Consider the following 115343-nt stretch of genomic DNA (forward strand, 5'->3'; position numbering starts at 1 on the left):
CCGAAGTTTGACCAGGAGCGGTACTTGCTCCACTAGCGCCTTGAATGGTCTTTAAATGATCTCCAATTGATTGTGCCGAAGCCCCAATTGCCTTTAGTTGATCGGCATTAAATGAACCACTGTTAGCCCCACTCTGAAGTTGGGTTAAACCAGCATTAGCCTGTTGCATCTTGCTGTTCAAAGTCCCCAGCTGATCGTTTAAGTAGAGTTGGTTAATTGGTTCGCCACTTGGCTGGGTGACCGAAGCAACCGTCTTAATTTCCTTATTTTTCTCCAATTGACGAGTAATCCGATCAATTTCCATCATTGACTTCTCGTTATTGACCTTGTGTTTGGATTGAATATAAATCGTTGACGGTTCAGCAGTCCCCTTTGAGAAATGCTTGGATACCGTATTTAATCCTTGTTTTGAAGGCAATGAATTACTTAATTCAACCGAATTATCGTAGTTCAAGCTGCTCTTTCCCGCAAAGAAAATCAACGGCAAAGTCAAAACTAGAACTAAGGCAATCGCCATCACCGGATGTGCAATTGAATGACTGGACAAGAAGTACCAGATTCGACTACCCCGTTTCTTTGGTGACAGATTCTTAGCTGGCCAGTACATGGTCTTACCAAGGAGCGCCATAAAGAACGGATTTAATGAGAGAAGTACCAGTAATAGTACCACCACTCCGATGGCAACTGCCACTCCAGATTGGTAAATTGAGAACTTGGCTAGTCCAAGGGCAAAGAAACCGATTAGGACAGAACCACCACTGTAGAGAATGGTCTTACCGGCTCGTCTTCTGGCATCGACCGTCGCCTCAACTTTGTCCATTCCTTGTCCCAGATTATCCTTAAACCGGTCGTACAGCAGGATATTGTAGTCAGTCCCGATTCCAAACAGCACTACCACCATGAAGACCTGGGTAAAGTTTGAGAGTGGAAAGCCCATATACTTCGCCAAATTCATGACGACACTCAAAGAGACAATGAAAGAAACTCCCACGGTCAAAAGTGAAATCAACGGAACGATTGGAGATTTAAAGACAATGATCAACACAATCAAAATGAAGACTGCCGCAATGATTTCGGTTTGCTTGATTCCATCAATCATTGACTGCCGCATGTCGTCATCTAAGACATCAGATCCCGTCACGTACGACTTCAAGTTCGCCGTTTTCGCACCCTTTTTGAGTTTGTTGTTCATCGTTTCAACCGAGTCCTTTTTAGAAACATTCAGTTGAACTAATTCGGTCGTACCGTCCTTTGAAATCAGTTGTTTCTTGGCGGCGGCATTCTCGTTTGCTGAGGTAACACCCTTAATTCCATAGTAATCGGCATCATTTTTTAGCTTCGAAACGGTTCGATCGATGTTAGCCTGTTTACTAGCATTAATGCGTTTATTGCCGTTGTTATATACCAGTACAACTTGTCTGGTATCGCTAATGTGATGGCCCCAATGCTTTTGAATATTTTCAGCAACCTGACTCTGCATGTTAGCTGGAATCTTAGTTTGTCCATGTTGTGCAGTTACCTGTGAAATGCTAGGCAAAAAGAAAATGGCAGCTAAAACAGCAAGAACCCAAAATATCGCAAAAAATATGTATTTTTTGACGAACCTGTTCATCAAACTCCTCCTCAATGCTTAATATTTTACTTAAAACATTAATTCATTCATAACGCTTCCAATTATACAAAATTGATCACAAACAAGCAATCCGCCAAAAGCAGTTCAATCAAAAAAGCACCAACCAATTAGTCAGTGCTGAAGTGATGCTTTTCTGGGTCTGATTGCCAAGATAAAAACGGTACTCAAGACCAAAATGCCACCAATGATTTCATAGATATTGAAACTGGTATGTAAGAAAGCCACGGTTCCAATCGTTGCCGACAAAGGTTCAAACGTATCTAGTAGTCCAGCAGTCGTAGCGGACACGTACCTTAAACTCGATGTGAAGCATAGAAATGACAACATTGTGCCAAAAAGCACAATGAAGGCCACTCCCAAAATGCCACCAAGAGAAAGCTTGGGAACATCCACCCAAAAGGGATGAACGCAGGTGAAGATCACTCCACCAACGATCATTGCCCATCCAATGATGACAAACGTGCTGAACTTTTCCTGGAGTTTGACCGGCAGCATGGTCTGAAGCGCGCCAGCAAAAGCCAGGCAAAGGCCAAGCGTAAACGCTTTAGGACTCATTGCGAGGTGGGTCAAATCTCCCTTTGTTACCAGTAACCACGTTCCAAGTAGGGCTACCACTACGGCAACCCCCTGCTGAATCGTTGGCGCTTTTTTGTACACAATCACCGTCAAAATCATAATGATGACCGTTCCAAGGCTCTGCATGATAGTTGAAGTTGCCGCATTACTGGCTCTCGTTGTCAGTAAGTATAGGTACTGAACGGCCGATAAACCAAAAATCGCATAACAGAGCAGGATGACCCAGCTATATCCGGTGTGCCAAATCTTTAAAATCCTATTTCTTTGAACAAACTTTGTAAATAAAAGAATTAAGATGCCGGCAACCGACATCTTAACTCCCATTAACCATTCCGTTGAAAAATTCTTATCTTGAAACAAGAACTGCGAAACAGGTCCTTGAATTCCCCACATGATGGCTCCAGCAATTGCTAGGATGACACCAATGTAAGTTTTACTTTTCTTCAATATTTGTGCCCCATTTGCTTATCTTCGTAACCATTTGGATGCTTAGTCTTCCAGGTCCAAGCGGTTTTAATGATTTCTTCAACGTTATCAAACTGTGGTTTCCAACCAAGAACTTCTCTCGCCTTGTCAGAGTTAGCAATCAAGGTATCAGGATCGCCACCACGTCTTGCGTCAATTTCAACCGTAATCTTCTTACCAGTAACCTTTCGAGCGGCATCAACGATCTGTTTATTGGAAAAACCAGTTGATGAGCCAAGGTTAAAGATGTTACTTGGATTACCCTTTTCCAAATACTTCATGGCTAAAATATGAGCGTCCGCTAAATCAAGGACGTGCACGTAATCACGAACGTTGGTCCCGTCTGGCGTGTCATAGTCATCCCCAAAAATCTTCATGGTATCCTGCTGACCTGCAGCCACCTTTAAGACGATGGGAATTAAATGGGTTTCTGGATGATGATCCTCCCCAATGGAACCGTCTTCCTTTGCACCAGCGGCGTTGAAGTATCTAAGAGCAACAAACTTAATGCCGTAAGATTCATCAACCCACTTCATAATGTGCTCCATGATTAACTTGCTTTCACCATAAGGGTTGATGGGGTCTTTTCGATCCTTTTCATAGATTGGAATTCGCTCTGGATTACCATAGGTAGCAGCGGTGGAAGAAAAGACCAAGTACTTAATTCCGGCTTTCTTCATTGACTCCAACAGCTTAATCATCCCAATCACGTTGTTATCAAAATACTTCAAAGGATCCTTCATTGATTCGGGAACCAGTGAGAAAGCATCCATGTGGATTACAGCATCGATATTTTCCTTAGCGAAAACGTCATCCAAAAAGTCAGAATCACGAGTATCCCCCTCATAAAACTTTGCTTTAGGATTAACGGCCTTGCGGTGTCCCGTTGACAAATTATCAACCACTACAACATCGTAACCTTTATTAATTAATTGATCGACCATGTGTGAGCCAATGTATCCAGCTCCTCCAGCAACTAATACAGCCATCTTAATTACCTCCTATTTATCTAATAAATCATCATATTGAGTATTTTTTTCGAAAAATTTAACGGCAAAGGAACAAACTGGTTTGATTAAATCATGGTTTTCTTTGGCGTAATCAATCATTACCATAATTAACTTTCCAGCTAAACCCTGGCCACGATAACTGGGGTTCACAAATGTTTCGTTAATGGAGACTATTCCATTATCTTCAGTAAAAGTAACTTCAGCAATTAAATCACCATGGACATCGTTAGCATAGAAACGGCCTGGTTCATAATCAAATTTCATTTGTCTCACCACCTTAGCGTAAGTATATCACAGTCTTGACATCAATATAAAGGCGCTTACATTGACGGAGTGTCGGACTTTAATTATAATCCATATTAGAAGTTACAATTCAAACTATTCGACGTGGAAAAATTATTTCCAGGAGGAAAATTATGAGTGCAACAGATACTAAACAGGAATATGATAACTGGGTTTCTCAAGAAGATATGCCGGCAGAATTAAAAATCGATTTGGCCAAAATGAGAAACGATTCGGAACAAATTGAAGACGCTTTTGGGTCATCACTTTCATTTGGAACGGCCGGAATGCGTGGAACGCTCGGTGCTGGAACGAACCGGATGAACGTTTATACCGTTAGACAGGCCACTGAGGGTCTCGCCCAACTGATGGACACCCTTGATCCTGAGGTAAAAAAGCGTGGGGTTGTTATTAGTTTTGATCCCCGATACAACTCGCAACTCTTTGCTCACGAAGCGGCTCGGGTACTTGGTGCTCATGGCATCAAGACGTTTGTTTTTGATGACATTCGCCCAACTCCAGAACTTTCGTTTGCTGTGCGTCACTTACACACTTACGCCGGAATCATGATTACCGCTAGTCACAATCCAAAACAATACAATGGTTACAAAATTTACGGTGAAGATGGTGGCCAAATGCCACCCAAAGAATCCGATCTAATAACTACTTACATCCGCAAGGTCAACGACCTCTTCAAAATTCCAGTTTCAGAGGAAAAGGACCTTAGAAAGGATGGGCTCATGAGTATCGTTGGTGAAAACGTCGACGTTCCTTATCTAGAAGCCGTTCAAACGGTCAACGTGAACCATGACCTGATTAATAAGGTAGGAAAAGACCTGAAGTTTGTCTACACCCCCCTTCATGGAACTGGTAAAATTGTTGCTAGACGGGCACTCTCAGACGCTGGGTTCAAGAACTATGACGCGGTTGTTGAACAAACCATCGCCGACCCTGAATTTCCTACTACACCATTTCCTAATCCAGAATTCCCGCAAACCTTCGATCTTGCCATCAAATTGGGTAAAAAAGAAGATGCGGACGTTCTGATTGCGACCGACCCTGACGCTGACCGTTTGGGAGCCGCCGTTAGACAACCCGACGGTGAGTACAAACTCATGACTGGAAACCAAATTGCCAGTGTTCTTTTAAATTATATTCTTCAAGCCAAAAAAGACGCTGGTACCCTTCCAAAGGATGGAGTAGTGGTCAAATCAATCGTTTCAACTGAACTCGCCACCGATATTGCCAAGAATTACGGGATTGAGATGAAGAACGTCCTAACCGGGTTCAAGTTTATTGCGGAACAAATCAAAAACTTTGAACAAAATCACGATCATACCTTCCTCTTTGGATTTGAAGAAAGCTACGGTTATCTTATCAAACCGTTTGTAAGAGATAAGGACGCCATTCAGTCGACCCTACTGCTTGCTGAAGTTGCTGCTTACTACCGGGAAAAGGGGATGACCCTGTACGACGGTCTTCAGGATATCTACAAGAAGTACGGTTACTTTAGAGAAAAGACCATCTCCAAAGAATTCGATGGTCTAGAGGGTAAATCCAAGATGGCCGCAATCATGAAAGACTTTAGAGACCATCCCATGACAACATTCAATGGCGCCAAGGTGATTAAGCTTGAAGACTTCCAGACTTCCACCACGACGATGGCTGATGGTTCAACCCAAAAGATTGAGTTACCACAATCGAACGTTTTAAAGTATTGGCTTGATGATGGGACTTGGCTTGCAATTCGTCCTTCTGGAACTGAACCCAAGATCAAGTTTTACATCGGTGTTAAAGCTGATACAGCAAAGGCAGCTGATCAAAAACTCGAGAGCTACACTCAAGCCGTTGACGATGAACTATTAAATAAATAATTTTAAGCAAACAAAAACTGGACTCGTTTGAGTCCAGTTTTTTGATACTTTCATTTAGTTACTGGTTCATCAGCATTAACAAGTGCGACCGTGTACACTTTTTCAACTTTAAATTCCTTAATGGCCTTCTCACTACGCCAGAACATCTGGATCGCAGCATGACCAGTTGTTCCCTGACGCATATCACGCCGCATTCCCGTAACATAATCAGAAACATACGTAATCATCTTAATCAACTGCGCAATTAAGGAGGCCAACTTTGATTTTTTGGGTGCGTCCATTCTCTTTAACAATTTAATCGAATAAGCGCATTTTTCAAGCAAGTTATCGTCATTGACTAGGTCACCAATCGCAAACGCAAATGAATTCTCAACGGTGTAACCATCACCACGATAATGAACTAACCCGGAGTTATCTTTAAAACTATTAACAACCGTTTCAAGGTATTTTCCTTCGTTATCAATGAATTGAACGTTATCGGCCAGTTTCGAATCCGAAAGGCTCGGGGTCTCCTTATCCGTCAAATTACTAAACCAACTTTTTAAGCTCAAATTGCCAACCCCTTTCTGATGTTTGGTTTGTGAATTATTACTTTCATTATATCATTAGCTGTAAGCGCTTACCAATAGTAACTTTCTCTCGGTAAAATCATTGGTTTGTTAATTCCTGCTTACATAACCAATTAACAATGATGTATCATTATTATCATAATGATAAATTAAGGAGTGAATCACATGAAAATTGGAGTATTAGGCGCCGGCCATATGGGCAGCGCCATCATTAAAGGACTTGTCAACAAATATAACGCGAGTGACATTTTAGTAAAGGGACATCACGTAACCAACGAGCTCAAAAACTTCTCAAAAGACCTTGGCTTCACAATTGTCACCGATGATTTTCCAAGTGACTTAAACGTCCTATTTGTAACAACTCCCGCACCAATCACAGTGGCAGTGCTGAAGAACACCAAATTGCCAGACCAAACTGTGATCGTTTCAGCGGCCCAGGGGGTTAGTGAACAAGCCATTAATGACGTGCACCAAAACAACTCAGTGGTTTGTATCGTACCTAACATCCCGGTTGCCGTGAACGCCGGTTGCATCGCCGTTGGTAAATCTAAGAATGCTAATGAAGCAGACGTTAAGTCGGCTTTAGATGTTGTCACTAACCTAGGAACGCTCATTAAGACCAGTAACCAAAACCTTGGCATCGTGGGAACGGTTGCTGGATGTGGCCCAGCTTTTGTCGACGTCTTCATGGACGCCTTAGCTGACGCCGCCGTTCAAAATGGCCTTGACCGTGAGACCGCCTTTAAGGTCGCTGCAAGTATGGTTCAAGGCAGTGGCAAATTAGCACTCGATACTGGCATTTCACCGGCAACTTTGAAAGACCAAGTTACCTCACCTGGTGGTTCTACCATTCGTGGGGTGGTTGCTTTAGACGCCACCGGCTTTAGAAATGCCGTCAACAAGGCGGTTAACGACGCCAACAAATAAAATACGGTAATAGAGGAAATTATTTGGATTCAAAAGTAAGCTTAAAAACCAAAATCGCGATCCTTGCCACCGCGTTACTATCATTTTGTGGAATTCTATTAGAAACTTCAATGAACGTTACGTTTCCAGAACTCTCACAAATTTTTCACATTTCGTTAAACTTAGTTCAGTGGATTTCAACTGGATACCTACTAGTCGTTACCATTACCATGGCAACGACGGCATACCTTTTAAAGAAATTCCCACTAAAAAACATTTTCGTCTTTGCGGTCACCGCGTTTATCCTTGGTGATATTTTGTGTGCGGTCGCACCCAACTTCTGGCTCCTATTAGTCGGACGACTAATTCAAGCAGCTGCCACCGGAATCTCACTTCCGATGATGTATCAAATCATTTTTGCTGAAGTACCCCGACCAAAAATCGGCTTTTATACTGGAATTGCTTCAATGGTTATCTCACTAGCTCCCGCACTGGGACCAACTTACGGGGGAACGCTATCATCACTACTTTCATGGCGTTACATCTTCATCGTGGCTTTCCCAATCGTCCTAATTACCCTGTTTATCGGACTTAAGAGCATTGATCTTAAAGCACCGGGAATCTCCAAACGATTTGATTTCGTTAGCTTTGCCCTCTTGATCGTGACCCTATTTTCATTTGTTTGGGGTGCTAACCAGTTTGGCGTCAAGGGTGCAACGTTTATGAGTGGCCTCATTCCCATCGTCATTGGATTAATCACCCTGGTCTTATTTATCTACCTCAATGGTCATGGTGATTCACAGCTAATGTCGCTTCACCCACTCAAGATCCCCACGGTTTCACTGAACGCCGTGAACTACTTCTTGTTGATGTTCATTAATATTGGGGCGTCATTCGTAATTCCAATTTACGCTGAAACGGTTCTTCATACCAGTGCCATGGTTGCCGGACTGATCCTGCTTCCAGGTTCAATCATTGGTGGACTCATTTCGCCATTTGCGGGAGGCGCTTATGACCGGTTCGGAGCCTTTAAACCAATCATGATTGGGATGGTTCTGCTGTCAATCGCCACGTTCTTGTTTAGTTCCATGACCGCGGCCTTCACGGTGGTCGTGTTGACGCTGTTATTCGCACTTTTACGAATTGGATTTAACTGCGCGTTCTCCTGTACCATTACCAACGCTCAAGAAACCGCTCCACAATCTGATTCAGCCGACGTGAACTCGTTATTCAACATGCTCCAACAATACGCTGGTTCAATCGGTACCAGTGTCCTGGCAACGATTTACGCCTTTAACCAGAACCAGGCTCACAGTGCTGCCCAATACGTCTCAAAGACGGTCATGGGTGGTCACATGGACTTCTTACTCCTGTTCGTACTGGCCGTTTTCGGCTTAATCCTTGCACTAGTTAACTGGACCATTCAAAGAAATCACCTCGCCAAAAATGCATAACAATCAAGCAATTAAGAAACTTGCTCCCAACCTTCACCATTTAACTACGGAACAGGAACAATTAATTCATCAAATTGAACAATTTATTAAGCAAAGAATCGATCAAAAACAACCGTCCATTTTCACGATCTTTGGAGATGCTGGAACGGGTAAAAGTGTCATTTTAAGTCAACTCTTTTTCAACATTCAACAAGCCGCAAAGAAAAAAGGCAAGCTTCATGACACTAAGAACTACTTCTTAGTTAACCATCCAGAAATTTTGAAGGTTTACAAACAAATTGCTGGATCCGAGGATAACGTTTTAAAAAAGAACTTTATGCGTCCCACCTCATTTATTAACCAAATGCACAAGCGAAACGAACGTGCTGACGTGGTGATTGTTGATGAGGCCCATCTTCTACTGTCTTCACCGGACCACTACAATAATTTCTATCAGGAGAACCAGTTAGAGGAAATCATTAAGTCAAGCAAGGTCATCATCGCCGTTTTTGATATGAATCAGGTACTACGGACCAAGTGTTACTGGGACAAACAACGTTTAAACAAACTACTTGAGCCCTACTATCACGAAAGCTATCAACTGACCCATCAGTTTCGCATGACCGCTAAACCAGACCTTGTTCATTGGATCAATGAATTTACGGCGGGCAAGTTGTTGCCAATCCCCAAGGACGCCGATACTGGTTACGACTTTCAAATCTTTGATGACGCTGAAAAAATGCGTCAAGCGATTGTGAAGAAAAACGATGAGGTGGGCTTATCCCGAATTGTTTCGACCACCGGCTATCCATCAACTTTAGATGGCGGAAAACATTACATCAAAGAACTTGGTGGTTTCAAAATGCCGTGGGATCAGTACAATTACACCAGTACTCCGTGGGCGGAAATTCCTCAAACCATCAATGAAGTTGGCTCCATTTACACCTGTCAGGGATTTGATTTGAACTACGTTGGCATTATTTTAGGTCCGCCAATCTATCTTGACCCTAAAGATCACCGCGTAAAGGTTGACTTAAAAAAGCAAACCGATGTTGAAAGCAAAAAACACCGAAAAGACATCACAGATCCGAAAAAATTTGCACAAATAAGGCGGCAAATCATCCTGAACTCCGTGAACGTGTTGATGAAGCGCGGTGTCTTTGGGACTTTCATCTTTGCTCACGACCCGAAACTTAGAGAAGCATTGATGAAATCATTTCAAAAGATCAACCACTAAGTAAGTTCCATTTTAAAGATAATTAAGCCAAAAGGCCCCATAATGTTCGTATTTTGGGACCTTTTTGGTTGTCCTGATAAAAAAATTTACTTTTGTGTAACAAAATGTGCCATCAGTGCTAGTAATTTCCTTTCAATGCGTATAATCTAGTCATAACCCCAAAATACATTTCTTGGAGCTTATGATAAGGAGGACAATTTAATGGGATCAATCATTCAATTCAAAGACGTAGAAAAGTACTACGGCAAATTTCACGCGTTAACCAACATTAACCTTGATATTCACGAAGGTGAAAACGTTGTGTTAATCGGACCATCTGGATCGGGTAAATCAACTTTACTTAGAACCATTAATGGACTAGAGACCATTCAACAGGGACAACTCATTGTTGACGGCAAAGATCTGTCAAGCAACAAAACCAACCTTAATAAACTTAGAACTGACGTTGGGATGGTCTTTCAACATTTCAACCTTTACAACAACAAAACCATCACCGAAAACATCACGTTGGCTCCACGAATCGTCTTAAAACGTCCTCAAGCTGAAAACGAAAAGGTAGCAAAAAAACTACTTGAACGAGTTAACCTACCGGAACAAGGAGCCAAATACCCAGCTCAATTATCTGGTGGTCAACAACAACGAATTGCCATTGCGCGTTCATTAGCAATGAATCCTAAGGTGTTGCTGTTTGACGAACCAACCTCTGCCCTTGATCCCGAGATGGTCGGAAGTGTGTTAGACATCATGCAAGACATTGCTAACACATCTGACATGACGACCCTCGTTGTTACTCATGAAATGGGCTTTGCCAGATCCGTTGCTGATCGCGTTATTTTCATGGCTGACGGGAAAATCTTGGAAAATTCTAAAACCGATGAATTTTTCGATCACCCTAAGACCGAACGAGCTCGCAAATTCCTATCACAAGTTGAACATAAATAAAAAGTGAGGTAGATTCCATGAGTAAATTTAAGTTAAAACGAGTGGGTTTGATTGCCTCCGTCATCCTAATTGTCATAATCATTGGCGGCATCTTTACTGGTCTTGATGCTAAGAAACACCAATCGGTCGCAACCAATGACTACGCCAGGATCAAGGACAGCCATGTCATGCACTGGGGAGTTAAAGGTGATACCAGACTATTTGGCTTAATCAGTCCCAAGACCGGTCAAAGTGAAGGATTTGATGTCGACATGGCACGCGCCGTCACCGCCCAAATGGCCAAGGACGCCGGAACGAAAATCAAGCCCGAATTCACTTCGGTCACCACTAACTCTAAAATCCAATTACTAAAAAACAATCAGGTTGAAGCAGTAGCCGCAACGATGACCATCACACCCGAGAGAGCCAAAGTGATTGACTTTACCAAACCGTATTTTCCAGCTGGCCAATCAATTCTGGTTAAAAAAGATTCCCCAATTAAGGACATTTCTCAGTTAAACAATCCTAAATACACCGTGATCACGACGATCGGAACCACTGCGATTCAAACCATGAAACAGTTTGCTCCAAAGGCAAAGGTCATCTCGATGCCAGATAACTCCCAGGCCTTAAGTGCTCTTGAATCTGGTCAGGGAGTGGCCGTGACTACCGATAACGCCATTCTATATGGTCTAGCTGATCAAAATCGTTCCACCAAGGTTGTTGGAAAACCATTCACTAATCAACCCTACGGACTAGCAATGAACAAGCACCAACCTGAACTGAAGGCCGCCATGGATAAAGCTTTAGAACAAGTCATTTCCGACGGAACTTACAACAAGTTGATTAAGAAATGGTTCTCAAACGTGCCTGGATTAGATTGGAGGAGTCTTGAAAAATGATAAATATCTTTCTTGAAAATTGGAAAACTCTTCTAGACGGCTTCTGGATTACCATCCTATCCTCAATCATTGGATTAGTTGGATCACTAGTCCTGGGGACCATCTTTGCCCTTCTAGAAATGGCTCCAAATAAATTACTTAAATTCATCGGAAGTGCGTTTGTCGAATTCTTTAGAAACATCCCACTTCTGGTCATCACCTTATTCTTCTACGTGGTGGTCGCCGCTGATTTTCACATTTCTGGATTTTGGTCTGGGACCATTGGATTAATCCTCTATACGTCTGCGTTTATCGCTGAGTGTATTAGAGGTGGCGTTGATTCAGTTGATCCGGGCCAGATGGAAGGTGCCAGAGCGAACGGATTAACGTACACTCAGGCCATGATTCAAGTGGTCTTACCCCAAGGATTCAAGCTAGCCATTCCATCGCTTGGAAACCAGTTCATTAACTTGGTTAAAAACTCATCAATTCTGTCATTTGTGGCCGGATTCGATTTAATGTACCAGGCCAACGTTATCTCTGGTGAAAATCTTGACCCATTTAACACCTACATCATCGTTGGAATTTTGTACCTCATCATCACCGTCTCCGTTTCCAAATGCATGAGCGTGATTGAGCGCAAAGTGAACGGAGGTGTCACACAATGAGTGGAGCATTTAGTTTAATTAACATGCACTATTTACTGGGTGGTCTAGTGGTTACCATTCTGGTATCAGTGATTTCAATTATTATTAGTTTTATCCTAGGAACTCTGATCGGAATTATCCTATTTGAAAAAGTTCCCTACTTTACCAAAACGGTTCGTTTCATTTCCAACACCATCAGGAATCTTCCCTTACTGCTTCTTATCTTCTTCACCTTCTTCGCTTTACCAAAGTTAGGGGTCGAGTTGAATTCCTTTGCGGCCACGGTCGTTGCCATGTCGGTCTTTGAAGCCAGTATGGTTGGCGAGATTATCCGTGGTGGCTTACTCTCAGTTGGAGTTGACCAAGCTGAAGGTGCCCTTTCTACCGGAATGAATAAGGCCCAAACGTTATGGCACATCCTGTTGCCACAGGCCCTAAAGAAGTCCATTCCACCACTGATTTCCCAATTCATTTCACTAGTTAAGGATACTTCGTTAGCAACCGCCATTGTCCTTCCAGAACTAACCTTTAGGTCTCAGGTCATCTACGGTCAGAACCCTAATTACATGATCCCGATGTTTGTCACGATTGCCATTATGTACTTCATTATTAACTACGGACTCTCCTTACTTGCAAAATGGTTCGACAAAAGAATGGTCTAGCATGCACAAATTGCTTCCCTTTCCCTTGATTTTGAGCTATGTTGGATGAGGGCATATGGGAGGTTAATGCATGTTGACAAACAAAATTAAAATCACAGCAACAATGACGAGTAAGAATCAAATTACGATTCCAAAAACCGTCCGTGACATTCTCAATCTTAAGCAAAACGACCAACTGGAATTTACAATTCAAAAAGATGGTTCGGTAACAATGGCACCTAAAGAATCCTTTGAAGGGTTTTGGAAAATCGTTGAAGATCAGGAAAAGAAATACGGTAACGTTAGCAGTTCGGAACAAGATTGGGGCCCTGATCAGGGGTCGGAGGTTATCGATTAATGAATTATAAACAAGGTGAGATTTACTTCGTTAATCTTGAACCGGCACTTGGCACCGAAACCAAGAAAAAACGTCCGTGTCTGGTGGTTAGTAACAATCACTATAATCATCTAATGAACACGGTGATTGTAATTCCAATCAGTTCTTCCGCTAAGTATCTGGAAGAAAAGAAGTACGTGAAATCACCACTATACTTTCAGGTTAATAACAAAAACGTTCACGGGACTGCCATGCTTCAGCACGTCCGAACCGTGGACATGGAAGTTCGAAGTGAAACCAAGTTGGTCGCGAAGTTAGACGATCGGGACATGCGGAAAATTACTAATAACATTAAACAGTTCTTTTAAAAGGTACGAAAAAGAGGTCACACGAAGGTGTGACCTCTTTTTTATATGGATCCCTTTCTGGTCAATTGACTAGAAAAGAAGACACCGAGCTTAATTGCATGATAACGACTCCACAAAAGTCACATACAATTGGATAACTCTAATGCAACTTCATTTTTATTATAGCAATCAATTCGTCAATTTAGAATAAACCATGTTTTTTATTTATTCTAGATGATATAAAAAGCAGCAGACAATTTTGTCTACTGCTTTCTTGTATTAATAAGTCATATGCAGATGGCATAGGTTGCAAAAATAAATATGTGGCTCAATTTTATTTTCGAATAGACAATTGGTACAACAACATTTAACTCCCATCATCTAATGAAATGATTGTTTCTCATGAATTTAATCGATAATCTTAATTAAAGACATTTAAGTAATTAATTAAGGAGAGCAACAATCATGAAAACCAAAGAACTTGTTTATGACGCACTATTTGCCGCAATCGTCGTTGTGTTAGGCCTCTTTCCACCGCTGACACTGCCGTTTATCCCAGTTCCAATTACGCTACAAAGTATGGGCATCATGCTTCAGGGAAGTTTTCTAGGTAAGAAAAACGGCTTTCTAAGTGCCCTACTGGTAGTTATCCTGGTCTTAATTGGACTGCCAGTCCTTTCAGGTGGACGTGGCGGCTTAGGGATTTTAGCGGGTCCGACCGGTGGTTACTTCATCATTTGGCCCATTGCCGCCTTTCTTATTGGCTTCCTAGTTGAAAAATTGTGGAAGAAGATTAATTTCTGGAAGTACTTCATCGCTAATGTCATCGGTGGTATGATTCTGATTGATGTTTTTGGGGCCCTGTACCTTTCAATGATTGCCCACATGTCAGTAACGGCCTCACTAGTTTCAAACTTAGCCTTCATCCCTGGTGATATCATCAAAGCCGTGATCGTTAGTTTAATCTGTGCTTCCACCAAGAAAATTAGTCTGGTGTCACAACTCAAACATGAATAATTTTATCTTTGGCACATACGCAAACAATCATTCCTTCATGCAACAATTAGATCCGCGAACCAAGCTCATTTTCATTACGCTCATCACGATCACTTTCATGTGGTCAACCACGACCATTCAAATTGGAACTGGTGCTTTAGGACTAATTGGACTGTATCACCTGGCACACATCAAAGTAAGCATGGCACTTAGTTCCATCAAGCCCATTTTGTTCATTTTAGTGTTTATTTTAATTTATCATGGAATTTTTCCAACCAATCACGACTTGGATATTAATCAGATTAACGTTGGTGGTTGGCTTTATGGAAGCCAAATTTGCGTTAAAATCATTCTCCTACTTCTACTGGCCGCCCTTTTATCGTTTACGACCAGTCCATCCGATTTATCGCAGGCAATCTCACGACTACTGAGACCATTAACTTATCTGCATCTACCTGTATCTGAGTTTTCGTTAATGATTACTCTCACTCTGCAGTTTATTCCCATCATTTTAGGTGAACTAAACGACCTGAAAGTTGCCCAAACCAGCCGTGGGGTTGACTTTACTTCATCAAAATTGACCAAGAAAATCAAACTCCACGTTCAACTCATTATTCCACTGTTGTACGCGGTCACAAACCACGCTAATAAGCTAGCCAATACTTTAGATGCCCGTGGCTACGTCCCTAACTCCCAAACGACTAGGTATCACGAAACCAAGTTTGGTATCCAAGACATCATCTTTGGCGGCGGGGTCATCATCTACTTAGCTTTAACTCTTACTTTAAGGTCATTTTAAAACTATCTTGAATCATCTTTTGGACCTGTTTTGAATCAACTTCACCAATCACAACCGTAATCCAGTGCTCCTTGTTCATGTGATAAGCCGGTAGATAGCCCTTAGACTGCTTTAAAATTCCGGCAACATCTGGATCCACTTTCACGTCTAAGACATCGATCTCATCGGTTCCATTTAAGCCTAATTTGTTTTCAGGCACGTTCATGACCAGGCCAAACCACTTCTGGTCATCTTTGTGACGAAATGCCAAGTACTTTGGATATTCTTTAAAGGGCCGGTCTGGTTCCACGTCAAACTGCTTTTTAATGTATTTAACGACATCATCACGATTATTCATTTTAATTCCCTAATCCATTCTTGACCTGATATTCATGACTAAATTCAGAAACAGCTTTCATAGCGTTCACCACATCTATCGGAGTTACCGATACTGGTAAATTAGCCATGGTATCATTTGGATCACATGCTTGAGTGGCTGCCTTCATTAACTCTTCATCACTAGCTTTCCCTAACTTCAGATCCGCTAACGTCGTTGGTAAGCCAAACTCAAGATCAAATTTCAAATACTTCTCAAATTGACGGTGATCAGAACCAGTCAGAACCAACTCACATAGGGTTCCAAAGGCGACCTTCTGTCCGTGAGATAACTGGTCAATCTCACCACTTAAAGCCGTAAAGCCATTATAAATGGCGTGAGCAGCTGCTAATCCACCACTTTCAAAACCAATTCCACTAAGAAGCGTGTTGGCTTCAGCGACTTTATCAAGTTCGGAAGTAGCCGATCCAACCACGTTTGAAGCCACTGCTAAACTGCCATATTTAAACAACGTTTGTTCACACATTTGTCCAATCGCTTCGCCAGCAAGGGTGGATTTTCCACCTAGCATGTTCGTCCCGTTCGACTTGCGGGTATCTGTCGCCTCAATGTTAGTCGCCATGGCATCAGCCATTCCTGAAATCAGAAACTTGACTGGCGCCTGACTAATCACCTTGGTATCAAGAATCACCATGTCGGGATTCTTCTTATAAAAACGATAGTGGTCAAATTGACCACTGTCAGTGTAAATTACCGATAACCGTGAACATGGCGCATCCGTCGAGGCAATCGTTGGGGCAATCACTACGGTTGTGTTCAAGTTGTCAGCAATCGCTTTGGCACTATCGGACACCTTGCCACCGCCCAGACCAATGACAATGTCATCATCGTTATTTTGCCCAATCTTAGTGACCCGATCAATCTCACTTTCAGATGATTCCCCGGCAAAATCAACGACGGTTACTTCAAAGTCATGTTGTTTCAAGTAATCAGCAAAGTCATTTCCAACCATTCTTAGTGCCGTCCCACTTGATAGAAGTAGCACCTTTTTCCCAAACTTACCAATTCGGTCCGCACTGTTCATTAATACATCTGAACCTTGGACATAATTACTAGGACTTGCATATAATTCAACCATTTTTTACTCCTCCTTTAAACTGTCATAATTATATTATTCACAAATTAAGAAGTAAACCATTTGAAAAAGGCATAAGAAAAAGCCGAGACGCTTGTCCCGACTTTTTAGACTTGTTCATCTAAACTATTAAAATACTCAACCTTGATATCTTTATCAGTAATAATAAGCTTAGTGATACTACCGTTCTTAGCTGGTTCACCAATATCAAGCGCTGGATTATACCGATCAACAATGGAGCGAATGGTCATCCCATGAGAAACGATCAGGATCTTGTCACCATCCTTGGTGTTTTTTCGGATTCGATCAATTCCACGGTCAACTCGCTTCCAAAAAGTCTTGTTGTCCTCCGCATTATTGTACAAATCGGCTCTGGCAATCAAATCACGAGCCTTTTCAAGACCAAAGTTTTTGAGAACCCCGGCTTCAGAAGTCGTCTTGACCTGTTCACCAACAAATTGCCACATCTGCTCCAAGTTTTCACCCTCAAAGTAGCCGTGGAACTGTTCCCGTAATTCGGGGAACTGATAACTAATGATGTTGATGTTATTGTTGTTGGCTTGCAAAATATGGTGGGCGGTTTGAATGGCTCGACCAGAATCACTACTAAAGGCCGCATCAAAATTGATGTCTTTCAATCGTTCACCAGCGTTATCGGCGTCCTCAAGTCCCTTTTTGGTCAAAGGTGAATCAATCCAACCTTGTACCTTGTTATAAAGATTCATATAAGTTTGTCCGTGTCGTACTAAGTATGCAGTTACTTTCATAATTTATTACCTCACTCGTTTCCTTAACTCTAACCCAATTATAACAAAAAACATTCCCAAAGTATTTTTGGGAATGCTAATTTCTATTTATTTCGTTTTCGGTAGAATAGCCACTCGCAGAATGCCCCCAAAATTCCAACGAGGGTCAAAAGCAATCCCAGGATTAATCCGGGAGTGCGGTAATGGAAGTGAAGAGTGTGCTTACCAGGCTTTAATTTCACTCCGGTAAGGCCGTCAGCAACCATCAAAGTCTTGACTTTCTTACCATTCTCAGTCACGTGCCATCCCTTGTCATAAGGAATACTCAATAAGAGCACGTTGCGCTTTGAACTCGTCTTAACGTGACCAGTGAAATCGGCTCCTGAAAGTTTCAGGTTCTCAGGATGATCCACTCTCAGCTTGTATGGCTGAGTTTCGTCAACAAATTGATTGAAAGCCACACCGTCTAAGCCAGAGAAGCTCTTTAATAGACTCTTCTCCTTCAGACTATTAGAAGAAATAATCTTAACCGTAAATTTCTGTCCTTTATCAAAATGACCTAACTTAACGTTTTCAGTCCCGATCATCCGGTATCTTTCAGGAATCTTCTTGCCATTCACAAAGATTTTATCCTTGTAGAGGTTGGCCTGGCTCAGATACATGTATTGGTTACCGGAAATAACCGGATTAACCGTCAAATTATACTTGTATCCGTCCACCGTATCCATTTGTCTAGTATCGTATGGATCAACCGTCTGATAACGGTACTTACCAGAATTATTAACGGTAACCTGAGCCTTATGCATGAACTTCTTCTTGGTTCCGGACTCGTCTTGAACGAAACGATTCAAGTTCTTAAAAACATGACCCTTGTTTAGTTTGGTCTTAACAATCCGATCAGAAACCGCATAGCCCAGTCCACTATAGCGTTCATTCTTTTTATTGATCGTCTGACCATTTTTCAAAATGGTTAACCGATTAGTAACTCCAAGTAGTTGGTCGGTAATCGGCGAACTACCAATCACGCTAACCCGGCGCACGTTTCTTGACGATAATCCCAGATTAGAAAGGACTGCTTGAGTATGCATGTTTAAAGTTGAACTATAGCCACTTACCCCACGGTAATTAAAGATAATTCCATCATTATACTGGTTGTAATCCTGATCAAAGATCCCACTGTACAGTTGATTATTCACGTCATTACGATGGAACGTCGTTTGATTCTTCTTATTATCAACTTTTTGGTCAATAATGCCTTTAGACTGGTTATAGGCATTTTCAAATTTTTTCTGATTCCCAAACATTGCAGGAGCATTCCTAAACGCATCAATCCGTCGTCCCTGAAGCGAGAGATAGAGGTTAACCCCCATCTCAACGCACAGGACTGCGAAAAGCAGGTACCAAATCTTTTTGCCATAGCGATTCGTTGCCATTAACAACAACGTGGTTATTAAGACAAAGATTAAAGCATAAATTAAGTGGGAATTCCCAGCAATAAGCTGAATGCCATACTGATGCATGTGGTTAAATAAGGCAACCAAATCGCCACAACCGTACCCAATTACTAACAGGAAGGAAACGATTAAACCAGCGTTTTTAACAACTCGATTGTCCTTAAACGCTCCGTTAATGTAAGCTTCATATGCGAACATGATGGTCACAAAACCGAACATGAAGGCTTCTCTATACGGGAATCCAGCTGGATTTTGGAACATGTGCCAAATAGTGTTAAAAGTGGTAATCCACATCCCGACGAAAATTGCCCCAACTAGCCAGAAGGAAGCGTGTTTCTGTCGTTTCGTAATCTTCTTCGATAACCAGAACACCAGGAGGCCCATGATGAAGATCGTACCCACAAAGATACTGGGATCATGGGACAAACGGCCCATAAAGTTATTGGCTCCCACCCCAAGATTAACAAAAACAGCAGGACTAAACCTTGGATAAGGCAGAAAGTCCCAGATTTTGAATAATCCCTTACTGGTTGAAAGCATCCCCACAATTGATGGAATCAACATGAAACACGACAACAGGGCGGCAATGATCGAACTAATGACGTACTTACACGTCATGGAACCATGAACCTTTAGGTAATGCCAAAACCCAGTTTTAGTTGGACGGTTCAAAAAGACGAGATAGACAAAATAGATTAAAGAGTAAATACACAGCATATAGCCCATGTAGTAATTCATGATAATGATGGCCGTCAAAGCGACGACGTATCCGCCCCATTTCCCCTTATAAAACAGTCGCTCAATTCCAAGGGTTAAAAGCGGTAGAATCATTAAGGCCTCAAGCCACATGAAATCATAGAAGTAGAGGGCAACGTAACCACTCAAACTGTATGCTACGGCAGCCATGATTTGCATCATGTCCTGTCTGTGATACTTCACCTTCAAAAAGAAGGCCATTGACCAACCAATTAGTCCGATCTTAATCAAAATGATGATTGAGATCAGAATTGGCATGTGAACCACACTGAACCATGAAACCAATAAGTTCAGAGGACTCATTAAATAGTAAGTGTAGATCGGAACGGTATTATCACCAATCGAGACCAAAAACGAGTATGCACTAAAGGTATGATGGAGCATTTGATCACGAAGTAACTTAAAAAATGGCATGTACTGCGTGAGCAAATCACTGATAAGTAGATTATGGTTACCAAATGGTGTTATTCCGTAAATTGCGAAGACGATGGAAGCCACTACGACCGGAATGATAAAAGCGGCCGCGTAGTATTTCCAAACATGCATTTTCTTTTTCATAGCTAAAAAATCCCTCGATATTAATATTTGTAAAATTATGTAACCACAGTTCATTGTATTATATTTTTGTGACGTAACCTAACAAATGTGACAATTCTTTAGGAATAATTTGTTAGTTCAATCATTTAACGCTAGTGTCTTTGACAAAACCAGCTAGCCTTCATAACTAGGATACGTCAATTATTCCAATTAACTTCCCTTAAAGTTAAATATCTCCCTAAATTACGTCATTTAACATTTCAATGGTGGTTTATTTCTTAAATTTTGGTAAAATGAATTTAAGCTTAGGCTAATAAATAAAAAGGAGTGTTCATATGTTTAGTAAAACAAAGGGCTTTGACCCGTTTTCACTGGTTATCGGAATCCTGAGTGTGATCTTATCACTCTTCATTTTGAAGAATCCATTGAACTCATTTAAGGCATTAGTTTTCGTCATTGCCATCCTGTCAATCGTTGAAGGGATCTTCAAGATTGCTGAAATTTCTCAACTAGACAAATCATTAGGGATGTCACCAGTTTGGCTTGTCATTAACGGTGTGCTTGATATCATCATTGGTATCTTGATCTTCTTAGACCCTGCCGTTGGTGGAATCTACATCTGGTTGATGTTATCAATCTGGTTCATCATCGATTCATTGTTTGAACTATGGTACAGTCGATTTGCCGAAAGAAACCACAAGGGTTACTTCTGGTTTGAAGTCATTCTTGGTATTATTGGCTTGATCTTAGGAATTGTTCTATTATTCCAACCAGCCATGGCAATGTCAGTTGCATTATTCTTAGTGGCATTTTACTTCATGTTCTTTGGAATCTTGTTAATTGTTCGTTCATTCTAACCAAAAATAAAAGATCGCGGATTCGCGATCTTTTTTTGTACCATTAATTATTTGCGGTCCTTATTTGGTTCTTCAGGACGGTCACTACGTTCGATGTGTTTATGAATCTCTTTCCCATCGGTTGAACGGTTTTCATGGCCACGATCTTTTTTGTGATCGTCTTTTTCTAACTTATGCAATAAGTTCTTTTCTTGTTTTTCACTAGGTCTTCTGTCACTCATACTAAACCCTCCTCTTCTGTTTATACGTTCCCATTATATCATTATCATCGTGGCTTTCATAAAGAATCATTTCCAAAAATGGTTTAATTGCCTTTTGAAAAAATTAATGCTAGTTTTTAGATAATGAAAACTAAGGAGAAAATACTATGAAATATGGAGTTACTGCTGGAACGGGTCGTTTCGGTGAGCGTGCTATCTTGGGCTTGATTCGACTGGTCCCTGTCGAAGACATCGTCGTAATTGCCAGAAATACTGAGAAAGCCAAAAAGATGTATCCTGCGGGAGTGGAAATCAGAAAGGGTGACTACAATGACACTGTAAGTCTGAATCAGGCCTTTGATGGAATTGATAAGCTTCTTTTCGTCTCATCGCAACCTGATCCAGAACATCCCCGCTACGTCCAACACGAAAACGTGGTCAACGCCGCCGTCAAAGCTAAGGTCAAGTTTATCGCTTATACGAGCTTCCCCCACGCTGACATCGCCAAGGTGCCACTAGCAGAGGACCACGCCAAGACCGAAAAATTAATTGAGGCAACTGGCATCAACCATTCCTTTCTTAGAAACAACTGGTACCTAGAAAACGACCTCGACCTCATCAAACGTTCCGCTAAGGGAGCGGCTTTTATCTTCTCCGCTGGTGACGGCAAAGTTGGCTGGGCCGAAGAGAAATACTACGCGTTTGCGGCGGCCAAGGTCATGGCAAGCGACGAAAAGACCAAGGATGTCTATGAGTTCTATGGAAACGAACACACCTACGCTGACTTAGCAGCCTCAGTCATTGCCAACACCAACAGGGACTTTAAGGTTAACTTGTTAAACGATGACAACTACCGCCAAGCTTTAGCAAAACGCGGCTATGACAAGGGTTCAATTAATTTCATGGTCAGTGTCCAAGACATGATCAGGGCCGGGGTCTTAGATGAAAATATCGACGAACAGGCCGTCAAATTCGGGATGACTCATCAAGAAATCTTGGCAAACAATACTGACAACGATCCGGACCTGCCGCAGGTCATTGGTAGACCATTACCAACCCTTGATGAACAGGTTAAAGATTTATTATCCACTAAACCATCATACGAAATCTAAGCAAAAGAAGTTCTTTGATTAAAATTTTAGTCAGAGAACTTTTTTAAACCCATTGATTGCATGATTTCCCCAAGTGTATTAACTTAAACTTAATTAAAGACTAAACTTTCTAGCAGAATCGAAGTGAGTAACCATGCGGCAAGAATTACTTTTTAATAATCAAGATCAAAACGTTCCCTTAGCCAGTCGGGTTCGTCCCAAGACTTTAGACCAATTTGTGGGACAGCAAAATCTCCTTGGAGAGGGAAAAATTTTAAGAGAACTAATTGAAAACGACCAGGTTTCTTCCATGATTTTCTGGGGACCACCTGGGGTTGGTAAAACCACTTTGGCCGAAATTATTGCCAGAAAAACGCAATCAAACTTTTATAGTTTCAGTGCGGCCGACAGCAGCATCAGCAAAATTAAAAAAATCATGCGTCGGGCTGAGCAAGATCAAGCAATTGGGCAAAAAACGATTGTCTTTGTCGACGAAATTCACCGTTTTAACAAAGCCCAACAGGACGCCTTTTTACCCTACGTCGAACAGGGTAGCATCATCTTGATTGGAGCTACCACCGAGAATCCGTCGTTTGAAGTCAATTCGGCGTTACTATCACGCTGTAAGGTCTTTGTCCTGCACGCCCTAAAACCGTCCGACGTGGTGACGCTTTTAAACAACGCCTTAAAGAATCCGGATGGCTTTGGCAAACAGAACATCAAGATTGGCAAAGATGAAATTAACGAGATTGCTAATTTTGCTAACGGTGACGCCCGTAAGGCGTTAAATACACTGGAAATGGCCGTCCTCAATGGTGACAAAAAAGACGGTGTAACTACCATTACACTAGATGGCTTGAAACAACTGATCGGTAACAAGTTTGTGCTGTACGACAAAAATGGTGAAGAACATTACAACATTATCTCAGCTTTGCATAAATCGATGCGTAATAGTGACGTTGACGCCGCCATTTACTGGCTTTCTCGTATGCTAGACGGTGGAGAAGACCCGCTTTACATTGCCAGACGACTGGTGCGGTTTGCCAGTGAAGACGTTGGCTTAGCTGACACGAATGCTTTAAACGTTGCCATTAACGTGTTTCAGGCCTGTCAGTTTCTGGGGATGCCCGAGTGTGACGTCCACCTCGTAGAGGCCGTTACGTACCTCTCACTCGCACCAAAATCAAATGCCCTCTATAAGGCACGATTAGCAGCCAAGAAAGACGTCAAGGAAACCGCTGATGATCCCGTTCCACTGCAAATCAGAAACGCTCCCACTAAGTTAATGAAAAACTTGGGTTACGGGAAAGGATACGAACTCGCCCATAATTATCAAGATAAGTTAACCACCATGAAAACGATGCCACCTTCAGTTGAGGGCCACGTCTACTACAAACCCACGAGTGAAGGCCATGAGATCCGGTTCAAGGAACGCCTGGAACAGATCAAGAAGTGGCATGAACAACACGATAATAAAAATTAAGCCAAAAAATTGCCAGCCCGATGTTTAATCAGATCTGACAATTTTAATTTACTGTAATTTTAAGAAAAATCGACACCACTAATAATTAAATAACGCTCCAAATACAACTAATACCAACATAATCAGTCCGAGAATCCAGAAATTAGCCGCAAACAAAACAATCGTAGCGGCTAATAGAAACATCAACAAAAGACAACCACAAGCCGCACTGCTGATAAACTCAAACAGTAACCAGACCAGAAACAAAAAAATAAAGATTGATATTGCAACAGTCATTTTTCGCCTTTCTAAGATACGATTAATTCATACACTTTATATTTAAACACAAAAAATGAACCTCTCAAAGTTCCTTTAGAGATTCATAATATTACATATTTTAAAAGTAAACAACGAATAATTCTAACGTACTGTAAGAAGCCTCATTACAATAATTACAATTTGCTATCAAGTAGTTGTTGAAACTGGTCCATGGTATCATCAAACTTCGGTAGTTTACCCGTATCCTGGGCATTTTCAACAATCTTAATGACCAAGTCGTTGAATGGAGTCTTGATTCCATACTTCTTGCCCGTCTCGGAGATCACTCCATTGATGTCATTAACCTCAGTCTTTCTGCCCTTCTCCAAATCTTGCAGCATACTAGCCTTTAGGTTCTTACTGTTGTTCATCGCGGACTTCAGGTAGGCCAACTGTGCTGGTTCATCATTAGGATGTTCACTAGTAAGTGAACTGAGGTCATGATTTCCCAATTTGGCAAATTTAACACCGTCAGCATGACCCACCTTTAATCCTTCTTTGATGATATTTAGCGCACTCTTTAAGCCAACCTCACTATCAGCAACTTGGCCAAACGTAGCATCACTTGCGGCTGATAACCCACTAAACGATGAGTTAACCAAAAGTTTAGACCATTTGGTTCCAAGTAAGTTATCGGAAATGGCGGTGCCACCAACGTGACTCAACACGTCTTTGACCTTCTTAATGCGGTCGGTGTCCTTCCCGTCAAGTTCACCAATCTGAAACGCCGCATTTTCAAAGGCAGGAAGTGCCGTGGTCAATTCGGATTCCGTGTGGTTAAGTTGGGTCCCACCAAATTCAACCGAACCAGCAACGATGTTTGCGGGATCAATGACCTTTGAAATCGCAATTTCTGGAACCCCGTTTTGAAGTGAAACCAAAGTTCCATCCGGTTTCAACACTTCTTTAACCTTGGGGAGAACTTCACCATTATGAGTCTGCTTGGTCAAAAGTAAGATGAGATCATACTCGTTCGATTTTAATTCATCCGGAGTTTTGGCGGTGACAGGAACAGTAAAGTTAGCCGTGCCGGTAACCGTCGCACTCTGATCATTTAAATCCTTAACGTGCTGGGGATTGTTGGCAATCAAATCCACGTTGCCTTTGCCGTATGCTTTGGTGAGATATGCACCAATAATGGTCCCAAGTGAACCAGCGCCGTAGACTGCAATTTTCATTATTACCATACTTCTTTCTTTTTTTGGAATACTTTGGAATACATGGAGAAGTATGTCGCTGTGAAGTGGGAATGTCAAAAACGAGGGCTTATAAAAAGTGCTAAACCACTTAAATAGTTAGCACTCACATTATATTAGTTTTGTTTTTCAACCAACTCACTATACTTCTTATAAAAGCCCTTCGTATCCGTATACGCCAAACGATACAACTCATAGTACTTGTTATACTCTTCGTGTCTTTCTGGATTGGGTTCAATTTTTTCATTAATCTTGACCCACTTTTGGACTGCTTGTGGTTGAATTTGATTCAAGCCAATTCCAGCTAGAATGGCACTTCCGAGGTCGGCTTCACCACCAGAATCGGTTGTTTTGACGATTTTACCCGTCACGTCCGCAATGATCTGGACCATTTTTTTAGAACTGCTAACACCACCAACTAGAGTAAATGAGTCGCCAATGTGATCACCAAACTGTTCAATACTCTGACGAACGGAATAGGCAATGGCCTCCTGAAACGCCTTAAATAACTCGTAACGCTTTGTCGTCATTGAAATCCCAAAGATGGTTCCTCGAACGTTGGAGTCCCAGACCGGACTGCGTTCTCCCATAAAGTATGGTAGAACAATCAAGCCGTTGCTACCAGCGGGAACGTGATTACTCTCTTCGTCCAGCATTTTCGTACTGTTATTATTATCAACTTCCTGAGCGAATTCTCGGGTAAACCACGCAATTACCGCGCCAGCCGTGTTAGCTCCGGCAAAGTTATAATAGTATTCATTTGGCTTGTAAGCATATGGCCAAATAATCAGATTGTCGTCTTTAAGTGGCTTGTCGGTCACAAGCGCTGCATTCATTGACGTTCCTAGCGCAATCGTCATACGACCCGTGCCAAGGACGCCTGTTCCGACCGTCGCTGGTCCAACGTCAACTCCAGTATTAAAGATTGGTGTCCCAACTTTTACGCCTAGTTCTTGCGCCCACTCGTCAGTGACTTGACCGGCAACATCCGTGCTAGCAATCATTTTCTGTGGCAATTTATTTAAATCAATGCCTAATTTAGTGGCCAGCTCAGGTGACCACTCATCATCATTAATGTTGAAAATCCCAGCTAAGTTACCAGCCGCAGAATAATTAATGCTGATGTTTCCCGTCAACTTATAAATGACGTACGATTCTGGTGGCAAAAATTGATAAGTGTCGCGGTACAACTCCGGCTTGTTTTGTTTCAACCACATAATTTTAGTGTAACCGTAGTACGGATCAGTCAAGTTACCAGTGATGTCCATCAGTTCGGACTTACTAACGAGTTTCAGCGCTTTTTCGGTTTCTTTTGTAGCCCGGCGATCCATCCAAATTAACGCGGGACCGAGTGGCTGCCCGTTCTTATCAATGGGAACTCCAGAACCTCCATAAAGACCGTCGATGCCAACGCCAATGATATGAGTACTATCGACTTTTCGGGCTAATTTTTTAATCAAAGACGTCACTGCCTGGAGCCAGTCGTCAGCATTTTCTTGTGCCCATTCTGGATGTGGTGTTTCTAACTGATACGAAGCTTTGTCTTGAGCAATAATTTCACCCGTAGTCGTCATCAAGATAGCTTTGGTGCTTGAGGTGCCGATGTCAATTCCTAAAATGTATTGGGTCATGGGAAGTCTCCTTTGAAAAATAAAGTGAGCTGTTTTGATAACATAAGTTTAGCTTATTGGGAGTAATTTGTTAATGAGTGAACATAAAATGGAATAAAAAAGAGATGCAAGAATGAGCATCTCATGTAATTTATATTATATAAAAATAACTAAATAAATTAATTATGAATAACAAAGAAAAAAGCGTGGATAAACGCCACAAATCCGCAGTTTTTACCTTTACCAAGGTTGTATTCATAAATAAAATCAGTTAGTTTGTAATGAATAGTGCATAAAATGAATATCAAAACACCTTCTAGGGTTACTATAACAAACTGCATCAAATGGAAAGACGGCCAATAAACAAGGACAGTCATTAAAAACAACACACCATTATAAAAACCATTATTAACATTTGAAGACCATGATTTAATTAAAGTTCCACCTTTGTAATTTTTTATATTCATACTGAATGTAATATCACCATTGTTTTCTCTACTACAACTATCATATAATTTTCGATAAGCAACTTCTAAAGATAAATATTCGGCCCCTATTGCTTCAAATAACACAACAATACCAAACAACATGATGAAAAGTTGATTTTTATCAAAGCTAGAACTGGTAGATTTTACAAATGTAAATATTGCAGCTAAAAGTGAAATACATAATCCCTTCATCTTAAATGAATTACCACCCAAACGATCAATTACATTCTCTATCATTTTAAGATGTTCAACTTTATTTGAATTTAAAATAATATCACAACCTTCACAAGCTAAAATCGTTATCTATATTTAAATTTCTAAATTACTATCTAATTTTAAAACCCTAGAAATCTCTACAGAAATTTCTTCTTCATCATTAAGTAAGCACATGTTGTTGACGATATCATTAATGTTATATCCAATTACTGGAACTTTTATTTGATTTTTCTCTTTTATACTCTTATTCGTTTTATCTCTTGATTCACTCTTTAATAATTTATTTATTAATATCCATGCCTTTTTATTATTAATATAAATTCTATTTTGTGTTTTCAATTCTTCCATAATCCATGGAGAATATGTTGTTCCATCCATAATAGACTCATCTGATTCTACAAAAAGAAAAACAGCACAATTATCAATCATTTGATTTAGTGCGTTCATTAGCATTATATAAACATGGGAGGCAACAAACATTGATTCATTATACTTATATGAACCATCTGAATTTAAACAATAATCTTTCAAAATATTATTAATCAACTTATTACAATCACCCCAGACATCAGAATCTACAAACGGTTTAAATTCACTATTGGTTTTCAAAAATGAACATAGCTTATTTATTAAATTAATGTCATTATGCGAATGAGAAATAAATATATTCAAATTTTTATTTTCTTTAAACCAATCTTTAGTTAAGCTATCACCATTCAAAAGCACGTTATCTTGTTGTTTTCTTGTGTAACTATTTATACTCTTCTCTATTAATTCTTTAGAAAAGGCATCTTTAATATTTAACACATTATGTTTTCTTTCTTCATTATCATTACTCTCAAGAATATTATTCAATACTGATTCTTTTATTCTAAAACTATATAACATACTATCCCTCGTTTCATAATAAAAATTATTTTACATTTATAATATAGAATACCATGTGATTATTAGTAAACTTAAATGAACATCTTCTTTTTCATCAAAAACAATGCATCCTGTTGGGTGTTTTGTATAATATGGTTATTTTCAATTTGGTTTAGCGTTCCATATCCCATTCCCAATGTTTTAGCAAAATCTCTGCTAGATAATCCATAACTTTTTCTAAGTCTTCGCACGTCTTTTGGATCCATAAATCCCTTTAATTTTCGGTAAGCATTAAATATTTTATAGATATTTTCATCTGGATTGTCAAAATCAAGCCACTTTTCACCTGATTCATCAATGAGAAAGTGTTCATTAATATTAACGTCTACACCTTTAAAATTCAGAGTTTTATTCTCATAAACATCTAGGTATTGACCAGTTCGGTCTGTTTCTGGATTATATAATAATTTTGTCATTATTTTCTCCCTTCTACTTATTATAACGATAGGGTATTGTATACTCAGCAATATGAATTGAAATCCAATATACTGACTTCTTTTTCAATTGAAATTTTAAATACAAATCATAATTTAATCTCGTTATCCCGAACACCCAAATATCTCCAGAAATTGGTGGAATATGAGTGTCACTTTCTGGACCACAAACATAGTCATTCCAAGAAAGATTGTCATAAATAAAATTCATGCTTCCTGTTGAATCCATTTCTAATTTAATTTGGGTATCTAAATTTTTAGAGCGTCTACTTACTTGCCAAGTTGATCAATTCTTTTTGCTCTTCTTTAAAACACTTGTAATTCTACTATTAGATGCATTATTCACAATGTTTATCACCATATCTTTCTTGGTTAAGATCATTATTTCATTTGTTTCTAATCAGAAACAGCATAATAAATTAACCCATAATAAAAAACTCAGTTAAATTAATTAACTAAATGGTTTACATAGTGCATATTACACATTAATTATATTTATAGGTTTTCTATATTAAAGTTAAGTCTTTTTAATTTTTTGGTACAAAATATGAGAGAATTAAACTAAATAATCTATATAAATGGAGAATACTTAACCTATGAACAAAATTAACAATCTTATCCAATATGTTTGTGCCCACCTCATTAGGGTAATAAAATACATTTTCTTTTGTTTAAAATCACATAAAAAAGTAATCACCATCATAACTTCTCCCATAGTTATACTTTATTTATGTTTAAAAATTTCTAATACTCTATTTGGATGGGGTACAGGAACAACAGACGGATGGCTAGGGTTATTAGGTTCTTATTTGGGGGCAATTATTGGTATTATTGGCATATATATCCAAGTAAATAAACAAAAAAGAATAGATGACAAAAGACAAATTGATAACAGCAGGGTTATGTTTTATATAGAGAGTTGGAATAACGGACCATTTGCAGGGAAATACGTTTTTATAGATACATCAAGTAATGAAAAAAAGATATTATTCGATAAACTACTGAATGCATCAAGTAATAATCAGCCCATAACAAATACAAAAGACACTGAAAATAAAAAAGTAAATGATATTTACTGTTTTCGCATTCTTAACACCTCTTCAAATGATGCATCAACTTGCAAAATAGAAATGACTTGGGAATTCAAAGAAAGTGGAGATCGTAATTTTAAAGATAATTATATTGTTCCCGTTATAAAGGCCCATGACTCAATTTTTATTGTACCAACTGAAATTCTTAAATATGAATACACAGATGGTAAGAATTGTACTTTTGCTTCTCTTAAATTAGAAATCATCTATGTATCTAAAAGTGATGAAGTAAATAAAATTTCTTATAATTATAAAAATTTACAGAAACATATGATTGGACTCCCAACAAATATTATTAATAATTTCAATGGACTAACTAAGCAAGATTATTATGAAAATCTATATAAAAATCCAGTTAATACCTCTTATTTTCTTATAAAAAATTAAAGCCACCAAAATAATTTTGGTGGCTTTTTAAGCTTTTTTATCCTACAACTCATACATATACTTCACATCATCCGCCTGGGCATCGGATTTAATCAACAACGTCTCAAATAAATCGGTTAAACCGACAATTTCATTGGTATGAAACGTAATGGTATTTTCTTTTTTATCAATCTCAGTATCAAACGCATTTTCGGTAATGCGCCAGTTCTCGTTGGTCCAGTCTTCCTGATTAAAGGCCTGAAAGGCAATGTAGTTATTAATCAACATCTCACCCTGTTTGGACAACCAAGCAAGTACGTTCAGGTCAATGCCTTGAAAACCCTCTCTTAAGTCCGGTTGCAAAATTTTCTCTGGATCATATGGCTGAAAGACCTCTAAGTCAATGTTGTCCTTAATCAAATACTTTTTGGCCTCAATGTAGCCACGTTGTAGTGAAGCAATGGTGGCCTCTTTCATCTTGTCATCCATGGGTTGTTCAAATTGACCGTAGACCTCCATGAAAGTTGAAAGGAACTTCTGCTGGTCACGTTGGACGTGGTCGTAGAATTCATCCCCATTGTGATTCATATCAGCCGCTAGTGCTTCCACCGTCGACGGAATATCATCCCGGTTAAAGTCAACGTTAACCATGTACACCCCAATCGCAGCGTTTGACAAATAATTATCGACGATTACGTCCCTAATTTGTTGCGGAATCGGTCTGACCTTGTTGAAATCAAACTGATTACTGTTATCGTTGACTCCTGTCGCTACCAATCGTTTAAACACTCGCCCGTTATCTGCCTTAATAATATGTTTCATTTTAAATACTCCATTCATTAATTGATTGTGATTATGACTATACAACATCACTCATTTTTACAAAAGTCATTTCACACCAATTTATCGAAAATAAAAGAGACTTCACGACTGAAATCTCGATTTCATTATTTACTTTTTAGGATGCTCAAGATTTACCAAGAAATCACGGGTCATTTCGTTTGTCCGGTATGGATAACGTCCGTTTCGATCCGTTACCCGGTGAAGTGGCAACACGATCCAGATGGGACTTCTTGAAATGGCAGCCTCCACTTTATCCTGACTAACACCAGAACGGTCTGCCAGATCGGAAACCGTAACTAATTCACCAAACGGGATCTGGGCAATTTCGTTCCAAACCAACCGGTCTTCATCAGAACCGTACCCCATAAAATCAGTTGGCAAATCAAGACTGGTTGACTTACCTCGCAAATAGTTTTTAATTGTTTTACGATACTGCAAGCTGTGCTCACTATTTTTGGCGTACTCAAAATGATCATTCGTATAAAAATCAAGCAGTTGAGACACTCCTTGACCTGGACTGCTTACGAAATTCAATCCATGATCGTCAATCGTGAAGAAGACTTTATCCCCGTTAACATGAACGGAATCCCAATACAATCTTTGCATTTTTTTACCTCATCCCACTCTTTCCATATCATCATTTTATCATAAAATGTGATGGTAACCTAACTCCAGGGAAACAATTATCGCCGTCCGCGTGGTATCCTAGGGGTAGAATACGAAAAAGGAGAACGCTTATGACTAAAGAAATGAATGCCGTTGGTTACACAAAATATCTACCAATTGATGACCCCAAGAGTCTGTTTGATTTCACCACCGAAGTACCCAAGCCCGAACCACACGATCTGTTAGTAAAAGTGGCTGCCGTTTCGGTTAATCCCGTGGACGTTTTCACCCGTGAAGCTCAAAAAGAACCACTAAAAGAACCGAAAATTATCGGATGGGATGCCGTTGGAATCGTTGAGGCAGTTGGTTCTAAGACCAATCGTTTCAGTGTTGGTGACCGAGTCTTCTACGCCGGTTCACACGTTCGTCCAGGTAGCGATAGTGAGTATCAGGTGGTTGACGAACGCATCGTTGGCATTGCCCCGAAGAAGTTAGACAATGCTAACGCTGCCGCCATGCCACTCACTAGCCTAACGGCGTGGGAGGCCATGTTTGAACAGATGAACATTGACTTTTACGACCGTGACGAACAGAACCACAATAAATCAATCTTAATTATCAATGGTGCTGGTGGAGTTGGTTCAATTGCGACCCAATTGGCCCACCGCGCTAACCTCAAAGTCATTGCCACTGCTGGAAAAGATGAGACGAAACAGTGGGAACTCGATCACGGCGCCGACATCGTTGTTGACTACCACGATGACATCGTTTCAAAGATTCACGACCAGGGCTTCAAATACGTTGACTACATCTTAGATTTACGTAACATCGACGCGTACTGGGACGAAATCTGTGAGTTAATTGCCCCATCTGGCACAATTGTATCAATCACCGGCTCTGGCAAGTCACTCGACATGAGTAAATTAAAGGAAAAACGTGCTCGCTTCGCCTGGGAATACATGTTTACCAAATCCGAATTCCATACTCCTGACATGATTACCCAACACGAAATCCTGGATAAGATTAGTATCATGCTCGATGAGGGGAATTTAGTAAGCACCATGACCAAGCAGTTCGATCCCATCAATGCCGAAAATTTACGAAAAGCTACCAAGTTAGTCGAAAGTAAGCAAATGATTGGGAAAGTCGTGGTGGCCAATGATGAAAACGAAAAATAATAGTGCCACAAGGGAAACCGAAGAACTAAAAAAGAATGGTCAACTCAAAGAGGCACTTGAAGGCCAAAAGGACCAGAATCCTGATCACTATTCTGATATTAGTAAGGGAATTAACTGGAATAATCTTTAACATTAAAAAGGATTGAACTTTTTTCAACGGCTCAATCCTTTTTGTATGTCTATTATTTTTTTAACCAATGATAGATTCCTCTAACAATCACGTATCCGACCGTCACAATCCATGCCAATATCGACAGAGCAACCACTGCCATGAAATGTGCTGGATTTTGGTATCCAACCGTCAACTGATTCTGACTGGACTTTTCTTTAACCCTTGCCGACCCAATATCGGAAACGCGATATTGATTACGACTAAGTTTGGCCCCGTTCAGTTTAACCGTCGAACTATGGTACAAGATTACCGGAACCGTCCGGTAGCCATTCTTCGTTTGACTGGCATCAGTGTTCCACTTAACGGTTAAATCACCATTATGGTCCACTTGTTTTTTAAAGCCATGATTATTCATGACATCAGCATGGTACTGCGATCCAACCGAATTAAAGTTGGGATTACCAGAATCATTTGGCAAGTAGTCTCCGTTTGACTCAGAAACGTCGCGCAATGGCTTATCAAGGTTACCACTTATAAAGTCTAAGCGAACCTGTTTCACGCTCAAATCCTTCTTAAATGGACTTTTAGCAGGTGGCAGGTACTTGCGTGGCGTCTCCACGTTTGGAAGGGCACGAATCATGTTACGTTTAATTGGGGAACTCTTGGGGTTATGCCAAACATCTACACCATACTGAACGTTTGAATACGCAAACCAGAGCGCAACAACCGCCATAACGGATACCACAATTCCCATGAAAATCTTCATGTAGTTGTAACGAATATCACCGTGCGATGCGCTGATTTTTTCGTACCAGTCACTACTAATCTGACTAAGTGACATGAAGAAACCCACCACCAACAAAATTGCCGCATACGGAAAGAAACGGTACGGGAACTGGATGAAGTTCTGCATGTAGGTCCACTTCTCACCCATTGCGTTCCAAGGGAGAATCGCCGATGACACTAGGAGAAACAAGCCACCCACAATCGTGACCACGATGTTAGTCAAATTCTTCTTTTTGGCAATAATCATGTAACCCAACTGGAAAACACAAATCAGTGTCAGTACAATTCCAACTTCATTGGGTAAGTTATTATAAAAATTAAAATTAGCCGAATACGTACTCATGTCCTTCATCATAAACGGTGGCATGAGTTCGTTTTTCCCAAAAATGTTCAAGAAACCGACGAAGTAATTTCCAGCCAAAATCAACGTTAAGAGCACGTTCAACGCAATCTTCCCAAGATACTTCCACTTAGCTCGGGAACGCCAAAGACCAACGACCGCAAACGGGACCAGCATAATAACCGTGAACAAGGCACTCAGGATGTGCATCTCAAGTAAAATCGCAACGACTAACGCTAACGTCACGTGAATTTTCTTCGGTGAACCGTCCAGCAAATCGAGAGCCACCATCACCGCAAACGGCAGGACGGATGCACCCCAAGCTAGAAACTGGGCATCAGTCTGCCAACCGGTAATGAAGTTCTGTGACAAATAAATAACTGCGCCAGCCGTGGCAAAGAAACGGTTGACCTTGACCCGGCGAAACAAGCCGTATGAACCAAGTCCAGCGATTACGTACAATCCAAAACTCGTTACCAGCTGGAAGCTAAACCAACTCTTAGTCACTAGCAAAACTACGCCTAAGATAAATGCCATATAAGGTCCATAGACCGCGTTGACGATTCGTCCGGTCTGATTGAAGCTGTAGTTAGTCATGAAATAGTTGAAGTTGCCGGTCTGAAGCTGTCTTTCAACGTCATAAATGCGGTTAGAATGAAAGAGCGAGTCGTTTCCTAATAGAATACTGTGTGAAAAGTACTGAATTCCAACCAAGAAAAGGGCCGCTAACAAAATTAAAAGAACCGCTAGCGTCGTTTTAGCATATTTATTCTTCTTCATGATTTCCTCTTATAAGTAATTGTGATTAACTTCTTAATTATCATCGATTATACACTAATTAATTGCCACAAAAAAAGACGGTTACCTATCGTACCGCCATTATCTCGTTATTTTTGATCAGAATTCTGTTGATCGGATTCCTTTTGGAGTTTCTTCTTCTGGTGAATGTAAACTAGCGCCGTTACACAAACAATAAACGTCGTAAAGACCACTAGTAATGCCAATAAAATCGTCCAGATCGAGGTTGGCTTAGTTAAAAAGTAAACCACGATAAAAATCACAACTAGTGGCGTTAACCCCCAGTTCGCAAAGTTGTGCAAATTTTTAATCTTCTTATTTAATACTTCCTCTTTACTTTTTGACTCCATTAAAAAGACTCCTTTAGTTTCCCCGTTTTGGTAGCAAAATCGTGATGATCAGTCGTCCACGTGTTAAAAATTGCTGAATTTTGGGCCGCTTTAAATAAATTATCCTGTTGTTTCGTTTGAACTATTTTATCATTTTCAATCCGATTAAGCTTGCTTGAAACAAATTTACTCACAAAAAAAAGCGTTCTGTAACTCCTAGATTCACCCTAGTAATTACAAAGCACTTTAATAAACTACTTATGTGGCACTCTTTAAAAGGCCCTCACTAGAACCACGTTGACTGATTAGTTCCATGATCTGACCGGCAATCATAAACAAAGCGACGTTATTAGCGTAAAACATGTGGTCGGTAAAGACCCCTTCGATTAGGGTAATGATAATAATCAAGGCTAAATATGAGGCCACCGCACTGTCTTTCGACAATAAACGAACGAGTCCAATGGTAATTAAAACCATCAATATTACAAACACAATGTAACCATCCATAAACAGCACCCGTGAAAAACTGGAATCAATGTAAAAGTAATGTAAGACATCACTCACCTTACCGCCGTTTCCACGCTGCTTGATGTATTGACCAAGCATGCCTGGCATGTACTTTAAATAGGCTTCATGCACCAGAGCCAACCGGTTACTAAAAAGCTTATTTAAAGTTAACCAAAGACTATCATTTTTATAAAAAATCATTGATATGATGGTCCAGAAGGCAATCAATAGTGGCGTCAGTTCCGCCAGTATCTTCGTGTATCGATTTCTTAAATTAATGGAAAAACATGAAAGGATGATAACAATCACGATCGCGATGTTAAGCAACAGATCGGTTCTGGAATCAGTAATCAAGTAGATGGCAATCGTTCCAACCGCCATTATTAATGCGCCAATCAGTTTGTTCTTAAACGATATTTTATTAATCAATAAATAACTAGCTAACGCAACGTTCAAGAAAAAGACCGCTGATGACAATAATAATGGATAAACGAAACCTAAACTATTGCGAATTAATCCGTTTCGGGGGAATTGCAGATTCGGCAAAATGCCAAATGCTGAAAATAAAATAACTACCCCAATCACACAGATCGTAACAATTATTTCCGTTTTAATAATTCGTTTAATCGGAACGTCTTTCATACCAACAAGAAACACCATCGTATACAACAAACTTTGGTCTCTAGCAAAATGACCATTTATGAATATGAAAGTAATTAGGACAAAAATTCCCACCAAATAAACCGACTTTAAGTTATCAAAGAAAAAAATCTTAAAAAACACATAGACAAACGCCAACAGGAGCAATAAATGTAACACGTGTCCAATGACTGGATGCATTTTAATGATCATCGTGGTCCCAACTAATGCATCGAGGATTCCGACTACCAGAGCACACAGATACAAAGAAGATTCATGTTTTTTTAAAAAATAAATTGAATCTTTTATCATTTTTCGGTTACAACTCCATTTACGTAATTCTCATTTAATAATTTCAACTGTTTATTAGCAGAATCGTCATTAGGCACAAAATCCTTATGGTTTTTATACTTAAAGTCGTATTTACATGACCTTAATGTTACTTTACTGCCCACCGTTGCATTACTAATCACTGGTTGCGTAATTATCGTCCCACTGAAGGGATGAATTGGCGGTTGAACGTCCATGCTAACGGGTTTATCAAGCATCGAGACATAGACGGTCTGATTTTTACGTTTACCGTTAACCTTAATCTCATACAAGTAATTATCATCAGATTGATTAATGTTGGTGATCGTACCAGTCTCATCAAAGTTAACTTGATTCGTCCTTTCAATCTCATTCGGGTCCACCGCTCTAGCCTTAACGTACTTAGAGCCAACAAAAAAGATTCCGATGAAGACGATCCCAATACAAACCAGCCATACACCTGTTTTTTTATGATTTGGTTTGATGCCATGGCTATTGCTTGCCTTGTCTTGATAGTAACTATTTCTGATCAAAACATATCCAAGGACTAAAATAACAAACGCTACCAGTAATATTAATAATACAAATAGTTTGCTAGATAGTAGCTCAGAGGCTTTGTATATAACCCATTGCGTATTTGAATATTTGATAATACCACTCCTACTTATAAATGATAATACGATTAATGTATATATTAATTTTAATTAATAGACACGTTAATAATACAGATATTATAGCACAAACCATTGTATCACTTTCATAAGCTTTAGATTAATACTATTTTCACGTCCTGCCAGACAATAAAATAAACAAAAAGTTAATTTCTTGCTAAATATAAAACACAAACCGCCCGAATTGAGTATAATTGTTACATAACTAATACAGAACTGGAGTGAGAGTAGTGAAGCTTTATTCATATTCATTTATTTCCCACAATTTCAATTTTACCAACTACATATTCATTGGTTTAATCATTGTGATTGCGTTGGTCATCATTGGAACTGGGATCTTCTATTATCGAAATAGAAGTAATCTAAGATTTCGAAGCCTATTCATCCTAGTTACGATGTTAGGGGCACTGATTATCGCGATGCAGACGGGCCGAGTCTTTCAGCAAAAAAACGCTGATAGTCAAACTACTCAGACCGTCCAAATCATGAAAAACATCAGTAAACAGAAAAAAGTTCCGCTAAACCAGATGTATGCTAGTAGCAATAATCTGGTTGATGGAATGACGATTCAAGCGGGAAAAGACGCCTACGTGGTTCACTTCAATACTGACATGACCAACTACACAGTCACCCCAACAAAACTAGTATCTAAACCCAAGCATATCAACAAGGGTGGCTTCACGTGGAGTAGTAGTGACTCTCAATATTGGACCATCTTCTTGAAGTTCCTGATTGGATTCATCATGATTGTCTTACAGATTAACCTTTCTGGTAAAGGTAACCTGGCTCCGTCAAACGCCGTCGATCAACTCCAGAACTATATTCTTGGTGGAATTATTGGTGGTGTTATTTACAACCAAGACATCACTCCAATTCAATTTGTCATTATTCTGTTAATCTGGTCCGTCATCGTCTTTGCAAGTAAGTTCTTAACCGGAACGAGTAATACGCTGAACAAGCTCATCAACGGAAGTCCGCAGATACTGATTTTAAATGGTGTCGTAAACGTCAACCGTGCATTGCGGAACGGTTTAACTGCTAATCAGCTTGCTTTCAAACTAAGAACTCACGGGGTTAACGACTTCAAGGACGTTAAGAACGCCACTCTTGAAGAAAACGGTCAGTTGACCGTAACGTTAAACGATGAACCTACCATGAACTACCCGATTATTACCGATGGTCAACTAAACGAAAACGTTGCTAAACGTCGTAACTTAAATGACGACCAAGTTGAACAAATGTGTGAGAAACAGGGATGCACCATTCAGGATGTCTACCTAGGTCAGTTTGGATCGAAAGGTAATCTTGATCTTGTTCTGTATCCAAAGAAGAGAAAGAGTTTGAAGAAAACTAAATAGATAGTAAATAAATAAGCCTAATCCAGATGGATTAGGCTTATTTTTGTATATATACATCGTTAAGGTAAAATATCTTTTACAAACGGAATCTTTTTAATTACATAAACCACTAATCCACAAACTACGTAAGTAAATAATGGCATGACCAGAATATCAAGCCAACTACTAAACGTTGTTTTTGTCACGTACATAAATAACTTCAAAAAGAAAGGATGCAAGATATAAATTCCTAAACTAACTGAAGCAACTTTAGCTAACAAAGTTTGAAACTTAGGCTTAACAAAGATTTTGTGTGACTCAACAAAATCCTTAATCCAAAGATAAAGTCCAATTACATATATGAACAATAATGGTCCACCATATTCTTTTAAGTTATTGATAACTGGCGGTAATCCCTTAAATATAAGTAATGCAATGACGAAAGAAATGATTAAGGATAAAAGTGCAATCCATTTCATAATCTTTAGCCATTTTCGATCGAAGTAACCTACTTTGATTAAATACCCCATAATGAAAAATCCAACATAACTCGTAGAAGCAATTGGAAAAATATATGGAGATAAATTCATATGGAATAAGTTATTATTCAAATATAAAAACAAACTATTGAATAGAAAGTCTAATACTACAATGTAAAATAAAACATTTTTATGATTTTTAGAAAGCACAGATAAAATTGGTGTAAGTAAATACAATGCAATAATGCAGTAAAAGAACCAGAAAGCCCCATTAATGTTTCCAGAGAAAAAACTAGTAATAAAATTACCAATACTAGGATTGGGATGAACATAATTAACATCTGGAAGCGGATTTTTAAGCATTGAGTCAACGATATAATAGACAATACTCCACACAAGCAATGGAACTACAACCCTAAAAAACCTCTTTTTAAAAAATACTTGCGTGTCATACTTATCACGATACCCAAGTAATGTTGCTCCGGAATTCATTAAAAATAGAAATACTGCTGGCGCAACAATTGCTCTTACCGCTGAATCAAATATTCCTAAGGCACTTGGAGTAAAATCCCAAGATGAATGAATAAATAAAACAAATATAATTGCAATAATATTGATTACATCAATATAAGTTAATCTTTTTTTCATACTATCTCCTAATTATGTAATTTTTAACACAATTACAATGGTATCAGATTTTTAACTAACAAAAAATATAATTTTAATCAAATAAAGGAGTGAAGAAATATTTCTCCACTCCTTTAAAACTAGTTATTCAGTTTATTTCTTCGGTTAACTAAGAAGTTTCTAACAAGTAAAAACAAAAGAAAAATCCATGTGACTAAACTAATCCAAATTGAAACGATTTGTAGAGCTGTCTTCCTATAAATAACCTTAAGATTATTACGTCCCTTGTGTAATTTAACTTGAATCACTTTTTCGGGACTAACCTTAATCGGAACTTCCTTATCATTGTTATAAACATGAAAGCCATTGTAATAAATATTAGGAACTTTGATCCAATCAGTACTATTCTTACTTACTAAATCATAATTAATTTGGTTATATGATGTAGATCTACTTATTTGTTTAATGTGGGACTTCTTACCATTAATCTCAGGAATTGAGTGTTTCAGAAGTGAAGGAACGGAATTTTTAGATTCAGCGGGAAAATAATCATAAACATTATGAAATTCAGAAGTTTCTTTATCAAATGTCTCTTTAGAAACAATAAATGATTGTCCATTCAAACCCGCAGGATCACTTTTAATCTTTTCAGAAGAAGATAACGACAATCCAAGACAAAGTAATAAGAATAAGACCAAAAAAAAGCTTTTATTTCTTAAATTAATATCTACATTTTGAGTTATTAAAACATCATTAATACATTCTCCCCCAACCATGGAAACAAGAAAAACAATAATAAGATAAAATCGATTGGGAAATTGGATCATCCTAAATATCGGCTGTAATGCATGCCAAGGGAATAAATTAGAAGCAATTAAAACAAATATAATACTTTCTACAAACAAATATTTGTAAAATGAATCCATTTTTTTAAAACAAAAAATGGTGAAAATGAAAGCTACAATTGTAATTAATCCTAATCCCATTTGCCAACTTGAAAATCCACCAAAAATCATTGTTTCTAAATTTGGAGCTCTTCCCAATAAATTAATATCTTCTGTTTCTATAAGTAATGGACTATATTGGTGATGATTTATTAATAATGGTAATAAAAATATTGAACTACTAAAAATAGCAATTAGTCCGGAAAAAATAAGGTACAAAAATCTTTTGATCCTGGATTTGTAATTATCAGAATTGAACAAAACTAATCCTAAACTCAAAAAGAGTAACAGACTAACCGTCATAGCAGACACTATGTGTGTCAAAACTACTAACGTCATTCCAATAGATAGAACCCACCATTTTTTATAATCTTTACATAAAATTTGATATAGTCCGTAAAAACATATTGGCAAGAAAATAAAGATCATAACTTCTGAAATATCTTGTCGGAGAAACATATCAAAAGTTCTATATTGAGAGAATACATATATTAATGAGCTTACAAGTCCAGCAAATTTACTTCCGCTAATTTTAGCAGAAACTAAATACATAGAAATAAAAGTTGCTAAAGTAATGAAAAATAAAAATATAAAATATGCATTATAAGAGTTAAATCCGATCATCCTAAGCAACAAGTCAGGAATTAACATAAAAGATGGATAAAATAGATTCAATGGATACCCTATTTTCCCACCTGTCTTAGTTAAAATATCGGGAAATAGTTTAGCTAAATTACCATGTTTTATATAACCAAAAGCTTCATTTAATGGTGCCAAATGAAATGGCAAATCCCACGAAACAATTGGTGTGGAACGATACGGAAGTAGAATCAAAATACTCAATAGTATGAATAACAAAATAATAACTAAATTTGGATGTTTTTGAATGATTCTTTTACACTTTGTGATAATAGCACCTCATGGTCAATAAATATTAAATACATATATAATCATATCAGAACTTTTAAAAAAAGGAATAGTATATCAATAAGAGTGAAAAATACAACAGTTAAATCAAAATGTCTAGTTTTGAAAAAATATCATCCAAATCTTGTTTTATAAGTAAAACATCATAATTTAAATAGGAAATATGAGATAACTATGCTAATATTATAATATTGTCGGTGGACATAAAACACTAGCTGGTATTGCCCTGTTTAATGGCAACATTAAACTTAGCATTGGGTGAATTCAGAGAAAACCTAAACATTAGCATGGCAACTCTGAGCTAAGCAGTCAATACTCTGAAATAATTGACTGAAAGTGCAACGACTAACTATTGAGTGAAAACAATAACATAGACACGAGCGCCCAACATCTTTATGCACAACATCTTTATAAAGATGAAGATATAGTCTGAACTTTTTGGAAACAAAAAGAAAGCGTGCTTAAATTAACACGATGCTAACACTTTTGGATAGAATGAGAGATCTAGCAGGTAAAGTTCCAGGCTATCCCGCAAGAGACATTACTCATGGCTTAAATAGGACCCTAGATAATTCTAAGCAGTACAAATCTACATTAGGCATTAATGACAAAATGTTTAGATCACTTGAAGGTAAAATCCAGCTATTAAATTTAATTTTAAATAATCATTTGAAATTATTTGTAAAAACAAAATTATCCAACAAAAAAAGCATGAAGATTCTGTCTTCATGCTTTTTTACGTATTATTCTATTTAAGCACTCTAAATCGTTTGTTATCATCCATAAAATCTTTTTCGCTAGCAAGAGTGTTGATTGAACCGAAGTTCATCTCAGCACGTAACTGCCAGTGATCCGGAATATCAAACGTTGAAGCCACCTGAGCATTAATCAATGGATCATAGTGTTGAATGTTAACACCTAAGCCATTTTCTTCAAGACCTGTCCAAACCGCGAACTGCGCGTTTCCTTGTCCTTCTTCAGACCAGTTGTACATCTCGTATTGATAGGTCTTAAATTGACCCTGCAATTCTTTAACCTTGTCCATATCAGTAAAGAATAAGATTGATGCGTAGGCATCCCTAAAAGTTGAGATTTTTGCCTTGGTGCGAAGGAAGCCATCTGCTGGCACCTTTTCTCTAAGGGCATCTTCAACGATATCCCATAACTTATCGTGATTCTCGTTGAAAAGTACCACAGCTCGAACCGTCTGACCGTTGAAGGCACTTGGTGTGTATTTAATTAATTCCTTGATATAAGTATATAGATCGTCCTGTGAGAAAGGTACATCCTTACCCAAGTCATAGATAGTTCGTCGATTCTTCTCAAGATCTAAGAATTGTTTCTTTAATTCCATGTTCCAAAACTTCTTTCGTCAAATTTGATTCTTGGTCTTTCCCGTTGTCATTGCTTCGTGGAAATTATCATAGCTAACCTTGATCATGTCGACCGTGGCTGGCTTAGTCAGATAACCAATGTGCGGAGTAATAATAACATTTGGATAACGCTTCATCAATTCTAACACGTCTTTATTAGGAAGGTCATCTAATGAGTTGAACTCGTTACCGTCAATCTGATTCTCGTCAATAATCACGTCAGCAGCGTAGCCACCAATATTACTACCAGACAATGCAATTGTAACGGCCTTAGTATCAACCAACTCACCACGCGCAGTGTTGACTAAAATAGCGTTCCGTTTCATCTTGGCTAATTCTGGAGCTCCAATCATTTCATCATTTTCACCCGGTACATAAGGAACGTGAAGTGAAACAATGTCAGACTTCTTTAACAACTCATCTTCATCAACGAAGGTTACATCGGGATTGTCATTTGGATGACGTTGATAGCCAAGCACGTTGGCACCAAGATTGTGATACAACTTAGCCTCAGCACTCCCCATGTGACCAACTCCGATAATTCCGACGGTTGCATCATGAATTTCATTACTGAAATACGTTGGCAGAACCCGAAAGTCAGCGTTATTTGTATTTACCGTTGCCTGCGCAACGTGTCTGAATAAGTCCATTCCCATCGTAAGTGCTAATTCGGCAACGGAATATGGTGAATAACTAGGAACGTTAGCAACCATGATCCCGTCTGCTTTAGCAGCATTTAGGTCAATGTTGTTGTACCCAACAAAACGGGTAAATAGATACTTAATCCCCATATCCTTGACCTTATCCAAGACATCTTTATCAGCGACACAGGAACCATCAATCAGGATGGCATCCGTGCCCATTGCCTCGTCAACCGTATCAATCTTCAATGGTCTTTCAACCAAATTTAAATCAAAGTCATATGAATTTAAATCCACAAAGTATTCTTTTTCAAATGGCCTTACATCATAAGCAGTAATCTTTGCCATTATATCTCTCCTTAGTTTAATGGATGAAGTGGTTTTCCAGTCTCAATCACTTTTTGAAAGTTATCAAAACTGATCCGAACCATGTCCTTATTGGCTTCCTCGGTAAATGAACCCATGTGTGGCGTGACGATCACATTGGGATAGTTCTTCATGAGCTTCTTGTCTTCAGCATTAGGAACATCATCCAAACTATTAAATTCTTTACCCATAATTTGGCCTTCATCTAGTAGGACATCGGTTCCATAACCACCAATTTCAAAGTTTTCAACGGCGTCAGCAACCGCATTGTTATCAACCACGCCGCCCCGAGCTGTATTGACCAGGATGGCATCGTTCTTCATCTGATTGAGTTCGGTCTTGCCAATTAACTTCTCCGTACCAGAAGTGAGTGGAACGTGAATGGAAACAATATCCGATTTTGTAAGTAACTCATCCATGTCAACAAACTTAACGGAATGACTATCGGGATCAACGTGACGTTGATAAGCTAAGACGTCCGCTCCAACCGCATCATACATCTGGGCTTCAGCCGTTCCAATCCTGCCGGCACCGATGATTCCAACCGTTGAATCGTGAATCTCACGACTAAAGTACAGTGGTAAGATACGAAAATCAGCGTCATGCGTGTTGGCGGTTGCTTGAGCAACATGTCTAAAAAGCGTCATTCCAAGGGTAAACGCCAATCCTGCTACCGAATGTGGTGAATAGTCGGGCACGTTAGCAACTTTAATGCCTTTTTCGGTTGCCCGCTTAATGTCAATGTTATTAACTCCAACCGAACGAGTAAACAAGTACTCAACGCCATAATCGGCTAAGTGGTCAACGATTGTCCCATCAGCGTCACACATCCCGTCGATCAAAACCCCGTTTGATCCCTGAGCCTGACTTACATTGGCCATCGTTAACTTTTCATTGACAAACTTTAAGTCAAATTCTGTTTGATTATAATCTTCAAAGTATTGCTTCTGCATCGCATCAGCATGGTAAATTGTTATTTTAAACATTAAACTATCTCCTTATCTTAACAACCCAATTATGAATTAAATCGTGGTTAAAATGCAATTCTTTTCTCTTATTAAATGCTAAAATGTTCATAACCAATCAGAGGAGAATAGTATGGCAAACAAATTTAATAATTTTCACAAAACTCAAGTTAAACGAATCGTTGTAATGGCAGTGGTAATGATCATCTTGGTCATTGCTGGCATCTATGCAATTTTAACGAAATAAAAAGGCGACTTTTCAAAAAAGTCGTCTTTTTTCACGCAGATTTTTATTGAGCCGTGTATCCACCATCGACCACTAACTCACTACCAGTCGTGAATTCAGATTCATCAGAAGCCAAGTAAACTGCTGCATATGCGATGTCTTCTGGCTTACCTAAGTGTCCCATTGGGGTTTTAGAACGTTGAGACACATATTTAGCAAAATCAGGCTTAATTAGTGGAGTTTGAATGCCACCCGGATGAATTGAATTGACCCGAATGCCATAATCTTTTAGTGCACAATCAATTGCTGCGGATTTCGACATCATCCGAACGCCACCTTTAGCCGCACAGTATGCTCCTAAACCAGGGTCACCAACTAAGCCTTCGATCGATGACATATTCACAATTGAAGCACCAACGTTCTTGTTTTTCATTTGCTTGATGCCTTCACGCATTCCGTAAAAGACTCCGTCAAGATCAATACTTAAAACTTTGTGCCATTCTTCGGTCGTAGTATCTTCAATGGATTTCCCGATAGCAATCCCAGCATTGTTAACTAGGGTAGTTACTTGTCCGAAATCTTTTTCAGTTTCTTCAAACACCTCTGGCCAACGATCTGGGTCAGAAACATCTTGGGTAATAAATTTTACTGAATTAGGATAAATTTTATTAATTTCATCAGCGGCTTGACGGCCTTTATCCTCATTACGTCCGGTAATGGTAACCTTGGCCCCTTCTTTTGCAAACATCTTAGCAATGGCGTAACCAATGCCATGAGTTCCACCAGTAACAACTGCAACTTTGTTCTTTAATCTGTTTGTCATATTTATCCCTCCATTACTTAGTCATTTACCGACTTAACTGTATCATGAACCCTTATAAACGCACACAAAAAGGCTCATGACTTTCATCATGAGCCTTCCGCGCTAAAACTAATTTAGTACCAGTTATTACTTTCCCAATGCTTCTTAGCATTTTGCCATGAACCATAACGATCATGAACGTAGTTGTCAGCAGTACGTTCTTGATTCTCCTTCGAGTAATCCCCGTGAAGGTAAGTCTTAGTCAATTGATACTTGCCATACACTTGTGGATTAGTTGGATTCTCAGCATGATACTCACCACGTGATTCATGATAAGCAATCCAATTCTTAGCTGTCATCTCTGACGGACTTAATTTCGACACTGAACTTTCTGATTTTATAACTTTGACAGGTTTGTTGGCGTGTGGTGCTTTTCGAAATTTGACTAGCTTATTAACGGTGGTGTAGCGCGATGAATCAGCATTAACATTAGCGCGTGAGCTATTTGCGACTGCTATGCCCGTGGTAAAAATAGCTGTAACGCTAACTGCTGTAAGAATAATATGTTTCCACTCCATTTTGTTCCTCCTCTCAACAGTCAATACGTTAAGGGGTAGAAATTTCAACAATATTAGGAAAATATTACACGGATGTTAAAAAACATTGCAGAAATCGGGATTTAGTATTATTTTATGTATATTAAAACCGTTATAAATGTTGAGGTGTAAGTAATTGTCAGAAAAAAATGAATTTGAAAGTTTAAAACCAATTGATGATGCTGTTAAAAGATACATAGATTCAGATGATAAACTTGCTTTCCAAATTAATGGAGAGTGGGGAACAGGAAAAACTTGGTATATAAAGAATTTTATGGAAAACAACAAAAGTCAATATGATTTTTCATATGTTTCTTTAAGTGGAGAAAGGGATTTAAAAAACACATATAAAGATATCTTGTTTCAACTCTATAACAAATTTAGCCAAGTTATAACAAAGTACAAAGATCCAATTCAAGAACTCACCCCATCAAAAATAAGGGGAATTCCTACTAAAAATCTTCCAAAATTGATGATTGACTTTTGGGATCGTCATATTGAAAAAACAATTATTTCTGATGCAAAGAATAAAACTATTATCGTTGATGATTTAGAAAGAGTAGATGAATCTATAACTTCAAATGAACTTATAGCATTTATTCAAAAATTATTGGAATCTGGATTTAAAATTATCATTATCTCTAACGAAGAAAAACTAGACAATAAAGAACATACAAAGAAGTTTAAATTTATAAAAGAAAAAATAATAAATAAAACAATAAATTTTGGAAGGCATAATCAGGATATTGCCATTAGAGTAATTAAAAATTATCTTAATGATCATAAAAACTTAATTGACAATAAGTTAGCAAAATGGATTAAAGAAGTCTCTTATAGTATTCTCTCTGTAGAAAACACTATAAATATTAGATCAGTAGAAAGTTCTCTTATTTCATTTAATGAAGTTTTTAATGAAATATGCAAAGAAAATTCAACTTTCTTTATGCAAGCAACTAAGACGGCTTATATATCAACGCTAATATTAACAATTGGATTCAAATCAAATAAATTGAATGAGAATAGCTTATATGGCATCGAGGGATATAAATTCCCACAGCTTAACAGTACAATTGAAAATGAAACAAATAATAACCCTAAGCAATCTAAAGATAATAGCAATAATAACTTAAAAGCTTTTGAATTTTTAAATTCATATAATTTATCACTTTCAAGTAATGAAAAATATATATCAAACATTATGTTTACTTCAGAAATCCTCAAAAATATAATAAATGATTTATTTGATAATAATGTGTATATGAAACAAATTGAACAATCATTTACTGAATCCGAAAAAATAAAAAAACCATTAAAAGAATTTTTGCATGGAAATTATAAATCTGATCATCAATTATCGATATTATTAAAAGAAGTATTAGAAATTATTAAAGAGGATAAAGAAAATAAAATACCCATAAAAGATATCGTAAGCACTTATTTGACTATTATAGGAATACAAAAGAGAAAGCTACTTCCGAAAGATGAAATTAAAAGTGATTCTGAAAAAATAGAATCATATGTTATTTCATCAATAAAATCATCTAATGACAAATATTATTTAGAAAGTATTAAATCTACTAACGCTTTCTCTTTATCTCCCAAAATAATGGGTGCAATTAACTTAAGGATAGAAGATTTAAATGTTAACTTTCAAGAACATGCTTTTAATTTAATTCTAGATGATTTGTGGGATACTAGCCATGCAATTGTTTTACCAAAAAATTTGATAATGTTTTTAAAACAAAAAAAATATATTAATGATCTTTTAAATGAAACATCTAAAAGTATCAACTTAACTAATTATATAAATTATAATATAGGGCTAGACGTATTTAAACTATCTAAAAATTCTAAAGAAACGCTGAATTCTATTATAAATTCTATGGAAAAAGTCAAAGAACAGCATAATGATAATGTACAAAAATACTACTTTGAAGAATTAATAAAAGCAATGGAAAAAATTAAAGTAAAAACATCCTAATATTAAATTCTTAAGGCGGATATTATACAAATTAAATATCCCTGTTTAGGTGAAGAATAGACCTATATCCACTATATTTAGAATCACTTGATTTAATATTTATTTTTTTATCGTCCAAGAATTCTTTCACAAATTCACATATGGTAATCATTTTCTTGTTTGTTAAATGATACGTTCCATACGGTAAATCATTTTCAATCACAAACAGCATAAACTCTGCCAACGTTCTGGCATCGGTTACCTGTATTGGCTGGTTACTAGATTCAATCTCACCACCTTTTAGTAATTCGTCTACAAATTTACTTCCATTTTCATCATATAGATTGGCCGTTCGAATCGTATAATATTTCGTACTAATCTCTTCAATGGCACGTTCTGCCATGCGTTTCTGCTTACCGTACTCACTTACTGGATTGGGAATGTCCGTTATCTCATGTGATTTAGAATTATCATTCCCGTCAAACACCCGACTCGTACTGATATGGACTAGCGTTGCATTTACATCTCTAGCGGCTAACGCCACATACTCGGTGCCAAGAAAGTTCACGTTCTTGTTGATGGTTTTACCCGTCTCCTCTTCGGCGTTAACAATGTCGGTGTATCCAACGCAATCAAAAACAACCTCTGGTTGATGGACCTGGAAATAATCCATTACTTGTTTCTGATTAGTTACATCAACTTCTTTTGAAGAAGGTGCTTCAAATTTAATTTGTTTCTCATTTAGTAGATTTGCTAACGTTCGACCTAACTGACCAGTTGAACCCAGTACCAATACTTTCATCATAAAATCACTCCCATAAAAAAATAACGACGTGATGATCATCAGCTAATAATACTAACTAATAGATTAACACGTCGTTTCTAATTTGTTTTACTTAATTTTCTCAAACACCTGATTAAAGGCTTGTTTAGTGTAAAAGCCATCATGAAGTTTTTTTGAAATTTCATGTGCATTATCAACCATTTGGGTAAAATCTTCATTAGTTACTTTTTTAAGCGATGAAGCTAGGTTAGAAATGGAATCCACTGATAAGCCAACGTGGTGTTGTTTTACAAATTTCGCCACGGCTGATTCTTCCCAGACAATCACAGGCATCCCAGCACTTAAATACGACGATGCCTTATAGGGGTTATTGTAGCGCAAATAGTCGCCAATCTTGCCATCAACAGTATCAACACTATTGCCATCCCACACTAATCCGTAACCATGGCCTAACTTCTTTGATAACACGTCCGGTGACACACTTCCCATGTACTCTAATGAGGAATTCAGTGTATTTGGATCATTAATATTTCCAAAGACTTCGCATTTAACTGCCTTTGAAACGTTTAGGTATTTTAAAAAGACTGACTTATTCAAGTTTCCCGCAAACGTCACGTTATCTTTGTATTTTATCCCGTTTTTTTGACTTTGAACGTCAGAAAAGTAGTCAAAGATTTCAAGGTCCACACAGGGAACGTTTAATCCATTTTCTTTTAACGTATCTGACATCGTACTATTCGGTGAAATAACGGCCGTAAAGTTATTTAAAAACTCGGCTTCTTCCTTGACGGTTGCAAAGGTACTGTTAGGAAAACGCAGTGAATCAATATCATGGATCACCGCTACTGTCTTAACGTGACGGCCATTGAGATATCTTAAAAGGGTTTCTTCAAACTGTTTTCCAGAATAAATTGGATATTGAATAACGATTACATCAGTTGATTTTAGGTGATACTTATCCAGTTTATTAATTCGATAATTAATCAAAAAATGACGATCAAATTTACCGTATTTATACTGCTTTAAGTAAGCCATTTGGAAGCCATAATTCTTTTCAAGGACTTCATTAATGTCCTCTTTAGGCTTGCCAATCCCATCATTAGCTTTTGACCGGACCACATCAATAATCAATTTTTTCATCAGTTCTACTAAACTCCTTCAAGGTCTACCTAATTATTAAACTGTTGGGTTAATTCGTTGAAGCCATGTTCCCACGCCTTCCAGTTCAATTTGGTTTTATATAATTTTCGAGCGTTTTTAGACATCGTTTCTAATTTTTCTGGTGATTGTGTCAAATCAATCACTGCATCGGCAAAATCCATTGCCGTGGCGTTCTTATTGAGCCGATAACCATTGTAATCATTAATGACATAGGTACCAATTCCACCAGTATCATACGTAATAGAAGGCAGACCATATTCGGAAGCTTCCGCAAACGCAATTCCCGCACACTCTGCCTTTGTTGGCAAAACAAACAAATCACTCTCATTATAAAGTTGAATCATCTTGTTAAGACCAGAGTCTGTATGTTTAGAGACAAAACCATGAAACTTAATGTTGTTGGGTAAATCTTGGTCAGTTGGCTGTTTAAGACCAATGACGTTAATCATAAACTTATCTGGGAATCGTTCGTTCAGCTTGTCCATCATGACACAGATGAGATCCATTCCCTTTCGTTTCCACTCAACACCAACAAACAATAATCTAATCTTATCGTCCGGGTTAGCTTTACGAGTTACAAATTTATCTGGTAAATTAGCGCCAAAAGGTAACACTTTGACCTTGTTTTCATCAATTCCATAAGATTCAATGGCACCCTCTTTGGCCCATTCACTGGCCATTAAAATCAAAGAAGCTTTTTCAAGGGTAACTTTGTCCATTTGGGTGTGTACTTCAATCTTCTTTTTCGTCAAATTGAAGTAGTAATAATTAATCATTTCGCTAAAAGTCGCATCATTTAAAAAAACGATTGGTAAGTCAGTCTGCAAAAATTCAACGAGGTTATCTTCAGCCGCAACAAAGATAAAATCAATATCAGATTCATGCTTCAACTTCTGCTGTAAAGATTGACCTTCAACTCTTGCAATCCACTCGTCAGAAAAAGCTTTTAAATCAGGTAACTTAAACCACTTGGTAAACTTTCGAAAGACTTTTCCCAAAAATAACTTAATACCAGATGGACGCACTGAGACAACTTGGTTTTGTTTAGCAATGACGTCATAAATGTTGCTGGTCGTACCAGACCAAACCGAGACATCAGTTAATTTATCCTCACTAATAAAAGCAATCTTCATTGGCTCTTAACCTCTTATTATTTTAACTAGAATTTCTTTTTAACAATGGTAATTATATCCTTTGAAACCTTTGTTTTAAACAAAAAGATCAGGAGACCATAAATTATAATTCCAATCCCAACTTCGATGATCAGATCAATCCATTTAACATTTAGAGTCATGTCTAGGACAGAAACGATCGCAAACATTATGAGACCAGCAATAAAGTACTTAAAGAATCCGTGGTACAACTTTCTAAAGTCAATTTCATCCTTAACAGCATATAGTTGGACTAGAGTGACAATGGCTTCTGAAAGAACCGTCGCAATCGCGGTTCCCACTGCTCCCCACAGTAAAATTAAAGGAACATTAGCAACGATGTTAACAATTGCACCAATAATAACCGAATAATTATAGGCCTTGTTTTGGTTGGTCGGAACCAAGTATTGGACTCCAATCGCATTACTCCACGCAATCATGACGACCACAATTGACTCAATCATCATCAGTGGAACAACTGCCATAAATTTCGGACTGAAAAAAAGTGGAACAAAGCTCGGAGCAACTGCCGCAATTCCAAACGCAATGGGAATGGACAACGCCGTCACAAACTCAAAGCTCTGATACAAGTAGTCTTTAACCTTCTCGTGTTTTCCTTGCATGAAGGCATTTGCCACGTGCGGAAGCATGACGGTTCCCGTCGCAGTAACGACCGCTAATGATAGCTTGACGATCTTATCCGACTGATCAAAGTAACCAGCTGCCGTAACAGAGGTCATTGCCCCCAGCATCGTCTTATTAACCACTAAATAAATTTGCGTGGCAATTTCTGGAACAAAAAGAACCATCGACGGCCAAAAATGCCTAAACCAGTGAAAGTTTTTCCAGTCCACTTTTCCTAAATATCTTCTCAAACTTGGGAATAAGGTCAGATTTCCAATCAATAGCGACATAGACAGTATAAATATGTATAACCACAAGTCACTATATGACTTAACGAACGCAAAAATACTGAAAAGCGTGATTACTTTAACAACAAAGTTTCTTAAAACGGTCACAGCAAAGTTTTCCACCCCCTGAAAGAACCAGGAGATATCAAAAGCTGCCGCAAGCAATGAAAAAGATTGGGCAATGTAATAACTGTGAAAGCGATGCACAAATGCCAAAAAAATAAAGAAGGCAATGTACGCCACTCCAATCGTTACCATTCGCATAAAGAATATTTCATAAAAGGTGTTGGTTAGTTTTTGCTTATTATTTCGCACATACGCAATCTGCCGATTACCATAGAGTGCGACCCCAACACTTCCAAAGATAATGAAATATTGAATATTAGCATTTGTATATGAATTAATACCAACCCCTTGTGGTCCCAAAACACGAGCCAAGTAAGGAGTAGTAATTAGCGGAACTATCAACACAAATAGTTGATAGGACGCATTATACAAATAATTCTTAATTACTTTACCCAAATTTATTCACCAAATTCGTTTTTAACTAGTCTCAAAGCTGACATGATGGTCTGATCCATGTTGTAGTAACGGTACTGACCTAAACGACCACCAAAGACAACGTTTGGCGCATCTTTTTCAGCTAATTCGACATAATTCTTGTACAAAGAACGATTCTTTTTATCATCGATTGGGTAGTATGGTTCATCCCCACGGTGCCATGTCTTTGGATACTCATGAGTAATGACGGTCTTGTGCTTATTACCCTTCCCAAACTCAAAATGTTTGTGTTCAATAACTCTAGTGTAAGGAGTTTCAGCATCGGTATAGTTGACTACCGCGTTTCCTTGGTAGTTATCAACGTCTTTCACCTCAGTATCAAACTTCAAGCTCCGATACTCCAGAGCTCCCAATTGATATTCAAAGAACTGGTCAATCATTCCGGTAAAGATGATACGCTTACCGGATTTTAGATACTCATCCTTTTTATCAAAGAAGTCAGTGTTAGTTTTAACATCGATTAAGTCACTAGCAAGCATCTTTTCGATAATTTGAGTGTACCCACCAATGGGAATTCCTTGGTATGGATCACTAAAGTAGTTGTTATCATAAATAAATCGAACTGGAATTCTTCTGATGATAAAGGCTGGAAGATCAGTAGCTTTTCTGCCCCACTGCTTTTCGGTGTAACCCTTTACTAATTTCTCATACAAGTCAGGACCCACCAGTGAGATAGCCTGTTCTTCCAAGTTAGTTGGCTTATCTGGGATATTAGCGCTCCGCTTTTGTTCCTCAATCTTAGCCTTAGCTTCTTCTGGTGTTCTAACTCCCCACAGTTTGTTAAAGGTGTTCATGTTGAACGGCATGTTATAAATCTCACCGTGATAGTTAGCAATCGGACTGTTAACGTAGTTGTTAAAGTCCGCAAATTGATGCACGTAATCCCAGATGTCTTTCATTTTGGTATGAAAAATATGAGCTCCATATTCGTGAACTTGGATGCCCTCTACTTCTTTGGTATAGATATTGCCACCAACGTGATCACGTTTCTCGATCACCTCAACGTGATTGCCGCGTTTAGCAGCTTCGTATGCAAAGGTTGATCCAAATAATCCAGAACCAACCACTAAATAATCAGTCATGTTATCCTCCAAAATGTATTAATTTACTAGGGCAAGCCCTGCTTAAATGTTTTATTTTCTGTCTGAAATGTACAAATAACTTACTAAATTAATAGATAGTCTTACTTTATCAATAATAGTAAAGAATAATGATACAAGCAACAATGCAATTAAGATTGTAATGTCAATTAACTATCCTTTACTTCATTAACAGCTTTCCCATTAATTTTGGTTCTTTTTTTATCCCCATTTAAAAACCAAGTATACTCTACATCAAAGTGGCCGATATCAAGAACCTGTTTGTTTAAAGTTTTAGTCAGGTCATACGAAAGAATGGTCGCCGTTGGTCCCAGTGCAACTAGGACTAAGTCTGGATTTTCTTTTATGATGAGGCCCTTCGATCGCGTGAGGATATCATCATATTGTTCAAAGGCATTGTGACTTGGGCATTCTAACCTCAAGACCTCACTGGCACTTTCTAACAAATCGTTTCCCCTGCCAAAGTGGGTTTGGTCACCCTCAATTACTAATATCTTTTTATCTGAGACATACTTTTTAAACTCATTAAAAACGTACTTAGCAATGTTCTTATCTTTTAAATCCATATACGGACGCGTCACACTGGTATTATAGTAAAACTTATTTCGATCTAAATCTTTGAGCCATTCTGAGCCATACTTCCCTATTTCACGTTCCCAGTACATGTCAGCGTTCATGATACTTGGATCTCTAAATGCTTGGGGAAGCCCAAGTCCATGACCACTAAGATTCGAGTGCAGCACTTCCAAAAGTCGTTTGCTTAATTCTTTTGAATCGCGTTCAAACGATTTCTGCCCCGTCATGTTAATCCATTTAAACTCGCCATCACCAAATCGGCTAAGAGAAATATGATCCCTAGTAATCGCATCGATGGTTTGTTCAATGGATTTAACTTTCAAAGCTTGAAATTGTTTCTTATATTTAATTTGATAGATTGGAATGTAAAGAGCATCATTAAACGCCTTATACATAAAAGACTTTAAGTTCAAATCTATTTCTCACTTTCGTTTTGAATACAACTTAATGTAAGTCTTAGGCATCATGAAGGCCAAAACAATTGCAACAACATACTTCTTGCTCAATTCCTTTAAAGCGGACGAACTAATTAAGGGCCGCAAGATCAAACGCTGCGATTGAGCGTCCCAATTCGGATTATTCAAGATGTTGCGGTGAACGTAAAACAAGTCAATCCGCGCCTTGAAGCTTCTGAAGTATTTCGCTAATTCTGGGTGGTTTGCGATTAATTTATCGACCTTATCAATGTACTCATTACACTTATCAAGTAATTGAGGATCATATGTATTCGTAGTTGACCCCTCGTGCTTATTCAACAAATACATCGGTTGATTGATGTAGTCAATCTGTTCCCGATTAATCGACAACAGGTACTGAAGTACAAATAAACTGTCTTCAAAAAAGTTCTTGTTGCTCATCTTAATCTGATTTTTATCAATAATGTCTTTAACAAAAATCTTATTCCAAAGCCCGACGTCCATTTCTTGGTTCTTAGTCAGGTAATCCCCAAGCAGCTGAGCATCACTAGTAGCAGATTCCATTACGGAATGATCCTCAACTTCGACCCGACCGTTCGGAAATTTCTTCTCAATTCCCGCAATCACTAGTTGCCTATCTTGAATCTTCTCACCCATTGCTTGAATGTATCCGGGTAAATATTCATCATCATCATCAGAAAACATGATGTATTTCCCGGCAGCATGACTAAGCCCCTTGTTTCTGGCCTCAGCTTGATACTGATGGTCAGTATAAAAAAGATGGATGCTCTTGTGATGGAGCATCCGTGACTTGATAATATTTACAGTGTCGTCGGAGGATCCATCATCAATAACTAAAAGCTCAAAGCTAAAATCGGTTTTTTGATTAAAAATCGAATCAATGGCGTTTCCAATTGATTTTTCCGAATTAAAACTGGGCATGATGATACTAATGTCATAGTCAGTCATTAATGGACTCCTCTTTCTAGTAATGTGTTTCGTCTTTTCCGACGTTACTGGAGAACTTTCGTTTTACAAAGCCCCACGCCTTTTTAACTAAATGACGATCACCGATTTGAATCCAGTTGCATTCGGTATATTTAACGTGATTTTTATTAATCCAAACGTCCATCAAAACTTCGGATAAATAACCGAAGACCCGCGCCTCTTGAACCGAATAATTGGAAATGTCAATTCGTTTTTCGACGTTAAAAAGAATGTTAAAGAGCCATTTACAATAGTCGTCAAAGTAATTTGTTTTCATGATGAACATGTTAAACATGTGGGCTGAACGGCTGTGCATGACCTGGTCAAAACTGGCTAAGTAATCGGGATCGATTTCTGAAATGACCTGACGAGTCTCCTCTAACGGCTCTTTGTAGTGAGAGTGCACATAATGTGAATAAATGGTTTCAACGACGTAGTACCGTTTTCGTGGCAACACGACTGGAGCCTTTTCTAGCATCTTTTCGGCCTGCTCCTTAGTTAGCACCTTATCAAGCGAACGATCAAGGTGTTTGCTGAAAAGACGACGATAGTGGACTAGTCCAATCGCGTCAACGTCATGTAAGTTCTTCCATGCCCAGTAAACGGCAGTTAATTCATTGTAATTGGGATTTTTGGCCGAGATGTTGTCACCTTGATTATCCAGTTGAAAACCCTTTTGGCCCTTATAATTTTTGTCAGCACCAACCAAAACTGGTCGGTACAAATCTTGATCTTTTGGCATCGGCGCATCTTTATGGGACGCCACCAAAATTGCAATTTTCATCCTTCAACCTCTTTAATAAGCAGCGTTTGGAACCACCATAATCTGAACCGTCTTGCATATGATCTTCAGATCAAACCAGAAACCACTGTTCATAATGTAGACGATGTCTAAATAAACCATGTCATCAAAACCGACGTTATTTCTCCCCGTCACCTGCCACAAACCAGTACAGCCAGGTTTGACTAACAGTCTCTGGCGATCATAGTCCGTGTATTCGGCGACTTCTTTTGGAAGCGGTGGACGTGGCCCAACCAGTGACATTTCACCAATTAAGACGTTCACTAACTGAGGCAGTTCGTCTAAACTATACTTTCGAATGAAACGCCCGACCTTGGTAACTCGGGGGTCATCCCTCATCTTAAACATGGCCCCGTCAACTTCATTAAATTTTTTCAGTTCAGCTAATTTTTTGTCAGCGTTAGGAATCATCGACCGAAACTTATACATGTTGAAGACGTCCCCGTTACAACCAACTCGTTTTTGCGTGTAAAAAACCTTGCCGTGCGACCCATCACACTTGATTAGAATGCTAAGCACTAAGAATAAAGGACTTAGTAAGATAAGCCCAATTAGACTGGCAGTGATGTCAAATATTCTTTTACACGTAAAGTAGACTGGGCGATTCTGGACTTTTTTGGGATCAAGCCAGATCGTCTTTCTCTTTAGGTTCTCTTCCATTCATCATGACTCCCTCATACTTAGTTCTAATTACCCTTTACGCTAAAATGTTCTCCTCATAAACTTAGGAGAACATCTCGTTGCTATTTAAATCTAGTGATAAGCTGCGGTTCCAGTCTTAGCGGCAGGCAACCCTAAATTCTTCCGAATGAAGTTGGTAGTCTGTTGCAATTGACTTTCCGTTGGAACCTGCATTGCTGAGTTCTCAATCATCTGGTTTTCACCCTGAAGATGATTATCAACAAAGTCACCGTGTTCACGGTAACTAGTAGCAAGTTTCGTCAAATCACTTGAGTCCAAATCAGTCTGACTGGACTTGGCAATTGAACTAATGAAGTCATTATTCATGAGATGTGATACCGAACCGCCCTTGGCTGCAATGGCTTGAAGAACCTGACGTTGCCGCATTGTTCTTCCGTAATCACCAGCTGGGTCAGAATATCTCATTCTTGAATAAGAAAGTGCTTCTTTTCCGTCCATCTTAGTTGGTTGACCCTTCTTGAAGTTATAGCCTTCATAACTAAAGGACAACGTTGGTGTGATAGTCACTCCACCTACTTGGTCAACGATTTCCTTTAAGCCACCCATGTTAATTAAGACATAGAAATCAATTGGAACGTTTAACAGTTTTTCAACGGTCTTAATGGCAGTCCCAGCACTTCCGTAAGTGTATGCAGCATTAATTTTAGATGGTGAATACTGTGGGTATCCGGGAATATTAACGGCAGTATCACGTGGGATACTTGTAAGCGTCATTTTCTTGGTCTCTGGATTAAGGGTGGCAACCATTAAAGTATCGGTTCGACCTTTATAATCACGATCAAGAGCACCCGTATCAGTCCCAAGTAATAGGATTGAAATTGGTTTTTTATGATTTAACAGCGCGTCAGTATCTCGTTGTTTCTTGATTCCTGCACTCTTATAAGCTTTGTTAATTTCATTTGATGCAGATTTATACTTGTAAGCACCATATCCTAAAAACGCTAAAACAATCGCTACAATCACGATCACAACTAGAATAATGATGTTACGAGTCTTATGAGATTTCTTCTCCATGTGACGGCTTCTCATATTATTTCTCCTTAGAATAAAATCGATTTTGAATTAATCATAGTGTAATAATATCATAAGCTGCTAACGATGAAAACTTTATAAGGCAATAAGTTACCTTTTGTTACCATTATTTAAACTACATTATGTTAAAATTTGGGCGAAAATAGGAAAAAGACTGAGGTGAACTAAGTTGGCGACATACTTTAATAAAATGACACGCAACGGCTACAAACAGATTCAAAATGAAATCAAAAAGCTGCAAAAAAATCGTCCGGGAAAAATCCAAGCCTTACACGATGCCGCTGCTCTGGGTGACCGTTCTGAAAACGCGGAATACAGTACGTCTAAAAGAGAACTCCATCGATTAGAAAGTCGCTTGCGTTATTTTAGAAAACAGGAACAATATGCTGAGATTGTTAGAAAACCTGATAATGACCGAATCGGCATTGGTAGCGAGGTTAAAGTGCAATTTTTAGAAGACGGTGATTTAGATTCCTTCCTTATTGTGGGGAAACAAGAAGCTGAATTCTCTAAATTAGATGAAAACAAAATTTTTTACGATTCTCCACTTGGAAAATCATTACTAGGTCATCATCTTATTAATGAAACAATTTCAGTAAAAGCCCCCGAAGTAAACTATAAATTAAAAATCTTGCAAATCGGCACCAGTCAAGGGAAATAGTTTGACCAACGTTGACCAAACCCGGTAGATATGAGCTAATTACTATGCATTCGATTCAAAACTGGTATAATTAGAATTGGAACTTGAGATATGTTCCTATTGTTTATCTTATGTAGTTATAAACTCACCAAGTGGTGAAAATAGGAAAGAGGGAAATTGCACATGGCAGACAATTTTGGAAATGATCCATTCGGAAACGGAATGGACGATTTATTTAATAGTCTAATGAATGGAGGAATGGGTCAAAACCCTAATGCTCGTTACGTTGTTAACGGTCACGAACTTACTCCTGAAGAAGTTGAAGCAATGAGAAAATCAGGTCAAATTCCTGGTCGTCGTGGTAGAAACGGCGGAGGCAACAACGCCAAGCAACAAAAGAAAGCTGAAAGTTACTTGGATAAAGTTGGTCGAAACCTAACTGATGAAGCTAAACAAGGTTTACTTGACCCAGTTATTGGACGTGACAAAGAAATCCAAGAAACCGCTGAAATTTTGAGTCGTCGTATCAAAAACAACCCAATTTTAGTTGGTGACGCTGGTGTTGGTAAGACTGCCATCGTTGAAGGTTTAGCTCAAAAGATCGTTAAGGGTGATGTCCCTGGCGCAATCAAAGACAAGCAAATCATTTCAATCGATTTATCTTCTCTTGAAGCCGGTACTCAATACCGTGGTTCATACGAAGAAAATATTCAAAAATTAATCAAAGAAGTTGAAGAACGTAAAAACGTTATCCTATTCTTTGATGAAATTCATCAAATCGTCGGTGCCGGTGCTTCTGGTGACGAATCTGGAAGCAAAGGGTTAGCTGACATGATCAAACCAGCTTTGAGCCGTGGTGAAATCTCAGTTATTGGTGCTACTACTCAAGACGAATACAGAAACACCATTATGAAAGACTCTGCACTTGCACGTCGTTTCAATGACGTTACTGTTGACGCTCCAAGTAAAGCTACTACCCTTGAAATTTTGAAGGGTATCAAGAAGGCTTACGAAGACCATCACCAAGTTACTTTACCTGACGATGTTTTAAAAGCTGCCGTTGACTACTCAGTTCAATACATCCCTCAACGTTCATTACCTGACAAGGCCATTGACTTGATCGATATGACCGCTGCTCACTTGGCCGCAAAGCACCCTGTTACTGACAAGGTTACCCTTGAAAGTGAATTAAAGGATGCTAAGAAGGAAAAAGAAGACGCAGCTAAAGCTGAAAAGTATGAAGATGCAGCTAAAGCAAAGACTAAGATCGAAGATATCGAAAAGAAACTTAAGAGTGACGACACTAACACTGACCGTCCCGTTGCAAAGGTATCAGACATTGCTGACTCAGTTGAAAGATTAACTGGTATTCCAGTTTCACAAATGAGTGCTAACGACCTTGAAAGATTGAAAGGCATGGATACTCGTCTTAAAGGTCGTGTCATTGGCCAAGACCAAGCTGTTGACCTAGTTGTTAACGCTATCCGTAGAAACCGTGCCGGTTTTGACGAAGGTAACCGTCCAATTGGTTCATTCTTATTCGTTGGACCTACTGGTGTTGGTAAGACTGAATTAGTTAAGCAATTGGCTAAAGACATGTTCAACGATGAAAACTCAATCATCAGACTTGATATGTCAGAATACCAAGATGTAACTGCTGTATCCAAGATGATTGGTACTTCAGCTGGTTACGTTGGTTACGGTGACAATGGTAATACCCTTACTGAACAAGTAAGAAGAAACCCATACTCAATCGTATTGCTTGATGAAATTGAAAAGGCTAACCCACAAGTAATTACCCTATTACTTCAAGTTATGGACGATGGTCGTTTGACTGATGGTCAAGGTAACGTGGTCGACTTTAAGAACACCGTTATCATTGCTACTTCAAACGCCGGATTCGGAAACGATTCAATGAGCAAGAACAACAAGAAGGACATGTCAATTATGGACCGGTTGGCTCCATACTTCAGACCTGAATTCTTGAACCGATTCAATGCCATTGTTGAGTTCTCACACTTGACTAAGGACGACTTAAGCAAGATTGTTGACCTGATGATCGGTAACTTAAACGACACCTTAGCTCAAAAAGACATGGAACTTTACGTAACTCCAGATGCTAAGAAATGGTTGATGGATCAAGGTTACGACGAAGCCATGGGTGCTCGTCCATTACGTCGAGTAATCGAACAACAATTAAGAGATAAGATTGCGATGTACTACTTGGATCACCAAGATGTTAAACATCTTAAGGCTGATCTTAGAAAAGACACCATCGAAATCACTAAGAATACTGACAAGACTAAACTTGCTAGTGGTGACTAATTAAGTTAGTTATATTTTTAAAAACATCTACCAATTCTGGTAGATGTTTTTTTGTGCCCAAAATCTTTTTCTTAAGATTTGCTGAAACCCGTATACAGTGCGGTCTTTGCGTGCTAGACTTGCTATTATACAAACTAATAATTAGGGATCCAATAATATGAATAATAATACAACAAAACGTCGGTTTATTACCGGCTTCACCGGCTTACGGGCACTTGCCGTTATCTGTGTCATCTTATATCACCTGTCACCTAGCGTATTTACCGGAGGATACCTAGGGGTTCCGGTGTTTTTGACGTTGTCAGGGTATTTGGTTACCGATCATCTGATTACCGAATACCATGAAACGAACCATTTCCGCTACGGCTACTTTTGGTCAAAACGATTAAAGCGGCTGTATCCCACCCTCATTACGATGTTATTTGCGACCGCTGCATACATAACATTGTTTCAACGTAATCTACTAGCGAATCTATGGCAGAGCGTCGTATCTAACTTAGCTTACGTATATAACTGGTGGGAAATCATGAATGGTCAATCGTACTTCCAGAACTTTGCTGGAAGTGCTTCCCCATTTACTCACCTTTGGACCCTAGCAATTGAAGGACAATTCTACCTAATTTGGCCACTAATTGCCTACTTCTTACTTAAAAAATTCCACGGAAACAAACACCCCATCTTCTACACTGCCATTTTATTATCAGTTCTTTCAGTCCTTTTAATGGCCGTTCTGTATCATCCTGGTAGTGATCCTAGTCGAGTTTACTACGGGACTGACACCCGAATGTTCTCAATTCTTTTTGGCGCTGCCCTCGCCGTCTTCTGGCCGAGTACCCAGAAACGCGATCATGACAACCAAAAGTCATTTCTACTGGACGTCTTTGGTCTAATCGGAATGGTAGGAATGGGCTGGATCATCGTTACCACTGGTTCACAGTCACCATTTTTGTATCGTGGTGGCATGGCACTGTTCTCGATCTTTACCATAATGGCCATGATGGCGGTTGTTCATCCTAATAGTCACTGGAACCGCATCCTAACCAACAAGTTATTTGACTGGATTGGTTCTAGAAGTTATGAAATCTATGTTTACCAGTTCCCTGTTTTTGTTTTCTTTGCCGACAAATTTAAAGATGTGGCTGATCATCAATGGTTGTACGCAATTATCGAAATTGCGATTATCATCGTTATCTCAGAATTATCGTACCGCTTCATTGAGGTTCCGCTCGCTAAATACGATTACCATCGGGTCCCTGAGTTTTTCAAGACTCTCTTCAACGTTTACAAAATGAGTCTTGACCAGATTAAAGATTGGCTGACCTCGTGCTTTAAACATCACATGGTCCTAAAGGTCCTAGCAATTATTGTATTAACCATTGGCACGGTTGGTATCTTCCAATCAACCACGGTTAATCCGAAGGCCGCCAATCACACGCAACTGGCCAACCGAATTCAAAAGAACTCTAAGGCGCAAGATAAGCACAACGAAAAACTAGCCAAAGAAATCAAATCCGGTAAAAAATCAAAGAACACGAAAGTCAATAAGAAGCTGGAAAAAGACGGCCTAACCAAGCAACAACTCCAAGAAGCTCAGAACCTCTCTGGAAGTGCCATTGGTGACTCAGTCATGCTATCTGGACGCAATAATCTGCAAAAGATCTTTCCAAAACTATACATTGACGCTGCTACCTCGCGTCACCCTCAAGATGGAGTTGCCATCATGAAGAGTATGCAACAACAAGGTTTGTTGGGTAAAAACGTCATTATCGGCCTTGGAACTAACGGTGCCATTAGTGACGAGACGCTGAAGCAATACATGGAAATTGCGGGAAAGAACCGGCACGTCTTCTGGATTAACACCTACGTTCCGACCCAGCCATGGCAGAACCAGGTTAATTCGTTTCTAAAGAAGGCTCAAAAGAAGTATAAGAACCTGTATGTGATCGACTGGTATGATTATGCTAAGTCACATCCACAGTACCTCTATCAAGACCAGACGCACCCTAACGTGCAAGGAACGCCGAAGTACGCTTCCTTCATTGCCCAAAACGTTTTAAAACACGCCGAAAAATAATCAATAAACCAACCCCTAAACGGTTGGCTTATTTTTTTCGAAAGAATAGACGTGGCTAAGATTTTCTTATAAGATATAGCTATAACATTTAGAGGAGTTTTTTATCATCGTAGAATTCATTAAAGAACATCGCATGGACATTTTAAAATACCTTGGCATTGTCATCGCCATCCTCTTCTTCTACATCCTATTCATGGATTATTGGCCAGAGATTAAAATGATGTTCAATCCTGCTACCCGCGGCACGGCGATTCAAGAAATCCGTGACCACGGTCTAATTGATGCTGTCTTATTGATCTTCTTGTTGTACATCTTGACCATGATTCCAGGGGCACCAGTCGCAGTTGTCGGCGTTATCACTGGGATTTGTTTTGGAAAATGGCTTGGCATTATCATCAACGTGATTGGACTTTCAGCCGGAAACTTTGGGACGACTAAGATTGTTTCATCATTTAAAGGGATTGCTAGAAAATACGAGAACAATAAGTATGCCAAACACTTTAAACACTTAAAACATCCCCTCCTCGGTCTGATTATCGGATATTCGATCCCCTTTATCCCAACGTTTCTAGTCAGTTTTCAGGCCAATCAGGATAAGAAACGGTTTCCAGACAAGAAAGTGAAGATTGCGACGATTCTAGGAAGCATTCCCATCTCAATCATCTATTCGCTTGGTGGTGACACGATTTTGCAGGGGAGTTTTAAGAAGCTGATGGTGTTAATCGGTATCATCGTCGTTTTTGCCCTCATTGTGTTCTTTTTAATTAAACGACTGGTAACCGATAAACTCTAATCGAGGTACCCGTTTCCAATTGTTTTTAAAAATGGTAATATAGTAGAGTATAGTAACAATTTATTAATGGAGGTTTTACCATGGCTAAGCATGACAAAAAAGATCAAATTAAAAACTTGCTTGACTTGGAATCCGATAACGGTCCAGTTTTAACAATCACTGTACCCTTGGATCCTAAGGAAGACAATACTCGTAGAGACAACACCCAAATCAACAGTTTGGTTGACACTGCTAAAAAAGCATTTCAAAAACAATACAAACCAGAACTTTGGAACGCCTATGATTTTCAAATTAAGAACTACCTAAAGACTTTACAACCTAAGGCAACCATTGCTAAGGGGATCATCATGTACGTAACTAACGATTCCATCGAAGTTGCTCAATTGAACTATGCTCCACAAACAGCATTCTCATTCTCAGACAAATTGCAAATCTTACCAATCGTAAGACAATACCAATTTGTTCCTGACTTTGACATGTTGTTCTTACAACGTGATGACTTCAAAGTATTTCACGTTAACGACTTGAGCGTTGTTGATGACGACACCGATACTCCAGATCCATTTGACTCAGACAAGACCGAAACTGAGACCCAGGATGATCCTAGAAAAAACGGAGCTAAGTGGGACACTCACGAATACTACGAATTGGTTGACAAATATGTTCAAAAGCATGTTTCAAACAAGGACCACAATCCATTAGTAGTTGTTGCAAACGCTGAAGACGAAGGCCGTTTCAACCGTGCTACTCACAACCCATACGTGGTTGAAGACAAGCACGTTGAAATGGATGCTGCCGTTAAAAACGCTGGCGAAAACGTCCAAGAAGTTGCTCAAACCATTCACGATAACTTTGTTTCAGATGGTGAGAAGTCAATGAAAGACGTCTACGACAAAGCCGACGGTGCTAAAAAGACCACTGACGACTACGATGAGATCTTAAAGGCTGCAATTGACGACCGTATTGCTAACCTAATCATCCAACAAGATGCTTACGTTCAAAGTAAAGACAACGGTGAAGACGTTGAAGTTAACGCCGAAGGTTCACGTCCAGCTAATGAATTAAACTCATTAGCATTGACGGTTCTTGGCCTTGATGGTGATATTACTGTATTGCCTGCCGACGATATGCCAACTGACAAGAAAGTTGCAGCTATCTTAAGATGGTAATTTTAAAAAAGAGCTTGATTACCAAGCTCTTTTTTTATGCGCAAATTTAATATATTTTTAGCGTATGTATATTAAGGAAATTTAAATATGTCAATAGATAAACAGCTAAATAGGGAATTACCTCAAGCCTTAATAATCACAAACTATCAAAACAGTAAAACAGAACAGATTAATGAGTATAAAAAATTACTCAAAAAAACACTTAATATAAAAGAAATAACAAAAATTAATCTCCATTTTTACAAATCAATAACCAATGAAAAAAACGCACTTAAATTATCAGTTTTTAATGTCCATAATCATTTAACTGACAGATTAGTCTTGACTTTGCCACAATTTAATTTATGTGTACCAGAAATGAAAAATATCAATAAACAAGCCGAAATTCTAATTAAAGAAAAAAATATCTACAGTTTAAAGGATCAGGCAGGTTTAGAACGAATTTTGGGCCAAATTAATCAATATTTATTTAATAAAGACCTTCATCCTACCATTATTGATAAGGCAACTTATATTTGGTATTCCATAGCAAGCTACCAATTTTTTACGAATGGTAACAAAAGAACAGCCATGTTAGCTGCTCTCACCTTTCTTAGTAATAATTATTATACATTTGATATATATGATGACATGGCTCTCTATACGATTTCCGTTGCAATTGCTCAAAAAAGCATGTCACAAGCTGAATTAAAAGAGTATGTTACCTTTCATTGTTATTTAGACTTAGATTTAATGCAATCTACACTTGGCGTTTGACAAAACTAAATTTATAAAATAGCATGTATTGAAAGCATAGATAGTGGTTTAAGAAAGGAGAAATTAATATGAATATAACCGATAAAGAGCTGAACCAATTATTCGATAAATTAATGGATCCCAAAAACCGTAAAAGAATTAATGAAGAAGCTAATAAGAAAGTAACAGATAACCCTAAGGTAATAAAAGCACTCAAGATGCTTTCTAAGATATAATATTCGTCACAAAAAACTAAATATGTTTATATTAATAGCACAAAAAAGAAGTCTCGAATGAGACTTCTTTTTTGTAATAATTACTGTATGAGAATAGATTAATTATTTCCTACAAATTCTTTAGGTGATATATCAAGGAAAAGAACTTCCTTCCCTTCATTTTCATCAACAGTAATGTAAAAAACAATAATAGAATCATTTTTTAATTTTTTAACAAACTTTTCTCCAGCTTTTTCTCTAACTATTTTCTGATCATGCTCACTTAACTCAGAAAACTTTATTTGATAATAAACATTCGATCCAAGTATTTTCTCATAGCTAGATTTCTTTTTATCAGGTTCAGAATATATTTTTTTATGTTCACTATAATTCGAATTTATATTATTTTTCATCTCATCAAATTTATAATCCCGAGATCCATTTTTAGTTCTACGAAGTATCCATAATAATTTTCCTAAACAATGTGGGATGACTTCTCCTGACCATTTTTTTGAACCGTATAATTCCCACAATTGATAGGGAAGGATAGGGCTATCATCACTTTGGGATAATTCCCAATATTCATCTAAACAATTTTTATCCATTGCTATCACATCTTTCACTTTTTTCATTCATATTTATAATATACTAAAAATAATAAAGCATCTAGATAATCCATTTTTTAAAATTATAATATCAAATCAAAATTTAACAAAAAGGCCTTGAACTCCACAGTTCAAGGCCTTTTTTTTACTTCTTTTCAAAGAAATCGTTCGCAATATCCTGATAAGCATTAATCGTATCAAGATAACTTGAAAGTGTCGTGTACTCGTTAATCTGGTGTGACGTGTTGTTCTTGTCAGGACCCAACAAGATCACGGCCATTTTGTCGTTTTCCTGAACGTAAACACTCGCATCAGTCGCACCGTTATTGACAATCAACTCGGGCTTGCGATTCTGATAATCTTTTTTGGTAACCTCATAAGCATCCTGGACGAATCGATTGTCCTTATCGGTTTCAATTGGATAAAAGTTGTGAACCAACTTAAATTCAAGGTGATATGGCGTCTCGTCGTTCACTTTATCAACGATTGTTTGAATCAATTCAATCACGTTGTCGTTATTAAATGAAGGAGTCGGACGGACGTTTCCAAGTAAACTTGCTGATCCAGGAATAATGTTAACCTGTTCCCCACCGTTAATGACGGTGATACTGTGTTGGACTTTGCCAAGCACTTGATCAACTGGTAAATCGTTGAAGAAATCCGGCTCAGCTTGAATGTATTTAACCAAACCAGTAATGGCGTTCAACCCCAAATCAGGAGTCGAACTGTGCGCTGGTTTTCCAGTACTAGTAATCTGATAGTTCAGACTTCCAGAATGGGCATAGGTGACATCCCCATCGGAAGGTTCACCAACAATCATGGCGTCCACATCATCAATATACTTTGGTTCAATCTTATAAGCCCCCGGCGCACCAAATTCTTCTCCTGAAGTCGCAATCAAACGAATCTTTCCATCAGGAACTTCGCCCGTATCAGCTAACTCACAGAGCGCAATCACCTCAGCCGCTAGCCCACTCTTCATGTCAGCGGCACCACGACCGTAGATCTTGTCACCCAAGATTTCCCCTTTAAACGGATCGTGTTTCCAATTTTCCGGATGAGCAACTGCCACCGTGTCTTGGTGTCCCTCTAAAGCCAGTACTTTCCCAGATTCACCAGTTCCAAGTTCAGCAATCAAGTTGGCGCGGCCGTCGCCAAACGGAAAAATCTTACTGTCAATGCCGTGCTTTTTCAGCAGCTTCGACAAGTACTCTGAGATCTCAATTTCATTACCGTTCACGGACTTAATCTGAATTAGATCCTGTAAAATTTTGATTTTCTCTGCTTTTTCCATTCTTAAACACCCTTCTTTAAATTCTTATTTATTAACCGCGATCGGCGTGGTTAGCGAACTTGGCCCAGACATCACCAACAACTTGAATAATCAGAACCATGATGACAACTAGGATTGTTGCGACTAAGGTTGTGTCGTTTGCGAAGCGGTTGTACCCGTATGAGATGGCCATGTTACCAAGACCACCAGCACCAATGGCACCGGCCATTGCGGTTAAACCAACTAAACTAATCAAAGTTACGGTCGATACTCGAATCAACTCTGAACGCGCTTCACTGAGGTACACGCCGAAGATTAAGTCCCAGTTCGTGGCCCCTAGTGATTCCGCTGATTCAATGATGCCATGATCGACACTCTCAAGAGCGACTTGAACCTGCCGCGCATAAAACGGAAAGACCCCGACTGATAGAGGTACTAAAGCGGCCGTCGTTCCGATTTGGGTTCCAACGATCTTCTGCGTAACTGGGGCAATGAAGGCCAGCAAGATGATAAAGGGAACGGCTCGGAATAGTGATACGACTTTGTCGATGATCCAGAACAGTGGATGACACGGCATAATCCCGTTATCCGCAAAAATCACTAAACAAACTCCAAAGATGATTCCTGCAATCCCACCAAAGATTGCGGACCAAAACGTCATGTAAATTGTCTGATTAACGGCTGTAATCCAGCCTTCTTCACCATTTAATCCCTGTGAAACCACGTTGGGAAAATGAATTGCAAACCAATCTCCCATTATTCTGCCTCCTTCAATTCAGTGACCTTGATGTCTTGACCATTAAGGTACTTAACCGCTGCTTCTTGATCCTCTTGACTTCCAAGTAAATCAACAATCAACGTTCCAACGACCTGCTCACCCAATTTTTCAATATTACTGTAGATGATACTTGCCGAAATATGGAACTTCTCGTACAAGCTCACGATGATTGGATCGCTAATGTCATCTGATAGATACGTCAACTGAACTAGATTTCGCTTGTTAACGTCAATGTTCATCGACTTCAAGATTTCAAGTGCGTTGAAACTGTTTCCAACAATCTTTCTGGTAGTTGGATTCTTTGAATCAACGAAGATATCAAGTAGATTACCAACATCAACCACTTTTCCTTGACTCATGATGGCAACTTCCTGACAAATCCGTTTGATGGCTTCCATTTCATGGGTGATCAGAATAATCGTTAAGCCATATTTCTCGTTCAATTCTTTCAGTAAATCCAAGATTTGATCGGTGTTCTTGGGGTCAAGTGCAGAAGTGGCTTCGTCAGAGATCAAAATCTTAGGGTCGTTAGCGAGCGCTCTAGCAATCGCTACTCGTTGCTGTTGACCACCAGAGAGTTGGGATGGATAGGCTTTTAGGTAGTCGCCTAAACCAACAATGTCGAGCATCTTCTTGGCTTTGGCCTCACGTTCTTTTTCCTTTAAACCACTGTGCTTCAATCCGAACTCAACGTTGCGTTGGACGTTTTGTTCTTCTAGCAGATTAAAATGCTGAAAAATCATTCCAATTTGACGCCGTTCGTCACGCAACTCTTTCGTATTAATTGAAGAAACTTGGTCGCCTTCTTTTTTATAGAAGGTTTTCCCAAACACATCGACTTCCCCGTCGGTTGGTTTTTGTAGCAGGTTGATGGTTCGAACTAACGTCGATTTACCGGCACCGGAGTAGCCAGCAATTCCGAAGATTTCACCTTTGGGAATTTTCAACGATACGTCTGAAACGGCGTGAATCACATTCTTTTTTTGTTTGAACGTAACTGAGACGTCCTTGAATTGCACAATATTATTACTCATTAGTTCCTCCTAAAATTTACGATTCCAAGCAGGAATTTCGGTGTTTCCATAATACTTCTTGACCAGTTGCTCGGTCTTCTTGGTCTGGAATGATTTTACAACGTCTTTGTAGTTCTTGTTATTCTTCTGGTCCTTGTTAGCAGCAATCAAATTGATCCACTGTTTCGAATCATTGTTGAGTGGTTCGGTAAAGATCGTTTCCTTATCACCTAAGTGAGCGGGAACGGCGTAAGTGTTATTAATAACGGCACCATCGACACTGTTTAGTACTCGTGGGGTTTGTGATGCGTCCACTTCTTTGAAATTCAAGTGCTTTGGATTGCTCTGAATGGCGTTTAATCCTAAAAAGCCCTTCTGGTTTTTCAAAGTGATAAGTCCCGCGTTCTTAAGGAGGTAAAGCGAACGACTCTCATTGGAAGTATCGTTTGGAACGGCAATCGTCCCACCATCCGGAATGTCCTTAACGTTCTTGTACTTCTTTGAATAAAGTCTGATAGGAGCGATGTAGGTGTTACCAACGGAAACAATGTCAGAATGATTTTGCTTATTCCAGTTATCTAAGAAGGCATAATGTTGAAATGAGTTCAAATCAATCTCGTGTTGAGTCAAAGCCTTGTTGGGTTGCGTGTAATCAGTAAAGTGGGTGAACTTAATGTTAACCCCATACTTCTTCTTGGCAGTCTCAGCGACTGACTTCCAAATCTCATCGTCTGATTTAGAGCCGCTCATTAGACCGACGTTAACGGTCTTTTTACTTTCAGCCGAGTGTCTGGCAAAACTAAACCAACCTAACCCAACGATCACAACCACAATGATAATTCCAATAATCCACTTAGTACTTCTCCTCATGATGTCCACTTCCTAATTTTTATTTGATTGCTTAATTCATTAAATTAAATAAAAAAAGCATCCGCCCTTTAATTAAAAAGGACGAATGCTTTCGTGTTACCACCTTAGTTTACAGTTACCCTTTCAAGTAACTGCCTCAAAGACTACTCTAGTCGACGTCTGAACTAGAAGAGCCTTGCGATGATATCGGTAGCAACCCCGTCGCTGGTTCGAAATTCTTGCCAGTAAATGATTAAAAGTCCATATTCCCCGAATTCATCTCATCCCTTCACACCGACCAGAGACTCTCTTAGAAAATTCAACGGGTACTCAGCTTTTCCATCTCGTTTATTTAATTTGTTGTAAGTATACTAATCCGTCGACCAATATCTGTCAACAAAAATTTTAATTATTTTTTAAAACTAGCTAGTGAACCCATTGGGTCCCAAGGTTCAAGCATCTTAGGTTCCTGTTTTTGTTCCTCAAGTTGCTTGTCAGACATGTACTTCTTGTTGATAACGGTCTGGTAAACAAATTCGTTGAACCAGTCGTCACTCATGACAAAGTAACCTTTTTCACCGACCTTTTCACCCCAGCTGTTTTCAACCTTCCACTTGGTTGGTTGATCATCGACTAGGTCAACGCCGGTAATCACCATGGCGTGAGTCATCATGCTTTCCTTGTAGTCAAGTCTTGCACCCTTACTCATCTTCAGGTCAGTGCTGAACAAAGCATCCTTGTGGTACAAGTGCGTATCCATGATTCCCTTTTTTCTGTCAGAGTCTTGCACAACGTCACAGCCGAACCAAACGGCCTCGCCGTTCTTTAGCTGTTTTACAGCTAAGTCTTTCAATTCATCAATCTTCAGGTTTAAATGCTTAACCTGTCTGCCACCAACCACGTTGCCTAACATTTCAATCGTGTAGGTCTGGTCAAATGGCTTGTCACCAGTTGGTGAGTTAATCAAAGAAACGTAGTCTTCCAGGTTGATGTTGACGTATTTATCAAAGAACTCTTTCGGAGTCAGATCTTTGTCTATGTGGTACTTGTTGTCAGTGTCGCGATACTCGAAATCAAAGCGCTTCGTTGGACGGCCCAGCGAGTATGCCAAAATGCGGTAAACATCGTTTAGCATCTCACTCTTAGTTGATTCAAGCTTTTCTTCGGTCGCACCATCTTTTACCATCTTACGTAATACTTCAGCATCGCGACGTAACTTCAAGTTTAAAGTCTGATTCAATTCATCAGAGCGATTACTATTGTAAGTTTCAACCATGGTTGAACTTGGAACAACTCCGTACTTTTCAATGATGGCGCACAACATGTCCCATTGGCCCCCGTCTTGTTGTGGGGTTTCCATTAAGAAGTCGATCTTGCGTGAACCTAATGGTTGATCAGCGGTTTTAATCACGTTTTCTAAGAAATAGTTTGATTTTTCAAACTTATCCCAGAAGTTAACGTAGTTTTGTGATAATTCAAATTTTGGTGAAACCTTGTAGTTTTCGGCAATCTTAAAACGCATGGTGTTAAGTGCTGAAAACATCCAGCACCTTCCACTTTGCTTCTGATCGGCAACGTGTTGTTCGGGAACTTCGACCGAGAAAACTCGTTTCATTTTTTCATCAGCCTTGTAATCAGCAGCACTGTTGTTAATTCCATTATGAGAAACGGCCCGTTCTAAGACCAGACTGTCGTCTTTGTCTTCATAACTTTTTTCATACCATTCCAGGTCTTGCGGATTAATTGCTTTCTTATCCAAAATGATCACTCCTTAATATTTTTCTTGTCAGTATTGTATCACTTGTCCTCTCCTTTGAGACACTTTTAACTTGACCAATCCTAATCAAATCTCAATTTCAATCGTTAATCAAAAACTTGCATTACTAAACCCCATCACAAAGGGATTCTCATCCGCTAAAAGTTACATAATCAAAGATGTGTATCATTTTCATTATTTAGCTCCCCTTACTCATGTCACAAGTTTTGTAACGTCAAGCAAAAACGTTGATATAACGTCACTTGCTTTAAAGATTTATTAAGATTCTTAAGAAAAATATAAAAAACGTATTTACTTTTGTGAAACACGCGCGTATATTCGACAAAAAGCAAAACAGCAAACATGGAGGTGTTTCATTTGAACCATAAGAAGATATTTTCAGTAGCATTCATTGGTGCCGCTTTAGCGCTGATGCTTACTGGTTGTTCTTCTGGAAGTAGTAAATCGGGGAGTAAGGACATGGCAGTCAACTCCAGCGATATTATTTCTACGATGGACTCAAGTATGGTAACGGATAGTATTGGAGCGCAAAACCTAAACAACACGATGGAAGGTCTTTACCGCTACAATAACCGCAAGATTGAACCTGGCATTGCGACCAAAGTCGTTACCCCAACCAAAGGTGGAACTCAGTATAATTTCGATCTGAGAAACGCCAAATGGTCAAATGGAGACCCCGTGACCGCGTATGACTTTGTCTACGCATGGAGAAGAATCGTCGATCCTAAGACGGCTTCTCAGTACTCCTACATTTTTGAGGGAGTCAAAAACGCTGACAAAATCACCAACGGAAAGGCCTCACCCAAGACCTTAGGTGTCAAAGCCATTGGTCCCCACAAGTTGCAGGTTAACCTGTCGCAACCAATTCCCTACTTCAATTCTCTACTGACTGGTGCATCCTACCTACCACTTAATCAGAAGGTCGTTGAAAAAGCGGGTAGTCAATACGGGTTGAACAGTAAAGACATGGTATTCGACGGACCATTCAAGTTAGATAAATGGCAGGTTGGAAACACCGCCTGGACTGAGAGCAAGAATAACTCGTACTGGAACCAAAAGAACATTAGATTGAACGCCGTTAAATACTACGTTGTTAAAGATCCCAATACTGGACTTAACTTGTACTCTAGTCACGTAATTGACCAGTACAACGGCCTAACCGGTGATTCAGCTAACCAACTGAAAAACGAAAAAGACTTCTCAACGAAACCAACTTCAAGTACTTTCTACATTGAGATGAACGAGAAGAAGGATCCGTTCTTTAAGAACACCAAGATTAGACAGGCCATTGGGCATTCAATCAATCGGCAACTCCTCTCTAACCAAGTGTTAGGTAAGACTGCTACACCGGATTCAAGTGTCGTTCCAGCTAAGATGAGTTGGAACAAACAAACGGGAGTCGACTTTAAAGACGAAAGTCAAAGTAAACAGGATGCAAATTATAACGACTACAATCCTAAGTTAGCTAAAAAGCTTTGGACTGAGGGTCTAAAGGAGACCGGAAAGAAAAATCTCAACTTAACCTTATTAGGTGACGATACCGATTCTTCCTTAAAACAATCCGAATTCTTGCAGGCTGAACTCCAGAAATTGCCTGGACTAAAAGTGACCCTTTCAAACGTGCCATTTAAGAACCGACTTCAACGTTCTTCTAGTGGGGACTTCGACATGGTTGTCTCAGCTTGGAACGCCGACTTCCCAGATCCAGTAACCTTCTTGAACCTCTTTGAAACTGGTGGTGCTATGAATGACGGTCACTGGTCCAACAAAGCGTTCGACCAACAGATCAAACAAGCATCTGATAAAAACGCCGGCAACTATCAAGCCCGTTGGCAGAACCTCCTGAACGCTCAGACCATCTTGACTAAGCAAGAAGGAGTCGTTCCACTTTACCAGCAAAACACCGCTGCTCTTACCAGAAGCGACGTTCACAATTACAACCTGTCACCAAACGGGAATTTCAATCTCGCGGCTACCTACAAGAAATAAAGAGAGGTAAATTAAAATGACTAAATACATCATCCGTCGAATTTTCTACCTAGTCCTCACTTTATTCATTGTTGCTTCGGTTACCTTCTTCCTGATGAAATTTTTACCCGGTACGCCTTACTCAAACCAGGCAAAACTCCAGCCAAGTCAAATCGCAATAATGAACCAAAAGTACGGATTAAACAAATCACTTTGGGATCAGTACTTAATCTACATGGGAAATTTACTCCACGGAAATCTAGGTACTTCATTTCAATTTAACAACCAACCAGTTACTCAATTGATTGCCCATGACATTGGTCCTTCAATGCAGATTGGTACCCAAGCCATGGTTGTTGGTTCGGTTCTTGGCATCATCCTTGGTGCCGTTGCCGCCATCAAGAAAAATACCTGGGTTGATTCAAGTGCCACCTTCATCTCAATCCTTGGAATCTCAATCCCAAGTTTCGTTTTAGCCGTTCTGCTTCAGTACTACTTTGGCTACAAACTACAATGGTTCCCAGTTGCCCTCTGGCAGAACTTCAGTTCTAGTATCCTACCGACGTTAGCGCTTGCGGCCTTTCCACTTGCAAACGTCGCCCGGTTCATGAGAACTGAAATGGTTGATGTCTTAGACAGTGACTACATTGAACTGGCGAAAGCAAAGGGTGATTCGGAAAGAAAGACGATTACGCATCATGCGCTAAGAAACTCACTGATTCCCGTTATCACCATCGTTGGTCCCATGGCCGTTTCAATCATGACGGGTTCACTAGTTGTTGAAAACATCTTCTCAATTCCTGGAATTGGTAATCAATTCGTTCAGTCCATTCTGACGAACGATTACCCCACCATCATGGGACTCACAATCTTCTACTCATTCTTATTAGTTGTCATTATCTTAGTTGTCGATATTCTTTACGGAATCATCGATCCACGAATCAGACTAGGAAACGGAGGTAAAGAATAATGGCCGAAAACTTACCACCACTTGAAGATCAGTTCCAGTTCGCAAGTGACGACCTTTCAAACTTGGACACTGAATCGGAATCAATTAACACCCCATCTTTAACGTACTTTCAAGACGTTAAACGAAGACTAGTTCGAAATAAAGTTGCCATGACTTCTTTGATTCTCTTAGTCATTATCGCCCTAGTCGCAATCTTCGCCCCGATTCTTTCACCACACGATCCAAACGCTCAAAACGTTTTGTACGCCAACCTCCCACCAAAGTGGGGTTCACTTAACATCCCCGGTTTAAACGGTATTCACGAAGCCGGTGGCCACATGGTCAACGCATATCAAGCAGAACACGTTCCAAAGGGAACCTACTACATCATGGGGACCGACTACTTAGGACGTGACCTCTTCTCAAGAATTCTCTACGGGACTCGGTTATCACTGTTTATCGCGGTCGTTGCGACAGCAGTTGACCTCTTAGTCGGTGTTCCTTACGGTTTAATCTCTGGTTGGGTCGGTGGTGCCGTTGACACCTTCATGCAGAGAATCGTTGAAATCCTCTCATCAATTCCTAACCTAATCGTCGTAGTCTTATTACTACTTATCCTAAAACCCGGAATCACTTCAATCATCATCGCCATTGCCTTTACCGGATGGATCACCATGTCACGTTTAGTTCGTGCTCAGACCTTTAAACTAAAGGAATCCGAATACGTCCTAGCCGCCAGAACCCTTGGTGAATCACCATTCAAGATTGCGATGAAACACCTGATTCCAAACCTCAGTTCTACTATCATTATTCAAACCATGTTCACTATTCCATCGGCCATCTTCTTTGAAGCCTTCCTAAGTTTCATTGGAATTGGGATCCCAGCACCAAACGCATCCCTTGGTACACTTCTAAACGATGGTCAGAAGGCCTTTCATTTCTTACCATATCAAATGTGGGTTCCAGCAATCGTACTGTCTGTCATTATGATTACGACCAACCTGCTTGGAGATGGATTAAGAGATGCGTTCGATCCAAAATCTAAGTAAAGGAGACAGATAAGATGGCTCAAAAAGTTTTAGACGTTAAAAACCTGTCAATTGATTTTGCTACCCTAAACGGAACCGTGAAGGCCATTCGTGACGTTAGCTTCCACCTTGACAAAGGAGAAACGCTCGCCCTTGTTGGTGAATCTGGTTCAGGGAAATCAATCACCGTGAGAACGATCATGCGTCTTCTAGCTGATAACGAAACCATCACCAACGGTACAATTGATTTTGAAGGCAAAGATATTTTAAAAGAATCCAAAAAACAAATGGACAAGATTCGTGGTGGCAAGATTGCCATGATTTCTCAGGATCCCATGACCTCACTGGACCCCACCATGAACATCGGTAATCAAGTGGCTGAACCACTACGAGTTCACGAGGGAATGTCCAAAGGAAAAGCCTTAAAGCGGGCGGCCGAGGTACTAGAAGAAGTCGGCATTCCCAACGCGAGAGAACGGATGCGCGACTATCCCCACCAATTTTCTGGTGGTCAAAGACAAAGAATCGTGATTGCGATGGCTATTATTGACCATCCTGATGTTCTAATCGCCGACGAACCGACTACCGCTTTGGACGTTACGGTTCAAGCTCAAATCATTAAGCTACTAAGAGAGTTAAAGGACAGAATTGGAACGTCAATTATCTTCATCACCCATGATTTAGGGGTGGTTGCTAACATCGCCGATCGCGTAGCCGTCATGTATGCGGGTAAGATTGTCGAGTATGGAACCGTTGACGACATTTTCTACAATCCACAACATCCCTACACATGGGGACTACTTGATTCCATGCCAACTTTATCCATGAAGAGTGATCGATTAAACACAATTCCGGGTACACCACCAAACTTGATTAACCCACCAAAGGGCGATGCTTTCTACGCTCGAAACAAGTACGCTTTAAAGATTGACCACGAAAAACAACCACCCTTCTTTAAAGTCAGTGACAGTCACTACGCCGCCACCTGGTTGTTAGACAAGCGAGCTCCAAAGGTTACCCCACCGAAATCAATTCAAAAGCGTCAGGCTGAATTTAAGAAACGAGGTGAAAACGACCATGACTAAAAAGGATCCAATTGTTTCAGTTAAACATTTAAAACAATACTTTAACGTCGGAAAGCCCGACGAAGTTAAGGCCGTTGACGACATCTCATTCAACATTTATCCTGGTGAAACGCTGGGACTGGTTGGTGAATCTGGTTCTGGTAAAAGTACGACTGGAAGAGACATCATTCGTTTATACGACCCAACTGATGGTGAAATTGACTTTGAGGGGCAAAACATCTCGAAGCTAAAACGCAAACAGATGAAGAACCTGCGTAGTCAGATGCAGATGATCTTTCAGGATCCGTATGCCTCACTGAACCCACGAATGAAAGTGGAGGACATCATCGCCGAAGGCCTTGATATCAATCACCTGGTTAAAAATTCCGATGAACGAGATAACCGAGTTCGAGAGCTCCTTCACCTTGTTAACCTAAACGAAGAACATGCCAGTCGTTACCCTTACGAGTTCTCCGGTGGCCAGAGACAACGAATTGGAATCGCTAGAGCCCTAGCGGTTAAGCCTAAGTTCATCATCGCTGATGAACCAATTTCCGCCCTGGACGTTTCCGTTCAGGCTCAGGTCGTAAACCTAATGCAGGACATTCAAGAAAAAGAGGGTCTAACGTACCTATTCATCGCTCATGACCTTTCAATGGTGAAGTACATTAGTGACCGAATCGCCGTCATGTACGCTGGTAAAATCGTGGAAATGGCTGATACCGATGAGTTATACAACCATCCCCTTCACAAGTACACCCAAAGCTTGTTGTCAGCAGTGCCAGTTCCTGACCCACACTCAGAGAAACAGCACAAGATTATCAAGTTTGACCACAGTCAACCATTTAAAGAAGACCAATACCTTCAGGAAGTCCGTCCTGGTCACTGGCTCTACTGTAGTGATGAGGAAGCCCAACAATACAAATAGCCGTTTCAAAAACGTTCGATTGAAAATAAATTCAGTCGAACGTTTTTTATTTCTCTTAATTCAGCCCTAGATTGCGGGAGTGACAAGGGAATGGTACTATTAGTGTGAATAATGAATTCAATCACAAGATGGAGGTTTATCTCAATGAATAACACTAACGAAAAATTCTGCGTTAAATGCGGCAAGAAGATTCCCAAAGAAACGAAGTTTTGTCAATATTGTGGTGCCAAACAGCCAGAAATCAATTCGACCCCGCATAATGAGTCACAACCAAGTCCAGCAAGTATGCAACCTCAGACTACTAGCAATCAGGGCAATCCCGAAACCATCAGTACCCTTCTACTGGTGTTCGGTTGGATTTCCGCCGTTTTATCGACCCTCTTTATCCCCATCGTGTTTGGAATTATCGGAATTGTCCTTGGCGCAATCGAACTTAAGTATCACCAAAACGCTGGAATTATTTTGATAATTGCGTCGGTCGTTTTGATGATCATTGGAATTATTTTCGGGATGGTCATGGGTTCACAAGTATTTTGAAAGTAGGATGAAATCTAATGAATAATACAAAGTTTTGTGTCAACTGTGGTAAAAAGATCAAAAAAGACGCGAGCTTTTGTCCGTATTGTGGAGTTGAGCAGCCACAGACAACCAAGCAACAACCCAAAACCAGTCCGACTGAGAATCATCCCCAAAACAATAAAAGTAACTTGAAGAAACTGCTAGGTGGGATTGGAACCATTGTCCTTGCCGTTATTTTCGGTTTGAACTTCTACTTTAGGGCACGTCATGTTTTCCCTAATCAGGATACGAATGCTAGTAGCGTGATTAAGTCGATTAATAATACTGAACTGCCTGAAGGTGGCATTGGATCATCCACGCTTAACGATTCTTTTGAGGGTAACCAAGCAACCTTAATGTACAATAAACAAGATAAATCATATAAGTTCTACATAAAAAATAATAATGAAAACAAAAGCTTTGGGAGTTTCTATTTAATCAAGGTTAAACGTCCTAATCATCAATCCACCTATGTATACAAAGTTTTAAGTAATGATGAATCAAACACGGATCCTAAGAAAATGCCACTACAGTCTGCTGACACTTTAACCAATGTTTTTCATCAAACCAACTATCACATCGATTCAAGTTGGGGAAGCACCATTAAGCCAGATAAGCAATTTATGTTAGGATCTAGAAACTAATTTAAATAAAATGGAGAATACACACGATGAATGATAGCGAAAAATACTGTATAAATTGTGGCAAAAAAATTCCAAAAGAAAACAGATTCTGTCCGTATTGTGGTGCGAGACAGCCGAATTCAAACGATAAAGTAACTTCTAATCATCAAAGTCAATCTGAAAATAACAAGTCCAAAAAGAAGCACTCAACCACTGGAATCATTATTATCAGTATCGTAGTCGTCATTCTTTTACTAGCAGGAATCTCGTTTGGTGGATATAAGTACTATGAGTCGCGAGGATCAACATCTCCTAATGAAATTATGAAGTGGTCATACACCAACACCAATAGTAAATATAACGTTTTATCGATGATTGCAATGGTTGGCGATGATTATGAAGATTATGAAAAAAACTTTTATTCAAAAAAAGATGTAGAAGATGTCGTCGCAGACAAAGTAATGCTTCAAAAAAATATGGTTCTTATGAAAAACAAAAAAACTAATCATTATTTATTCAATTACGAAGGCCATAAAGTCTATCTGTTAAGAATGTATGATAAACTCTCCGATAAATACATTGAAACGGTATTTGCTCCCAAACAACTATTTTCCAATCACAAAACGTTTTCAAAATTATTACTTTATCCACGACAAATGGACAAGGTAGATAAAAACGCAAAAATTGGTGTCATCTATACCCCGGATTATTATATGAAACATTTTAAAAAGTAATACGAAAAGGCACATTTCAATTATGAAATGTGCCTTTTCGTACGGTAAAAATTATTTTATTTTTTTCAAATAACTAACATCCGGTCCACCAAAGCGATTGCCTTCGTCCACAGAGCTAAACAACATGAAAATGAAAACAGCAATACCTCCAACCCAAGGAATAAATGAAAGCCACCAAAAACCAGCTGAATAGTTAATATCATGAAATCTACGACATGTTGCAGTAATTTCTGCAATAGGAATAACAATAAAAAATAACAGTACAAATATTCCAGCATATTGTGAAATGTTTTCCATTCCAGATCCAATAAGTATCATAACTATTGTAAGAATAATCCCTATCAATACTACATCTAAATATGACCACCAATATGATGCTCGACTCATTCTTCCAGAAATATGAAACATGTTCCCAAATAGGTCCTTAAAAGATGTAATCATGTTAGGTGATGAATATTCAGAACGAATATCCGCTCCATTATCAGATTCTGGACGATAAGTCTGCTGCTCATTATTAGTTTCTTGATAACCATAATTAGCCTGTTGATTATCAGTGCTTTGACTACTTTGTGCATCAGCCATCTCGGGTTGAGCTTGACCACAATAAGGACAGAATTTCACATCCGCCTTTAACAATTTACCACAATTGGGACAGTGCTTGGTGTCATCCATCGTAAAACCTCCATAGTATGTATTTAAATCGATGTTAATGTAACATCTACTTTTATTTTACACTATTTGCCATGTCAAAATAGGCGAAAATGAACATTTTTGAACTATCTCCGTCAATTTGAGTCTGAATTGCCAGATTAAAGGCACCATCACAATTATTTTCTTTCACAATATCTCTAATTTTATTAAGAGCTTTCTGTTGAAAATCCCGCAAAATTTGGTCATCATCTGGAATATAGTGGCCGCTTAACGCCACTGACCCGTTTTGATTGAATTCATATCCATCAGGAATGGCACCAGCTGAAACAGGAATCACAATTTCAGGTTGGCCCACGTCTTGTTTTTCATTTGAGTCAACCTCAACCGTAGTTGTCTCCTCTTCCTGATTCATTTCCTCTAATTCATCGATACTTGGTTGTTTATACCCACATTTCGTACAGAACTTTACGTCAACTGGAATCTCAGCTCCACAGTTAGGACAAAATCTTGTTTTTAATGCCATTTTTCTTTCTCCTTTTCTTTTCGTATGTATTAAAAGAACTCCAGCTAACGCTAGAGTTCCAATCTGTTTAGTTAAATACCATTCCACCATCAATCAAAAGTGACTGACCAGTCATGTAGTTAGAATCAGGACCAGCTAAGAATGAAACACAGCCAGCCACGTCTTCAGGTTTTGAAAGTCGTTTCAAGGCAATGTTCTTTGCAAACTGTTCCATTCCCCATTCAAATGGTTTTCCGGCTTCATCAGCCACGTTTTGCGCGATATCATTCATCATGGGAGTGACCACGATGCCAGGGCAATACGCATTAACGGTAATCTCATCGTCAGCCAATTCCTTGGCGGTTGTTTCGGTAATTCCACGGATAGCGAACTTAGTGGAACCATAAACAGTCAGGTTTTCATTACCGGTCATTCCAGCTTGAGAAGAAGCGTTAATGATCTTACCACCATGGCCCAATTCTTTGAACTTTTTAGCGGCAGCCTGGATTCCCCAAATAGTGCCGCCAACATTAATCTTTTCGGCCTGTTCCAAGACCTCTGGCGTAACCGTCTGGATTGGTGTGGTTGGCGCAATTCCAGCGTTGTTCACAATCACATTGAAGTCACCAAAGTGTTTGGCAGCCTTTTCAACGGCTTCAAAAACTTCGTCGCGGTTGGCAACGTCGGCTTTAATGGCAATGGCGTCACCATTGTCACTTTGAATCCCCTTAGCAACCTCTTCCACCTTATCCAAATGACGACCAACCAGTGCCACGGAAAAGCCATCTTTACTCAATCGTTTGGCAATAGCCTCTCCGATTCCTTGTCCAGCACCTGTCACTAGAGCCACTTTCTTATCCATCGTTCAATTTCCTCACTTACTATAATAATCAATCTTTATGTTAATTTTATCACAGCTAAATGCTTCTAAGATATAAAAAACGGAAAACTATTCTTAGTTTTCCATTCTTACTTATTTAAATGCCAGTTCAAAAATAAATCATGATTAACCAGTATATAATCTATATATTTTGTATTTTAATTTAATTGATTGGTAACAATTTGTTGGTAATTAAGCCAAAGTGCTGTATACGGAGAATTACTATTAAGCTGCCACGGTTTGGGTTTACCACAGAAATGAATTATAACCGTATTTTTCATAACCCAATCAAGGTCTTCTTTTCCCCCACTACGAGTTAAATAATTTAAGGATTGACGCGCATCAAAATTCCAGATATCTTCAGAGATTTCCTTGGTATCATTGCCATATAAATAATTTAGAATATCTTGATCTGGTAAAATTAGATAATCATTGTACTTTTTAATAGTATCAATAATGTCTTGAAGCCTAATTTTTTTACGCATTTGATCCAAATCCATTACCATAACTCCTGAATTATAATAACCCCCATCGGTATCAAGACGTAGATTATTAATAGATCTCATAATGTCAGTAAGCCCTTTATGAACTGCAGCCGCAAACATTTTTCCATCTAAGGAGAGATTCCAAAGAGGTTGAATGTCGTTAATAACTAAAAGATCAGGATCCAAATAAATTACTTTTTTTAAATCTTTTGGTAGAACATTACCACATAACAATCTAAAATACATTTCTTTTGGATAATGGTAAACACTTAAAAAAGAATCTGAAATTTTTAAATTTTGACCCGTTTGGATTGATTGAAGTTCCATATGCAGTTCACCAGCATAATTAATAAGTTGTTGATCATTTTCTGGTGTAAAATCAGCTTGTAAAACCCAAATTCTAAAATTAACATCTGGATTGTTAAGTCTAAGTGAATATAACATAATTTTTAATGGATTAATGTACCCTTGATTGATAGTTACAAGAATTTCAATTGGTTGTTTTGTAGTCATATTTTACTCCCATAATTTATTTGATATTATTTCACCACATTTGAATATATTTCTCAACAATTATGTATAAATAATGGGAAGCCATTTCACGGCTTCCCATTTATCAATTATTCTTCATTTTGCAGTCTAGAATGATGAATCCCGTAAACAAAGTAGATCACAATTCCCAGTGCTAACCAACCAATTACCGCAATCTTGGTCACGTTCGGTAACATGATAATGAAGTAGATACTCATCAGTCCGGCTAGAATTGGCAGGTATGGGTAAAGTGGCATCTTGTAACCAGTATTCTTGATGTCCTTTCTTCGTCTCAATGGAATAATTCCAAATGAGATAAAAGCAAACGCAACCAAAGTTCCAGCGTTAATCAATGAAACTAGTTGGGTCAAAGGAACAACCCCGGCAAAGATGGCCTGAATGATGACGGCTAACCAAACCGCGTAGGTTGGAATTCCAGTCTTGTGGTTAATCTTCCCCATTTTCTTAGAAATTAGTCCGTCACGTCCAAGCGAGTAAACCAGTCGGGAACTCCCGATGACCATGGTAACCATGGCGGTGAAGATTCCAAATAGCGCTCCAATCGTGATGGCCTTGTTCATAAAGTTCAGGTGCACCATGGAGAATGCCAAAGCGGCTGGATCGTCAACGTTTAGTAATGAGTAATGAACCATTCCGGTCAGGACCAAAGAGAACCCGACGTATAGGACGGCCGCAATCAGAACGGTTCCAAGGATTCCCTTGGCCATATTCTTATTAGGATTAATGGTTTCAGCGGAGTTCGATGCCAACGCATCAAAACCCATGAAAGCAAAAAAGACGGTCGCAGCGGCGGTTGAGATTCCACCTAAACCAAGGGGTGGAGTGTGAAATTGTTTCGGGTAAAACGGAACGTAGTTACTTGACTTGATGTAAAAAACACCCACAACGATAAACAAAACAATGATGCCAATCTTGACCAGCACGGCAACGTTCTCAATCTTCTTGGAAAAATTAGTTCCCATTAAAGCGAGTAATCCAACTAACAGGGTAATGACAACGGCACTGATGTTGACAATACCACCTTCCATCGGTCCACTTTGAAGAAACTTCGGGATGTTAATCCCAATGGCGGCTAAAATGTTGTTATTAAAGTACGAAGCAAATCCGGTGGCCTCAGCAGAAACCGCCAAGAAGTACTCTAGGATTAGTCCCCAACCAAGAATCCACCCGATGATCTCGCCGTAAACGACGCTTCCAAAGGAGTATGCTGAACCAGCAACGGGCATTGCCGACGAAAACTCGGCATACGCCATACCCACGACCCCAGCTAAGATGGCAGCAAGCAAGAATGCCAGTGCGACTGCTGGTCCTGCGTGTAAAGCTGCTTCGTGTCCTGGAAGAATAAAGATCCCAGTTCCGACAACGGCTCCGACGCCCAGACCGATTAGATCTTTAGCGGTCAGGGTTCGCTTTAAGCCGGCATCGGCTTTGACGAAACTAGCAACCGATTCTCTCTTGAACATATTATGCATATGCATCACTCCTTTTCATTTGTATTGCATTGAATTGTACCGTGAAAAAAAGATGATGACAATTACTTTTTAAAGATTTTCTTAAATAAAAAAAACTGAGACCATTTCATCCCAGTTCTTAGTTAATTCTTTTACTTTTTAACCGCCCACTGTGGTTGTTCACCATTTAGGACTTTTACAATTTCACTGGCAGCGTCATGCGCCATCCGGTTCATGCATTCTACCGTGTTAGAGGCAATGTGCGGTGTCAACAAGACGTTATCCAACTTGTAGAGTGGACTGTCCATTGGTAGCGGTTCAGAATCAAACACATCTAGGGCAGCGGCCTTGATTTCGTGACTCTTTAACGCGTCGATTAGATCATTCGTATTAACGAGTGCCCCCCGAGCCAAATTAATGAGAACCGCCGAGTTGTCCATCATCTCAAATTCACGTTTACCAATACTTTGTTTAGTAGAGGGTAGCACTGGCATGTGTAAAGTGACGATGTCTGAATCAGTAAAGATGGCATCACGATTAACCGCCTTACCGTATTCAGAGTCTTCAGCATGGGGTGAATTGTAGATGACATTCATCCCCAGTCCACTCACCTTCTTAGCGACCATCTTGCCGATTCGGCCGTAACCGAGAATTCCGAGGACCTTGCCTTCTAAATCAAAACCCATGTGATCCTTCTTGTAGTTCCAGTTCCCCTTACGCATCTCATGCGAATCATTGGTAACGTTCTTTGATACGTCAAAGATTTCGGCTAACGTCGTCTCCGCAACCGTTGAGGCATTGGCGAGTGGCGTAATTGTTACATATATGCCATGTTGTACCATAAAGGGAACGTCGATGTTGTCATAACCCACACCGTTTCTAGCAATGATCTTTAAGTTCGGCATCTTTTCAATGGTGTCATTTGGAAACGGGGTCGTGCCAATCAGGATGCCATAAGCATCGGCGGCCATGTCAAGCAACGTTGAAATCTTCTTGTCAGGTAATTCCACAACATCAAAGCCACTGTCTTTCAGTAGCTGTTTTCCATCTGGAGCCAAACTTGCTTGTACTGCAACTTTTTTAGCCATCATAATCTCTCCCATCTACTTACGATTCACTAACGTGTTCTTTTTTATAAAATTCATTTAATTCACTTGGAGTAGGATAGCCGTCGTTATCACCAGGCGTCTGAACCTGAAGCGCTCCAACGGCATTTCCACGCATGACCGCACTCTTTAGATTTTTGCCCTCTAATAGTGCGGTAATTACCCCGAGTGCAAACCCATCACCGGCACCAACCGTGTCGACGACGTGATCGACCTTAAAACCAGCGACCGTGTACGAATCACCATTCTTGGTCTTCACATACGCACCAGCTGGGCCCAACTTGATTAACACTGCGTTCGTGCGTTCGCCATTTTGGAGGTAAAAGTCAGCGATTTTTTCCGGGTCATCACTTCCCATGAGGACCTTGCCCTCGTTTACACCTGGCATCACAATGTCAGCGTTTTTAGCCAATTCGTTAATCGTCTTAATCATTCGATCATGATCACCCCACAGTCCGGGACGCAGGTTTGGATCAAACGTTATCTTGATTTCATTATTAATCAATCGGTCCATTAATGCACGATATGAGTCTTCCGCTTCAGATGACAAAGCCGGGAAGATCCCCGTTAGATGAGCCATTTTAACATCGTCAAGATTAATCTCGTCAATTACATCTTGATTTAGATGAGAAGCGGCCGATCCCGTGCGATAGTTGAACGTCTGGGGATCACCGTGCGTCACCATCTGTTTCAATTGATGACCCGTCCAGTGATCGGGATCGTCTTTAACGTAGTCAATGCCAACACCGTGGTCGATAATCACGTCTTTGGCGTATTTACCCAGCGGATCGGTTCCTACCTGAGACACGTACTCAGCGGAATGTCCCAGTCGTTTAGCACCAATGGCCACGTTTAGTTCTGCCCCTCCGAGGATTTTTAGATAGTGGGTCGAATCAGCTAAAGTAGCGTCAGGATCGGTTGAGGCGAACGTTACCACTGGTTCACCAATTGTCAGAAATTCACTCATAATTTTCACCTTTCTTTAATCATCTATCCGAAGAATAAGTACACTAATATTTCGTTTAAAATGGAGACAATCCACATGACCGGAACTCCCAGTTTCAACAGTTGCTGGGGACGAACCTTCATGTAGTCAAGACCCCAGACGTTCCATGACTGAGTGATGTCAGTTGAAACCGCCATCAGAGTTGGAACGTACATTAACGGTAACAAGAACATGTCGTTAAACATTCCGGTGGCGGAAAGTACGGCGGCCGTCGCAGCTCCAGCACCCCAGACCTGAAGTGGACCTCTAAACAATGCTAAAGGAGCAAGAACTCCGATTCCAAGTGCTAGCAGTAAGTGACTGTTTGGCAGGATGGCGCTGAAGATTCCCTTGAAACGACCAGCGTTTAACTGAGCCGCCCCGGCAAACATAACCAGTGCCATCAAGAACATGATTAAGCCCGAAATGTCGTTAATGGACTGTTTAATCGTGGTATTAAGAAATTCTTTGAATTTTTTGTAGCCGTTCATCTTACCAGTCACAAGCATGGCCAAGATACTAGAAAGGATCAAGGCTGGAATGGCATCCCAGCCGAGCGCCATGTTCAAAATAACGGGAACAACTGGGATGGCGTACGCAATGTACGGAATCTTGTCGACGTCTCCCGGGTCAGTTGCCCCGATTTTCTTCAGGTTGGCCTCGGCATTCTTTGGATTGAACGTGTGACGTTTCATCACTAGAAACAAGATCACCGCAATTAGTTGCACCGCCATGGCCGCCCACCCAAATTCAAGGTAATGCAGATTGTATTGAGCCTTGGGGAAGAACGCCTTAATCTGATTAAAGAGCACGACGTTGACGTACATGGCCGAACCAATCGACAAGGCAAACGTCGTTAGGGCCACGTCTCGTGGAATCCCCAATGACAAGAGGATTGGTAACAAAATGACACCGATGGCAATGACCGAACCCACTCCGTAGGAACTGACAAACAGCAGCGCCGTAACTAAGACAATCAGGATGGCGGCTAGTAAGGGATGCGATTTTCCAACCTTATTCGTTTTCTGCGAAATTGATGGCGCAATGCCACTGTCAACCAGCACTCGTCCGAACCACGAACCAAAGACGATGTAGATAATCGTCGAACCATACTTCAGAGCGGGTGTTGAGAAGACCGCCGTCAAAGCGGTGTGATAAGGGATCAGGCCGATGACGGTCCAAAGAATCGCCATGACGAAGAACCCAATGGTCAGGTCCCCACCTTTAACAATGTAAAAGATAAAGCCAGCAAAGGTAATTAGTAACAGAATCGCAATAATGGTATTCATCAACTACATCACCTCATCTCTCAGCAACTTGACCTGACGTTCAACGTGTTCGTCGTCTTCCATCGGGAATTCAAGCGCCAAATCCGCCGTTTTCGGTAACTCGTTCAGGATGTTTTTCCAATCAAACATGCCGTCGTTTAGATCGTCCGCGGTCTGTAAGTCATCTTCGTCAAACTGGTTGACGTTCTTTAGATGAATATAATCGGTATACTGGTACAAAGAATCAGCCGCATAGTCCGCACTTTGATGGGTAAACGCCCAGTTGCCAAGGTCATACACGTACTTAATGGGCAGCCCATTCTTTTTCGCTTGGTTTAAAAAGTGTTTAACATTAGCCATTTTGCCACTCAATTTGGTTTGATCGTTTTCCACGTTCATTTGAATCTGATCGAGTGGTAAACCATCAAACGCGTGAGCTAAGTCACCATGAAAAGCCCTGAAGTTTCCCACGTTAAATTTAATTTTAGTAATTCCCATTCGTTGCCCCTCGTTGAAGTACTGCTTCAATTTCGGATTAACCGAACCATCCTTTAAAAACAGCTCATCGGGGACACTGTAATTAACAAGGAGTCCCGTTCTCAATCTGGCATTATCAATCTCATCCAGTTCCTTTGAAAAATCCTTGATGTATTCTCGTCGAACCTCAATTCCGTCAACGTTCATTTGTTTCACGCGTGGGAATAACGCTGTCTGACTCGTACCGGCTTCGATGTCATTTACAAAGATCCATGTATTTAAAAACAATCGCATCAGTATTCACTCCTTTTTTAATTTGATACCGCTTTCATATTGATACTTATGGTAAACGTTTACATAAAAGTAGTCAATACTGTTTGGCAATCTTTTTTCTAAAAATATGTAATCGTTTTCCATGACGCCATAAAAAAAGACTAGCCTCACTAGGCTAGCCTCGAGACTTAAAATTGGGCTGGAATCTCAATTTTTTTCGCAATCGGTTGGGAATCACTCTCAATCCCTTCAATCAGGATCTGAGCGGCATTCACCCCAATCTGAAACGGATCCTGATTAATAACCTTGATTCCTGGGTCAATATTATCTACCAGTGAAGTGTCAGAAAATCCCGTCATGTGCACCCCATCGGACTTCCGAATTACCCCATCCCGAATCAACTTGGGCAAAAACTTCAAGAGCCACCGTTCCTTTAAAGCAAAAATCAGCCCCCCATTTGTTTCTTTGATGTCATTTTTCAGTTTGGAGTATGCCTGACGAAATGAAGCCTCATCGTTTCCCGGTTGAATGATCGTGACGTGGTTCCCATAGACTGCTTTAATCCCGTTCAGTCGTTGTTCTCGGGTGGAAACGTTTTTTACATTATTTGTAATCACAAAGACGTGGCTTAATCCCTGGTCTTTAAAGTATCGCGCCGCTTTCTTACTGACCTCATAGTTATTGGTAACCACACTCGGCCACGGACTGCCCTTAATCTGCCGATCTAACATGACCACCGGTACATTTGTGGGAATTGAGCTTTGAAAGGCGTCCAGGTCGTTACTTAACGGCTGAATCAAGACGCCACCAAACATTTGTTGGTTAAGTGACGATAACGTGTCAAGTTCCCGCCGTTCATCACTATCGGAGTCCATTAAGACCGCGATGAAGTTGTTCTTTTTTAAAACCGAATTAACACCCTTAAAAATCTCCGTGGAAAAGTAATCATCAACATCCGCCGCAATGACCGCCACCAATCGACTTTGCTTGGTAATGAGCTGTCTGGCGGATTCGTTTGGCACGTAGTTCAACTTCTTGATCGCTTCGGTAACCCGCTTGGCAGTAGCATCGGACATGTGGTTGGTCTTTCCGTTTAAGTAGCGTGAGATGGTGGCAGTTGACACTCCTGCTTCTGACGCAACGTCTCTAATCGTAGCTACTGAACCCATTTGGACCCCTCCCATCGTTTTTTTCATTCTACCATTTATTAAACCATTGTTTCAGACCAATAAAAGAATTCATCAATTAATTGATGAATTCTTATTGAGTTACTTAAATTTAAGGTTCCAAGCCGCTTGTTGATTAATCCCAGACTCTTTCTTAATCAGTTTAGCGGTCTTCTCGGTCTGATAGGCTTTCACTAATTCCTTGATTTTCTTGCTATGTTCGTCGCGCTTCTTTGCGGCAATGAAGTTGACCCACTTATGCGAGTCCTTGGTAAATGGTGCCGTATAAATGGCCTTCTTCGGACTCAGGTTCGAACTTTCAGCAAAGTTCCCGTTCACAACGGAAGCTCCCGCCGAATTCAGTAATCGTGGCGTTTGCGAGGCGTCAACTTCCTTAATCTTCAGGTTCTTCGGATTACTAGTAATGTCCTTGACGGTGGTGAACGCCTTTTTCGGATTTAACTTAATCAATCCCGCACTCTGAAGGACGTGTAAAGCCCGTGATTCGTTGTTAGTGTCGTTTGGCACCGCAATGGAAGTTCCACTGGAAATTTCATTAACCGACTTAAACTGATTAGAGTAAATCCTCATCGGTTCAATCACGGTATCCCCAACCGGAACAATATCAGTGTGGTGAACTTCATTCCAATTGTCCAAAAATGGGTAGTTTTGGTAGGCATTCACGTCGATGTCTCCGTTAGTCAGAGCGTTGTTAGGCTGTGAATAATCGGTAAACGTCTGAAACTGAACGTTTAGGCCGTACTTATCCTTGGCGTCTTTAGCCACTTCGTTCCAGATGGCCTGTTCCTGTTTGGATCCGGCCATGATGCCAACGGTAATGGTGTTCGCTTCCGCCTCTGATTGGTGGAAAAAGCTGAAGTATCCGGCGATTCCAATAAACAATATAATTCCAATCCAAATTAAGTATTTAACCCATCTTCTCATCTGCGTTCCTCCCATTTATTAACCAAACAAAAAAGCATCCATCCTGTAAAAAGGACGAATGCTTCCGCGGTACCACCTTAGTTCATAGCCGTCTCACAACGACTACCTCAACGGTTACTTGTAAAAATAACCGGGCCATGATATCGGCGGCATCCCGTCACCAGCTCACGATTTACTGGTGAAAACTCCAAGTCCATCTTCAACAGCGCCAACTCATCTCATCGCACCAGCCTGAGACTCTCTTTGAGTTTCTTCTGCCTACTCAACTTTTCCGTTTAGTTAATTTATTGTTTTTAATGGTCGTTACTTTACATGCTTTAAAACTCAATGTCAATCATTTTTAAGAAAAAATAGAATAACTTTTAAAGTTATTCTATAATAATGATATTAAATCACAAGGGGGAATTACCATCTCGAAGTTCATACATAAGCATTTTACGCTATTTTCAATGATTTTATTTTTAATTCTAAGCGTGGTAATCGTCAGTCCATATTTCTTTGGCAATCCAATCCTACCACGCGAGGACATGCGTTTTCATCTGGCCCGGGCGTACGAGAGTTACATCCAGGTTCAACACGGTGGCATCCTACATATGATTCCAGGAATGATGACGAAAACTTTTGTCAAAGTTGGCTATCCGCTAAACGGGTTCTATCCGATTTTTGCCGTCTTACCTGAGGCCATGATTCATCTGGTTATTAAGAATCCGTACACATCCTACTTACTTTACCTAATCCTAATCAACTTTCTGGTATTTATCTCCATGTATCTAGCAACCTGGAAAATTACCAATCGGAAACTGACTGGGCTCGCATCCGCCATCATCTATGGTTTATCGACGTATCTAACGTTTGACCTCTTCGTCCGCTTTGATGTGGCTGAAGGAATGGCGTTTGTCTTTCTGCCAGTGGTTCTCTACGGAATTTATCAAGTATGTATCAAAAACTATCGTCAGTGGTGGGTCTTAAGTGTTGGATTAACCCTGCTGGTATTAACCCACCTACTGTCGTTTTTGATTGCCGGTGCCTTTTCTGCCATGACGATCATTATTATCGTGTTAAACCTTGATTCATTGAAACTTAAGGTGAAGCGAGGCCTAGCGCTAATCGCCGCTGCCGTCGGAACCTTTTTTCTGTCAGCTTTCTTTTTACTGCCATTAATTCAGAATTACCACTACGACCAAGAAATTTCCATCATGAAGTGTCGCCTCCAAGACATGAGCATCCCGGTCACCAATCTGTTTTTCGGCCCCACTCCAAACGGACCTTGGCAGTACGGTGCTGGCATTGGCATTGTCGGACTAATGATCATCATTTTGCTGTTCGTCTTCTGGCATCGACTTGACCTGTTCTCCAAATCAATGACGGTCCTCTCACTGCTCTTTCTGCTTTTTAGTTCCAATCTCTTTCCGTGGGACCTTTTGCAAAAGTGGGTGGGAATGATCCAATTCCCATTCCGTTTTCTGATCATCACCACCGTTCTATTAGCGTTTTTAGGCGGAGAAATTATCACCAAGATTTTTGCCAAAAACAATTCTACGGGAGCTCTCCTGATTTTAGGCGTTTTAGGCCTTAGTCTCTGTTCGTCACTTGCCACCAATTTGCAGCTCAAATCGTGGGAACCTCAGGCTTCTTCACCACAGGAATTTGAAAAGGTGGGAAAATCGGCTGTTTATTGGGACTACCTCCCTCATGCTTCCGATTCACTAGAACCGCTACTCAAAAAGCATTCTATTTTAAAAATGAATCCAAATCAGAAGGGCTTAAAACAAAAGAAACGGACTACCTCGTACAATCAAATTGAGTACCAGTTAGACGCTGAAAGTGCCACCAGGGTTCGTTTGCCAAATGTTTACTTCCCTGGCTACGTAGTGACCGTTAACAATCAGGCCGTTCCAATTAAAGTAGACCAAAAGCGTGCCATCCACATTCCCGTCAAAAAGGGAGCAAACACCATCAAATTGACGTATCACCGCACCCGCGTTCACATCATTGGGATTTGGATCAGCGTTATTTCTTGGTTACTTTTACTGGTATACCTTGGGCTGGCATTTTACAAAAAACATTTTAAATAAACGAAAATGGGACTCACGTGACGTGAATCCCATTTTTTAATAAAAAAGAACCGAAGCAATTACTCCGGTTCTTTCCTGGCTTATTAATCTCTTATTCTATTTTTCAACTTGATTGTTGGTCGTAACTTGACCATCAATCATTTCACCGTCATCTTTTAACTGTAAGAAGTTATTCTTGAAATCAAGTTTTAGACCTGGTCCGAAGAAAGTCATATCGTTCTTGCTGGTTAAAACGTCAGCACCTTGATTGTTTTCAAGTTTAACATCATAGTCTGATGGTGCTTTTGAAACACCAACAACTTGAAAGGCATCTCCAACGGTGCAAGCACCACCGGCACCTTCAGAGAAGTTATTTGATCCGTCATTTGCGGCCAACAGGTATGCGTTAGCACCTGCTAATCTTTTCTTCATGTAGGCCATTGCGTCATCAGTAATTGTTAGTTTCATATTTATAACCTCCTATAAGTGATTCAGAAATGAACCTCTTCAAATCTTCACTATTTATGATAGCAGGAATTCACCATAACGCAAGTAAAATGTACACAACTTAATTTTAAAGGGTCAATCAGTTCTTTCCCCTTTATATTAGTCTCTTAATGGGTTATTATAGTGTCAGAAACAAGTCCAATCCGCTTAACAGGATTAGAAATGTAGAGGTGTATATTATATGGTTATGTATAAAGATCTTGAAGGCAAGACGGCCGTAATCACTGGAGGAGACTCAGGGATTGGTGCTGCCATTGCTGAACGTTTGGGTCAAGAACACATGAACGTGGTTATTAACTACCACAAAAACGAAGAGGCAGCTAACCAAGTTGTTGAAATCGTTGAAAAAAACGGTGGCCACGCCGTTACTAAACAAGGCGACATTGGCGATGATGCTGGTGCTGAATCATTAGTACAAACCGCCGTTGATTCCTTTGGTGATTTGGACGTTTGGTTCAACAACGCTGGGATGGAAAAGAAGACCCCTACAAACGAAGTTACCCTTGAAGAATGGGAAGCAGTCGTTAACGTTGATTTGACTGGTACTTTCTTGGGTACTAAAGCTGCTTTAAACTACTTCTTAAAGCACAACAAGAAGGGTAGTATCGTTCAAACTTCATCAGTTCACCAACAAATCCCATGGCCGACATTTGCAAGTTACGCTGCAAGTAAGGGTGGCGTTAAATTATTCACCGAAACTGCCGCAATGGAATTTGCTCAACAAAACATTCGAATTAACTCGATTTGTCCTGGTGCCATTAACACCCCAATCAACGCTAAGAAGTTTGCTGATCCAAAGACTTACGAATCAACTGTTAACATGGTTCCAATGCACCGGATTGGTAAACCTTCCGAAGTTGCAGCTGCTGCCGTTTGGTTAGCTTCTGACCAAGCTAGCTACGTTACTGGAATCTCACTTTACGTTGATGGTGGAATGACATTATACCCATCATTTCAAAATGGTAACGGTTAAAATTACCAACCAAAAAGACTACGAATTCAAATTCGTAGTCTTTTTTTTGTCTAAAATACCTTTAAAATTCTTTTGATTAACTCATTAATTCCGTGCCATCCAAACAGGACGCATGCGACAACTAATCCAACTCCTTCAAAAAAGAGGACCAATCGTTCTCTTTGATCCAGGATAAAATATGCAGCAATTACCCCGATTACAAGTAAACACGCAACTGTTAGTCTGATTTTGGCTTTGATTGGTCCTCATCTCCTCAGCATTTCTGTCTCAATTCTACCAATCATTTCACTAAATTCAACTACTTAAAATACTGTTGCGAAAAGCCAACAACTTTTTGCGTATACGTATCAGGATCCTGACTCCGACCTTCAATGTGGCCAGCACCCTTAATGATCCAGATTTGTTTTGGACCAGCATCGTTCTTGTAGTTCTCATAGGCATTTTTAACGGGGACAAACTTGTCAACATCACCGTGAATGATAAACAACGGAATCTGGTTGTGCTTTAAAGTCTTCTTTGTATTCCCATCATTCATGTTATACTTCGCAAACATTCGTACATAGAGATTAACGGTCGGAACCAGTGGGAAACTCGGAATGTTAAATAGCCGCTTCAATTGGCCACCCAACTCACCTTCCACACTGGCATAGCCACTGTCCTCAATCGCAAATTTTACGTTGCTTGGCATTTTTGGCAGGGAATACATGACGGCCGAAGCTCCCATGCTTGTCCCAAACAGACCTAATTCACCGTCGGGGTGGTCATAATTGAGCACTCGAGCCCATTTTTCCAGGTTAGTGGCGTCTTTGACACCGTACCCGATGTATTTACCACCACTGCCACCAAACGACTGGTTATCGGGTGCCAGGACGTTATAACCGGCATCATGAAAAATCTTAATGAATGACTCCATCTCTTCACTATTACTACCGTACCCGTGAACGACAATCATCGTCTTGTTGGTTGGTTTTTCCGATGGGACGTATCTAGCAACTAGATTGGTCCCATCACTCGCCTTTTCGTGTAGAACCTGTGCGTGATTATCACTAAACCACTCGGTATCGGGCGTCCCAGCATTTTCGTTGTACAAGCTGGCTAGTCCCGTCTTCCCAAAGGCAAAGTTAAACAGGAGATAGCCAACCGCCAAATCAAGGATGATTGCGAAAATGACAAAGAAGAAAGCCGTCACTCCAGTCCATTTCAGTATTCTTTTCATTGGCCTTACTCCTTTCTAATTGATTTTCACTTTTAAAAATGATTTTAATAAGTCTATGTACTATCTTAGTGGAGGTCAGACACAATGACACAAAAAAGGTTTAGTTTAGTGAAAAATTAATGAAAATAAAATACACCTATGAAAACCATAGGTGTATTTGTGCTTGTATAAGGATAAAATTACTAATTATATAATATGTTTATTTATTAGAATTGTTATCTGAACCTTGCTGGTTTGAATTCTGCTTCTCAGAGTCTGGTGTAACGTCCTTCCAATCACCTTTAGCTCCATCATCATTAATCAAGTCCGTCTTAAGCGTACTAATGTTAGTAAATACCTGCCACATGATAATGGCCATCACAATGTGTGAAATCCATCCCACAATTGGAATGACCGCGATTATTGACAAGACAATCCCAACGATAAATCTTGGTTTGATGTTATCCATCTCAGCCTTAACTTTACCATCACTGAGTGAGCTCACCATCTGCGAACTGATGATGAAACAAGTAATGTAGAGACCTAATAGCACCAGTAGTGGAACCCACAACATGCTGACAATGATGATGCCACCGAGGATTGGAAACAATAAAACCGTTTCAATAATTGAAATTACTAGGGTTAGAACATACAAGAAGTCTAACTTTTGAACAATATCTGATTTCTTCATAAATTCCTCCAATTAAATCTTTTCTATATTATTATTTTACCCTAAAATCGAATTCATTTGGGGAAATTAATCGTGATACAATTGGTGTAATTGCTTAATGGAGATGAACAACTTGCCGAAACGCACACACCACATTGATTTTTCAGACATTCGATACGTTCTCTTTGCAACCATTATTGGAACGCTGACGGGTGCCGTAATTGCGTCTTTTCGTTACCTAATCCAGGTCGCTTTAAAATGGTCGCTTACAATTTATCATGGACTTGACCACAATCTCAATCTTCTGTGGTTGGTAATTCCCACTTTCTTACTCATCTCAATCGTGACCGGTCTTATCATGAAGGGCGATCCTGACGTTAAAGGCTCCGGGATTCCACAGGTTGAAGCTCAACTTGCAGGCAACATTGAAACTAATTGGGTCTCTGTCTTATGGCGGAAATTTGTCACTGGTGTCCTAACCGTTGGAACCGGAATTTTCGTTGGACGAGAAGGGCCCTCCGTTCAGTTAGGTGGTGCCATTGGTCAAGGAATTGCCCAGGGCTTTAAAGAAGGCGGTTCTGAGCGACGATTGATGATTGCGACCGGAGCAGCCTCAGGACTGTCGGCCACCTTTAGTGCACCACTAGCAGGGACGTTCTTCGTCATGGAGGGCGTTTACCGCAATTTCTCCCCCGCCGTTTGGCTTTCGTCACTCACGGGGTCAATCTGTGCAAACTTTGTTTCCTTAAAAGTTTTCGGCTTAAAACCCATTCTGCCCATTTTCTACAGTCACATTTTTCAACTGCAGAACTACTGGCAACTGATTATCCTAGGTATTATTCTGGGTGTCCTAGGCTACGTCTATAACCTAGGTCTACTGGACCTGCCAAAGTGGTTCGCTAAGATTAAAATTATTCCATGGTACTTTATGTGTGCGATTCCGATTTTACTGGTTATTCCCGTTGGAATGTTCTTTCCGACCACCATCGGAAGTGGTAGTCGGGTCATCATGACCGTCGCCACTCACAACGTGCCCTTAACCGCCATCTTTGTCTTTCTAATCGTCCGGTTTGTCTTCGGGTTAATTACGTATGGTGCCGGAATCCCTGGTGGTTTCTTCATGCCGGTCTTGGCCGTTGGATCACTGATTGGTGCGGCTTACGGTGGTTTTATGTCACAGACTGGACTGCTCGGTTCCGGGTACGTCAACAACTTGTTGATTTTCGGGATGGCCGGCTACTTTGCGGCCGTCAGTAAGGCGCCCTTTACCTCCATCATGTTAATCACCGAACTGGTCGGTAACACCAAGAACTTCATGGCGTTAGCGCTCGTAGTCCTTATCTCGTACGTCGTGGTCGACATGCTGGGTGGTCAACCAATCTATCAAGCCCTAGCCGAACGATTAACGGCCATCAAGACATACTTCAACGCTGACAGCAAGACGGACAAGATTCAGGTCCCGGTCTACGAATTCAGTTCAATTGAAAACAAGTTAGTCAAAAACATCCACTGGCCGAACCACTCCATTCTAATCACGATTAGTCGGGGTAATCTCCACATCATCCCTAACGGAAACACTCAGATTAAAGCCGGTGATACGCTGATTGTCCTCGCCCATCGTGACAATATCGGACCCGTCAAGAAACAGCTGGTGAAAATGGCGATGGAAATTGACGAATAAAAAACACGCATTACGTATTTATTTACGTAATGCGTGTTTTTTTATTGCTCAGTTTTAACTTCTTCAGGTTTAATATCTTTTAAATCTCTCGTGTCAATTTTCTTTAACACAAGACGCCCCTCAAGAATCATTTTGTGAAGAATATTCTTTCCCTTTTGGGTTCCTGTTGATTCACCATAAGTATTCATAAGTTTGTATACTTCTTCAAAATAATCAGATTTAATTTTATCTTCTTCACATTCATCATAAATTGAATAACAAAATACTAATTTAATTGAACTACTATAAATATCATAATGATCAAAAATTGTTTGAAAATACGAATAATCTGCAGGGGCCAGTGAATGACCATAAAAGTAAATACTTTTAGCAAACTGAGGAAGAATTGTTGACTGCGTAACTTTGGCATTAATCGCATTTTCTCTAGTCATAATTCGATACGTTTTACTAAATTTATAAAAGGAATTGCTTACTATTGAATTAGCATCAACACCAATAATTGGACTTGATGCATATTCAACATTATCTTCATTTTCATATTCATAAATATTTCCATGAATATTCTCTACCCCTACATTTTCTGAATCCTCTTTGAATGGATTAGTATAATTAAAATCTAAAATATTAAAATTCCTATGGTTATTAGATTTAATTCTATATAATAATTTGTTTGCTTTTTGTTTATACAAATCATTTTCAAGAGATTTAATATATTTCCCTAAATTTTTTTCGAAATGATTTAATTGGTCAAATAAAAAGTCAACAAAACTATTTCCTGTGTATTCTTCAACTTTAAAACCATAAGTATAAACTATTAAAAACAATAATATTAAATTATTCCCAATAACATTGCTACCATCCTGAGGAATCATATTTAATATTTTTTCTTTAATAATTACCTTTTTCTCCGCGTTTTCATTATTTAGATATTCTTTTGATTGCTGCAATATATCCATAATATTAAGAACAGATCCCATATAACTACTACCATTCAATAATTCTCCTAAATTAGATTCAACATCTGCCCATCTATTATCATTAATTGATTCTTTATGCAACAATTGATTACATTTAAAATAAATATCAAATAAAGATGGTACATAAGAATTACTATTTATTCGAGTGTCTATTCCTCCATCAGTATTATTGTATTTAGGAAGTTTATGAATGCACTTACACAAAATACTATCAAACATAAAATCATGGTCTTTATTTTTTACTACAATATTATTTAATTCTTTTATTCTTTTTACTAAGTTACCAGCAAATTGACTAACATTAAGTTCATTAGCATTTATTTCTTTATCTTCAATCCAATTAAAATAATCCTTAAATGTAGTTTTAAGCCCACAAGCTAAATCAAAACCGTTTCCAACTATCAACAAATCTCTTGAGGTATGCTTATGCCTATTTTCATTCCTCATAACTGCTGACCTCCGTTATTCATAATGTGAATAGTTTAACTTTGTTTTATTAAAATGTCTATGTAAAATATCAAACACAAACTAATACATTGGCATTGAAAACGATTACATAACCTGCTAGTCTTAAATTAAGAGTTGTAACTACAAGCAATATTTATGAAAGTTGGTGCACACATGGAAAAGAACGTTTTAGGAATCGACCTCGGCACGGGATCGGTCAAAGTCACTGCTGTCAACAAGCTTGGTGATATCGTGGGACAAGAATCAACGGAGTATCCGAATCCGCATCCCAAACCAGGTTGGAGTGAACAAAATCCCAATGACTGGGTGAATGGTACGATTGCGGCGATTAGAAAATTAGTCAATGATGATAATGTTGATCCGGAGTCCATTAGTGGAGCTAGTTTCTCAGGCCAAATGCACGGACTAGTCTTGTTGGACAAAGACAACAAGGTCATCAGACCAGCTATCTTGTGGAACGACACTAGAACCACTAAACAACGAAAAGAGATTGAGGATAAACTAGGGAAGCGATTCGTTGAAATCACCGGTAATCAACCACTGGAGGGCTTTACCATTACCAAACTTCTCTGGGTCAAGGAAAACGAACCGGAGAACTGGGCGAAAGTAAAAACCTTCCTCCTACCAAAAGATTACCTGCGCTTCAAAATGACCGGTAACATTGCGGTCGACTTTTCTGACGCCACCGGAACTACCCTCTTAGACATCCACGATAACAAGTGGAGCCTTGAAATCTGTAAGGCGCTCGGAATTCCCGAGAAAATCCTCCCGCCACTAATTCAGTCCATTGACTACGCGGGAAACGTCATCCCCGACTTCGCCGATCAAGCCGATATGTCAACCATTACCAAGGTCTATGGTGGAGCCGCCGACAACTCCGCTGGCGCGGTTGGAGCGGGCATCATGTCACCCAATAACGCGTTGGTCAGCGTCGGAACCTCTGGCGTGGTCCTCCATCATGAAGTGGACCTCTCAAACGACTATGGTGGTCGTCTGCAAATGGAAGACCATTCCATTCCGAACACCTACTATTCAATGGGTGTCACGCTGGCCGCGGGTGATTCATTAACATGGTACAAGAACACTTTCGTCAAGGACGAAGACTTTACCGAGATGACTAATGAAGCCGGTAAATCTCCGATTGGAGCCAACGGTCTCTTATTCACTCCGTACATTGCTGGGGAACGAATGCCTCACGCTGATTCGCAAATTCGCGGGAGCTTCATTGGAATTAACCGCACCCAGGTCCGATGCGACTTCACTAGAGCCGTGATGGAAGGGATCACCTTCAGTCTCCAAGATATCCTTACCATTTACGCCGAAATGGGTGCGACCATTGATCACGTTACTTCCATTGGTGGCGGCGCTAAAAGTTCCGTTTGGACCCAAATGCAGGCGGACATCTTCGACAAACCCGTCATTACCCTCGCAAACGAACAAGGACCTGGCATTGGAGCAGCCATGATTGCGGCTGTCGGACTTGGTTGGTTCACCGGCTTTCCCGCCTGTGCCGATCAGTTCATCAAGTTCGGTAAGACCTACGAACCAATTGCCGCTAACGCTGATAAATACGCTAAGATTTTTAAAATCTATCAACAAATTTATCCCCAAACGAAAAAAATTAGTCATGAATTACAGAATTTACGTTAATTCAAACCCCAAAATATAAGGATGCAGCCTAGGCTGCATCCTTTTTACTAGTGAAACGGGTTTTAATTAATCCGATCAGAGCCGGAAGTAACGTAATCAAGATAATTGATAAAATCACGGCCGAAAAGTGTTCCTTAACGAACGGAATGTTGCCAAAGAAGTATCCGCCACCACAACATAGTGCGACCCATGCCACACATGCGGTAATGTCATACTTCACGAACTTTTGGTAACTGTAGTCACTGCTGGCAGCGACGAACGGAACGAACGTCCGCACAATCGGCATGAAGCGACCAAGTAGGATGGCCCATGAACCATACTTATCAAAGAACTGATGGGCTTTCTCAAAATCCTTGGGCTTAATGAACCTGCTCAAATGCCTATTGTCAGTGATGGCTAACCCAACTTTTCTTCCCAGAAAGAAATCCAGTGAGTCCCCCAAAGCAGACGCCAGAAAGAACAAAATCACAAAAATCCAGATGTTTAAATCATTGGTACTAGCAGCGGCCAGAGCAGCGGCCGCAAACAAAAGTGAATCACCCGGTAAAAATGGCATGATCACGGCGCCGGTTTCGATAAAGATAACCGCAAACAGGATCAGATAAGTCCAATTGCCAAACATGTTGACGAGTGTGACTAGGTGGTGGTCAATGTGAAGCACAAAATCGACTAAAAAACTCATATAATTAATCCCCACTTAAATTTAGTTATTTTGTAATTTTACCAAAATGCCGCTAGTAAGGATAGCCACGGAACACCTATCAGCTTCTATTTAAACTAAAATTAATGAATATCAAAAAGACGACTGAACTATCTGAAAGTTCAATCGTCTTTTAATTTTTCCAAATTTAATTACAATTTCGGTTGAATCAGTAAGATGACCCCGATGACCGCTACTACCAAGATGGCAATCGCAAAGTAGCGTTCGTACTTACCAAAGATTGGTTGACCCGGTGCGTACTGTTTTCTCGCGTACATAAACAGTGGGATTCCCAAAGCGTAGATCACGAAGGCAATCGTCAGGTATTCCAATCCGGCGGCGTATCCCATGAAGATGGTTCCTAAAATTGCGAGCGCTGAAACCAAATAGGCACTCTTTCTAGAAACGGATAGTTTGTGCCCTTCAGGATTGAACGTTTTCTCATTGCGACTAATCTTGAACAGGTACATCATCGAAATCAGGTACGGTGGCACCGTCATCGTTCCCACGATCGTCAGCGTGAAATTAAAGGCCCGCCCCGCAAAATGGGTAAAGATAATGATTAATTGAATGACGATAACCGTCATGAACAGCGAGTGAATCGGAACGTTGTTCTTGCCCATCTTTCTAAAGAACTTCGGGAAGGTCCCGTCCATGGAGGCAGCTCGTGGCATCTCAGACAGAACTAAGACCCACGTCAACCAACTGGATAAGACGGCGACAATGACGCCAAAGGTGATGATTAAGCGTCCCAGTGGTCCCAAAACAATCTGCATCAAGGCCCCAGTTGACGGACTCTGCAGGTTCGCCAGTTGACCGTAACTTCTCAAACCAAGGGGAAGAATTGAAACCAAGGCGTACAGTACCAAACAAATTAAGAAGCCATATTTAGTGGCCTGACGCACGTCCTTTTGACTCTTGGCGTTACTTGACAGTACCACGGCTCCTTCAACCCCAGAAAAGACCCACATTGTGGTCATCATGGCATTTCGGACTTGGGAAAACAAACTCCCCATGGCCTCATCATTAACCTTTGGTAACGTCTGGGACGCAAACATGTTGGTGGTAAAGGCGTGCCAGTTGAAGACCACAATCATCGTAATGATGAAGATGGCCACAATCGTCAACATGCAGATCGTCCCAAAGATATCGACGTGGCTGGTAACCCGGATGCCCTTTAAAATTAGGTATGTCATCAGCCATAACACGACGGTTCCCCCAATAATTGAAATCCAGTTATTGCCACCAGTAAACGTCCCAGGCCAAAACGCGTTTAACGTCGACATCAAGAGGACCGAATACGCGGCAACGGCAAACGACTGACAGATCCAGTACCCCCAACTTACAAAGAAGGCGGTAAAGTTGCCAAAGCCAGCGTGGGCATAATGATACAAACCAGTGGTGTACTGTGGTCGAACCTCCGATAGAGTCATAAACGAACGCACAATAAACCAGATAATTAATCCCGATAGCACCCAAGCGATGATTTGGGCAATTGCTCCGGCATGGAGTGCCATGTTTTGTGGCAAATCGTAGATCCCACCACCAACCATCGCTGATAGTACAAACGCGGTCAGACCAATAGTTCCGACCTTTTCTTTTTTACTACTCAAATCCTCACTTCTTTCATCTTGAATTAAAAGAAAAAGGCGATATTATTCGCCCTCCTCTTGATAATTAATCCATTCTCATGATGTTTTTACTGTTTAATTTCTTGGCTTCTTTAATCTGACTCTTCATGCTTCGACTCTGAAAGTTGACTTCAACGGAATTCCCGTCGTTACGCAAGTCTTCAGCGGTTTTTAGGGCCTTATCAAGAATCTGATTCTTAACGTCAGCTTCCTTATCTTTCACGTCGGTCGCAATGAAGTAGTCAATCGAATCACTGTCATCGTTAGAGTTCACGATGGTTGCCAACCGTTCCTCACCAAAGGCAAAGCCAACGCCTCCGGTATTTTCAGGTCCCCCGAACTCTTCCACCATGTGATTGTATCGGCCACCGGCACAGATCGTGGTGTAATCGTCTCCGAAGCTCGGATCCTTGGCCATGATTTCAAACACCGTATCAGTGTAGTAATCAAGTCCGCGAACCAGCCGATCATCAACGGTGTATGGAATGTCTAAAGCATCAAGGGCCGACAAGACATCATTAAAGTACTCTTTCGATTCATCAGTCAGACTGTCTTCTAACTTCGGAGCGTCAGCAACTAATTGTTGGTCCCCCTTGTCCTTACTGTCTAAAATCCGGAGCGGATTCTGTTTTAAGCGCCGTTTGGAGTCTTCACTTAATTGGTCCTCATACTTTGAGAAGTAGGCTACTAAGACGTCATGGTAACGTTTCCGACTCTCTTCGTCACCCAACGTGTTGATTTCAACCTTTAAGTCGTTGATGTCGACGCCCTTGAAGATGTCCAGGGCTAACGCAATCGTTTCGGCATCAATCTGGGGACTGGTAGCTCCGATTGATTCACACCCAATCTGATGGAACTCCCGGTTATGAGTAGCACCCGGACGTTCGTATCTAAACATCGCCCCCATGTAGAAAACCTTAACGGGCTTGGGATGTTCTGGTCCAAAGAGCTTGTTTTCAACGAAGGAACGGACTACTCCAGCCGTTCCTTCCGGTCGGAGTGAGATGTCTCGCCCACTTTTGTCCTGGAAACTGTACATCTGCTTGGTGACGATATCCGAACTATCACCAGAGGTTCTGGTAAAGACAGGGGTTTTCTCAACTAGCGGAGTGCGCATCTCATGAAAGTCGTATCGAGCGAAAACGTCCCGCGCCGTATCTTCGATTCGTTGCCAAACACTGGTCTCATCAGGCAAAATGTCTGACATCCCTCGCACTTTCTTAAATTTGTCATCCATAATATTCCCATCTTTCTATTAATTGTTTAATTAAAATTCTGTCAAATAGATATACGTAGATTTTACCATTATTGAATTACTCTGTCTTGTCCGTCTTTATAAATCAGTCAAGCGCCAACTACATATGATTAAAGTTAACCAAAGAAAAATTGTTCGAGTTGTCATTGATGTTACAACGTTTTTTATGGTATTCTATTAACAATTTATATAAAACTGAACAATAGGAGGAGTACGATGAAGGATTGGAATTATAAATTCGGGAAACAAGGATTAACATTTGACGATGTTCTCTTAATTCCTGCAGCAAGTGACGTGTTACCAAACCAAGTTGACTTAAGAACGACCTTAGGCAAAAACTTAAAGTTAAACCTACCCGTTCTAAGCGCAAGTATGGACACTGTCACAGAGGCACCTTTAGCGATTGCGATGGCTCAAAACGGTGGACTCGGCGTAGTTCACAAAAACATGAGCGCTAAAAAGCAAGCAGCTGAAGTTAAAACGGTTAAAAATGCTGAAGTTACCGGTGCCAATGCTGCGGTTGATGACAATGGTCATCTATTAGTAGCGGGGGCCGTTGGGGTAACTAACGATACCTTCGATCGAACTCAATTATTATTTGATGCCGGGGCAGACGCCGTCATCATCGATACCGCCCACGGTCATTCCAAGGGTGTGTTAGAAAAAATCGCTGAAATCAGAAACAAGTTTCCAGACAAAACTTTGATTGCCGGAAATATTGCGACTGGTGCTGGTGCCAAAGCCCTCTTTGATGCTGGTGTTGACATTGCCAAAGTCGGCATTGGACCCGGTTCCATCTGTACCACCCGAATCGTGGCTGGTGTAGGAGTTCCCCAAATCACCGCTGCCTTTGACGCCGCCCAAGTTGCCGCCGATTACGGCAAGCAAATCATCGTTGACGGTGGGATGCAGTACACCGGAGACATCGTTAAGGCGCTCGCAGCGGGCGGCAGTGCCGTCATGCTAGGAAGTATGCTGGCAGGTACAACGGAGGCCCCTGGAGACGTTTATACGGGTGCTGACAGTAAAAAGTATAAAGCATACCGTGGCATGGGCTCACTGGCAGCCATGGAAAATGGTTCTTCTGACCGATACTTTCAAGGTAAGGTCAAAGAAGAAAAGAAACTCGTCCCAGAAGGAATTGAGGGTCAAACCCCTTACAAGGGTGACGTCTCAACCGTTCTCTTTCAGATTGCGGGTGGCCTTCGTTCCGGAATGGGATACACCGGCTCTCACACCATTTCCGACTTAATTAATAACGCTCAATTTGTTAGAATTACTAATGCAGGACTACGCGAATCACATCCCCACGATGTGCAAATCACCAAATCCGCACCAAACTATTCAATCGATAAATAGGAGGAATTTGATGGCAACTGGTACAAAAAAACGTGATTATGATGAGATTTTAGTTCTCGACTTTGGGAGTCAATACAACCAATTAATCACCCGTCGCATTCGTGACATGGGCGTTTATTCAGAACTAAAACCACACACCATCACTGCCAAAGAAATAAAAGCGATCGCACCTAAGGGCATCATCTTTTCTGGCGGTCCCAACAGTGTCAACGGCAAAGACGCTTTAGACGTCGACCCCGAGATTTTAAACATGGGCATTCCGATTCTGGGAATCTGTTACGGCATGCAACTATTGGCCCACGATTTAAAGGGTGGTCAAACCACCACCGCTGACGACAGTCAGTACGGTCCCGCTGAAATCAAAGTCACAAGTAATGATTCTGGCACGTTTAAGGGACTTGACCCCGATCAAACCGTTTTAATGAGTCACGGGGACTTTGTGACCAAAGTGCCAGACGGTTTCAAAGTAACCGCCACTAGCGAACAGTGTGCCATTTCTGCCATGGAAGATCCTGATAAAGACATCTATGCCGTCCAATTCCATCCCGAAGTTAACCTCACCAAACAGGGGAACCAAATGCTGCACAACTTCGTCTTTGACATTGCCCACGCTAGGGACAACTGGTCAATGGACGACTTCATTGAAGATGCCATTACAAACATTAAGGAAGAAGTTGGCGACAAACGCGTCTTACTGGGTCTCTCTGGTGGAGTAGATTCCAGTGTGGTCGCCGTTCTCTTACACCGGGCAATTGGGGACCAACTCATCTCCGTCTTCGTTGACCACGGTCTGTTGCGCAAGAATGAAGCTCAACAGGTCTTACACACTTTAGGCGATGAATTTGGCTTAAACATTGACTTTGTCGATGCGAGTGACGAATTCTTATCCAAACTAAAGGGCGTCACCGATCCTGAAAAGAAACGTAAAATCATCGGCAAAGAGTTTGTCGACACCTTTTCAAAGGAAGCCCGGAAGTTCAAGGACGTTGATTTCTTGGCCCAGGGAACCTTGTACACCGATGTGATTGAATCCGGAACGGATACTGCGCAAACGATTAAGTCCCACCATAACGTTGGTGGACTACCTAAAGACCTCAAGTTCAAGTTGATTGAACCCCTAAATAAACTCTTTAAGGATGAAGTCCGAGAAATCGGTGAAAAACTGGGAATGCCAGACGAGATGGTTTGGCGGCAACCCTTCCCTGGTCCTGGTCTTGCCATCCGAATTATCGGTGACGTAACTCCTGAACGATTAAAGAAGGTGCGTGATTCTGACGCCATTCTGCGTGACGAGTTCAAAAAGGCCGGTCTGGACAAGAAGGTTTGGCAATACTTCACTGCTTTACCTGGGATTCGCACCGTTGGTGTCATGGGTGATGAACGAACCTATGATGAAGCCATCAATATCCGAGCCGTCAATTCCGTTGATGGGATGACCGCTGAATTTGCGGAAATTCCGTGGGACGTCTTGAGTAAAGTCTCATCACGAATCGTCGACGAAGTGCCCGGGATTAACCGCGTACTCTACGATATTACCGGGAAGCCACCGGCAACCATTGAGTATCAATAAAAATAAATATACAAAAAAGATCCTCACTAAAAGTGAGGATCTTTTTTACTGATTACGGTCTCAACACCGCATACGCCTTGCCAATGAAGTCTTCAATTGCTTGAGAATCTGGCAATACAAATGAAACTTTCGGATAAAATGCAAAATTAGTCAAAATATCAAAGTGCCATTCATAGACATCACTCGTCGTTCCATTGGTGGTCGTACTAGCACCTCCGACCGCAAAGTTAATATTTTTAATTTGTAGTGGGATTGCTCCACCAACCGTGCCAGAGTTAGAAGTGGTCTGCGAACCAGTATGAACCCGTTCACGGCTGACTTCTTTGATGTTATCTTTGTTATAGATTACTAGCAGGTCTTTATCCAATTCAAAATACATAAATCCCTTATCGTAATAAATAATGGCCTGATTATCAGTTTTAAAGCTACGCCAAAAACTGTCATTCAATCCTAATTGATCCACTAAATTATTAATCAATTTATCCATATATTGATAGTAATAATCCAAATAAGTCTTTCTAGCATTGGCTAAGTTTTTTCTAACCATGTTAGGAAAAAGCCCTTTTTTACGCATCAAAAAGGCTAGAATCCAGAACAGAATTCCCAAACCATCTGCCACCAAAAAGAAGAAACCTAAAACAATCATTATCCATTTACCGAAGTTTAAAAGCACCAAGTAAGTGCCGTCTTGTGATTCAGTTTGAACATAATTCCTAGTAATTTCCTCGCCCTTTTCAGAATGCGCAAAATCTGGAAGTCCGGTGAATTCAAATAATTTATATTTGCCGGGTATTTTTATTTTATTGTTCATTTCTCTCTTCCTTAGTTGCCACTCCGTCCATAAACCACCGTGTGATTGTTATTACTAGTCCAAACCACAATCATATCAGTGTCATTTGGTTTGCCGTTAGACGTGTAAGAAGTTGTGGTTCCCTTTGGAAAGAAACTGACCGACCAATTAATTGGAGTATCTTCGTCTTGAAGTGAAGCAACTAACGAACCGTTATTTTCCTTATAAGTTAATGAATGTGACCCACTATTGTCGGTTAACGAATTAGCGTTCATCTTGATGTCACTGTTTGAAATTTCATCTTTAGTAACACTCAAGTTGTCCGTTCCACCAGGTTGAACAGTTGGACCTTGAGTACCAGAGCCACCCACATTATTTTCAATGTGACCGACTTCTTTCCACTGGCCGGCAATGCTACTGTAATCACCGGACTGTATCTGACTAAGGTTCATTGCCGCCACTTTAGGAGCTGCGGTCTTAGTATCAGACTTACTGGTCGTTACCTTTTTAGGAGCACTCTCTTGCTTATGTTTAACCACACTAGAAGCACTCGACGATTCCTTTTTAGGACTGTCATTTTTAGAAGCGCCACATCCAGCAAGGGTTAGAACGCTCAGGGCGGCAATGCCCATTAACATAATTTTTTTAGTTTTCATCTTTGGTATACTCCACTCCCATCAACTTAAATGACTTTCTATCATGCGTGATTTGTCCAGCCGTTTTAGCTTTGTGTTTCCCATTTTCTTCGGTCAGCTTAATTTGGTTATCCTTAATTTCATAGGAACCTTTTTTACCGCCCATTTGGGTAAAGTAATTCCCTTTAAACGTAAAACTCGGCTTCATTTTGGCTGGTACACTTTTATCATCAGCGGAATACGTGCCACCAATATGGTTTCGATAGTTGGTATAAACTCCAATCCCAAGTAACAGCAGAACTAAAATCGACATCACAGTCCAAGTCAACCAACTGTGATGATTAGCTTGTTTTTTATCATTTTTCATCTTTGGTATATTTCATCCCCATCACATCTAACGACTTCCGATTATCGGATAATTTCCCTTCAACCGTACTGTTTTTACCATTATTCTTTTCGGTCAACTCAATATTATTACCATCAATCTTATAAGTTCCCTTTTTGCCGTCATCTTCAGTAAAACCGTTGCCTTTAAAGGTAACTCTACTTTTCACGTTCGTAATTAAGAGATTGGTATTATGCGTATAAGTTCCACTAAGATGAGTTCGTTGATCGTGGTAGATTCCAAATCCAACACCAAATATCACGACAACCACAGCAACGATGGCAGCAATACTAACATAACTAGCTTTAATCTCGTGCCCCGTTTTTTGACTCATTTTTTTAGAAACATTTTCAAAGGCATGATTAACTGACTGAGAAGCATTCTGAAAGGTATGTTCTCCCTTAGTTTGATTTCCCTGATTATTGGAATTGGTCGAACCCGTCAGTTTACGTCCACAGTGCGGACAAAAATCAGGGTCACCCTCAATGGGTTTGCCACAATACGGGCAAAAATGATTGTGATTTTCCATAATATTTTTAAACTCCCAAAATTGTAGTATTTTTTTGTTAAAAATTAATTATTGAAATTATGATTCAGAAACTGCCAATGTGAATGATGCGTGGACTTTACCATTTACAACATTAACGGAAACATTTTGTAAGTTTAATGCCGTGATAAAACTCAAGGAATTTTGGATCAATGATGCGTTACTGTTATCCCACAACAAATCAGCTAACTGTTGATCGGATGTAATCATGGATACATCTCCATCGACACTACCGTTAATAGATAAATGGCCAGCATTTGGATTTGGATCAACTTGTGGCTTGCCAAATGAAGCTACCTTAGCTTGTAAGGCCGCTCTGACACCCGCTTCATCAGGAGTGAAAGCTGGTTTTGGTGTATTGCTTCCATTATTTGTTGAGCCACCGTTGTTAGACGGATTAGTAGGCGTAGTTGAACCACCATTGCCGTTACTTCCACTACCGTTGTTGTTAGCAGGTGGAGTCACTTGGCCGCCGTTGTTAGTGTTTCCAGCGTTATTAGATGGATTGGATGGAGTTGTGCTTCCACCATTGCTGGTCGAACCACCATTACTTGTAGAACCTCCGTTTTGTGACGGGGTAGTTGAACCACCATTATTAGTTGATGGAACTGGAGTAGTGTTTCCGCCCTTTGACGGTGCTACCTGCCCACTGTTATTTGAGGGAGTAGTTTGATTGCCATTGCTGGTACTTCCGCCATTTTGTGATGGTGTTACTGAACCACCGTTGTAAGTTGGAGTGGTCGAAGTACTTTGACTTGTTCCGTTATTCTTTTGTGATTGAGTTGAAACTTGGGTGTTAGAGCCCGTCTTACCAGCCACTTTTTCACTAGCTGCTGTTACGTTACCAGTGGTCTTTTTAGTATTTGCAGCAGGAGTTTGAGCAGTTGCTGCTGAATTTTGGCCCTTAACTCCGGCTTTCTGACTAGCTCCGACAACTGGTTGAGCTTGGACGTTTCCAGCACCATTTTGGAGGTTGTTCCAACCGGCATAAATGCTTTCGCCAGGTTTACGGGAGTTCACTGGAATCACAATCTTTGAACCAGCGTAAATCAGGTTAGCATTTTGTAAATGGTTGGCATCGGCAATGTCTTTAACGGTACTGTTGTACTCTTGAGCGTAACCAGATACCGTATCACCCCATTGAATGGTAATAACCTTTTTGTTACTAATTTTTGATGAACTAACTTGGTTGTCAGTCGTCGTGGTTGAGGCATTCGTTGAAGCGGTGTTAGCTGTTACAAATACTCCTAGTGCTAATGAACTAAGTAATAGTCCTTTAAGAACGTTCTTTTTATTAAATTCCATCGTTAATCTTCCTTTCAAAACCAGTTTCTAAACAGCAAAGTAACTCTTGAATTAACGCGCTTATTCAAATACAACAGGGAACTACGCTATCCCATTAACTTTTCATCATCTACCTTCACCTTAAAATTAGAATCGTTAATCAACATAAAACATCCCCCTTTTGTATTTCCCACTCCGTTTTAGAAAAAATTACAAAAAGGCACGAGTGGCTTTATTAAAAATTAACAATTTGTTTTATTATTTACAAACTCCCAATTTTTGAACAAGGTGTCTAAGTATTGTCATAATCGGCTTTTAGGGTTGAACATTCGTCATAAAAGTGATTATCATTTAGACATAATGTATATTATTTAACAATAATATTCTTAACTAAATCTTAATATTTGAGGAGTCGGTACCGTGATTGCTTTAAACACGAAACACTTAATTGCACAAGCATTTCTAGAGTTATCTGTCACAAAGCCACTTTATGAAATCAGAATCACCGATGTAATCCAAAAGGCAGACTTGTCTAGAGGAACTTTCTATAATAATTTCAATAGTATCGACGACATCTTGGTTTATATCGAACGTGAAGTAGATAATCCTATTATCAGTGGCCTAAAGGCCATGGCTACCCCCCCCCAGCAATACCGAGCGTTCTCCATTTGAGTTGATTGCCGATTATTTACTACCTGCCTTATACGATAAAAGAGAGATTTTAAAAATTCTCTATAATCCCAATCTACGTGGTCATTGGACTGAATTTTTAAAAAAGCGTTACAAGGAATGGGCAATGAAAAATATTTTTAACAAATCATCATCAAACAACAAAAATATTTCTACCAATCTTTCATGTGAATTTTGCGTCAATATGTATCTCTCAATCATTGAAATCTGGATGACTCAACCTATCCCGGAAGACCCAGAGCATTTTAAAGTGACCTTCCTTTTCTTTGTGAACACTCCGATGAAGTTAATGATTTAAAAAGAGTTAGAAGTGAAATCTAACATGAAATATCAAAAGAACCATTTCCACTAACATTGGAAATGGTTCTTTTGATGATTGTACTAGTTACCCCCCTATTTTGATGTATACTTATACTTGGATTTTATATCAAAATACATAACGAGGATGGTTATTATGAATATCAAGAAAATCGCTCTTTCACTTCTAGTCGGTACTACCATGTTTGCCGGTGGACTGTTTGTAACCCATCCAAACATGGTTTACGCTGACTCAAATGTCGCGGCAGGTACTGCGCAAGGTCAAGTTGTCGTCCAGTACGTCAATGCTTTAACTGGTCAACCAATTCGTGCCAGTAAAGTTATCTATGGTGCTCCTAACAGTATGCTTGACCTATCAAACGACGTTCCAAATATTCCCGGATACGTTGCCGGAAGTAACCGAGCTGATAACGGTGGTAACACCTATCCAGCTGCTGGTCAGTCAATGACGGTCACCATTGCGTACCAACCACTCAATAAGCCACAGCAAAGTGGGAATTATCAGGGTGGAAACGCAACATCCCCTTCAAACGGCACGACCACAAACGGACAGAATAACGGTTCAAGTGGCGGAAACGCAGCGATAAATAAAAACGGTAATTCTCAAGCAAATAATAACCAGGGACAAGCCGCTAACGGTAACGAACCTAAGCAAGCAAATAAAGCTAAGCAACAAAATAAAACCAAAAAAGACCAACAAAAGCAGAAGAACAAGCATCATAATGACAAGAATCAAAAGGCTAAAAGAGACAAGCGGAACCACAAATCAGCCAAAAAAGATCACACTGGATGGATGATCGGTGGTATTATTGTCATTCTAATTGTCGGAATTGGAGCTTTTGTCTGGTATCGCGTAAGAAAAGCACATCATTTTAGACACTAAGTTAACTTAATCAATTGTAGGTGAAAAGACTGTCAAATAATGTTGTTTGACAGTCTTTTTAAGTCGGAATTAGTAAGCATTGAATTAGTAGGGAATTTTAATAATGGAAACAAATATGGCAAAAAATCGTTTTATCACTGGCTTCACCGGACTTAGAGCACTAGCAGTTATTTGTGTTATTCTCTACCATCTCAATCAAAATATCTTTAGTGGTGGCTACTTAGGAGTTCCGGTATTTTTGACCCTTTCAGGATATCTAATTACCGACCATTTAATTAACGAATATGAATCAACTGGACATTTTCGGTATGGTCACTTCTAGTACAAAAGATTAAAACGTTTATACTCAACCTTAATCGTGATGTTATTTGCTACAGCAACTTATATCACATTATTTCAACGAAATTTACTGGCCAATTTGTGGCAAAGTGTCGTTACCAATTTAACGTACGTCTATAACTGGTATGAAATTGCTAACGGTCAATCATACTTTCAAAATTTTGCTGGGTCTGAGTCGCCCTTTACTCATTTGTGGACTTTAGCAATTGAAGGTCAATTCTACCTAATCTGGCCCCTAATTGTCGTTTTATTGTTACACGTCTTTAACAGAAACAAACATGGTCTTTTAAACAAGAAGAGCATTTTCTTTGTTGCCATTGGCTTATCCGTTTTATCAGCAATCCTGATGGCAATCTTATTTAAGCCTGGCACTGATCCAAGCCGAGTTTACTACGGGACCGATACCCGGATTTTCTCAATCTTATTGGGAGCTGCCTTAGCAATTGTGTGGCCCAGTAATCGAATCGTTAGAAATTCCGCTCAAGGCCAAAGGACCTTCTTTGACGTCGTTGGACTAATCGGTATCATTGGAATGGTATGGTTGATATTTACGGTTGGAGCTCAATCCACATTTTTGTATCATGGTGGAATGGTACTGTTCTCACTATTTACCGTTCTGATTATGTGGGCCATTCTCTCAAACAT

Annotated in this window: 114 protein-coding genes and 2 other annotated features (2 of these 116 cut by a window edge); of the genes, 45 read left to right on the top strand and 69 right to left on the bottom strand. The window is 39.9% G+C overall.

Annotated features, from left to right (window positions below):
* The 4 genes from AC6UDB_RS01240 to AC6UDB_RS01255 all read right to left on the bottom strand — a co-directional run.
* Nucleotides 1–1612, bottom strand: partial view of an MMPL family transporter gene (locus AC6UDB_RS01240; RefSeq protein WP_500708922.1) — the 5' portion only. The gene continues 1118 nt to the left of window position 1, outside the view; only the first 1612 of its 2730 coding nucleotides appear in the window; it begins with the start codon at nt 1610–1612; the stop codon falls past the left edge of the window.
* A gap of 132 nt (nt 1613–1744) precedes the next feature.
* Entirely contained in the window at nt 1745–2656 is a 912-nt protein-coding gene (locus tag AC6UDB_RS01245; protein WP_500708923.1) for a DMT family transporter, read from the bottom strand.
* Entirely contained in the window at nt 2653–3663 is a 1011-nt protein-coding gene (galE, locus tag AC6UDB_RS01250) for a UDP-glucose 4-epimerase GalE (RefSeq protein WP_500708924.1), read from the bottom strand. The genes AC6UDB_RS01245 and galE overlap by 4 nt, the downstream gene beginning before the upstream one ends.
* 12 nt (nt 3664–3675) lie before the next feature.
* Entirely contained in the window at nt 3676–3948 is a 273-nt protein-coding gene (locus tag AC6UDB_RS01255) for a GNAT family N-acetyltransferase (protein ID WP_500693388.1), read from the bottom strand.
* A 152-nt stretch (nt 3949–4100) separates the two neighbouring features.
* Here AC6UDB_RS01255 and AC6UDB_RS01260 point away from each other — a divergent pair, with 152 nt between their 5' ends.
* Nucleotides 4101–5840, top strand: a complete 1740-nt coding sequence (locus AC6UDB_RS01260) for a phospho-sugar mutase (RefSeq protein WP_500693387.1) — start codon at nt 4101–4103, stop codon at nt 5838–5840.
* A gap of 50 nt (nt 5841–5890) precedes the next feature.
* On the opposite strand, the gene AC6UDB_RS01265 is transcribed toward AC6UDB_RS01260, so the two are convergent.
* Entirely contained in the window at nt 5891–6391 is a 501-nt protein-coding gene (locus AC6UDB_RS01265; protein ID WP_500693386.1) for a hypothetical protein, read from the bottom strand.
* Between the two features lie 183 nt (nt 6392–6574).
* On the opposite strand from AC6UDB_RS01265, the gene AC6UDB_RS01270 reads away from it, so the two are divergent.
* The 11 genes from AC6UDB_RS01270 to AC6UDB_RS01320 all read left to right on the top strand — a co-directional run bounded on the left by AC6UDB_RS01270 (nt 6575) and on the right by AC6UDB_RS01320 (nt 15554).
* Nucleotides 6575–7336, top strand: a complete 762-nt coding sequence (locus AC6UDB_RS01270) for a pyrroline-5-carboxylate reductase family protein (RefSeq protein ID WP_500695373.1) — start codon at nt 6575–6577, stop codon at nt 7334–7336.
* Between the two features lie 23 nt (nt 7337–7359).
* Nucleotides 7360–8769, top strand: a complete 1410-nt coding sequence (locus tag AC6UDB_RS01275; protein WP_500708925.1) for an MFS transporter — start codon at nt 7360–7362, stop codon at nt 8767–8769.
* Complete coding sequence (locus AC6UDB_RS01280; protein WP_500708926.1) at nt 8762–9985, top strand: DUF2075 domain-containing protein; 1224 nt, start codon at nt 8762–8764, stop codon at nt 9983–9985. The genes AC6UDB_RS01275 and AC6UDB_RS01280 overlap by 8 nt, the downstream gene beginning before the upstream one ends.
* A gap of 201 nt (nt 9986–10186) precedes the next feature.
* Nucleotides 10187–10927, top strand: a complete 741-nt coding sequence (locus tag AC6UDB_RS01285) for an amino acid ABC transporter ATP-binding protein (RefSeq protein ID WP_500695375.1) — start codon at nt 10187–10189, stop codon at nt 10925–10927.
* Between the two features lie 17 nt (nt 10928–10944).
* On the top strand, nt 10945–11808 hold the full coding sequence (locus AC6UDB_RS01290) for a transporter substrate-binding domain-containing protein (RefSeq protein WP_500708927.1): 864 nt from the start codon (nt 10945–10947) through the stop codon (nt 11806–11808).
* Nucleotides 11805–12455, top strand: coding sequence for an amino acid ABC transporter permease (locus AC6UDB_RS01295; RefSeq protein ID WP_500693380.1), 651 nt, complete (start codon nt 11805–11807; stop codon nt 12453–12455). The genes AC6UDB_RS01290 and AC6UDB_RS01295 overlap by 4 nt, the downstream gene beginning before the upstream one ends.
* Nucleotides 12452–13096, top strand: coding sequence for an amino acid ABC transporter permease (locus AC6UDB_RS01300; protein ID WP_500693379.1), 645 nt, complete (start codon nt 12452–12454; stop codon nt 13094–13096). Before AC6UDB_RS01295 ends, AC6UDB_RS01300 begins: the two co-directional genes overlap by 4 nt.
* A gap of 70 nt (nt 13097–13166) precedes the next feature.
* On the top strand, nt 13167–13433 hold the full coding sequence (locus tag AC6UDB_RS01305) for an AbrB/MazE/SpoVT family DNA-binding domain-containing protein (RefSeq protein ID WP_500693378.1): 267 nt from the start codon (nt 13167–13169) through the stop codon (nt 13431–13433).
* Nucleotides 13433–13780 carry a type II toxin-antitoxin system PemK/MazF family toxin gene (locus AC6UDB_RS01310; protein ID WP_500693377.1) on the top strand — a complete coding sequence of 116 codons (348 nt, stop codon included), beginning with the start codon at nt 13433–13435 and terminating at the stop codon, nt 13778–13780. Before AC6UDB_RS01305 ends, AC6UDB_RS01310 begins: the two co-directional genes overlap by 1 nt.
* Nucleotides 13781–14224: 444 nt before the next feature.
* Nucleotides 14225–14776, top strand: coding sequence for a biotin transporter BioY (locus tag AC6UDB_RS01315; protein WP_500708928.1), 552 nt, complete (start codon nt 14225–14227; stop codon nt 14774–14776).
* Entirely contained in the window at nt 14769–15554 is a 786-nt protein-coding gene (locus AC6UDB_RS01320; protein WP_500708929.1) for an energy-coupling factor transporter transmembrane component T family protein, read from the top strand. The genes AC6UDB_RS01315 and AC6UDB_RS01320 overlap by 8 nt, the downstream gene beginning before the upstream one ends.
* Here the strand turns inward: AC6UDB_RS01320 and AC6UDB_RS01325 are convergent.
* The 4 genes from AC6UDB_RS01325 to AC6UDB_RS01340 form a co-directional block, all read right to left on the bottom strand.
* Nucleotides 15535–15891 (bottom strand): MmcQ/YjbR family DNA-binding protein, encoded by a 357-nt coding sequence (locus AC6UDB_RS01325; RefSeq protein ID WP_500708930.1) that lies wholly within the window; start codon nt 15889–15891, stop codon nt 15535–15537. The two genes, AC6UDB_RS01320 and AC6UDB_RS01325, sit on opposite strands and share 20 nt — an antisense overlap.
* Nucleotide 15892: 1 nt before the next feature.
* Nucleotides 15893–17008, bottom strand: coding sequence for a glycerol dehydrogenase (locus tag AC6UDB_RS01330; RefSeq protein WP_500708931.1), 1116 nt, complete (start codon nt 17006–17008; stop codon nt 15893–15895).
* A gap of 104 nt (nt 17009–17112) precedes the next feature.
* A complete protein-coding gene (locus AC6UDB_RS01335) occupies nt 17113–17772 on the bottom strand; it encodes a histidine phosphatase family protein (protein ID WP_500693372.1) in 660 nt (219 codons plus the stop codon).
* Between the two features lie 83 nt (nt 17773–17855).
* A complete protein-coding gene (locus AC6UDB_RS01340; protein ID WP_500708932.1) occupies nt 17856–20519 on the bottom strand; it encodes a YfhO family protein in 2664 nt (887 codons plus the stop codon).
* Between the two features lie 314 nt (nt 20520–20833).
* On the opposite strand from AC6UDB_RS01340, the gene AC6UDB_RS01345 reads away from it, so the two are divergent.
* Entirely contained in the window at nt 20834–21355 is a 522-nt protein-coding gene (locus tag AC6UDB_RS01345; protein WP_500693370.1) for an HdeD family acid-resistance protein, read from the top strand.
* Between the two features lie 47 nt (nt 21356–21402).
* On the opposite strand, the gene AC6UDB_RS01350 is transcribed toward AC6UDB_RS01345, so the two are convergent.
* Nucleotides 21403–21576, bottom strand: a complete 174-nt coding sequence (locus AC6UDB_RS01350) for a hypothetical protein (protein ID WP_500693369.1) — start codon at nt 21574–21576, stop codon at nt 21403–21405.
* A 146-nt stretch (nt 21577–21722) separates the two neighbouring features.
* Between AC6UDB_RS01350 and AC6UDB_RS01355 the strand changes: the two genes are divergently transcribed.
* Nucleotides 21723–22667, top strand: coding sequence for an NmrA family NAD(P)-binding protein (locus AC6UDB_RS01355; protein WP_500708933.1), 945 nt, complete (start codon nt 21723–21725; stop codon nt 22665–22667).
* 133 nt (nt 22668–22800) lie between these two features.
* Nucleotides 22801–24129, top strand: coding sequence for a replication-associated recombination protein A (locus AC6UDB_RS01360; RefSeq protein ID WP_500708934.1), 1329 nt, complete (start codon nt 22801–22803; stop codon nt 24127–24129).
* Between the two features lie 78 nt (nt 24130–24207).
* Here the strand turns inward: AC6UDB_RS01360 and AC6UDB_RS01365 are convergent, their stop codons facing one another.
* The 6 genes from AC6UDB_RS01365 to AC6UDB_RS01390 form a co-directional block, all read right to left on the bottom strand.
* Nucleotides 24208–24405, bottom strand: coding sequence for a hypothetical protein (locus tag AC6UDB_RS01365; protein WP_500708935.1), 198 nt, complete (start codon nt 24403–24405; stop codon nt 24208–24210).
* Nucleotides 24406–24560: 155 nt separating this feature from the next.
* Complete coding sequence (locus tag AC6UDB_RS01370) at nt 24561–25604, bottom strand: ketopantoate reductase family protein (RefSeq protein WP_500708936.1); 1044 nt, start codon at nt 25602–25604, stop codon at nt 24561–24563.
* A gap of 134 nt (nt 25605–25738) precedes the next feature.
* The gene (locus AC6UDB_RS01375) at nt 25739–27253 is read right to left on the bottom strand and encodes an FGGY-family carbohydrate kinase (protein ID WP_500708937.1); all 1515 of its coding nucleotides are present in this window, start codon (nt 27251–27253) and stop codon (nt 25739–25741) included.
* Nucleotides 27254–27411: 158 nt separating this feature from the next.
* Nucleotides 27412–27957 (bottom strand): hypothetical protein, encoded by a 546-nt coding sequence (locus AC6UDB_RS01380; RefSeq protein ID WP_500708938.1) that lies wholly within the window; start codon nt 27955–27957, stop codon nt 27412–27414.
* A 72-nt stretch (nt 27958–28029) separates the two neighbouring features.
* Entirely contained in the window at nt 28030–28824 is a 795-nt protein-coding gene (locus tag AC6UDB_RS01385; protein ID WP_500708939.1) for a hypothetical protein, read from the bottom strand.
* 71 nt (nt 28825–28895) lie between these two features.
* Nucleotides 28896–29279 carry a helix-turn-helix domain-containing protein gene (locus AC6UDB_RS01390; RefSeq protein ID WP_500708940.1) on the bottom strand — a complete coding sequence of 128 codons (384 nt, stop codon included), beginning with the start codon at nt 29277–29279 and terminating at the stop codon, nt 28896–28898.
* A 614-nt stretch (nt 29280–29893) separates the two neighbouring features.
* Between AC6UDB_RS01390 and AC6UDB_RS01395 the strand changes: the two genes are divergently transcribed.
* Nucleotides 29894–30775: a hypothetical protein gene (locus AC6UDB_RS01395; RefSeq protein WP_500708941.1), complete on the top strand. Its 882-nt coding sequence runs from the start codon at nt 29894–29896 to the stop codon at nt 30773–30775.
* Between the two features lie 42 nt (nt 30776–30817).
* On the opposite strand, the gene AC6UDB_RS01400 is transcribed toward AC6UDB_RS01395, so the two are convergent.
* Nucleotides 30818–31576, bottom strand: coding sequence for a hypothetical protein (locus tag AC6UDB_RS01400; RefSeq protein WP_500708942.1), 759 nt, complete (start codon nt 31574–31576; stop codon nt 30818–30820).
* 129 nt (nt 31577–31705) lie between these two features.
* The gene (locus AC6UDB_RS01405) at nt 31706–32203 is read right to left on the bottom strand and encodes a methylated-DNA--[protein]-cysteine S-methyltransferase (RefSeq protein ID WP_500699003.1); all 498 of its coding nucleotides are present in this window, start codon (nt 32201–32203) and stop codon (nt 31706–31708) included.
* Nucleotides 32204–32334: 131 nt separating this feature from the next.
* Here AC6UDB_RS01405 and AC6UDB_RS01410 point away from each other — a divergent pair, with 131 nt between their 5' ends.
* Together AC6UDB_RS01410 and AC6UDB_RS01415 are read left to right on the top strand one after the other, a co-directional pair.
* Nucleotides 32335–33381: a zinc-binding alcohol dehydrogenase family protein gene (locus tag AC6UDB_RS01410; protein WP_500708943.1), complete on the top strand. Its 1047-nt coding sequence runs from the start codon at nt 32335–32337 to the stop codon at nt 33379–33381.
* Nucleotides 33365–33511, top strand: coding sequence for a hypothetical protein (locus tag AC6UDB_RS01415; protein WP_500708944.1), 147 nt, complete (start codon nt 33365–33367; stop codon nt 33509–33511). The genes AC6UDB_RS01410 and AC6UDB_RS01415 overlap by 17 nt, the downstream gene beginning before the upstream one ends.
* Nucleotides 33512–33563: 52 nt before the next feature.
* On the opposite strand, the gene AC6UDB_RS01420 is transcribed toward AC6UDB_RS01415, so the two are convergent.
* From AC6UDB_RS01420 to AC6UDB_RS01440, 5 genes are all read right to left on the bottom strand, one after another.
* Nucleotides 33564–35399, bottom strand: a complete 1836-nt coding sequence (locus tag AC6UDB_RS01420) for a putative glycosyltransferase family protein (RefSeq protein ID WP_500708945.1) — start codon at nt 35397–35399, stop codon at nt 33564–33566.
* Nucleotides 35400–35506: 107 nt separating this feature from the next.
* Nucleotides 35507–35767 (bottom strand): hypothetical protein, encoded by a 261-nt coding sequence (locus AC6UDB_RS01425; RefSeq protein WP_500708946.1) that lies wholly within the window; start codon nt 35765–35767, stop codon nt 35507–35509.
* A complete protein-coding gene (locus tag AC6UDB_RS01430) occupies nt 35767–35940 on the bottom strand; it encodes a hypothetical protein (protein WP_500708947.1) in 174 nt (57 codons plus the stop codon). Before AC6UDB_RS01430 ends, AC6UDB_RS01425 begins: the two co-directional genes overlap by 1 nt.
* Before the next feature lie 64 nt (nt 35941–36004).
* Nucleotides 36005–37204, bottom strand: coding sequence for a hypothetical protein (locus tag AC6UDB_RS01435; protein ID WP_500708948.1), 1200 nt, complete (start codon nt 37202–37204; stop codon nt 36005–36007).
* Entirely contained in the window at nt 37201–37734 is a 534-nt protein-coding gene (locus AC6UDB_RS01440; RefSeq protein ID WP_500693352.1) for a hypothetical protein, read from the bottom strand. The genes AC6UDB_RS01435 and AC6UDB_RS01440 overlap by 4 nt, the downstream gene beginning before the upstream one ends.
* Nucleotides 37735–38102: 368 nt before the next feature.
* On the opposite strand from AC6UDB_RS01440, the gene AC6UDB_RS01445 reads away from it, so the two are divergent.
* Entirely contained in the window at nt 38103–39230 is a 1128-nt protein-coding gene (locus AC6UDB_RS01445; RefSeq protein ID WP_500708949.1) for a DUF3290 family protein, read from the top strand.
* Nucleotides 39231–39289: 59 nt separating this feature from the next.
* Here the strand turns inward: AC6UDB_RS01445 and AC6UDB_RS01450 are convergent, their stop codons facing one another.
* The 7 genes from AC6UDB_RS01450 to AC6UDB_RS01480 form a co-directional block, all read right to left on the bottom strand.
* Nucleotides 39290–40336, bottom strand: coding sequence for an acyltransferase (locus tag AC6UDB_RS01450; RefSeq protein ID WP_500708950.1), 1047 nt, complete (start codon nt 40334–40336; stop codon nt 39290–39292).
* Nucleotides 40337–40455: 119 nt separating this feature from the next.
* Nucleotides 40456–42036, bottom strand: a complete 1581-nt coding sequence (locus AC6UDB_RS01455; RefSeq protein WP_500708951.1) for a YfhO family protein — start codon at nt 42034–42036, stop codon at nt 40456–40458.
* A gap of 898 nt (nt 42037–42934) precedes the next feature.
* The gene (locus AC6UDB_RS01460) at nt 42935–43540 is read right to left on the bottom strand and encodes a nitroreductase family protein (protein WP_500708952.1); all 606 of its coding nucleotides are present in this window, start codon (nt 43538–43540) and stop codon (nt 42935–42937) included.
* Nucleotides 43541–43558: 18 nt separating this feature from the next.
* Complete coding sequence (locus tag AC6UDB_RS01465) at nt 43559–44548, bottom strand: NAD(P)-dependent oxidoreductase (protein WP_500708953.1); 990 nt, start codon at nt 44546–44548, stop codon at nt 43559–43561.
* Between the two features lie 11 nt (nt 44549–44559).
* Nucleotides 44560–45552, bottom strand: a complete 993-nt coding sequence (locus tag AC6UDB_RS01470; RefSeq protein ID WP_500708954.1) for an NAD(P)-dependent oxidoreductase — start codon at nt 45550–45552, stop codon at nt 44560–44562.
* 269 nt (nt 45553–45821) lie between these two features.
* Nucleotides 45822–46580, bottom strand: coding sequence for an NADP-dependent (R)-specific alcohol dehydrogenase (locus AC6UDB_RS01475; protein WP_500700915.1), 759 nt, complete (start codon nt 46578–46580; stop codon nt 45822–45824).
* A 113-nt stretch (nt 46581–46693) separates the two neighbouring features.
* Nucleotides 46694–47137, bottom strand: a complete 444-nt coding sequence (locus AC6UDB_RS01480; RefSeq protein ID WP_500693341.1) for an aggregation-promoting factor C-terminal-like domain-containing protein — start codon at nt 47135–47137, stop codon at nt 46694–46696.
* Between the two features lie 154 nt (nt 47138–47291).
* Here AC6UDB_RS01480 and AC6UDB_RS01485 point away from each other — a divergent pair, with 154 nt between their 5' ends.
* Nucleotides 47292–49136, top strand: coding sequence for a P-loop NTPase fold protein (locus AC6UDB_RS01485; protein WP_500708955.1), 1845 nt, complete (start codon nt 47292–47294; stop codon nt 49134–49136).
* Between the two features lie 31 nt (nt 49137–49167).
* Here AC6UDB_RS01485 and AC6UDB_RS01490 read toward each other — a convergent pair whose 3' ends face one another.
* The 10 genes from AC6UDB_RS01490 to AC6UDB_RS01535 all read right to left on the bottom strand — a co-directional run bounded on the left by AC6UDB_RS01490 (nt 49168) and on the right by AC6UDB_RS01535 (nt 59295).
* The gene (locus AC6UDB_RS01490) at nt 49168–49920 is read right to left on the bottom strand and encodes an SDR family oxidoreductase (RefSeq protein WP_500708956.1); all 753 of its coding nucleotides are present in this window, start codon (nt 49918–49920) and stop codon (nt 49168–49170) included.
* Nucleotides 49921–50007: 87 nt separating this feature from the next.
* Nucleotides 50008–51039, bottom strand: coding sequence for a glycosyltransferase (locus tag AC6UDB_RS01495; protein WP_500708957.1), 1032 nt, complete (start codon nt 51037–51039; stop codon nt 50008–50010).
* A gap of 29 nt (nt 51040–51068) precedes the next feature.
* Nucleotides 51069–52193, bottom strand: coding sequence for a glycosyltransferase family 4 protein (locus tag AC6UDB_RS01500; RefSeq protein WP_500708958.1), 1125 nt, complete (start codon nt 52191–52193; stop codon nt 51069–51071).
* Between the two features lie 26 nt (nt 52194–52219).
* Nucleotides 52220–53644 carry a flippase gene (locus AC6UDB_RS01505; protein WP_500708959.1) on the bottom strand — a complete coding sequence of 475 codons (1425 nt, stop codon included), beginning with the start codon at nt 53642–53644 and terminating at the stop codon, nt 52220–52222.
* A 2-nt stretch (nt 53645–53646) separates the two neighbouring features.
* Nucleotides 53647–54765 (bottom strand): UDP-galactopyranose mutase, encoded by a 1119-nt coding sequence (glf, locus tag AC6UDB_RS01510; protein WP_500695412.1) that lies wholly within the window; start codon nt 54763–54765, stop codon nt 53647–53649.
* Between the two features lie 167 nt (nt 54766–54932).
* On the bottom strand, nt 54933–55772 hold the full coding sequence (locus AC6UDB_RS01515) for a GT-D fold domain-containing glycosyltransferase (RefSeq protein ID WP_500708960.1): 840 nt from the start codon (nt 55770–55772) through the stop codon (nt 54933–54935).
* A gap of 9 nt (nt 55773–55781) precedes the next feature.
* Nucleotides 55782–56744: a glycosyltransferase family 2 protein gene (locus tag AC6UDB_RS01520; protein WP_500708961.1), complete on the bottom strand. Its 963-nt coding sequence runs from the start codon at nt 56742–56744 to the stop codon at nt 55782–55784.
* 16 nt (nt 56745–56760) lie between these two features.
* Nucleotides 56761–57546 carry a DUF4422 domain-containing protein gene (locus tag AC6UDB_RS01525; protein ID WP_500706198.1) on the bottom strand — a complete coding sequence of 262 codons (786 nt, stop codon included), beginning with the start codon at nt 57544–57546 and terminating at the stop codon, nt 56761–56763.
* Nucleotides 57547–57558: 12 nt separating this feature from the next.
* Nucleotides 57559–58224 (bottom strand): sugar transferase, encoded by a 666-nt coding sequence (locus AC6UDB_RS01530; protein WP_500708962.1) that lies wholly within the window; start codon nt 58222–58224, stop codon nt 57559–57561.
* A 93-nt stretch (nt 58225–58317) separates the two neighbouring features.
* Nucleotides 58318–59295, bottom strand: a complete 978-nt coding sequence (locus AC6UDB_RS01535; protein ID WP_500693330.1) for an LCP family protein — start codon at nt 59293–59295, stop codon at nt 58318–58320.
* Nucleotides 59296–59488: 193 nt separating this feature from the next.
* Between AC6UDB_RS01535 and AC6UDB_RS01540 the strand changes: the two genes are divergently transcribed.
* From AC6UDB_RS01540 to AC6UDB_RS01570, 7 genes are all read left to right on the top strand, one after another.
* Nucleotides 59489–59959, top strand: coding sequence for a GreA/GreB family elongation factor (locus tag AC6UDB_RS01540; RefSeq protein ID WP_500709027.1), 471 nt, complete (start codon nt 59489–59491; stop codon nt 59957–59959).
* Between the two features lie 162 nt (nt 59960–60121).
* Complete coding sequence (locus AC6UDB_RS01545; protein WP_500708963.1) at nt 60122–62263, top strand: ATP-dependent Clp protease ATP-binding subunit; 2142 nt, start codon at nt 60122–60124, stop codon at nt 62261–62263.
* 157 nt (nt 62264–62420) lie between these two features.
* Nucleotides 62421–64337 (top strand): acyltransferase family protein, encoded by a 1917-nt coding sequence (locus AC6UDB_RS01550; RefSeq protein ID WP_500708964.1) that lies wholly within the window; start codon nt 62421–62423, stop codon nt 64335–64337.
* Nucleotides 64338–64470: 133 nt separating this feature from the next.
* Nucleotides 64471–65130: a TVP38/TMEM64 family protein gene (locus AC6UDB_RS01555; protein ID WP_500708965.1), complete on the top strand. Its 660-nt coding sequence runs from the start codon at nt 64471–64473 to the stop codon at nt 65128–65130.
* Between the two features lie 80 nt (nt 65131–65210).
* Nucleotides 65211–66299 carry a baeRF3 domain-containing protein gene (locus tag AC6UDB_RS01560; protein WP_500708966.1) on the top strand — a complete coding sequence of 363 codons (1089 nt, stop codon included), beginning with the start codon at nt 65211–65213 and terminating at the stop codon, nt 66297–66299.
* Between the two features lie 87 nt (nt 66300–66386).
* Entirely contained in the window at nt 66387–67055 is a 669-nt protein-coding gene (locus AC6UDB_RS01565) for a type II toxin-antitoxin system death-on-curing family toxin (protein WP_500708967.1), read from the top strand.
* 68 nt (nt 67056–67123) lie between these two features.
* Nucleotides 67124–67270, top strand: coding sequence for a hypothetical protein (locus tag AC6UDB_RS01570; protein WP_500695421.1), 147 nt, complete (start codon nt 67124–67126; stop codon nt 67268–67270).
* Between the two features lie 98 nt (nt 67271–67368).
* Here the strand turns inward: AC6UDB_RS01570 and AC6UDB_RS01575 are convergent, their stop codons facing one another.
* The 6 genes from AC6UDB_RS01575 to AC6UDB_RS01600 form a co-directional block, all read right to left on the bottom strand.
* Nucleotides 67369–67881 carry a hypothetical protein gene (locus AC6UDB_RS01575; protein WP_500708968.1) on the bottom strand — a complete coding sequence of 171 codons (513 nt, stop codon included), beginning with the start codon at nt 67879–67881 and terminating at the stop codon, nt 67369–67371.
* A 118-nt stretch (nt 67882–67999) separates the two neighbouring features.
* Entirely contained in the window at nt 68000–69148 is a 1149-nt protein-coding gene (locus AC6UDB_RS01580; RefSeq protein WP_500708969.1) for an ArgE/DapE family deacylase, read from the bottom strand.
* 31 nt (nt 69149–69179) lie between these two features.
* The gene (locus tag AC6UDB_RS01585) at nt 69180–69884 is read right to left on the bottom strand and encodes a methionine ABC transporter permease (RefSeq protein ID WP_500708970.1); all 705 of its coding nucleotides are present in this window, start codon (nt 69882–69884) and stop codon (nt 69180–69182) included.
* Nucleotides 69884–70939: a methionine ABC transporter ATP-binding protein gene (locus tag AC6UDB_RS01590; RefSeq protein WP_500695430.1), complete on the bottom strand. Its 1056-nt coding sequence runs from the start codon at nt 70937–70939 to the stop codon at nt 69884–69886. The genes AC6UDB_RS01585 and AC6UDB_RS01590 overlap by 1 nt, the downstream gene beginning before the upstream one ends.
* A 9-nt stretch (nt 70940–70948) precedes the next feature.
* The gene (locus AC6UDB_RS01595; protein WP_500696375.1) at nt 70949–71788 is read right to left on the bottom strand and encodes a MetQ/NlpA family ABC transporter substrate-binding protein; all 840 of its coding nucleotides are present in this window, start codon (nt 71786–71788) and stop codon (nt 70949–70951) included.
* 74 nt (nt 71789–71862) lie between these two features.
* Nucleotides 71863–72119: a binding site (T-box leader), on the bottom strand.
* A gap of 57 nt (nt 72120–72176) precedes the next feature.
* Complete coding sequence (locus AC6UDB_RS01600) at nt 72177–73526, bottom strand: C1 family peptidase (RefSeq protein WP_500708971.1); 1350 nt, start codon at nt 73524–73526, stop codon at nt 72177–72179.
* 366 nt (nt 73527–73892) lie between these two features.
* Between AC6UDB_RS01600 and AC6UDB_RS01605 the strand changes: the two genes are divergently transcribed.
* The 8 genes from AC6UDB_RS01605 (at nt 73893) to AC6UDB_RS01640 (ending at nt 81396) form a co-directional block, all read left to right on the top strand.
* On the top strand, nt 73893–75533 hold the full coding sequence (locus AC6UDB_RS01605) for a peptide ABC transporter substrate-binding protein (protein WP_500709028.1): 1641 nt from the start codon (nt 73893–73895) through the stop codon (nt 75531–75533).
* A gap of 16 nt (nt 75534–75549) precedes the next feature.
* Entirely contained in the window at nt 75550–76482 is a 933-nt protein-coding gene (opp3b, locus tag AC6UDB_RS01610) for an oligopeptide ABC transporter permease (protein ID WP_500693318.1), read from the top strand.
* Complete coding sequence (locus tag AC6UDB_RS01615; protein ID WP_500693317.1) at nt 76482–77510, top strand: ABC transporter permease; 1029 nt, start codon at nt 76482–76484, stop codon at nt 77508–77510. Before opp3b ends, AC6UDB_RS01615 begins: the two co-directional genes overlap by 1 nt.
* A 14-nt stretch (nt 77511–77524) precedes the next feature.
* Nucleotides 77525–78574, top strand: coding sequence for an ABC transporter ATP-binding protein (locus tag AC6UDB_RS01620; RefSeq protein WP_500708972.1), 1050 nt, complete (start codon nt 77525–77527; stop codon nt 78572–78574).
* Nucleotides 78567–79481, top strand: a complete 915-nt coding sequence (locus AC6UDB_RS01625; RefSeq protein WP_500695434.1) for an ABC transporter ATP-binding protein — start codon at nt 78567–78569, stop codon at nt 79479–79481. Before AC6UDB_RS01620 ends, AC6UDB_RS01625 begins: the two co-directional genes overlap by 8 nt.
* A gap of 144 nt (nt 79482–79625) precedes the next feature.
* Entirely contained in the window at nt 79626–80018 is a 393-nt protein-coding gene (locus tag AC6UDB_RS01630) for a zinc-ribbon domain-containing protein (protein WP_500708377.1), read from the top strand.
* A gap of 17 nt (nt 80019–80035) precedes the next feature.
* Nucleotides 80036–80683 (top strand): zinc ribbon domain-containing protein, encoded by a 648-nt coding sequence (locus AC6UDB_RS01635; RefSeq protein ID WP_500708376.1) that lies wholly within the window; start codon nt 80036–80038, stop codon nt 80681–80683.
* 26 nt (nt 80684–80709) lie between these two features.
* Nucleotides 80710–81396: a zinc ribbon domain-containing protein gene (locus AC6UDB_RS01640; protein ID WP_500708973.1), complete on the top strand. Its 687-nt coding sequence runs from the start codon at nt 80710–80712 to the stop codon at nt 81394–81396.
* Between the two features lie 51 nt (nt 81397–81447).
* Here the strand turns inward: AC6UDB_RS01640 and AC6UDB_RS01645 are convergent, their stop codons facing one another.
* From AC6UDB_RS01645 to AC6UDB_RS01695, 11 genes are all read right to left on the bottom strand, one after another.
* A complete protein-coding gene (locus tag AC6UDB_RS01645) occupies nt 81448–82068 on the bottom strand; it encodes a DUF805 domain-containing protein (protein ID WP_500708974.1) in 621 nt (206 codons plus the stop codon).
* A gap of 52 nt (nt 82069–82120) precedes the next feature.
* Nucleotides 82121–82570 carry a zinc-ribbon domain-containing protein gene (locus AC6UDB_RS01650; protein WP_500708975.1) on the bottom strand — a complete coding sequence of 150 codons (450 nt, stop codon included), beginning with the start codon at nt 82568–82570 and terminating at the stop codon, nt 82121–82123.
* A 67-nt stretch (nt 82571–82637) separates the two neighbouring features.
* A complete protein-coding gene (locus AC6UDB_RS01655; protein WP_500708976.1) occupies nt 82638–83411 on the bottom strand; it encodes a (S)-acetoin forming diacetyl reductase in 774 nt (257 codons plus the stop codon).
* A 176-nt stretch (nt 83412–83587) separates the two neighbouring features.
* Nucleotides 83588–84427: a glycosyltransferase family 8 protein gene (locus AC6UDB_RS01660; protein ID WP_500708977.1), complete on the bottom strand. Its 840-nt coding sequence runs from the start codon at nt 84425–84427 to the stop codon at nt 83588–83590.
* Between the two features lie 107 nt (nt 84428–84534).
* The gene (locus tag AC6UDB_RS01665) at nt 84535–85938 is read right to left on the bottom strand and encodes an APC family permease (protein ID WP_500708978.1); all 1404 of its coding nucleotides are present in this window, start codon (nt 85936–85938) and stop codon (nt 84535–84537) included.
* A gap of 131 nt (nt 85939–86069) precedes the next feature.
* Nucleotides 86070–87005, bottom strand: coding sequence for a phosphoglycerate dehydrogenase (locus AC6UDB_RS01670; protein ID WP_500708979.1), 936 nt, complete (start codon nt 87003–87005; stop codon nt 86070–86072).
* A gap of 19 nt (nt 87006–87024) precedes the next feature.
* Complete coding sequence (locus tag AC6UDB_RS01675; RefSeq protein WP_500708980.1) at nt 87025–87990, bottom strand: sugar kinase; 966 nt, start codon at nt 87988–87990, stop codon at nt 87025–87027.
* A gap of 23 nt (nt 87991–88013) precedes the next feature.
* Nucleotides 88014–89300 carry a Na+/H+ antiporter NhaC family protein gene (locus AC6UDB_RS01680; protein ID WP_500708981.1) on the bottom strand — a complete coding sequence of 429 codons (1287 nt, stop codon included), beginning with the start codon at nt 89298–89300 and terminating at the stop codon, nt 88014–88016.
* Nucleotides 89301–90047, bottom strand: coding sequence for a sugar phosphate isomerase/epimerase family protein (locus tag AC6UDB_RS01685; protein WP_500708364.1), 747 nt, complete (start codon nt 90045–90047; stop codon nt 89301–89303).
* 167 nt (nt 90048–90214) lie between these two features.
* Nucleotides 90215–91195: a LacI family DNA-binding transcriptional regulator gene (locus tag AC6UDB_RS01690; RefSeq protein WP_500708982.1), complete on the bottom strand. Its 981-nt coding sequence runs from the start codon at nt 91193–91195 to the stop codon at nt 90215–90217.
* 99 nt (nt 91196–91294) lie between these two features.
* Nucleotides 91295–92137, bottom strand: a complete 843-nt coding sequence (locus AC6UDB_RS01695; RefSeq protein ID WP_500708983.1) for a MetQ/NlpA family ABC transporter substrate-binding protein — start codon at nt 92135–92137, stop codon at nt 91295–91297.
* Between the two features lie 47 nt (nt 92138–92184).
* Nucleotides 92185–92418: a binding site (T-box leader), on the bottom strand.
* 168 nt (nt 92419–92586) lie between these two features.
* Between AC6UDB_RS01695 and AC6UDB_RS01700 the strand changes: the two genes are divergently transcribed.
* Nucleotides 92587–94212 carry a putative glycosyltransferase family protein gene (locus AC6UDB_RS01700; RefSeq protein WP_500708984.1) on the top strand — a complete coding sequence of 542 codons (1626 nt, stop codon included), beginning with the start codon at nt 92587–92589 and terminating at the stop codon, nt 94210–94212.
* Between the two features lie 96 nt (nt 94213–94308).
* Here the strand turns inward: AC6UDB_RS01700 and AC6UDB_RS01705 are convergent, their stop codons facing one another.
* Nucleotides 94309–94659 carry an iron-sulfur cluster biosynthesis family protein gene (locus AC6UDB_RS01705; RefSeq protein ID WP_500693299.1) on the bottom strand — a complete coding sequence of 117 codons (351 nt, stop codon included), beginning with the start codon at nt 94657–94659 and terminating at the stop codon, nt 94309–94311.
* A gap of 226 nt (nt 94660–94885) precedes the next feature.
* On the opposite strand from AC6UDB_RS01705, the gene AC6UDB_RS01710 reads away from it, so the two are divergent.
* Nucleotides 94886–95671 (top strand): glucose-1-dehydrogenase, encoded by a 786-nt coding sequence (locus tag AC6UDB_RS01710; protein ID WP_500709029.1) that lies wholly within the window; start codon nt 94886–94888, stop codon nt 95669–95671.
* A gap of 298 nt (nt 95672–95969) precedes the next feature.
* Here AC6UDB_RS01710 and AC6UDB_RS01715 read toward each other — a convergent pair whose 3' ends face one another.
* Complete coding sequence (locus AC6UDB_RS01715; protein WP_500708985.1) at nt 95970–96887, bottom strand: alpha/beta hydrolase; 918 nt, start codon at nt 96885–96887, stop codon at nt 95970–95972.
* Between the two features lie 199 nt (nt 96888–97086).
* Nucleotides 97087–97557, bottom strand: a complete 471-nt coding sequence (locus AC6UDB_RS01720; protein ID WP_500708986.1) for a hypothetical protein — start codon at nt 97555–97557, stop codon at nt 97087–97089.
* A gap of 103 nt (nt 97558–97660) precedes the next feature.
* On the opposite strand from AC6UDB_RS01720, the gene AC6UDB_RS01725 reads away from it, so the two are divergent.
* Nucleotides 97661–99217 (top strand): ClC family H(+)/Cl(-) exchange transporter, encoded by a 1557-nt coding sequence (locus AC6UDB_RS01725; RefSeq protein ID WP_500709030.1) that lies wholly within the window; start codon nt 97661–97663, stop codon nt 99215–99217.
* A gap of 41 nt (nt 99218–99258) precedes the next feature.
* Here the strand turns inward: AC6UDB_RS01725 and AC6UDB_RS01730 are convergent, their stop codons facing one another.
* Nucleotides 99259–100641: an AbiH family protein gene (locus tag AC6UDB_RS01730; RefSeq protein WP_500708987.1), complete on the bottom strand. Its 1383-nt coding sequence runs from the start codon at nt 100639–100641 to the stop codon at nt 99259–99261.
* Between the two features lie 174 nt (nt 100642–100815).
* Here AC6UDB_RS01730 and xylB point away from each other — a divergent pair, with 174 nt between their 5' ends.
* Nucleotides 100816–102312, top strand: coding sequence for a xylulokinase (gene xylB, locus AC6UDB_RS01735; RefSeq protein ID WP_500709031.1), 1497 nt, complete (start codon nt 100816–100818; stop codon nt 102310–102312).
* Nucleotides 102313–102340: 28 nt separating this feature from the next.
* Here the strand turns inward: xylB and AC6UDB_RS01740 are convergent, their stop codons facing one another.
* The 3 genes from AC6UDB_RS01740 to hisS all read right to left on the bottom strand — a co-directional run bounded on the left by AC6UDB_RS01740 (nt 102341) and on the right by hisS (nt 105880).
* A complete protein-coding gene (locus AC6UDB_RS01740; protein WP_500706165.1) occupies nt 102341–102994 on the bottom strand; it encodes a VTT domain-containing protein in 654 nt (217 codons plus the stop codon).
* 170 nt (nt 102995–103164) lie between these two features.
* A complete protein-coding gene (locus AC6UDB_RS01745) occupies nt 103165–104625 on the bottom strand; it encodes an amino acid permease (protein WP_500708988.1) in 1461 nt (486 codons plus the stop codon).
* 64 nt (nt 104626–104689) lie between these two features.
* Nucleotides 104690–105880, bottom strand: coding sequence for a histidine--tRNA ligase (gene hisS / locus AC6UDB_RS01750; protein ID WP_500708989.1), 1191 nt, complete (start codon nt 105878–105880; stop codon nt 104690–104692).
* A gap of 234 nt (nt 105881–106114) precedes the next feature.
* On the opposite strand from hisS, the gene guaB reads away from it, so the two are divergent.
* On the top strand, nt 106115–107257 hold the full coding sequence (gene guaB / locus AC6UDB_RS01755; protein ID WP_500708990.1) for an IMP dehydrogenase: 1143 nt from the start codon (nt 106115–106117) through the stop codon (nt 107255–107257).
* A gap of 10 nt (nt 107258–107267) precedes the next feature.
* A complete protein-coding gene (gene guaA / locus AC6UDB_RS01760; protein ID WP_500708991.1) occupies nt 107268–108827 on the top strand; it encodes a glutamine-hydrolyzing GMP synthase in 1560 nt (519 codons plus the stop codon).
* A gap of 52 nt (nt 108828–108879) precedes the next feature.
* Here the strand turns inward: guaA and AC6UDB_RS01765 are convergent, their stop codons facing one another.
* Genes AC6UDB_RS01765 through AC6UDB_RS01785 form a run of 5 tightly spaced genes read right to left on the bottom strand, consistent with a single transcriptional unit; the run spans nt 108880 to nt 112489 of the window.
* A complete protein-coding gene (locus tag AC6UDB_RS01765; RefSeq protein ID WP_500698894.1) occupies nt 108880–109638 on the bottom strand; it encodes a hypothetical protein in 759 nt (252 codons plus the stop codon).
* 11 nt (nt 109639–109649) lie between these two features.
* Nucleotides 109650–110273, bottom strand: coding sequence for a hypothetical protein (locus AC6UDB_RS01770; protein ID WP_500708992.1), 624 nt, complete (start codon nt 110271–110273; stop codon nt 109650–109652).
* On the bottom strand, nt 110263–110619 hold the full coding sequence (locus AC6UDB_RS01775; RefSeq protein WP_500708993.1) for a hypothetical protein: 357 nt from the start codon (nt 110617–110619) through the stop codon (nt 110263–110265). The genes AC6UDB_RS01770 and AC6UDB_RS01775 overlap by 11 nt, the downstream gene beginning before the upstream one ends.
* On the bottom strand, nt 110609–111166 hold the full coding sequence (locus AC6UDB_RS01780; RefSeq protein WP_500708994.1) for a hypothetical protein: 558 nt from the start codon (nt 111164–111166) through the stop codon (nt 110609–110611). The genes AC6UDB_RS01775 and AC6UDB_RS01780 overlap by 11 nt, the downstream gene beginning before the upstream one ends.
* Nucleotides 111167–111223: 57 nt before the next feature.
* The gene (locus AC6UDB_RS01785) at nt 111224–112489 is read right to left on the bottom strand and encodes a LysM peptidoglycan-binding domain-containing protein (RefSeq protein WP_500708995.1); all 1266 of its coding nucleotides are present in this window, start codon (nt 112487–112489) and stop codon (nt 111224–111226) included.
* A 652-nt stretch (nt 112490–113141) separates the two neighbouring features.
* Here AC6UDB_RS01785 and AC6UDB_RS01790 point away from each other — a divergent pair.
* From AC6UDB_RS01790 to AC6UDB_RS01805, 4 genes are all read left to right on the top strand, one after another.
* Entirely contained in the window at nt 113142–113456 is a 315-nt protein-coding gene (locus tag AC6UDB_RS01790; RefSeq protein ID WP_500708996.1) for a TetR/AcrR family transcriptional regulator C-terminal domain-containing protein, read from the top strand.
* Nucleotides 113457–113612: 156 nt separating this feature from the next.
* The gene (locus AC6UDB_RS01795) at nt 113613–114359 is read left to right on the top strand and encodes a hypothetical protein (protein WP_500708997.1); all 747 of its coding nucleotides are present in this window, start codon (nt 113613–113615) and stop codon (nt 114357–114359) included.
* A 103-nt stretch (nt 114360–114462) separates the two neighbouring features.
* Nucleotides 114463–114681, top strand: a complete 219-nt coding sequence (locus AC6UDB_RS01800; protein WP_500708998.1) for an acyltransferase family protein — start codon at nt 114463–114465, stop codon at nt 114679–114681.
* 39 nt (nt 114682–114720) lie between these two features.
* Nucleotides 114721–115343, top strand: the start of a protein-coding gene (locus AC6UDB_RS01805) for an acyltransferase family protein (RefSeq protein ID WP_500708999.1). Its footprint extends 1006 nt past the window's final position; the window shows 623 of its 1629 coding nt (coding positions 1–623); it begins with the start codon at nt 114721–114723; the stop codon falls past the right edge of the window.

This window comes from Fructilactobacillus sp. X3R2C1, assembly GCF_059901235.1.

Bases quoted from the DNA above. Each gene is read 5' to 3' on its own strand.
- AC6UDB_RS01410 (WP_500708943.1), top strand. From the start codon at position 32,335: ATGACTAAAGAAATGAATGCCGTTGGTTACACAAAATATCTACCAATT.
- AC6UDB_RS01270 (WP_500695373.1), top strand. From the start codon at position 6,575: ATGAAAATTGGAGTATTAGGCGCCGGCCATATGGGCAGCGCCATCATT.
- AC6UDB_RS01305 (WP_500693378.1), top strand. From the start codon at position 13,167: ATGTTGACAAACAAAATTAAAATCACAGCAACAATGACGAGTAAGAAT.
- AC6UDB_RS01495 (WP_500708957.1), bottom strand. From the start codon at position 51,039: ATGAAAAAATTGATTATTGATGTGGTCCGGTCAAAAGCTAATGATGGG.
- AC6UDB_RS01635 (WP_500708376.1), top strand. From the start codon at position 80,036: ATGAATAATACAAAGTTTTGTGTCAACTGTGGTAAAAAGATCAAAAAA.
- AC6UDB_RS01350 (WP_500693369.1), bottom strand. From the start codon at position 21,576: ATGAGTGACAGAAGACCTAGTGAAAAACAAGAAAAGAACTTATTGCAT.
- AC6UDB_RS01285 (WP_500695375.1), top strand. From the start codon at position 10,187: ATGGGATCAATCATTCAATTCAAAGACGTAGAAAAGTACTACGGCAAA.
- AC6UDB_RS01255 (WP_500693388.1), bottom strand. From the start codon at position 3,948: ATGAAATTTGATTATGAACCAGGCCGTTTCTATGCTAACGATGTCCAT.
- AC6UDB_RS01405 (WP_500699003.1), bottom strand. From the start codon at position 32,203: ATGCAAAGATTGTATTGGGATTCCGTTCATGTTAACGGGGATAAAGTC.
- AC6UDB_RS01330 (WP_500708931.1), bottom strand. From the start codon at position 17,008: ATGGTTGAATTATATGCAAGTCCTAGTAATTATGTCCAAGGTTCAGAT.
- AC6UDB_RS01420 (WP_500708945.1), bottom strand. From the start codon at position 35,399: ATGAAGAAGAATAAATATGCTAAAACGACGCTAGCGGTTCTTTTAATT.
- AC6UDB_RS01615 (WP_500693317.1), top strand. From the start codon at position 76,482: ATGGCCGAAAACTTACCACCACTTGAAGATCAGTTCCAGTTCGCAAGT.
- galE (WP_500708924.1), bottom strand. From the start codon at position 3,663: ATGGCTGTATTAGTTGCTGGAGGAGCTGGATACATTGGCTCACACATG.
- AC6UDB_RS01435 (WP_500708948.1), bottom strand. From the start codon at position 37,204: ATGATAAAAGATTCAATTTATTTTTTAAAAAAACATGAATCTTCTTTG.
- AC6UDB_RS01800 (WP_500708998.1), top strand. From the start codon at position 114,463: ATGGAAACAAATATGGCAAAAAATCGTTTTATCACTGGCTTCACCGGA.
- AC6UDB_RS01540 (WP_500709027.1), top strand. From the start codon at position 59,489: ATGACACGCAACGGCTACAAACAGATTCAAAATGAAATCAAAAAGCTG.
- AC6UDB_RS01675 (WP_500708980.1), bottom strand. From the start codon at position 87,990: ATGAGTGAATTTCTGACAATTGGTGAACCAGTGGTAACGTTCGCCTCA.
- AC6UDB_RS01645 (WP_500708974.1), bottom strand. From the start codon at position 82,068: ATGGATGACACCAAGCACTGTCCCAATTGTGGTAAATTGTTAAAGGCG.
- AC6UDB_RS01545 (WP_500708963.1), top strand. From the start codon at position 60,122: ATGGCAGACAATTTTGGAAATGATCCATTCGGAAACGGAATGGACGAT.
- AC6UDB_RS01555 (WP_500708965.1), top strand. From the start codon at position 64,471: ATGGACATTTTAAAATACCTTGGCATTGTCATCGCCATCCTCTTCTTC.
- xylB (WP_500709031.1), top strand. From the start codon at position 100,816: ATGGAAAAGAACGTTTTAGGAATCGACCTCGGCACGGGATCGGTCAAA.
- AC6UDB_RS01690 (WP_500708982.1), bottom strand. From the start codon at position 91,195: ATGGGTTCAGTAGCTACGATTAGAGACGTTGCGTCAGAAGCAGGAGTG.
- AC6UDB_RS01575 (WP_500708968.1), bottom strand. From the start codon at position 67,881: ATGAAAAAAGTGAAAGATGTGATAGCAATGGATAAAAATTGTTTAGAT.
- AC6UDB_RS01625 (WP_500695434.1), top strand. From the start codon at position 78,567: ATGACTAAAAAGGATCCAATTGTTTCAGTTAAACATTTAAAACAATAC.
- AC6UDB_RS01550 (WP_500708964.1), top strand. From the start codon at position 62,421: ATGAATAATAATACAACAAAACGTCGGTTTATTACCGGCTTCACCGGC.
- AC6UDB_RS01395 (WP_500708941.1), top strand. From the start codon at position 29,894: ATGAACAAAATTAACAATCTTATCCAATATGTTTGTGCCCACCTCATT.
- AC6UDB_RS01560 (WP_500708966.1), top strand. From the start codon at position 65,211: ATGGCTAAGCATGACAAAAAAGATCAAATTAAAAACTTGCTTGACTTG.
- AC6UDB_RS01295 (WP_500693380.1), top strand. From the start codon at position 11,805: ATGATAAATATCTTTCTTGAAAATTGGAAAACTCTTCTAGACGGCTTC.
- AC6UDB_RS01740 (WP_500706165.1), bottom strand. From the start codon at position 102,994: ATGAGTTTTTTAGTCGATTTTGTGCTTCACATTGACCACCACCTAGTC.
- AC6UDB_RS01260 (WP_500693387.1), top strand. From the start codon at position 4,101: ATGAGTGCAACAGATACTAAACAGGAATATGATAACTGGGTTTCTCAA.
- AC6UDB_RS01720 (WP_500708986.1), bottom strand. From the start codon at position 97,557: ATGAAGAAATCAGATATTGTTCAAAAGTTAGACTTCTTGTATGTTCTA.
- AC6UDB_RS01525 (WP_500706198.1), bottom strand. From the start codon at position 57,546: ATGAAAATTGCAATTTTGGTGGCGTCCCATAAAGATGCGCCGATGCCA.
- AC6UDB_RS01710 (WP_500709029.1), top strand. From the start codon at position 94,886: ATGTATAAAGATCTTGAAGGCAAGACGGCCGTAATCACTGGAGGAGAC.
- AC6UDB_RS01340 (WP_500708932.1), bottom strand. From the start codon at position 20,519: ATGAAAAAGAAAATGCATGTTTGGAAATACTACGCGGCCGCTTTTATC.
- AC6UDB_RS01530 (WP_500708962.1), bottom strand. From the start codon at position 58,224: ATGGAAGAGAACCTAAAGAGAAAGACGATCTGGCTTGATCCCAAAAAA.
- AC6UDB_RS01520 (WP_500708961.1), bottom strand. From the start codon at position 56,744: ATGACTGACTATGACATTAGTATCATCATGCCCAGTTTTAATTCGGAA.
- AC6UDB_RS01315 (WP_500708928.1), top strand. From the start codon at position 14,225: ATGAAAACCAAAGAACTTGTTTATGACGCACTATTTGCCGCAATCGTC.
- AC6UDB_RS01355 (WP_500708933.1), top strand. From the start codon at position 21,723: ATGAAATATGGAGTTACTGCTGGAACGGGTCGTTTCGGTGAGCGTGCT.
- AC6UDB_RS01500 (WP_500708958.1), bottom strand. From the start codon at position 52,193: ATGAAGATTGCTTTTATTAGTGAGGATAAATTAACTGATGTCTCGGTT.
- AC6UDB_RS01730 (WP_500708987.1), bottom strand. From the start codon at position 100,641: ATGAGGAATGAAAATAGGCATAAGCATACCTCAAGAGATTTGTTGATA.
- AC6UDB_RS01590 (WP_500695430.1), bottom strand. From the start codon at position 70,939: ATGAGTAATAATATTGTGCAATTCAAGGACGTCTCAGTTACGTTCAAA.
- AC6UDB_RS01300 (WP_500693379.1), top strand. From the start codon at position 12,452: ATGAGTGGAGCATTTAGTTTAATTAACATGCACTATTTACTGGGTGGT.
- hisS (WP_500708989.1), bottom strand. From the start codon at position 105,880: ATGGATGACAAATTTAAGAAAGTGCGAGGGATGTCAGACATTTTGCCT.
- AC6UDB_RS01280 (WP_500708926.1), top strand. From the start codon at position 8,762: ATGCATAACAATCAAGCAATTAAGAAACTTGCTCCCAACCTTCACCAT.
- AC6UDB_RS01585 (WP_500708970.1), bottom strand. From the start codon at position 69,884: ATGGGAGATTGGTTTGCAATTCATTTTCCCAACGTGGTTTCACAGGGA.
- AC6UDB_RS01475 (WP_500700915.1), bottom strand. From the start codon at position 46,580: ATGACAAACAGATTAAAGAACAAAGTTGCAGTTGTTACTGGTGGAACT.
- AC6UDB_RS01535 (WP_500693330.1), bottom strand. From the start codon at position 59,295: ATGAGAAGCCGTCACATGGAGAAGAAATCTCATAAGACTCGTAACATC.
- AC6UDB_RS01780 (WP_500708994.1), bottom strand. From the start codon at position 111,166: ATGGAAAATCACAATCATTTTTGCCCGTATTGTGGCAAACCCATTGAG.
- AC6UDB_RS01390 (WP_500708940.1), bottom strand. From the start codon at position 29,279: ATGACAAAATTATTATATAATCCAGAAACAGACCGAACTGGTCAATAC.
- AC6UDB_RS01360 (WP_500708934.1), top strand. From the start codon at position 22,801: ATGCGGCAAGAATTACTTTTTAATAATCAAGATCAAAACGTTCCCTTA.
- AC6UDB_RS01660 (WP_500708977.1), bottom strand. From the start codon at position 84,427: ATGACTACAAAACAACCAATTGAAATTCTTGTAACTATCAATCAAGGG.
- AC6UDB_RS01370 (WP_500708936.1), bottom strand. From the start codon at position 25,604: ATGAAAATTGCAGTCTACGGCGCTGGTTCACTTGGGACCATTATTGGT.
- glf (WP_500695412.1), bottom strand. From the start codon at position 54,765: ATGACTGATTATTTAGTGGTTGGTTCTGGATTATTTGGATCAACCTTT.
- AC6UDB_RS01670 (WP_500708979.1), bottom strand. From the start codon at position 87,005: ATGGCTAAAAAAGTTGCAGTACAAGCAAGTTTGGCTCCAGATGGAAAA.
- AC6UDB_RS01795 (WP_500708997.1), top strand. From the start codon at position 113,613: ATGAATATCAAGAAAATCGCTCTTTCACTTCTAGTCGGTACTACCATG.
- AC6UDB_RS01705 (WP_500693299.1), bottom strand. From the start codon at position 94,659: ATGAAACTAACAATTACTGATGACGCAATGGCCTACATGAAGAAAAGA.
- guaB (WP_500708990.1), top strand. From the start codon at position 106,115: ATGAAGGATTGGAATTATAAATTCGGGAAACAAGGATTAACATTTGAC.
- AC6UDB_RS01415 (WP_500708944.1), top strand. From the start codon at position 33,365: ATGAAAACGAAAAATAATAGTGCCACAAGGGAAACCGAAGAACTAAAA.
- AC6UDB_RS01480 (WP_500693341.1), bottom strand. From the start codon at position 47,137: ATGGAGTGGAAACATATTATTCTTACAGCAGTTAGCGTTACAGCTATT.
- AC6UDB_RS01375 (WP_500708937.1), bottom strand. From the start codon at position 27,253: ATGACCCAATACATTTTAGGAATTGACATCGGCACCTCAAGCACCAAA.
- AC6UDB_RS01620 (WP_500708972.1), top strand. From the start codon at position 77,525: ATGGCTCAAAAAGTTTTAGACGTTAAAAACCTGTCAATTGATTTTGCT.
- AC6UDB_RS01785 (WP_500708995.1), bottom strand. From the start codon at position 112,489: ATGGAATTTAATAAAAAGAACGTTCTTAAAGGACTATTACTTAGTTCA.
- AC6UDB_RS01725 (WP_500709030.1), top strand. From the start codon at position 97,661: ATGAACAACTTGCCGAAACGCACACACCACATTGATTTTTCAGACATT.
- AC6UDB_RS01570 (WP_500695421.1), top strand. From the start codon at position 67,124: ATGAATATAACCGATAAAGAGCTGAACCAATTATTCGATAAATTAATG.
- AC6UDB_RS01450 (WP_500708950.1), bottom strand. From the start codon at position 40,336: ATGAAAAAAAGATTAACTTATATTGATGTAATCAATATTATTGCAATT.
- AC6UDB_RS01565 (WP_500708967.1), top strand. From the start codon at position 66,387: ATGTCAATAGATAAACAGCTAAATAGGGAATTACCTCAAGCCTTAATA.
- AC6UDB_RS01425 (WP_500708946.1), bottom strand. From the start codon at position 35,767: ATGGAGTCAAAAAGTAAAGAGGAAGTATTAAATAAGAAGATTAAAAAT.
- AC6UDB_RS01345 (WP_500693370.1), top strand. From the start codon at position 20,834: ATGTTTAGTAAAACAAAGGGCTTTGACCCGTTTTCACTGGTTATCGGA.
- AC6UDB_RS01715 (WP_500708985.1), bottom strand. From the start codon at position 96,887: ATGAAAAGAATACTGAAATGGACTGGAGTGACGGCTTTCTTCTTTGTC.
- AC6UDB_RS01380 (WP_500708938.1), bottom strand. From the start codon at position 27,957: ATGATAGAGAATGTAATTGATCGTTTGGGTGGTAATTCATTTAAGATG.
- AC6UDB_RS01665 (WP_500708978.1), bottom strand. From the start codon at position 85,938: ATGCATAATATGTTCAAGAGAGAATCGGTTGCTAGTTTCGTCAAAGCC.
- AC6UDB_RS01465 (WP_500708953.1), bottom strand. From the start codon at position 44,548: ATGGCAAAGATTACTGCTTATGATGTAAGGCCATTTGAAAAAGAATAC.
- AC6UDB_RS01325 (WP_500708930.1), bottom strand. From the start codon at position 15,891: ATGAATAATCGTGATGATGTCGTTAAATACATTAAAAAGCAGTTTGAC.
- AC6UDB_RS01630 (WP_500708377.1), top strand. From the start codon at position 79,626: ATGAATAACACTAACGAAAAATTCTGCGTTAAATGCGGCAAGAAGATT.
- AC6UDB_RS01490 (WP_500708956.1), bottom strand. From the start codon at position 49,920: ATGATGAAAGTATTGGTACTGGGTTCAACTGGTCAGTTAGGTCGAACG.
- AC6UDB_RS01320 (WP_500708929.1), top strand. From the start codon at position 14,769: ATGAATAATTTTATCTTTGGCACATACGCAAACAATCATTCCTTCATG.
- AC6UDB_RS01695 (WP_500708983.1), bottom strand. From the start codon at position 92,137: ATGAGAAGATGGGTTAAATACTTAATTTGGATTGGAATTATATTGTTT.
- AC6UDB_RS01650 (WP_500708975.1), bottom strand. From the start codon at position 82,570: ATGGCATTAAAAACAAGATTTTGTCCTAACTGTGGAGCTGAGATTCCA.
- AC6UDB_RS01310 (WP_500693377.1), top strand. From the start codon at position 13,433: ATGAATTATAAACAAGGTGAGATTTACTTCGTTAATCTTGAACCGGCA.
- AC6UDB_RS01365 (WP_500708935.1), bottom strand. From the start codon at position 24,405: ATGACTGTTGCAATATCAATCTTTATTTTTTTGTTTCTGGTCTGGTTA.
- opp3b (WP_500693318.1), top strand. From the start codon at position 75,550: ATGACTAAATACATCATCCGTCGAATTTTCTACCTAGTCCTCACTTTA.
- AC6UDB_RS01460 (WP_500708952.1), bottom strand. From the start codon at position 43,540: ATGGAATTAAAGAAACAATTCTTAGATCTTGAGAAGAATCGACGAACT.
- AC6UDB_RS01685 (WP_500708364.1), bottom strand. From the start codon at position 90,047: ATGCGATTGTTTTTAAATACATGGATCTTTGTAAATGACATCGAAGCC.
- AC6UDB_RS01770 (WP_500708992.1), bottom strand. From the start codon at position 110,273: ATGAAAACTAAAAAAATTATGTTAATGGGCATTGCCGCCCTGAGCGTT.
- AC6UDB_RS01580 (WP_500708969.1), bottom strand. From the start codon at position 69,148: ATGGAAAAAGCAGAGAAAATCAAAATTTTACAGGATCTAATTCAGATT.
- AC6UDB_RS01765 (WP_500698894.1), bottom strand. From the start codon at position 109,638: ATGAACAATAAAATAAAAATACCCGGCAAATATAAATTATTTGAATTC.
- AC6UDB_RS01595 (WP_500696375.1), bottom strand. From the start codon at position 71,788: ATGAGGAGAAGTACTAAGTGGATTATTGGAATTATCATTGTGGTTGTG.
- AC6UDB_RS01400 (WP_500708942.1), bottom strand. From the start codon at position 31,576: ATGAAACATATTATTAAGGCAGATAACGGGCGAGTGTTTAAACGATTG.
- AC6UDB_RS01640 (WP_500708973.1), top strand. From the start codon at position 80,710: ATGAATGATAGCGAAAAATACTGTATAAATTGTGGCAAAAAAATTCCA.
- AC6UDB_RS01335 (WP_500693372.1), bottom strand. From the start codon at position 17,772: ATGAAAGTAACTGCATACTTAGTACGACACGGACAAACTTATATGAAT.
- AC6UDB_RS01655 (WP_500708976.1), bottom strand. From the start codon at position 83,411: ATGGATAAGAAAGTGGCTCTAGTGACAGGTGCTGGACAAGGAATCGGA.
- AC6UDB_RS01700 (WP_500708984.1), top strand. From the start codon at position 92,587: ATGATTTTATTTTTAATTCTAAGCGTGGTAATCGTCAGTCCATATTTC.
- AC6UDB_RS01290 (WP_500708927.1), top strand. From the start codon at position 10,945: ATGAGTAAATTTAAGTTAAAACGAGTGGGTTTGATTGCCTCCGTCATC.
- AC6UDB_RS01385 (WP_500708939.1), bottom strand. From the start codon at position 28,824: ATGTTATATAGTTTTAGAATAAAAGAATCAGTATTGAATAATATTCTT.
- AC6UDB_RS01470 (WP_500708954.1), bottom strand. From the start codon at position 45,552: ATGTTTAAAATAACAATTTACCATGCTGATGCGATGCAGAAGCAATAC.
- AC6UDB_RS01775 (WP_500708993.1), bottom strand. From the start codon at position 110,619: ATGAAAAATGATAAAAAACAAGCTAATCATCACAGTTGGTTGACTTGG.
- guaA (WP_500708991.1), top strand. From the start codon at position 107,268: ATGGCAACTGGTACAAAAAAACGTGATTATGATGAGATTTTAGTTCTC.